The organism is Bacillus sp. RO2 (assembly GCF_012911845.1).
Taxonomy (GTDB): Bacteria; Bacillota; Bacilli; order Bacillales; family Bacillaceae_I; genus Sutcliffiella_A.
Genome location: NZ_JAAXCU010000028.1, coordinates 1 through 84,834 on the forward strand (window position 1 = coordinate 1; position 84,834 = coordinate 84,834).

Genomic DNA, 84,834 nt, shown 5'->3' on the forward strand with positions numbered 1-84,834 from the left:
TGCTTGTTTGACTCATGTTTCTGGCATTTAGTGTCCTTCTATTTGACCGTTCTTCTTGTTTGACCAGTGCTTCGGGCATATAAAGTCCTTCTATTTGACCGTTCTGCTTGTTTGACCCGTGCTTCGGGCATTTATAGTCCTTCTATTTGACCGTTCTGCTTGTTTGACCAGGGCTTCGGGCATTTAGAGTCCTTCTATTTGACCGTTCTGCTTGTTTGACCAGGGCTTCGGGCATTTAGAGTCCTTCTATTTGACTGTTCCGCTTGTTTGACCAGGGCTTCGGGCATTTAGAGTCCTTCTATTTGACTGTTCCGCTTTAAAAAAAACCCTCAATCCCCAAAAGGATCGAAGGTTTTACCATTTAATCTAATCTTAATGAAAGGAAAGCGCCTTTTGCTCCTTCCCGTCACTAAGAAAAAGGGTTTCCGCCGTTGATGCGAAAAGCTCATCAAATAACGCAGGATTATCTACTAAAGATACGCCGTAACTAGGGATCATCTCTTGCAACTTCTCTTTCCATTCAAACATTTGCTCAGGGAAGCATTTTTCAAATACTTCGAGCATAACGTGAACGGCGGTGGAAGCTCCTGGAGAAGCACCTAGCAACGCCGCTATAGAACCGTCGGATGCACTAACCACTTCCGTACCAAATTGAAGAGTACCTTTTCCGCCTGCTTCCGTGTCCTTGATGACTTGAACACGTTGACCTGCGACAACGATCTCCCAGTCTTCACTTTTGGCGTTCGGGATAAATTCGCGCAGCTCATCAATACGCTTTTCATTAGATAACAGCACCTGTTGAATCAAGTACTTGGTCAGCGCCATTTCTTTGAATCCAGCCGAAAGCATGGTCATGACATTGTATGGCTTTACGGAGCCGATCAAGTCCAGGTTGGAGCCGGTTTTCAGAAACTTCGGTGAGAAACCTGCAAATGGGCCGAACAGCAGGCTCTTTTTGTTGTTGATGTATCTAGTATCAAGGTGCGGCACAGACATTGGTGGCGCGCCGACCTTTGCCTTTCCGTATACTTTTGCGTGATGTTTTTCAACCACTTCAGGATTGTTACATACTAGGAACAGACCACTAACAGGGAATCCGCCGATATTTTTGGATTCCGGGATACCGGTTTTTTGCAACAGTGGCAGACTTCCCCCACCACCGCCGATAAATACGAATTTGGCATGGTGATATTCCACTTGACCAGTTTTCCCATTACGGATTTTTAGTTCCCAGGAACCGTCGCTTGCGCGCTTAAGGTCCTCTACGCTGTGCTCATAATGAACTTCTACGTTGTTCTTTTCCAAGTGTTCAAACAACATGCGAGTCAGCGCACCGAAGTTCACGTCTGTACCAGAGTCGATTTTTGTTGCCGCAATCGGCTCCGTTGAGGTGCGGCCTTCCATCATAAGCGGCATCCATTCCTTCAGCTTTTTCGGATCTTCAGAGTATTCCATTCCTTTGAAAAGCGGGTTAGCTGATAGCGCTTCCATACGTTTTTTCAAAAATGTGACATTTTCTTTCCCTTCCACAAAGCTGATATGTGGAATTGGCATAATAAAGTCCTGTGGGTTACTGATTAGGTTTCGTTTGACTAAATAGGACCAGTATTGACGTGAAAGCTGGAATTGCTCGTTAACCTTTACCGCCTTGCTGATATCCATGGTTCCGTCTGCTTTTAAAGACGTATAGTTCAGCTCGCATAATGCCGCATGTCCCGTTCCTGCATTATTCCACTCATTTGAGCTTTCTTCCCCTGCACTTGCTAGCTTTTCAAACACTTTAATATTCCAATTCGGTGCAACTTCCTTTAATAATGAACCTAAAGTCGCGCTCATGACACCGGCACCAATTAAGATAACGTCTGTTTTATTCTGCATGTTGCTCATCATTACACATCCCCTAAATTTATAAAAAAGAGCAGGCGCTATTGCTTCTAGCATCCTAAAGGCATAACGCTACCTAAAAACATACTTTGTCCATCTTAATCTCTATCATATCATATTTCGGGCTAATTTTTCACCAGATTACACCCTATTATCTGATTATTTTAAACTGTCTGGAGCAAAAAAGAAAACGGTACTGCAAGCCTCCACAAGTAGCTGTAGCTCACTATACCGCTTCCGCTATTAATCTCTTTCTCTTGCGTTTTGCGTGTCTCGAATATTTTTCTGGATGGTGATGGCTGCAAATAAGCTGAGCACGAAGGACATGCCGTAAAATCCTTTTTCACTTAGAATGATACTTCCGGCATTATAGAGGCCGATCGCCATTAAGGAGATGGAAACAATAAGGGCAAACCAACTGAGCCCGTAATAGATGCCAGAAACAGGAATATCTTCTTCCCGATCTCGTACTGCTTTTTGTAAGGAAACGGCTGCATACAGACCGAAAACCAATACAGCGAAATAGTAGCCCTTCTCATTCAGTTCCATCGTAGCATTGAACAGGCCGATTAAATAAGCGGAAACTCCAACCACAAGGGCTGCCCAGCTTGCGCCTTTAAAGGCAGCCGTTGGTTCCCCTTCTTTTCTTTCTACTTTAACCTTTGGTTTATTTTCGTCTCGTTTTAATAACGGGTTATCATTCATCTCTGCCATGCCATTCTCCCCTTTACTGAGTTCACATATGGTTAATTATAGCAATATTTTACAAATAAGAAATAGGGTAATGGTAAATTTTCTATGCTTCCTTCACAATCTTTTGTATATAGAAAACATAGCATTGTCGGTCTTCATCAATTTCCGTGGAATCGACATGGCATTCCCCAATTCCAGGGAGGTGTACAATATCCTTCAACAACAATTTGATGGCTTCCCAGTGGCTTTCCAATGGTTGTGTGTGAAGGAGCGGCATATCTTGAAGGTATTTAAATTCTCGAAACTCCATGTGAATACCGGCAGGGTACGATTTTTCCTTATAGAAATTCCTGGCTACCTCATCTTTTTCTACTGTAATTGTTTCGGTACTGTTATCTAGAGAGCCCTCATTGCATATTAATTTATATTGAATTCCTTCTTTTATGAAATAAGTGCACAGCTGTCTTGCAAATATTTCATCTTCGCTAATTTTTCCTTTTTTGTATTCATAAATGGGATCATAGCTGCCTCGATTTTGTAAGTAATATATCAGTTCCATTAGGGGTACACCTACCTGTCTCTATTGTCATATATGTTCATCATAGCAAAATTACGTAGATTCTTCTGCCAAATTATTAAAATTTCCTCCTATTCATTTCCTATTTTTGTTACTATTAGTTTAGTCCATTAAGTAAGAAAGGAGTAATCCTCATGACAAAGACAAAAAAAGTTTTAAGTAGTGTTTCTGCCACCATATTCGCTTTGGGTATGACAGGTTGCGGTTCCAATACGGAGGAAGTCAGTTCGCTGCCCCCAGAGCCATTAGATGACCGTTGTAATGAGTATGAGTGGGATAATGAAGAGGGCGTCTATCAATGCGACGATGAATCATCTAGCTATTATCGCAGCTATTATCACGGAGGGAGCTTTTTTGGAAGTAAGTCTTCCTTAAAAAAGGATTCGTCTTATAAGAATTATCGTAACAGCTCTTCTTACAAATCCAATACAACGCCAAGTAAGGGATTTGGCAGTGGTTCCTCTTATAGTGGAGGTTGAGTTAGATGAAAGAGCAAGCGTATCAAACTGCTCGAGAGAATTTTTATGCAAAGTTCCCTGCCTTCTGGAGCAATTTATATGGCCAGGAATACGCCCTCTATTCCCTTTATGAAATAGAGGAAGAAGAAGCTTCGCATATTCGTAAAGTGACCAAAAGAGTAGGGAGAATTTTTTCGAAAATGGCAAAGCTGCTGCGGGGACTTGAGGAAGAAACCCTTCTCGAACTTGGGTATCCTAAAGAGACCATTCCATTCCTGTCGATCAAGGAAATGGAGGCTGAGTCCGTGATCTCCCGGGTGGATCTGGTAAAAACGAAAGATACATATAAAGTTTTGGAGATTAATAGCGACACGCCAACGTTTATTAAAGAATTGTTTCAAATGAACGGGGAAGTTTGTAAAGAATTTAATCGGGCAGACCCTAATGCCCAAGAAGAGGAGCGCTTAGGAAGAGCGGTAAAGAATGCAATTTTTGAGAGCTATCAGGTTTTGGGTAAAAAAGAGTTTCCGAACATTGTGTTTACTTCTCATGATGAAAATTTTGAGGATAAACAAACGGTATTATATTTAAAAGATATTTGTAAGCTCCCTGCTCAATATGTTCCCCTGCACAAGCTTAAAATTATTGAAGGGGAAGCGTTGTTGGATGAGGAAGGAAGAAAGATTGATGTCCTGTATCGCCAGACCTTCCCAATAGAATCGCTCATATTGGATAAGGATCAGGAAACTGGTGCGAATGTTGGCCTACAGTTGTTAGAGTTGGTCCGCTTGAAGAAGCTTGCCATCGTTAATCCATTAAGTGCCTTTCTTTTACAATCCAAGGCGGTGCAAGCCATTATTTGGGGGCTGCATGAACAAAATAGTGATTATTTCACACAAGAGGAGCATGAGTGGATCAGTGCGTATTTTCTCGCTACTTACTTAGAGCCCACCCCTTTTCTGACTGCAGGGGAAAAATATGTGGAAAAACCTACCTTTGGGAGAGAAGGCGATTCTGTCAAAATTTACACGCATTCAGGGGAAAAGATTGATGAAGATCCAAACAATAGTTATGTAGATTATGTGCAGGTCTATCAAGAGTATATAGATTTGCCAAAAGTCTCATTTCAAACAGATAACGGGGAACAAGATGGTCATATGATGATTGGTGCTTTTCTTGTGAATGAACAAGCAAGTGCATTTGGATACCGTTTAGGAAAACAAATTATTGATAATTTATCTTATTTTATGCCTGTAGGGTTTAAACATACGAAGGAGTGATTGGAAATGGGCAGCTATTTAGCGTCTTTTGGTTTATATGCTGGAACAGCGTTTGTTTTACTGTTTATTGGGTTATTTTTGTTCGATTTAACATCTAGGAATGAGAAAATCAAACTTGTTTCACAAGGAAATACAACGGCAGCATTGGTGATGGGAGGAAAACTGCTTGGTTTGGCATTTGTCATAGGGTCCGCCATCGCACATTCCGTATCGTTCTTGGATATGGTTATCTGGGGAGTTATTGGGATCGTGGCGCAAATCGTCTTTTACGTGCTAGCTGAAGTAGTCACAATCAACTACAGCATTAAGGATGCAATCAATGAAGATCGTGTGTCTGTGGGGATTTTATTGATGATGTTCTCCTTGTCCATCGGCTGGATTATTGCCAGTTCATTAACCTATTAAATAATAAAAGCTCAAAGCATTCATTGCTTTGAGCTTTTATTTATCCTACTTTAAACTTCGCTTCATAGGTATTTTTATCACAGATGATATATAGTTTTGCGTCGCTTGGAATCTTCTCATCCAACCTTCTATTAATGTCCAGCTCTTTTCCGTTCGATAATAATGTCGCTCCCTTATCGAGGATTTCATGAAATGCTTGCCTATAGGTGCCCCAAGCAGGGTCAGCAGCAATTTCATAAATATTATCTCCATGCATTCTGCTGGTAAGCTGTCTAAATAAATGCGACGACCCGTTGTACATTGTAGCTTTTGCCAATAATCGAGAAGCGGTTTCCCCAGAAATGACAAATTCGTCTACATTAGCATGGGAGAAGTTTGGGATACTTTTTTCTTTTCTAATTTCCACAATCGTATAGATATTGCGGTTATGTAATTTCGAAAGCCGTTCAACAGACGATGCGACTAATAGTGTTTTTCCATCCGAAAGCGAGGCATCTTCTATCATGTCGTCTGAAAAGATCGTCACAGATTTAGCTTCAAGAACATTTGCTTTTAGCAATACAGCATCTTCACTTGCATCTCCTTGTACATAATCAACCTCTAACTCACAAGGATTTGATTTCTTAATATCTATTAGTACAATCTGTGCATTCTGATTATCTTCTAAAATTTCCCCCATCGCTCTTTCGGTTTTGTCTGTCCAGCCAACAAAGATAAAATGATTGGTCTTTTTACTATTCAACTTCCCCTCCCCCTTCCATTTACTATAAAGTGCAAATAGATTAACAACCTTTCCGATCAACACACCGATAAGTCCGATGCCAAAGATAAATAAAAACATGGCAAAACTCTTTCCTGCAACGGTTTGTGGAGAAACATCGCCATAGCCCACGGTAGTAACCGTCGTCATCGTCCACCATAGTCCTTCAAATACAGTTGGAAATGTTTCCGGCTCTAACAGATGCATAGTGAGTGAACTTCCTGCAATAACTAGAATGGAAACAAGTACTATAGCAAAATTATTTGTTTTGACTACATTTTTAAAAAATCTCTGTAAAATCCACACTTCCAATCCCCCCTTTTTTCACCCTACCTCCGCCAACACTATCCGGTTTCTTCCGCCATTTTTTGCTGCATAAAGAAGTTTATCTACTTTTTCTACTAGAAGATTCGGTTGTTCTCCGTTTTGTTTAGCCGAACCAAAGCTCATGGTGACGGTGAATGCTTCCCCTTTGTCGTAAAAAACATGACTAGCTACTGCTCGTTTCATTTCATCAAGCACTTTTTTTACATCAGATTCTTCTGTGTAATAGAGAATAAGGGCAAACTCTTCTCCACCATATCGGAAAGCCTTTCCCTCTTTGTTGGAAAGTACAGAAGTCAGGATTTCCCCAATTTTCCGCAGCACTTTGTCTCCCGTAACATGTCCATATTTATCATTAATAGATTTAAATTTATCAATATCTGTTAGCGCGAGGTAGAAGGATTTTTGGTCAAGGAGGTCATTTCGCAAGCATTCCTGAAAAGAACGGTGATTAGCTAGATTGGTAAGATAATCGCGATTTGCCGCTTCCACCAACAAGCTATTTTCCCACTTATGTTTACGCTCTCTAGAAACGATGATGCCTCCCAATCCACCAATAAGGAGTAGAAAAAGCACCGCACTAACATAGTGAATCATGATATGTGGGGAAGTGGCTTCTTGCGCTTGCACGAAAAAAATGACCGAGTACACTAGCGTAAAGAAACCAGCTGCAATCATACCGCCTAGAAAACGCCAATAAACAGCGACATGCAGAATAATTAAATAGGCTAAAGGAAATAGCGGACTATCCAAGCCACCGGTTAATGGGACTAAGGCTGAGAACGCAATAAAGTCAAAAAACGGTCCACCCTTTGTCATCATGACATACATCCTGGAGCCTTCAGGTGACTTATGCAAGTAGTAATCAGATATACCCATATATAGAAAGCCAAAAATAACTAATAATACAAATAAAGTAATCTTCCATTGAATAGGATTATCCATAGTTTGAATGGCAAAGACTACAATTGATAGAACAAGAAAAAACCAACGCAAAGAAGAAAAAATTATTTCCAGTGCATGATGCGACTGGTAAGCATTCTTTAAAAAAGCATTCATCTCATTCACATCCTGTATATACTTATTGACTTACGGGTTAAATGGACAGACACTGCGACCCATTAAGAAGCGAGATCTGACAAGACAGTCCTTATTTAAGCCGATCTAGTCTGCCCTTTGCCTCCAGAGGCACCCGATGCCCAAACCAACAATCCTATCCCAAACATCAAAAAGGCTAACCCTACCCAAGAAGTAACAGTCAAATTTTCCCCTAACAGAAACACTCCAAACAATGCTGCTGTCAAAGGCTCTGCCAAAGCAAGCGTAACCGCGGTTGATGAGGAAACATGCACCAAGCCTCTTGCAAAAAGAAAATAGGCCACACCTGTCGTCATGACACCTAGATATAAGACAATGCCCCATCCGCGCACCTCTGCGATCCAAGCCATATCATAGATAAATAAAAAAGGTGCTAATAATACGGAACTGAGCGTAAACACTACCGCGATAATGGAGAGAGACGGGAATTTCCCCACCAGGTCCCGACTAACCAATGCATATACAGCAAACGAAAACCCTGCACCTAAGGCCATCAACATCCCGTAAGGATCCATCACGACAGAATTCTTATTTAAAAAAATCATCATACAGCCCAAGATAGACAGACAAGTGGAACTCCACCAAATTCTACCGGGACGTCTTTTTAGAAAGAGCCATTCCAGAAACCCGGAGAACACCGGTGCACTCCCTATCGCAACTACCGTCCCAATTGCCACCCCCGTTACCGTCACGGCAGTGAAAAATAGTGGCTGAAACATAGCCATGCTCAACGCAGCGAGAACCGTTGCCCTCCATGGCCAGTTCTTTAAGCTCCACCCACCTGTCAGAAAAAGAAGGACCAATAAAAAAGAGCCTCCAACCGCTAAACGGGCAGCCCCGATGGCCACCGGATGTGCCGATTGAGGAGCGAAGGACTGGGCCGTGCCTGTGGTTCCCCAAAGGACGGCAGCAAATAATATTAGAAAAGAAGCTACTTTCCCCGTCAAAGTCCTCACCTCATAGTAAAAATATGATCGCACCTGCCCATCCTAACGGTTTTTATTGATAGTTTATATTCATTACTTCATATGTATTGTCACACACTTTATTTCTGCCTGTTCGTTTTGCCTTGTATAAACACTCATCCGCAATATAAACCATATCGTTTGTTTCACTTACGGTTTCCGGGTAAGTTGCTACACCTATGGAAACTGTTATGGTTATTGATTCTGTAGCAGAAACATAAAATTTGTATGCTTCTACTGCTTTTCTGATACGTTCCGCTATTTCCATTGCATGAGGATGCGGGCTGTCAGGTAAAATAACCGAAAATTCCTCTCCTCCGTTTCTAGAAACCACATCAAACGAGCGAGTAGTATTTTTAAGAATCTTACCCAATTCTGCTAGAATCGTGTCGCCTACTGGATGCCCATATGTATCATTGACATGTTTAAAATGGTCGATATCAATGAATAGTAACGATAATTTTTCACCTTTCGTTGTAGCATTATCGATTAGCGAATTCCAAATAGCATCGAACTGTCGGACATTATTTAATCCGGTAAGAAAATCCGTCGTGGATTCTTCTTCATATTTCATCAAGAGATACTGCGTTTTTCGTATATATTCTACAAAGAAGACAGAAGTAAAGCCGCCAACAATAGAAATTATCCAATAGGAAGGTATTAAACTTTTTAACACACCGTAATCCTTGACCAGAATGTAAATAAATACACTGAATACTATGTTTGAGAATAGGATCATAGCCAAGCTTTTTTTAAAAGAATGACGACCTATGTTATATTTCACACTTAGTTTGTTTATGAAAACAAAACCTATCATCAAAATTGCCATCATGATGAATGCTGCAACAGCAGAAGTAGTGAACCCAAATATAAATCTACCAATTATAATTAATATTGTACTAATAAAAGCTTGCGGGAAACCTAAAAACATAATAACCAGCATGACAGGTATGTAACGTAAGTCGACAATTGTTTCCTGCGTTACCTGTATGGAATAATACATCAATATAATACCTAAAAGTCCTCCAGCAACCCCATCTATCAATACGGAGAAAATATAATTTCTTTTTTCTAATTGAATTTTCCACCTTAATTGTAAATAAATAAATATTAATGAAAATAAAACACAAAGATTGAAAAATAAATCATTAAATAAATCTAACAAACACCATTTCCTCCTTTAATCTATGCTAAGAAATCCTCTTATTTATAAACTATTCAAACCCACCTCAATAGCCTTAACTATTTTCTATTTAATTCCAATATCTTTTAATAGTATAGCATCAAAATTCTTAGAAATGGATGTTTTGTGGTAAAATTTTTATGATATTAAATAAGTTAAATCTGATGTTATGGGATGTGAATTCGTGTTAGATAATTAATTCTTTCTTACATATTTCTGTAATTATCTACCACCATTTATTCCAATAAATGATAAAATGAAGTCAACCTATTAGACAAGAAAAAGGAGCAATCTTTTTAATGGAAACCATTTCAAGTTCATACCACTTACCACTAGTGCTACTTTCCATCATGATAGCTATCATGGCGTCCTACGCAGCACTAGATTTAGGGATTCAAGTCCGTAAAACGAAATCATTTGTACAATTGGCTTGGGGAAGCGCAGGTGCTTTAGCAATGGGGATGGGTATTTGGGCGATGCATTTTGTCGCTATGCTCGCCTTTCATCTAGACATACCTGTTCATTATGATTATCTTTTGGTTATTGTATCTATTTTGCCGGCTATTCTATCTTCCGGCATCGCATTATATATCATCAGCAGAAAAAAAATGAAAAAAGTAGACGTTTTTCTCGGAGCCTTCTTTATTGCAACAGGAATAGTGTCCATGCATTATACCGGAATGGAAGCCATGATGATGGATGCAGCTATTGTGTATAATCCTTACTTGTTGACACTCTCCGTACTTATCGCATTTGTTGCATCTGTTGTTGCTATTTATCTTATTTCTTTTGTGAGTAAAAACTATCAATCTAAAAAAATATGGTGGAGAAAGCTTTTAAGCTCCCTTATCATGGGTGCTGCAATTTCTGGTATGCATTACACGGGAATGGCTGCAGCAAGATACGAGGCACATTCTCACCAAACGCACGGATACGATGCCTTTAATAGTACCTATTTGGCCTATGGAATAGCACTTGTCATTCTTATCTTACTAGGATTTGTGTTTGTGAGTGTGATAATTGATCGCCGTTTTGAGAATCAATCGATTATTTCGGAGAGAAGATTCTTATCAGTTATTGAATCAGCTAATGATGCTATTATCATTTCTGATAGCACTGGGACCATTATCTCTTGGAACAATGGAGCAGAGAACATATTCGGTTTTGTGAAAAAGGAAGTAGTCGGCCAAAAGCTTCAAACCATCATTCCAAAGAGATACCAGCAGGCACATCGAAAAGGAATGGAGCGTTACATAGCTTCTGGGGAACCGAAAGTAATTGGAAAAAAAGTGGAATTAGAAGCCGTGAAGAAAGATGGAAATGAAATACCTATCGAGTTATCACTGGCCGCTTGGAAAGAAGAAGAAGCGATTTTTTTTAGCAGTATTATAAGAGATATTACGGATAGAAAAAGAAATGAGAAGAAAATAAATCAAATGGTGTATTTGGACCCGCTAACAGGCCTTCCGAACCGACTATTATTAAACGACCGCTTATCTTTAGCAATGGACCAAGCTGATCAGAATAAACACTCCCTGAGCATTATGTTCATTGACTTAGACCGTTTCAAATATATTAATGACACACTTGGCCATGCGGTTGGAGATCAGCTATTAATCGAGGTTGCTAATCGTATTCAGTCGTTCTTGGGTAAACACGAAACGTTATCCAGACAAGGTGGGGATGAGTTTATTGTATTACTTCCACAAACAACTGCTTCTGAGGTGACCAAGCGAGCGAAAGCTATTGTTGACGCCCTTAATAATTCTATGATTCTGGACGAGCAAGAGTTATTTATTACCCCATCTATTGGGATTGCCATGTATCCCACTGATGGAAAAGACATCGATACTTTAATAAAAAATGCCGATACCGCCATGTACCAAGTGAAGGAGCGCGGTAAAAATAATTTTCAATTTTATACACCAGAAATGAATGAAGCCGTTTCTAGAAGAATGCAGTTGGAAATTGGTTTACGAAAGGCACTGGAACGCCATGAATTTACGGTTGCTTATCAACCGCAAATAGACGTAAACTCCAATCAAATAATTGGTGCAGAAGCACTCCTTCGCTGGAACCATCCAGAGTGGGGCAGTATCTCACCTGCAGAATTTATTCCAATAGCAGAAGAAACGGGACTCATCCTGCAAATTGGAGAGTGGATTTTAAAAGAAGCGTGTCTGCAAAACAAGCGATGGCAAGACCAAGGCTTTAAACCGCTACGGATAGCAGTTAATATCTCCTCTCGCCAATTTCAACAAAGTGACTTACTTGATCGAGTGAAAAACATCCTGAAAGAAACAGGTTTAGAATCACATTATCTGGAGCTAGAACTCACAGAGAGTATTATCCAAGATTCCAAACATGCCGTAGCCAAAATGCAACAACTGAAAGAAATGGGGATACATTTATCTATCGATGACTTTGGAACAGGATATTCCTCCTTAAATTATCTAAAGACATTCCCAATTCACACTCTAAAAATTGACCAAAGCTTCACTAGAAATATTTATGCAGATCCAAAAGATGCTTCTTTAGTAGAAACCATCATTACAATGGCTCACAACTTAAATTTAAAAGTAATAGCAGAAGGAGTAGAGACAGAAGACCAACTCAGATTCTTACAGCAACATCGTTGCAATGAAGCACAAGGCTATTATTTTAGCAGACCAATATCCGCAGAAGATATGAGCGGGATGTTGGAAGGCAGTACTATTAAAATTTCATAGTATTAACCGTGTTACGTCATTAGGGTGGCGTAACACGTTTTTTTTAAGAGAAAGACTGTCCAATCCTCCTCCCAAAAACCACCTTTCATCGCCATTGGGATTCACTCGGACCTATTCCTTCCGTCCAAACTCCCCAAAATAATTTTAGTCCTTTAGGCAAGAATAAAATTGTATTTGATAAATGGTTAGAAACGAGTGATTGGTGAATGTTTTTAAAGTATAAAAACTTTTTTGCAACTCTTGCTCAATGGAGCTTCTTTGGAAGCATAATTGGTTTATTGGTGGGCTCGATCACTACTTCCCTTTTAAAAACGAATGATTATCTCGGAGATGTACGATTACAAAACGATTGGCTGATTCTCCTACTTCCCTTTGGAGGTATTATCATCGGTTACCTATATATGAATTATGGAAAAGTTTTTTTGAATCACACGTTAAATGACACTTCCGAATTAAATAACCTGGTAATTGACGCCGTTCATGGAGAAAAAAAAGTGCCTATGAGAATGGGACCAATCGTCTATATTGGGACTTTTATCACTGTCATCTTGGGGGGCTCAACAGGAAGAGAAGGGGCAGCTATTCAAATGGGGAGCAGTGTAGCCTCGGCAGTCAACAACTTTTTTAAAGTAAGTAAACAGATTAGACACCAAAATGATCATCATGAGCGGAATAAGTGCTGGCTTTGGTGCTGCCTTTGGGGCACCCATAACAGGTGTTGTTTTCGGAATGGAAATGGCCGCATTAGGAAAATTGAAATTTGAAGCAGTGGTTCCATGCCTTACGGCGAGCTTTGTTGCACACTATGTCACTACTGGTGCTTGGGGACATAAACACGAGGAATTTATCATCCAAAGCGTACCAGAAATATCGTTTATAACGTTCATGAAAGTGATACTTCTATCCGTGATATTCTGTCTGGTCAGCGTTTTATATTGTCAGTTGCGGCACGAAATACAACATTTCTCTGAGAAGCTGTTTAAGAAGAATCATATGAAGAGAGCCTTTTTTGGAGGAATCTTAGTAGTAGCCATCACGTTAATGATTGGTTCCCAAGACTACAACGGCCGGGGAATAGAAATGCTAGAACTATCCTTCAAAGAAGAAGTTCCTCCCTTTTCTTTCCTGGCGAAACTTGCTTTGACTGCGGTTACGCTTGGTAGCGGCTTTGTAGGAGGGGAAGCCATTCCATTATTCTTTATGGGCGCAACTTTAGGCAATGCCTTACATACTTTTGTTAACTTACCTCTGTCCTTTGTCGCTGCATTAGGATTAATTGCCACTTTTAGTGCAGGAACCAATACCCCGCTTGCAGCTTTCCTTCTGGCAATGGAGATGTTTAACGGAAAGGGATTAGAATACTTTTTTGTTGCCTGTCTCATCAGTTATCTCTTTTCAGGACATCACGGACTGTGGCCTTCCCAGAAAATTCATGAACCGAAAAGCAGGTTATTTCAACTCCCCCCAGGAGAAACCATTAAAAAGGCAGAAAAAAAATAAAGTGTTACGTCTTGGAGGCGTAACACTTATTATTTTAAGGTTTGGGGCAGTCGAATCGTCAAAAAACCGACGGATTACCTGTCCCATTGGACTTCTTACTTATATTTTTTTAACAACTCATCTGGAATATGACAATAATCATCCGGACATCTCGATAACCTGTCCTGATGCTCCTCTGCACTTCTCACATAGTTTGAAAGTGGCAATACTTCCACCACGATGCGGTCAACATCCCTTCTCTTTTGAATAAACGACCTCGCCTCTTCTAAATGTGTATCCTCTTCACTATACACGCCGGTTCTGTATTTCTCGCCCACATCCGCTCCTTGTTGATTCAAGCTATACGGATCAATGATCTCAAAGAAATATTCCATTAATCTCGTTACCGTCACAACCTCCGGATCAAAACCTGTTTTTACACATTCCGCATAGCCATCATATTCACCCTCAAGCGTATTACTGGTCCCATTCGCTCTTCCCGCTTCCGTAAACATCACACCAGGCAACGTCTTAATAAATGCCTGTACCCCCCAAAGACATCCACCCGCAAAATAAACTACCTCCATATTATCGCCCCCTCTTTGCTTGGGTTAAGGGGACAGGCACTTCGGACCCATGTCCACTTTAACGTACAAACGGGCTGAATAACCTGTCCCCTTGACCCACCCTTTACTTAAGATTAAGCCAAATGCCAATATAATTCCATGAAAACTCGTCCTTTTTTAAACCAAACAAAAGATATAGGAAAAAATAGATTTACTACATTATTTTCGTTTGGTAAAATGTTTTGCGTAAGGTAAACTTTTTTAGTGTAATACATATAATGCAAAAGTACGATAAGGCTTTCAACTGTCATAAAAAAATCAAGAAAGATGAGGAGGAGTAGTAAGATGGCAATTAAATTAATGGGGAATCAGAAAGGGTGGTTATTTCCAGCTTTAGTGGTGATCATGCGTGTGCTCTTTGGGCTTGGTTGGCTATTAGCTGGCGTAACGAAGATTACCGACAAATCGTGGTTTAAAGAACCTGGCGTATTTCTTACTGACTATTTAAATCATGCATTAGAGAAGCCTAATGTCCCATTTTTTTATAAAGAATTTATCGAACACGTAGCTTTAGAATTTGTGATGACGTTCAATTATGTCCTCCCTATTCTTCAGATTATTATTGGTGCATGCATTATACTCGGATTTATTACTATTCCATCTATTATTATTTGTCTTTTGATGCATGTTAACTTCATCCTTTCAGGAAATATGAATCTAATGAGCCTTGTTCTTTATACGAGTGCGTTTTTATTAATTATTTTTCGCAAGGAAGTTTATCACCTCAGCCTTGATAAACGTACTAACATAAATAGCCTAATTAAAACAAGTAATAACAATATAGAAATGCGCCAACCCATAGATCCTGGAAAAGAAAAATTGTTCAGTAATACCTAATCCTTTAATTAAAAATGTCTATTATCATGGAGATAACCCAATACAATAATCCAAGGATATTTGCTATTACCAAAAAGTATAAGATGAATGTAGTTATTTTCAAATTGAATACTTCCTTTACTAATTAGTTTAATAGTTGTACAAAGTACTTATTTTTAAGAAAGGCTCTGTAAAACACCGCTGTTAATTTACGCATTAGGCTTCGCTTTACTAGGGGCGTTTGGGGAGCCTCAAGAAAAAAATCTATCGTTTCTATTATAAAAGTAACATTATGCAATGGAAAATAGAGTTTCAAATGATCACTCCTGCATGAATGAGGGAAGTACAAGCCTAGGTAAACCATAGGAGACCGTTTAATTTAATAGACGGTCTCCTTTAAAATTTGTATTCCATTCCAAATTGTTCATGTATAATACTGGTGTGCCAATTGTAAAAAAAAGGGGATGTACTAGTGGAAAAATCAGTGAGGAAACACTATATAGATGGTATAAGAATAGTAGCCATACTATTACTCATTCCATTTCACACTGCAAGAATCTATGACTATTACCCGTTTTACATAAAAGATGACCAAAGCATGATCCTTCAATTGTTTGCTATATTTTTGTCACAATGGCGGATGCCTATTCTTTTCTTGGTTTCTGGTGTAGGAACCTATTTTATCCTTCGTTCTAGAAGCAACAGAGCCTTTATCCATGACCGTTTGAAACGGTTGCTCATTCCCTTTATTTTTGCTGTTATCGTAATTGTACCTCCTCAAGGATATTATGCCGCCTTAAGTAAGGGAATCATTCCTGCTACTACAAGTTATTGGGAGTATTATCCGACCTTCTTTACCTTTGATCTTTCTCAGATAGACGGATTTACAGGTACATTTACGCCGGCCCACATGTGGTTCATTTTATTTTTAGTCGTGTTTTCGCTATTAAGCATATCGGTCTTTGGTTTTATTCAAAAAAAGGAAAGTTTGATAACTTCATCTACCCCTTCATGGCTTTTATACGTATTAATTATCCCTATTTTCATTACGGATATTGCCTTATTAGGCATGGAGTTTAACCCTTTCTACTATTTTACTTTTTTTCTTTATGGTGCATGCATCGTAAAAGAAACAGAATTAGAGCGCATGATGGTGAAAGAACGAGGTCGCCTATTGATCCTTGCGATCGTAGGTATGAGTGCTGTGTTATTCCTCTATTGGCAAGACATCACAAACGGCTTTGCTACTCCACTCGTATTATTCACCTTGCTACAGTCCATCACCACCTTTGCATGGATGTTTGCCATGCTTGCTAATTTCAAAACATATATGAACAAAAAGAATAAATGGATTTCATCTGTGAATATGAAGGTATTTACCATTTATATACTTCATCAAACACTGATTGTGGCAATCGGGTTTTATATGCAAAAACTATCTATTTCTATATGGTCTCAATTTATTCTTATTAACCTGTTAACTTTCATCTCCATTGGTTTGATCTATTTTCTTTTCATCAAACGCTTTGCCGTTGTAAAAACGTTATTGGGAGCGAAGTAAAGACCGCTTATTCTCCCATTCTAGAGGAAAAAAAAATGACCCTTAGAGGGCCATTTCCAAATTCCATTATTACTTCAAAAGCGATTTCAATTTTCCTGTCGCTTCATCCGTATTCCTAATAAACGATACAAGGTGTTCGTTTTGGTTATTATGCGTTTCAATCGCAGCTGCAATCTCTTGAAGGGATGCAGTGGTTTCCTCCATAATGGAGGCAAAATCACTAACGGATGATTCAATGGTAGTTGATGATTGTCCAATGTTGGAGGTAATTTGTTCGAACTGCTGCACAGCCTCGTTTAATCCCTTAACAGTGTGATCAATCTTTTCAAATACGCTAATCGTTTGTTTTGTCATATCGACACTTTCCTTCATTTTCCCTGCGTTGTCACTCATCAGTTTTTGAGAAGTTATCGTGCTTTCATTTACATCCGTAAGGTTATTCAATATTTGGTTCGCTGTACTGGATGTGATTTCAGAAAGCTTCCTAACTTCCGCAGCCACAACGGCAAATCCACGTCCACTTTCCCCAGCTCTGGCCGCTTCAATGGATGCATTAAGCGCAAGCAGATTTGTCTGAGAAGCAATTTCCTGAATGGAATGAGCAAACCCATTTGTTTCTTGAATTTTTTGCCCAAGGCTGTCCATTGTATCCGATAATAATTCAAGGGACTGTTGAAAATCAATATTCTTCTTTAATAAAAGATCAGCGGAATGGCGACCATCTTGGGAAGCGGAATATGTTTGTTCCGTTTCCATGCTTACAAGTTTTGCTGAACGGACTAGTTGAACGACAATTTCATTCAGGCTTTCCACCGAAACAGTAATGGATGAAGCGGAATCATGTTGATTCGCCATACCGGATGATATTTCCGAAATAACGATGTTCATCTCGTTCATCGAATGAAGTTGCTCTTCGCTTTGTGTTCGAATGTTTTTAACATTCTCCGTGATAGTTACGGTATTCTCATCAATTAATTTGGTATGCTGCTTAAGGGCTTCTAACATTTCTTGCGTACGGAGGTGTTGTTCTTCAATATCTTTCTTCATAAAAGAAGCAATCCGATTTTGAAATAAGAGATTCAAGGATATTGCACCATACACAAAGTAATAGGTTACGATAAAATTAGTAGACTGGTAGTAACGATCTGGTGTTTCTATGAAATAGGCAATACTTAATCCAATTCCAAAGATAATTGCCATATATAAAATAGGCCTAATATTATAAATCGCTATGACCGTTAGTAAGAAAAAGGGTAAAAGCATCATAATTAAATAAGGTGAACTCATCATAATTAAATATAATACGATGGAAATACCTATGACTGTTATGTAAGGTGTCTTTAAAACGAACAAGTTCTTCTGATTTAAGAATAGTAACAGCAAGATAAATACTGCCCCACCAATTCCTACTGTTAAAATAATATTCATCGGTTGTTTAATAGCAATGGACACTATTATGGCCAAAATAACAGATATCATCGAAACGTTACTCACTAGTTTGTTTTTACGCTTTATATCTATAATATTTAAGTCTTCTTCTACTTCTACTACATTACGGTCTAACACTTAACTCCCCCTAGGACTTACTACTTATTTTTTCTCTTTTTTTCGACAGCGATTACCCATTTTCATAATATATAGAAATATTGTACAGTTTTTATCTATATATTGCCAAAGGTATTTTTTAGAGTAACAAAGTGAACCAATACCCCCTTTAATTATAACCGCAATAAGAATAATGCCCGTTTTTATATAAAAGTCAATGAATGCCCTATCAAACTCTCTCAACATGCATATTATATCTATGAATCTATGAAAATAATAAGGAGGTTTAAGAGATGGATGAAAATATTGTAACATCTATAAAGAATAGCTTACTGGGGAATATCTGCAATCTCCCTCATTTTGGCGGGCATTTAATGACTATTGTCGATGAAGAAGGCAGAAGTAGAACCTCGCTTGCAAGCCAAGAGGTTTTAAGACCCGGAGAGATTGGCGTTGTGTTTTGCTTGCCTATTTTTGGGGCTCCAACGAGAAGATTACCAGACGTAAACTTATGTGGAGAAGAGTATGTTAGAATCTTTTGCGGTTTAACCACACTGGATGTATATTGCGAAAAAAGAGTAAGTGGCCCGCCAACACAAACGGTATCAATGAGAACAGGGGAATTTGTCGTCATTACATGTGATCGATAATTCTATCTAACTTTAGACACAAAGGGATGGTTTTACTGCTAGGGTAGCAGAGAACCGTCCCTTTTGTGCATTTTCATTTTCCTTAAAGGTGGACAATGAAAAGGAAACCTCCGTGTAGACGACCTTATGTTACATGGTATAATAATTCTAACTATTCATAAATATCCAATTTTTTTAGTTTTTGGTAAGCGCTAACATTTTAAGGGGGTTATGGTTTGGAGGTTGTAACAAAGAAAAGGTTCCGGATATGGCCAAGAAAAAGAAGATGGCAAGTCACCATTTCGATCGCACTGGCAATTCTATTTCTTGCTAGTATCACAGTTGGTTACTTGTACTGGCTTCTAAATAAGAGCGTACCGCAAACAAAAGGCACCATGGAAGTAAGCGGACTAATAGAAGTAGTCAGCGTTTACCGGGATGAGGCAGGTACTCCTCATATCCATGCTAAAAATCAGCATGATCTTTTTTTCGCACAGGGCTATGTTACAGCACAAGATCGTATTTTTCAAATGGATTTAAGTAGAAGACAAGCATCCGGTATGCTAAGTGAGGTTGTAGGAAAACAAGCACTTGATCGGGACAAATTTTTTAGAACGCTAGGATTAAGAAGAGCTGCAGAAAAGTCGCTGGATCACTATTCTGAAGAAGCGAGGAACGCATTAGCTTCCTATGCTGAAGGCGTGAATCAATATATTAAACAGGCGAAAGCAGCCAATACCCTACCTATCGAATTTACACTCATGGGGTATGTACCCGAAGCGTGGTCTGAACTGGATTCTCTTACGATTGGAAAATATATGGCCTTTGACCTTGGGGGGCATTGGGAAGGGCAAGCGTTTCGTCATCATCTCATTCAAAACTTTCCGGAGGACAAAGCACTAGAACTTTTTCCAAGCTATCCGGAAGATGGTCTTACCATTATCCAAGCAGTAAAAGACTCCACCATTGATATCGGAAAAAGCTTTGCCGGAGCCGTTATCCCTCACGAATTTAACGGCAGTAATAATTGGGTTGTAAGTGGCGAAAGATCTGAATCTGGCTTCCCGATACTGGCAGATGACCCTCATCTTGGGTTGGCAACACCAGCAATATGGTATGAAACACACCTGCAATCCCCAGAAATCAACGTCAGTGGTGTCATTTTTGCAGGAATTCCTGGAATTATTCTTGGCCGAAATGAAACCATTTCTTGGGGTGTGACGAACGTTGGACCGGACGTACAGGACCTCTACATAGAAAAGCGCAATCCAGATAACATGCATGAATTCCTGTTTAACGATAAATGGGAGCCCGCTGAAATAATAGAGGAAAAAATCTTTATTAAAGACGAAAAACCACTAGATTACGAGGTAGTAGTGACAAGGCACGGACCCATCATGTCTGAGTTCGCACAATACAAAGAACAGGATACCGCACTTGCCATGAAATGGACGGCACTAGAACCTTCCACAGAGCTCGAAGCCGTACTGAAGTTTAGTAAAGCAACAAACTGGGAGGAGTTTGAAGAAGCCTTAACATACTTTCATACACCAGCGCAAAATTTCGTCTTTGCTTCTACAGATGGAACGATTGCGTACCGGGCGAATGGACTTATCCCTATTCGAAAGAAAGGAGACAGCTTACTTCCGGTACCAGGTTGGACAGATGAATATGAATGGGAAGGATATATACCGTGGGATGAGCTTCCAACCGTTGTAAACCCCCAAGAGGGCTACATCGCAACAGCAAACTACAAAGTGGCGGGAGAGGAGTATCTTTACCATATCTCGAATATTTGGGCTCAACCATACCGTCAACAAAGAATTCAAGACGTTCTAGAATCTAAAGAGAAGTTAAATGTAGAGGACATGATGCAACTTCAATTCGACCATTATAATCTCCAAGCAGAAGAGTTTGTCCCAATACTATTAAAAAATACAGATGTTTCTAAACTCAGAGAGATGGATAGAGAGGCTATTGAGACATTTAAAAATTGGGAGTTCACAGATAGCACTGATTTAGCTGCTCCCCTACTCTTCCACTTTTGGATGGAAGAGATCGCAAACATGTTGTTTAATGATGAGATTAGCGAAGACGTGCTAAAACTCTTTGCAGGAAAAGGAAACGTGGTAGACCAACTGATACGGGATGCACATCAAGGAGAGGAAGGAATCTGGATGACAGAAAAAGGCGGATTACAGAACGTTGTGCAGGAATCTCTCAAAAATGCCGTTAACCGCGCGAGCAATTTCCAAGGAGAAAAGCCAACTGATTGGAAATGGGGAGAAGTGCATGCAGCCGAGTTCTCTCATCCATTGTCAGCCGTTAACCCTTTACACCTCCTATTCAATAGAAAAGGGGCTATTCCAATGAGAGGAAGTAGGGTGACGGTGGGAGCTGCTGGCTGGAATAGTGAAACAGGAAAAGTAAACCACGGTGCCGCCTGGAGAACAATTGTAGACATGAAAAACCCATTAGAGAGCTATAATGTCGTCGGTCCAGGTCAGTCTGGGCATGTAATGAGCCCTTGGTACCAAGATCAGATGGATGACTGGACCCAAGGAAGATATCATCAGACATTAATGAGTGATGAGTATCGCGAGGAAGCTAAGGTGCTAGTGTTACAACCAAAATAAATAGTAAAAGCATATAGAAAGCGAGTAAACTTAATTATCTAGTTTACTCGCTTTTCTACTATTTATTTTAAAGGGTCTGTTAAACACCGCTGTTGATTTCCGCAAATGGCTTCGCTTTCCTAAGGGCTGACGTGAGCCTCCTCGGCTATGCCTGCGGGGTCTCCACCTAGCGCTATCTCCCTCAGGAGTCTTCGCCTTTTGCTCCAATCAACAGAAACCTATTCCCTACCCGGCTGCTGCTCTCCTTTACCCATATTTCTTCTGGTGATCTTTTTTTCTTTTAAGATAATCCTTATCCTCTCTCGCAAGCTTCCATTTTTCCTTGAAAATGGCTGCTGATTCAGCTTTAACGGGGTCAACCTGCCTTTCGTTTACCTTGCCATTCTCGTCATATTTCTTTCCACCTTTATAATTGGTGTAACGGCGGGCTCGTGTATAACCCATCTGCAGAAATTTTCTTGCCATGTCCATTCCAACAAAATCCTCTTTTTCCTTATAGTCAAGGAACATCTGATAGATTTTATCCGATGACTCCTCTGCAATTTGCGGGTTTTTAAAGCGCCAATGCTGTAGGATTTCACTCTTATAAGGCTCTACCAGCAACACACCCTGTTCTCCCCTGCCAACCCTATACAGTTCAGGATTCTTACGAAAGTCTATTTTCATAAAGTCCAATTCATAGTCGAACGCCATGGCTGTCACCCTTTTTATTTGAGGTTTACCCTTGGCAGCCTTTTAGTATGCACAGAAAGTTCCATTGCAACATCTTTCATTCTTAAAAAGGAGAAACAATCCACCCTCTATCGTCCTTGTATTTCCTTTATTCCTTTCCCACCTAGAAAGGCATGTCCTGTCTGTAAGGTTAAGGCTTTAGAAAAACCGTAACGACTATACACCTTTTCGACTCGTTTCGTAATTGGATAAATCCATAATTTTTCTAACTGAAGGGTTTGGGCTTCTTGTTGAATACGTTGTAGCAACAAACCAATTAGCCCTTTTCCTCTATAGGCTTCGATTGTCGCGACACTTTCTACACGACCTTGATTCCCATGAACAAATAAGCATGCTGTAGAACAAGGTACTCCGTCATACCTTAAGAGGAAATGCGTATAACGCTTATCGTTAAATTCCATTTCAAACGCCTTTTCGCGAACTGATCTCCCTCCAAATTCCTCTATCTGACATTCCACCTCCACCGCTTCAGGATAATTCGAAGCTGTTACCTTTTCGATCGTGATATTCTTATTCACTGTTAAAGGTGTTACCTCTCCATCCCATTGCTGAATGAGCTCCGGAAAATCTTCAAACTGAAAGCCCTTCTCTTTTAATAGATGGATAAAAGAGGTTAAAGATTCTATGTTATATAAATAAAATCTAGGGATAACTTGTATTTGTTCATAAAAAGAAATTACCTCATCGATTACCTTTTCTGGCTGCTCTGGTAATTCACTAACACGGGCATGATTAGCATCATAATAGTCTGGTTGGTCTTGATTCCAGAACATGACACCCCAAGGTAGGTCTTTTCTATTAGAAAAAGATTGTAAAAGGGCAAAATTTAGTTCCTCTAACTGCTTTAACACATCCATCTGTTTCCCACCTATTCCTGATTTTTTACTATTTTCTCATTTCCACATCCCAACGATAAATCCCTTTAATCTCTTTCGTTTATCTATAAACTGACCAACTGCGACGGTATCGGGACTAAGGTAGAAGAAAACCTTTCCTATTATATTAATCGGTTTGCTATTTTTTTGGAGCAAAAAAAGAAGGACAGGTAATTTCATGTACCTGTCCTTGCCTATTCAACCTTTAAATAAAAACTCATTTCCATCTTCGTCGCTAAACTGCACAAATGTACCCCACTGCATTTCTTTTGGTTCCCCTTTGAAACTTACACCATTTTCTTTCAAAGTATTATACGTCTTCTTTACATCATCACATTCAAATACAATCGATGCTTTCATCTTTTCTGACCCTCGCATCATTTGTTTCGGATAGATTACCAGACGCGTTTGAGCACCTTTTGGAGCAACTTCTAGCCAAAATGCTTCAGGTCCCATAGGATGCTCCGCAATAACCTCAAAGCCAACCTTTTTTGTCCAAAATTCCTTTGCTTTTTGCTGATCTTCCACATAAACAGCAACAGTACCTATATTCGTAATCATATTTCTCCTCCTAAATGCTTGGTATTACTAGTATACCTTTATTACACTTGGTTCTTGTAAAAGTACGTTATTTTTGGGGTTGTTTGTTCTTTATAGAAGTTATTTCCACCATCTAGAATTATAGGTTGTTGAATCTCCGGTTAATAGAATTGTCTCACCAATTTGAGGAGATAAGAGATTAAGATCAGCTTTTTTGGCCTCCGTGACAGCACGTTCTATAGGCTCTGTCCAACTATGATAAGCAAGAGTAAAAGCTCCCCAATGAATGAGCATCATATCTCCCCCATTTACGTCTAGATGGGCTTGTACCGCTTCTTCAGGTGTCATATGAACCCATGACCAGCGACGGTCATATTGACCACCTTCTATTAAAGAGATAGTAAATGGGCCGTATTTTTCTCCAATTTCCTTAAAATGAGCATCATAACCACCATCTCCACTTGTATAAAAACGGGTCTGTTTCCCAAGTATTACCCAACCACCCCATAAAGTCGTATCTCGATTAAACAACCCTCTCCCGGAGAAGTGCTTGGATGGGGTTAAGCTGATGGTCAGACCTTGAAACTCCATTTCATCCCACCAATTAAGTTCCGTAATGTTATCCTTTGGAACCCCCCAACGAACTAAATGCGCACTTACACCACAAGGAACGAAGAAATGGCCAACCTTATCCTTTAACTTTCGGATAGATGGGTAATCTAAGTGATCATAATGATCATGGCTAATAAAAACAGCATCAATCGGTGGCATTTCCTCTAAAATATGCAACATATCTTCACTGTACCGTTTACTACCTATAAAAGAGAACGGTGACGCAACGGAACCAAGCATCGGATCAACCAGCATTTTTTTATTGTCGAGACTGATTAAAAAAGCTGAATGCCCAAACCAAGTTACACTATCTGCTTCACTCTTTATTTTGGTCCAATCAATTGGAAAAATCGGCAATGGACCAGCAGGTTTACGATCTTTGGCACCAAAAAAAGAATCTTTCATCATAGAGAATATATCAGATACCTTCATGGTCATCTTAGTGGGTACTTGATTAACAAACTTTCCGTTAACATAATTATCAAACTTAGAATATTGTTTTTTCTGCTCGCTATTAGTATTTCCACCGAATACTGGATGGAAGATTATGAACGAGACTACCGCAATTAATACCATTAAAGATATGAACAAATAGATCATTATTTTTTATAGTCCTTCCTCTTATTACTAGATAAATTAGCTTGAATAGCACCATGAGGTTAATTATAATACTTTTTTCTTTGAAGCACCTAAAAGAATTCTTACCTTCAACTGTTTTGTAATCATTATGAAAATATAGTATTCACTTTTTTAATAAAATGACTAAATCTCACAAGGTTAGATGCTATCGTTATAAGCAAATAATCATTTCGATGGGAAATATTTTCAGAAAGCGCTTGCACAAAAAAGTATCAATATAGTAATATAGTAAAATGGTAATAAAGTAATATTTTATTATTTTTTCCCTTTTTTACTACAAATAACACTATATTACTATATTTCATAATGACAACATTGGAGGAACTACATAATGATTTACGCAAATCCTAACACAGCAGGTGCTGTCGTTAACTTTAAAGAACGCTATGAAAACTTCATTGGTGGAGAATGGATTGCACCAGTAAAAGGTCAATACCTAGACGTAATCTCACCTGTAACAGGTAAGGTATTTACAACAGTTCCTCGCTCCTCAGCAGAGGACATTGAACTTGCACTTGATGCAGCACATGCTGCAAAAGATGCATGGGGAAAAACTTCTGTTGCAGTACGCTCAAACATTTTAAATAAAATTGCCGATCGTATCGAAGAGAACTTAGAGATGATTGCAGTTGCTGAAACTTGGGACAACGGTAAAGCAGTACGTGAAACATTAAATGCCGATATTCCTCTAGTAGTGGATCACTTCCGTTATTTCGCAGGTGTTATCCGCGGACAAGAAGGCGGCATTAGTGAAATCAATCAAGATACAGTAGCTTATCACTACCATGAGCCACTGGGTGTCGTTGGTCAAATTATCCCTTGGAACTTTCCAATTTTAATGGCAGCATGGAAAATCGCTCCGGCTTTGGCTGCAGGTAACTGCATTGTTTTAAAACCAGCTGAGCAAACACCTGCTTCTATCTCTGTTTTAATAGAGCTTATTCAGGACCTTTTACCAAAGGGTGTATTAAACATCGTTCAAGGTACTGGTTTAGAAGTAGGAAAACCACTTGCTACAAACCCTCGTATTGCTAAAATTGCGTTTACTGGTTCTACAGGCGTGGGACGCTCTATTATGCAATATGCAACTGAAAATATTATTCCAGTAACGTTAGAGCTTGGTGGTAAATCTCCAAACATCTTCTTCCCTGACGTAATGGATGCAGATGATGAATACTTGGATAAAGCGGTTGAAGGCTTCGTGTTATTCGCCCTTAACTCTGGTGAAGTTTGCACATGCCCTTCACGTGCATTAATTCATGAATCCATCTACGAAAAGTTCATGGAAAAAGTAATGGAACGTGTGAAAGCAATTAAAATCGGTAACCCATTAGATACAGACACAATGATGGGTGCACAAGCATCTAGTCAACAATTAGACAAAATCCTTTCTTATATCGAGATCGGAAAAGAAGAAGGCGCTGAATTATTACTTGGAGGCCACCAAAATAAGCTGGAAGGTGACCTTGAGGAAGGTTACTATATAGCACCAACTGTGTTCAAAGGTAATAACAAAATGCGTATCTTCCAAGAAGAAATCTTTGGGCCAGTATTATCTGTCACTACGTTCAAAGACTTCGATGAAGCAATCGAAATCGCTAACGATACAGTTTACGGCTTAGGTGCTGGCGTTTGGTCGCGTAGTGGCGAAACTGCTTATCGTGCTGGACGTGCAATTGAAGCTGGTCGCGTATGGACAAACACATACCACCAATACCCTGCACACGCTGCATTTGGCGGTTACAAACAATCAGGAATCGGCCGTGAAAATCACTCCATGATGCTTAGTCACTATCAACAAACAAAATGTATTTTAGTTGGCTATAACAAAGGGTCCATGGGCTTTTTCTAAAATGAAAAAAGTCATTGCGACAGATTTGGCACAAGCATTAATAAATGAGCTGCAGGAACAGCACGGTGACCTTATTTTGATTCATTCAGAGGGTTGCTGTGATGGAACTTCACCAATCTGTATGACAGCAGGTGATTTTTATCTTGGAAGCCAATATAAACAAATTGGTGAAGTGTTAGATGTGCCCTATTATATGCATAACTCAAACTTTTCCTACTGGCAGCACATGCAAATAGTCATTGATGTAATAGACGGGATAAGTAATTCCTTTTCACTAGAAAGTGCAAAAGATAAATCCTTTGTCATCCGTTCTAACAAAATGATCGCTGAATAAAAAAGAAACACCTCTCGCTCATAATTTAAATGAGCGAGAGGTGTTTTTTCTGAATGTATTCAGCCTTAATTCAATAAGATTTTAAAAATATAATATCTATCAAAACTTGATATTTTATAAATACCTCGTTTTAATTACTCACATACATCATGTTTGCCCTAGAGATACGAACGTTCTCCTCACCTCTCCCCCTTTTAAACATCAAATTTTCCTGTTGAGATCAAATAATAGACTTTGAAAGCGCGCTTCCCTATAGTAAGGACACCTGGACATTCAAACCATGTCTTATGAATAACTACCTACTGCGTGTAGCTTACTAACATCCAACGAAAATGTATTATTGGAGAAATCTTACAAGATAAGAAATTCAAAAACGTTGCCTCTCACCACTCTAGAATTGCCTAATTATTTGACAGAAATCTTGGTGGTGACAGACACCTTAATACAAAATAAAATAAGAATATCGTAAATAAAGAGAAAGATGTTACTAAATGAGGTGAGTTATGTTGAATGAGGTGTTAATACCTATAGATAAGAAGTCGAGTATGCCACTCTATGAACAAGTTTATAATGGCATCAGGGAAGAAATCCTGAATGGATCCTTGAAGGCTAATCAGAAATTGCCCTCTGTTCGCTATATGTCTTCACTTTTATCAGTAAGCCGAAATACAATAGAGGCTGCGTATGAGAGGCTAGATTCAGAAGGCTATATTTCTAGTAAAAAAAGAAGTGGTTATTACATTCAACAACTCCATACGGATTTATTTGAAGGACAGCTGGTGAACTTTGAAGAAACAGAAGTCAGTAAAGAAGTTGAGCCTTTTTGCGAGATAGAATTTGATTTTTCAGGAAATCGCGTCGACACGAATCATTTTCCTCTATCAGTTTGGAAACGTATCACTAATCAATGTTTGAAGGAGCAGCATGAAGAAGTTTTTTTCTTTGGTCACCCTCAAGGAGAGGTTGGTCTGAGGAGAGAAATTGCTTCTTATATCAGACAGTCAAGAGGGGTTCAATGTACGGAGGAACAAATAGTTATTGGATCTCATACTCAATATTTACTAAACTTACTCTGTCAGATGATTGGCATTGATGGTCAAACCGTAGCTTTTGAAAACCCTGGGTATTATGCAGCTAGACAGGTATTTGAGTTACTCGGCTACAATGTGCAATTGATTCCAGTAGGAGTTAAAGGAATTGATCTAAAAGCGCTAGAAGATAGCGAGGCCAAGTTGGTTTATGTTACACCTAGTCATCAAATTCCGATGGGATATGTGATGCCTGTTAAGCAAAGATTAGAGCTAATTAATTGGGCAATGAATGGTAATCGGTACATTATAGAAGATGACCTGAATAGTGAGTTTCGTTATTATGGTCAGCCAATTCCAGCCCTACAACATCTTGATCAACATGGAAAAGTAATCTATATGGGGTCTTTCTTTAAATCGTTACTTCCAAGTATACGTCTTAACTATATGGTGCTGCCTCCAACTCTGGTTAAAATTTATCAAGAACAATTTATCATCTACCAACAAACTACATCACGTATCCTTCAAAAAACAGTTGAAATTTTTATGAAGGAAGGCTATTGGAGTCAGCATATTAAAAGAATGAGGAAACTTTATAAGAAAAGATGTGAATGGACAGTCTCTTGCCTTCACAAATATATGAGTAATAAGGTTGATATTTTAGGAGATCAGGCAGGACATCATGTTGTCATTCAGTTGAAAGAAAGAGAAGTTTCTCGGAATCTTCAAGATATTGCTTTACATAATGGTATAAGAATAGATAGTGTGAACATATTTTTGGCTGATAAGCAGATGAATTCGCTATATAATCAAATTTTTATGTTAAGCTTTAGTGCTTTATCGGAAGAAGAAATTCATGCAGGTATTAGGAAATTGAGTAAGGTATGGTTCTCAAACTAATCTGTCCCCTATAAAAAAGATAAATCTGCCCCTGTTAAATGGAGCAGATTTATTTTATTATTATTAAAAATTCAGAATATTCAAAAGGGGGATGGCATATGGCGCTACCAAATCAAGTTTCAACAAACAAGCTAAACATACCACCAAAGAAAACAATTGTTTCTCGCTTTTTAGATCTCGTTGAAAAAGGAGGAAATAAGTTTCCAGATGTGTTAACTTTATTTGCTATCATTACTGGGATCATTTTAGTATCCTCTTTTATTGCAGCGAAGCTTGGAGTGAGCGCGGTTAACCCGGCTACGAATGAAACAATGAATGCAGTGAATCTCCTTAACGGAGATGGAATTAGAAGGATTATGACCGAAATGGTTAGCAACTTTGTTTCCTTTCCACCTCTAGGTCTCGTTCTTGTTATCATGCTTGGAGTAGGTCTAGCCGAGTCAACTGGATTAGTATCTGCATTCATGAGAAGAGTAGTATTTGCTTCACCCAAAAAATTAATTCTACCAACAATCGTATTGATCGCGATCCTAGGAAATGCAGCAGCAGATGCAGCAGTAATTGTTTTGCCGCCAATTGCCGCCTTAATCTATCTGACTCTTGGCAAAAATCCGATAGTTGGGCTTGTGGCCGCATACGCTGCAGTAGCTGGTGGCTTTAGTGCTAACCTTATCATTACGTCATTAGATGTTTTGCTTGCAGGCTTTACAGAGTCCAGCGCTCAAATTATCGATCCATCCTATATAGCAAACCCCGCCATGAATTACTATTTTGTCTTTGCATCTACTTTCGTTTTATTACCAGTTACAATCTGGGTAACAAATAAAATAGTTGAACCGAGACTCGGAACACTTAACAACGTACACACATTGGAAAAACAAGAATTATCCCTTAGTGATTCAGAAAAGAAGGGATTAAAATGGGCATTTATTACAACAATACTGTTTTTACTCGTAATAGTAGCAACCATCATTCCGGAAAACGGGATTCTTCGTAACCAAGAGACTGGAGAAATTATGAATTCACCATTTATGAGCTCTCTTGTTGCCATTATGTTTCTCTTTTTCTTCCTCCCTGCGTTAGCATATGGGATTGGAGCAGGGTCTATTAAATCTGATAAAGATGTAGCAGGTCACCTTACAAAGTCTATGTCAGGAATGGGGTACTATATTGTTCTAACTTTCATTGCGGCTCAAATGATCACCTATTTTGCATGGAGTAACCTCGGCGCAATTATTGCCATTAACGGAGCAGAATGGCTACAAAGTATTGGACTAACCGGACTTCCACTTTTAATTGGATTCATTCTATTTTCTGCATTAATTAATTTAATAGTTGCGAGTTCTTCAGCTAAGTGGGCAATCTTAGGTCCGGTTTTTGTACCAATGCTACTTCTTATTGATTATAGTCCAGCATTTACTCAGCTTGCATATAGAATTGGAGATAGTATCACCAACATGATTACGCCTATGCTTGCCTATTTTGCTATCATTCTAACGTTTGCCAAGAAGTATGACTCCAGAATGGGAGTAGGAACGCTTATATCAGCACTTTTACCCTACTCAATTGCTTATATGATTTTTTGGATTTTATTGTTTGTAGTTTGGTACCTACTAGGACTTCCGATTGGTCCAGATACGTATATTAGGGTGAAATAAACATATATTTGCTCTTTTCTAATTCTACTAGGAAAAACTCTATTTCACATTGACTTGCAGGCGACTTCGCAGAGAACAGCGTTCAAATCAATGACATAAAATTATAAGGATGGTGCTATTTCAATGAAATCAATTAACACAATACTTGATAGCGTATATGAGGAAATGGTCGAAATAAGAAGACATCTACATATGTATCCTGAACTTTCATTTCAAGAGGTCGAGACGCCTCGATTTATTGCAGCATTTCATCGTAAGTTAGGTCATGATGTACGGGAAAGTGTTGGAGGAAGAGGTGTAGTTGCCACTTTAAAAGGCGGTAAGCCTGGTAAGACGGTAGCTCTTCGTGCTGATTTTGATGCCCTTCCAATACAAGAACAAAATGACGTTGCCTACAAATCAAAAGTAGCAGGGGTGATGCATGCCTGTGGTCATGACGGTCATACAGCCACTCTTCTAGGTGTAGCGAAAGCATTAAATGCCATCAAAGAAGAAGTAGAAGGTACGATTGTGTTTATTCACCAGCATGCAGAGGAAATGCAGCCTGGTGGTGCCATTAATATGATTGAGGATGGTTGTTTAGAAGGTGTTGATGTCATTTTTGGTACACACCTTTGGGCAACTGCACCACTTGGGGAAATTCTATATAAGGAAGGACCTCTAACTGCAGCAGCGGATCGCTTTGAAATGAAGATAATGGGAAGAGGCGGACACGGAGCACAGCCACATCTAACCAGGGATTCTATCGTCATTGCCTCACAGATTGTTGTCAACCTACAACATATCGTGTCTAGAAGAGTGGATCCTTTACATGAAGCGGTTGTATCCATCGGTTCTTTTGAAGCAGGAAACGCCTTTAATGTCATTGCGGATACTGTTCAATTGAAAGGAACGGTTCGCACTTTTAATAAAGAAATTCAAAAGCTAATTGAAGAAGAAATTGAGCAAATTGTAAAAGGTCTTTGCATCGCTCATAAGGCAGAATACTCACTAAATTACGTTCATGGTTATCCAGCAACGGTCAATCATAAAGCAGAAACTGAACAGCTTGCTAAATCAGCAGCCACCATTAAGGAAGTCTCAGTTGTTCGTGAAACTGTAGCTCAAATGGGAGGAGAAGACTTTTCGTACTACCTAGAGCAAATTCCAGGCACATTCTTTTTCACAGGTGCACAATGTTCAGATCGTACAGAGACCTACCCACACCACCATCCAAAATTCGATTTTGACGAAAAAGCAATGCTCATCGCTGCCAAAACATTAACACAGGTCACATTGGATTACCTAAAAGTTCAAAACCAAATGGTAGTGGTGCAAGAAACAAGGTAGAATAACACATAAAAAACAGTGCTGTGTACGGATATAAAAAGGTGTAACATCTAATACCACCAAAATTTGATCAGTCAGAGCCATTTTAATCCATCCAGTAACTGGTTCTCATTTAAGAAAAAGTGCCTGTCACTTCCCCAATTTGTTAAATCAAAACGACCAAGACCAGGGGGTGACAGGCACCTCTTTTTAACTTTACTAACGTGTATCAAGGAAAGACGATCAGAAGAAGCGATTTTTTAACAAGATGACTTCTTCTGATAATTTTAAAAGGCAAAACGAAACAAATATGAGAACTGTCACTATGTTTCTTAAATGGCATGATAATTACATATGCAGACAAAGTTTTATTAATCTTCTAACTTCATTGCACATTTGTTTGTTTATAGGGTGCACGGATTCTATATATTCTAAAATCACATTTGCTGATTCAGGAACACGGTTGTATCCCTGTAACATATGTTCTAATTTAACTGCAAAGCGAGGGAATCTATTCTCCAGTCTTCTTTCGTTTGCAAAAGCATCTGGAAAATAGTCAACTTCCTTTTCAAGTAGGTATAACACCTTAAGAATGCTATTGATTGCATGACCTTCAATAAACCTTAAAGCAGAAAGCTTCTCTCCCCTGGCATACCTGCATAACCCTACATACAAGTTAGTCAAAGCTTCATTAATGGAGAAATCGAGGGAAACCTCATTAACGTTCCTTTTCTGAACTTGGGAAGATGGAATCTTGGAATCGTCAAATGAAGATTTTTTCCACACAATACGACCTTCTGAATAGGATATATTCTCTAGTTCTTGTTCTTCAAAAACAGCGAATTCTCCATATATACCATCTGAAAATAATATTTTATAACCATCTCTCGAATTTTTAAAAGCATAATCGATCGGATGGGAAGCACTAATCCAATCAAGCAGTTCAATAAATCTTGTTTTATATCCGGGTTTTACAATAACGAAAAAGTCCAAATCTGAAAATTCGTCTAAACGATCCAATTCATTTCCTACTGAACCAAGTCCTAACAATAACAACGCTCCCTGTGTTCTCTCTAAGCTTAAACCAATTTCGTCTAATCTTCTTAACAAACGTTCTTTTCTCTTCATCTCTCTCCTCCTCTTGTTTAAAAACAAAAAAGGCTCAACCACATCAATTGACGAGGTTGAACCCAAAGGTTACATTGCCTTCATTATTCTTAAGACTACATTATCATTACCTTGTAAGATTATCTATATTTAAAATCTTCGAAGAAAAGTATTAAAGAAGACCTTACGACACTTCTTATATTTCATCTTATTTAATCATTTTGATCTTTATAACCGGTACTCATGTATTTTGACCATTGGTATCTCGAATATCCATTTCCATAATATTTGTTGCTACTATACCTTTAGTCTAATTACATAGACCATTTTTAAAGGTAAAATACCAAATAAATACTAGAAAATCATTTACTTATGGTACGGTTCTCCGTAATATATCAAAGTGAGGTTTTTAGTCTACCGCTAAAGTGCGAAGCTTTTTTTAAGGTTAGCCCACTCTTGCTCTGATGGTCATTACAATCTTCATTTTCAAAAAACAACACATAAGCTTTCTTATTATTGAGAGAACTCGGATAAACAATGCCGTCAATTCCAGTGTTTCTATATTTAAAAACATACCTAAAATATTCTGTGACAATTTGTGTAGGCACATAATCCACATGTTCTCTACCATCTTTTTCAATCGGTTTTGTAAAGTCATTTAAGAAACTGTAAAAGAACTTTACTACCCAACGTTTTTCACGTTCGTCATCATCAAAAATACTAGGTAACTTTGGTAAAGAAGTTAAATCTAATAGCAATAATTTTTCATTATTAATAAATTCACCAATACTTGCTATCACATTCTCACCCGGACTATATTTCACTTCCAATAAAGCCGTTTCTTTACTCTCTGCTCCATAAAACATTGGAATCCCAGCTGGACTCATTCTATTTGAACTCTCCGCATACTCTTTTGCTGGTGTCCCAATTTCTTTTGCTTTATAAAATAATTCACCTTTAGAAGAAACACGGGCTCTAAAAAACTTGCTTGATGATACTGCTTTAATCAAATTCAATTCCTCAACAAAACCAGCTATATTATCCAAAATCTCATGCGGTACCACTCGTTGCTTTTTGTTACCTGAGTCATAGGAACTGTTTAAAAACAGATAACGCATGCTATGTTTTACCTGTTCAGAAAAATCGTTCCATGTGTAAAAGAACTCTTCGTCTAGCGTTGAACCATACGGGTCAACCTTACACCAATTTGTATCCATTAATGCTTCTCTGATGTCTTCAAACAAACTGTCAGAATTTATACCCACTTCACTATACAAGACGCTTTCAGTAAAATCCCAGCCATCATATATTTCAACCCCTAGATATCCACCTTCCCTTGAATCATAGCCTACACCTTCATCGTCAGGGTTTCCCCATTCATATTTAATACCTGTCATAATAAATTCCATTATTAAATCAACGTCAGCAGCTAGGGTATCTTCGTCTTCAGCACCACAATAATCACATCTATCAGCAGTTGCATTTTCTTCTATATAATTCTGAATATGTTTGTCTGAAACACATTCAGTACACACATATTTATCTCCGAGAGTACTAAAACCTAATTCATTTTGTCTGATAAGCAAATTTTTATGATAACCCATCATTCAGCACCATCCTCTAAAACATATTATAATAATTCTAACTGAATTGTATTTTTGTGGCTTTATCTTTCTCTTCAGTTAAAAATGAACTGTATTATCATGTTTCAGAGCATAACACTTATTGCTTATAAATAATTACAGAAGCAATCTTACTTTCTATTGATATAAAAGAAAACATTGTTGCCCTTTTTCCAAATTGCCATCGCCTATTGCATCATGGTACCAATGAAGATAAAGAAAAAATTCTCATTAAGCTTTGGTTCGACAGGAAGGACCTTTTATACAAAAGAGGAATAAAATTTGATACACCAACTTTTCTTTTAGAAAACCTCATTTATTTTTGATAAAGCTCGAAGTATCTCTATTCATTTGTAAGACTAGAATTTAAAAAATTTGTAAGTGATGAAATTTTATCTTCTACACTTTTTTGATAGTCACTAATCCCACTTTGGCTTAATGGTTTTTTCTTTTTGATTAGGTCCTTTTCTATTTTCTTTCGGTCTTTGTCTTTATCCACCTTTTTAAGTAGTTCAAATTTTATTGTTATACTTGAGTCTCTAATCGTATGTTTATCAAACCCGAAATAATCTGGTTTCTTTTTTAACTGATACAAATGTGATGCACATCGTGCTAGAATAAAAACTGATTCACCTATATAAAGAACGTCAGATTTGCCATTTTTATGCACACTAATCTCATATATCCCTGCACCTATCGCTTGAATTAAATCCCCTTGAAAAAAATCAATTGTAATATTCATATTAGTTTCTTTCAATTGAATACCCCTTTTTAATAACTTCGATCTGTATCCCAAACATACTCTCTCTGAATTGCTGGTAATAGATATTTTTTCTATGTATATTTTCGATAACTTCCTTAATAGTAATCGGTGTTTCGAAAGCCATTAAAATCCTCCATTTAAATAACTTTTAATTCATTAAGGTCTATGTATGCAACTGGACTTCCAGTTCCAAATTTTTTTAATAATTGTTCCTCTGAATTTTGTAATCTTAGCAATAAATCGCTTGGTCCTTCCTCTCCCTCAAAAAATTTCCGTCCCTTATCTGTTCCAGCTTCAACAATACCCCATTTTTTTGGTTTAAACAGACATTCAACTTTTCCTCTATTGATACCAGCAACCAAGGTAATTGTGTCGAACCTCTTTTGACTAATTCTCCAATTTCCTCTAGTAGCTTCATAATGATTTTTTCCATCTTTTAAACCATTGTGTATTTTTAATAATAATAATTCTTCCATTTCTATTGCCCCCATTTTTTTTACTATTAGATTAATCATACTAAATAACTACCATATTTTTCATACTTTATTTTGAATAAATAAAGGACTGGAAATTTCAATTAACCAATCCTTTTTAACATTATTATTTAATTTATTTTATTATTAATTTTCGGTTAAAAAGTTTCTAGTCATAGTGTCGAATTCAGTATCTGATCTCGAGGGATGTTTTATGTAAGGTGGAAATCCTAATGCTTCTACCAACCCAATCTGAGCTTTTCGACCAATTGCTCCAAAATGTTTAATTGCTGGGAATAGCTCTAATAACTCATTAATAAGGCTACTATATTTTCTAATTTCTTCTCCATCTCTTGGTGTCCTAATTTTGTAGAAATTATCTTTTTTATGAGGATAAAAAGGAACAGCATTCCACATTAATGGTAGAACTCCTGTATTTCTAAAAACATTCCATACTCTTTCAGAGCTTTGTTCTGAAACAGCAAATTCATTAGCAAACGGCAAATTATAATTTTCTTGAAAAATTAGGAACTTACCTATCCTATGTGGGCTAGTAACTAAAGTAATTTCATCTGTAAAAGGAATACCTGTCCTACATGCACCGTTAGGTCCAGCTGCTTCCCCTAAAAAAAGATGGGTGGGTTTTATTTTTTGCATCTCTATTAAATAATGAACTAAATTATCTCGTAAAGGCTTTCCTTGTACACCATAATACATGTTATGCAAATCATTTTTTGATGTTATTTTTCCTAATTCTTCAACAAATTTAATTACCTTTGAACTCAATAAAAACACCTCAATTTTTTTAAATTTATCTTGTTTAAACATAAAAAGGCTTGGCAACTAAAATAACCAACCCTTCCTGTTAAAAGACAAAACTATATTACTTATCTTTATTAGTAATAAAAGCCAAAAATGAATATATATAATGCTGTTTATTGAGTTTCCTATTAATAATTACTAAGTATTTTTCAATGTAAATAATTGTTTTAACACTTGTCAAAATTTTATCATTTAACATCTTCTCGAAATTTTCAGGACTAATCCACTTTTGTTTAATTACATTTTCCATGTGTTCCTTAGTTAAGAAAATAGCTTTTAACTTATTCACCCTATTTTTTTCACTATATAAATTAAATAACTTCCAAAATGATATATGATAGATACCAAATGCAAACGGGAAGAGGTCTCTATTACGCCTCTCTGTGTTCTCTATATACATATTAAGTTCATTGATATCTTCTATGTTGTTTAGCCAATCAAATTGTAGAGAAGTTATATCATCCTTTTCATCTACTTGTTTAATTAATGAATTTCTTTTCAGTAGGATATGTTCAATATTTTTGTATCCGTCAAACAAAAGTGAGTTTAAGAGGATTCTGTTATCCTTATGAAATTTGATTTTATTTTCAACTTCTTCTACCTTAACTTTACTTTTAGCTTTTTTAAAAACACCATTCCTACTTATAAAAAATATAGAAACTATTATTATTACAACCACTATTAAGGATGGTAATAAGGTAATATTATTAAAGATAGTACTTAATTCTCCTAATTCTACATTCTGAAGATACTTAGAAATATCAAATTTAAAGTAATATTCAATTATCAAATAAATAATTATTATACTACTAATCTTAAAAGGTAATAACTTTTTCAGATAGAAAAAAAGTATTTTATAGTCTTTTCGAATCTCGTACATTAACTCTTCATCAGAATAATCCATTTTACTTTGAAAAGGAAAATAAGGAATTAATATATTTAACTTATCTTCCAAAAACATTTCACACTTGATAGACTTCACTAATTTCTTTCTATTACTATTCTTTATGTATTGTATTTGCTTCTCTCTTGATTTATCTAAAATATAACTCTTGATTTTCTCTAGAGCAATTTGAATAAGTTTAAGTAAACCTGTCCACAAATTGACTAAAACAAAATATAGTAAAACACCTTTTACCCAGAACAAAAATTCTCACCCCCATTGGTTACATAGATTATCACAATCTATTGATGACAAATACCTGAACATATTAATATTATACACTATCTTTTTTTGGAAGAACATTACAGACAAAAATGGCTTGATTATCAATTATCAAGCCATTTTTATACCTATTGAAATATTTTTTCTAGAATATCTTTATCAAAAATAATTTCAACTTGCTGCTTTACCATCACTTGTGATACGGTTCATTCCTAATTATCCTAAACCCCCGATAAACCTGCTCCAACAATATCAACTTCATCAACTGATGCGGAAACGTCATCCGTGAAAAAGACAGCGTATCGTTCGCTCTCTTCATAACATCCCCACTCAAACCCAATGATCCACCAATCACAAACGCCACTTTACTTTTCCCATAAGTCGCAAGCTTGTCCATTTCCTTAGCCAACTCTTCAGAAGAACGCTGTTTTCCTTCAATTGCTAACGCAATCACATGCGTGTCATCAGAAATCTTCCCAAGGATCCGTTCGCCTTCTTTGTTTTTCACTTGTTCCATTTCGGCGTCGCTTAATTGCTCGGGTGCTTTTTCATCCGGAAGCTCTACGATTTCAATTTTTGCATAGGCACTTAAACGCTTCAAATACTCATTTATTCCTTGTTTTAAATACTTCTCTTTTAGTTTTCCAATTGTGATTATTGAGATATTCACATGTCATACCACCTTGCAAACAGTTTATCCACAAAAGTTATCCACATATCAACAATTTCTATCCACATTTAGTGGGCGAATATCAGTTCCCCACCATATATATTGCAGCTTCTTTACAAAATTCACAGGTTGTTGATAACTTCTCTTCTTCCGGTAACATCTCCAGTATTGGTGCTTCTTCATGCTCATCTATGTACATTTCCATCGCTAATTCAATATGCTCTAAACAGCATTTCATTTTATCCACAATCCTTTCCATTCCTTCATTAACTTCACTAGAATACCATTTATCCACATGTGTGGAAACAGAAAGAGGAGAGATTTCTATAATCCCTCCCCCATTTCTGCTATTCTCCGGTAGTATCTTCTGTTAAATTTACAGTGGTTGTTTTCTGTTCCTTACCTCGATAAAATGTTACGTTCATCTCATCGCCTACTTGTTTTTCATTATAAAGATGTTTACGCAACTCAATAACATCCCGAACCTGCTCGCCATCGAGTTCCACGATTACATCATACTCTTGCAAACCAGCATTTGCTGCAGGAGAGCCAGGTGCCACTCCGGTAATATATACTCCTGCACTAACCTCTTTCGGAAGCTTCAGTGTCTGTTGCCAGTGGTAGCTTGATACATCCGATAATGATCCAATGCTGACACCAAAATAAGGGCGTTTTACTTGTCCGTACTGTTCGAGGTCGTTAATAATTGGTATCGCCGAGTTAACCGGAATGGCCAAGCCGATTCCTTCCACCGCGGACTGTGCAATTTTCATCGAGTTAATACCGATGACTTTTCCTTGGATATTAATCAAAGCTCCTCCGCTGTTCCCGGGATTGATGGCAGCATCCGTCTGCATAACGTCCGCATGCCAGTCAGGTGTGCCGTCTCTGTTCACATCTACAGGAATGCTTCTGTCTGTTCCAGAGATAATCCCTTGTGTAACAGAACCCGAAAATTGCAGTCCAAGCGGATTCCCAATAGCGATAACAGGTTCGCCTGTGCGGACGCTGTCGGAGTTGCCGAAGTCTGCCACTTTTGTGACCATTTCATCTGCCATGGACAACACGGCAAGGTCTGTGAGCGGGTCTTCTCCGAGTACCTCTGCTGGTACCCTTGTCCCGTCAATTAAGCTCAGCTCCACCTGGGTTGCCCCTTCAATAACGTGATAGTTCGTTACCACATAGGCTTTTCCGTTCTCTTTTTTATATATAACACCAGAGCCTGTTCCCGCTTCTCCTTCCTCGTCTGTTTCCACTTCTGTATCGTTCCAGAAGGAGGCGTTTTGCAAGTTGATAACACCGACGACCGCTTCTGCGACATTATCGACCGCTTCGGTGACACCTGAGGTTACATTAACAGAGACATTGCGGATTTCTGCTGCCGTCCCTCCAGATTTAGGCTGTTCAGGGAGCTGTTCTCGCTCCTCTACCGCTTGCCTTTCATTCCCCTCTGGCATCACACGTCCTGTTAGACCAGGGAACGCCACAACCAGTAATAAAACACCAAGTGACAATGCTACAATTCCAGGGAGTAAATACTTCCCCCTGTTTCCTTTTTGTTTAGAGTGATTTGATGGATCTTGTTTGTCGTAATATCCCATGTTGTCCTTCCTTTCTATCACGTCACAACCAACAACTGTCCGCTGCATCGTGTAAAAAAGGCAAAAAGAAAGGCGCTTAAGCCTAAGATTTTTACACGAAAGCAAGCGCGGTTGGTTTGTTCGGGTCTGTGTCATACAACTCCACTTGTTCTCCCACGATGACTCCTCGTGTGGCAAGTGTTTGCTGGACAGACATCCTCGCTAAATCTTTCATGTTATTATCTTTACTTAAATGCGCCAAATAAATACGCTTCGTTTTGTCTCCCATGACATCTGCCATGGCAAGGGCCGCATCTTCATTAGATACGTGGCCGACATCACTTAGGATGCGGCGTTTGATGCTCCACGGATAGTGTCCCATCTGCAGCATCTGTACGTCATGATTGCTTTCAAAAACATAGGCGTCGGCATCGGAAATAATGCCTTTCATCCTGTCGCTGACATACCCTGTATCAGTGATGACCACGACCTTCTTATCGCCATCATGGAAGGAATAGAACATCGGCTCTGCCGCATCATGGGAAACACCAAAAGACTGAACATCAAGTCCACCAAATGATTTCACCTGTTCTATTTCAAAGTTGAATTTTTGCTCTGTTGGAATGACGCCCACCAGGCCGTCCATGGCCTTCCATGTCTTTTCATTGGCATAGATCGGGAGCTTGTACTTTCTCGCAAGTACGCCAAGCCCCTTAATGTGATCGCTATGCTCATGTGTGACCAAAATTCCAGATAGGTCTTCTATTTTTTTGCCTATCCCGTTAAACAGTTCTTGCATTTTTTTGCCGCTCAAACCAGCATCGATTAATAAAGAATGCTCCTCTGTTGCGACATAAATTGCATTTCCTGTGCTGCCGCTAGCAAGCACGCTAAAATGCAGGCTCATGTCACTTCACTCCAATGTTCGATTTTCTTTTTTTATGACGGACCCTTCAAATGCGTTTACAAAGAAGTCCTCTTTCTCATTGACGACAATATGCCAAGTTGGAATTAAAACATGCGAGTTCGTAAAGTCCACAAGGGTGTAATACCCAAGCGTGACATTACCAACTTCGCTCCCTGGCTTCAAGTCTCCTGTATTATACAAGTTATAAAGTGCATCCAAGACCGGTATGACGTCCTGTTCTACGTCCATTTTTTCCAGGTCCACGATGTAGGTTTGTTCGTAGGAAATCAACTCGTTTAAGTCGTTTAAATACGCGATTACCATCGCACTCGAATTACTGTATATATTTTTCCCGTCATATTGTTGGTAAAAAATAAGACTCTTGTTTTGAGGATTAAATCCCCAGAACTCATATTTCTCCCCAAATAATAATTCTTCCTTAAAGATGGTCTCTAATCTCGTAATCATATTCACTTCTGGCAATGGAATGGGCTCTTCCCATGTGGCACTAAGTTTGATTTCGTCTGCAATCTCTGCCTTTTGCCCTTTTTCCATCAACTTTTTCGTATCTTCTTCTGTAAATACATAGCTGTTTCCACTAATATAACTTGCTTTGTCTGGCGCTTTTGGCAATTGGCCATATGATATTTCATCTACCTTGAACTGCTCTTCCATAGAAGCTTCCGCCAAGATTTCTAGCTGATTGCTCTCCCTTTTTTCAAGGATCTGAAAAACAAGGAATATATTAAGGATGAGGAAGGTGATGATGAAAATGGTTTTGGTTCTTCTCCAATCCATTTTATATTCCTCCTTCCAAATCATCGCTACCGGTAAAGTTTAATTTGTTCCAAGCATTATTTTCCTTGTACACCCAAATCGGCTCAATGATATACACATCGGATTCCCTTCTCAATTCATAACCGACTCGTATGTCCTCGATATTTCTGAGATCACTGAAGTTGTCGAGCTCCCGCTTAACATCCCTTCCAGACGGGATGGTTGTCGCTATTGATTTCCATGAGAGAAATTCATAAACAGGTCTCACGTATTCATAAATCTCATTATTTCTCCATGACTGTGAGATATCCGCAACACCTTTTTCTGCAAAATAGAAGATTGGATAATCTCCAATGAACATTCTGTAAACAACGTTATGCTCTATCGTGCTGCTCGTCCAATTATCAAGTTTGAAACGCTCAGGTTGTCCTGTCCAACCGCTATGCTCATTCACAAATTCAATTCCCCGTTCGATCACGTTAAAGTCCATAGAATTCCCAAGCCCTGTATTCCCGGGATTAACGTAGTGCAGGTTGTTATTAGGACGAGAAACACTCATCAAGCTGGAATCATCACGGTAAACTACCCCATCTGTTACTTGGTCTCGTGTCACGATGCTCGGATTGCTAAATAAGGCATTCTTGAAATCTTCTGGATTTAATTGTTTAGCGTAGTAGTAACCTGTTCGTACTTTTGGTGATTGTTCTGGGAAAAACACATACCGATTTTCATCGACTTCTTCGTAAATGAATGTAGGTAAGATTTTTGCCGTTTGATAAAATGTTCGAGACAACTCATTGGTAGACAGATTACGAACCCTTGCTTGATACACTTTCTGATCGTCATAATGGACCAAATAAATAATTGGTTCACTTCCAAACGTTTCTCCTGAAAAATCAATCAGGATCCGGTTGATAGAAATATTCGGGGGGATTTCATTATCACTAAAACCAGTAATATATCTAAAAGTTTGTAAAGGGATGGTTGTAGGAAAAACAACCTCCATTTTTTCACTGCCATGCATGAAAGAAAAGAAATCGTCTTCGGAATAACTCGTTGCTATCTGTATATCAAACAGACTCCATCTTCTCAATTCTTCCATAAATAAATTAAGATCTGCCAGTTCCTCTGTTCCATGATGGACACCATCAAAATGATATAACAGTTTGCTAGGTTGTATAAGCTGACCTATTTCCTGCTTTTCATTAATTGCCACTTCACTAATAGTACTATCGCTTTGGTCTATATAATCAAAATCAGGCTGATACGTCCATAAATTCCAAGTGAGAATCAAGCTTGTCAGGACAAGAATGGTTAATACAAGCGATTTAATATTTTCATATTTCATTCCCAGTCACCTTCTTGTTCTTCCTTGGAGATTGGAAGGGTAAAGTAAATAGTAGTGCCTTTTCCTTCCACACTAGAGGCCCAGATGTCTCCGTCATGCGCTTGAATCATTTCTTTTGCTATCGCTAAGCCCAGACCGGTTCCCCCAAGCATCCTTGTTCTTGCTTTATCGACGCGATAAAAGCGCTCAAAGATTTTATTAATATCGGATTTTGGTATTCCTACCCCTTGGTCGTTTATACTAACTAAAATTTGATTAGCAGCTTCTTCGATATCCACAGTGAACGTGATGGTTCCACCTTCTGGTGAATACTTCATGGCATTGGAAATGATATTATCTAGCACCTGTGTTATTTTATCTGTGTCAATGGAGACAAAGATTTCTTGGTTTGGCATACTTCTGACGAAATCTACTTTTTGAGACTTAGACATTTCGAAACGGTCAATAATTTTATTGAAAAACTCCACAAAATCCACGGCATTTTTATAAAAGTTATAGTCTCTTGAATCCATTTTGGATAGTTGCAACAGATCATTCACCAATCGGATCATCCGCTCCGTCTCTGTTTGGGTAACATCTAGAAACCTTGGAGCAATCTCATCATCCTGCCACGCGCCGTCTGCCAACGCTTCTAAATAGCTTCTCATCGTGGTCAATGGCGTTCTGAGCTCATGAGACACATTCGCAACAAACTCTCTCCGTTCAAGATCTATTTTCTCTTGCTCCGTAATATCGTGTAAAACCGTAATTAAACCATTAATGAAGCCAGTTTCCTTTTGAATAATGGAGTTACTAGCACGCAAAATGTAGCGCTCTTTTTCTGTACTAAAGTCCAAAATGAGGGATTCTTGTTCTGATACGAGATGGTCAAACGAATGCGTCTCTTCAATTCCTAGTACTTCTACAATCGGTTTGTTCAGTACTGTTTCACGTGAAACGTTTAACATCCCAAGGGCCGGCTCATTAATCAAAATAATTCTGCCTTTTCTGTCCGTCGCAAGCACCCCATCTGTCATATGGGACAAGACCGAGCTCAATTTCCTTCTTTCACCCTCTGTAGTCGCCTGTGCTTCTTGAAGCTTTTTCGTAAGGTTATTAAAGGATAAGGCCAACTGACCTATTTCATCATTACCGTAAATATTAACTTTTCTTGAGAAGTTACCTCTTGCCATTTCAAGTGCTTGTTTCCTCATATCAGACATCGGCCTTGTAATGGTTTGGGCAAGCAACACACCAAGCACTGCTGTGACCGCAAGCGCTATGGTTGTTCCAGTTGCAAAGATGCTGTTGATCTGACGCATTTGGGCATAGACCTTTTCCATGGACGCTTCTAGGTAAATGGCGCCAATAATATCTTGATTGTTCGATTTGACAGGCGCTGCAATTAGCCTCATGCGATTTTGAGTTTGCGGATCAATGACAGTCTTTCTTGAGAACTGTCCGACTACCAGCGCACGTTTAACCAGCAACTCAGTCGTTCTTTTCCCTACACTTGACTGATTATAGGGATTGGAAGTTCCAAGGACCTTGCTTTGGTTATTGGTTATGCGAATTTCTTCTATATCTTCCATCGTGACATCCTGCAACACCGTCCGGATATCCTCTTCAATGGTTGGTGTTGTATCATCACGCTGTTTTTTAATTTCTTGCTCAATACTATAAGCAAGTAAATGAATTCTTTCTTCTAATGATTCATTAAAGTTACTCGTCAGTTGGCTCTCCAGCTTGCTGACAAAATAAACCCCAATGATCTGCATCGCAATAAGGATGAGCAAGACATATATCAACACAAATTTAAGATGAATGGAACGAAAAAAACCTACCTTTTTCATGTAAATTATTCCTGCTCAGTTTGTCGCAGGTAATAGCCAACTCCTCTTCTTGTTACAATCCATGTCGGGTGACTTGGGTTGTCTTCAATTTTCTCACGCAGGCGACGAACCGTTACGTCCACTGTTCGTACATCTCCATAATAATCATAGCCCCAAACGGTCTGTAAAAGGTGTTCACGCGTCATTACCTGACCGATATGCTTCGCTAGATAATGCAGCAGTTCAAATTCACGATGAGTCAGCTCAATCATATCTCCTCTTTTGGTTACCATGTAAGCATCAGGGTGGATCACAAGGGAACCAATCGCAATCTCAGATGGTTCTTCTGTATCCGCAGCTTTCTGTTGATGACGTCGCAAATTGGCCTTTACTCTCGCAATTAATTCACGTGTGCTGAAGGGCTTTGTAACATAGTCATCCGCTCCTAATTCTAATCCAAGTACTTTATCTATCTCCGAATCCTTTGCAGTCAGCATGATTATCGGCATTTCATATTTCTTACGTACTTCCCTGCAAACTTCCATCCCGTCTCGCTGAGGCAACATAATATCTAAAAGAATTAAGTCAGGGCGCACTTCTTCCACCTTATTGACCGCCTCTTCACCATCATAGGCACAATACACCTCGTATCCTTCTTTTTGAAGATTGAACTTCAATATATCTGCAATCGGTTTTTCGTCGTCAACTACAAGTATTTTCTTTTCCATATGGTTTCGCTCCTTCTCAGCATCTATCTATTCTTATCAGTTAGTATGGCTCTTTTCCAAAGATTGTTGCCATTTTAGAGTAAAAAGTCGGCAACTAACCGTAATGATGATTAAAAAAACATTCTACTACTTACTTTACCATGTACAGCGAGGTAGCGCATCTATTAAGAGAAAGCTCCAAAAAGTACATACGAAACACAAAAACCTCTAGCTCACTTATCAAGTTGCTAGAGGTTCCATGTATGTGTTTAGTTGTTTAAATACTGCATTGGATCTTTTAACTTGCCATCTTGGTAAACTTCAAAGTGTAAATGAACGCCTGTAGATTGTCCTGTCGTACCCATGATACCAATCTTTGCACCGCGAGAAACAGTTTGTCCAACTGAAACGCTAATCGAATCAAGGTGAGCATAAGTTGTCTTCATCCCATTTTGGTGGTTGATGACCACTTTGTTTCCATAACCGCCGTCCCAGCCAGCCGATTCGATTACTCCATTGTCCGCTGCCTTAATGGTACGGTCGCTTGGGCGAGCGATGTCGATACCTTTATGCATCTTACCCCAACGGTGACCCATTTTACTGGAAATATAACCGCCAACCGCTGGCCATGCAAGGGATCCGCTGCCACGAGAAGGAATCACTTTCGTTCCTTTTACAACGATATGCTTCACAGGTTCCTTCAACGTTTCTTCATGAGTTACTTCCGTCTTAACGGTCATGCCGTTTTCTTTCGTTGTGATGGTGCGGACGTTTTTCTCTCCGTTTTCACCTTGTTGCTTCACTTTCGTTTCTCCCTTAGGAAGCTCTTTATCTTCCACAACTTCCTGTTCGTAAGGGATCTCTTCATTTTTAGAAGCTTCTTCTTTTACTTGTACATTCAAATAAGGTTTTTTCGCTGAAACATTTAGCACCTTACCGACTTTTAGTAAAGTATCCATCGCAATATCAGGATTCATCTCCAGAAGCTCTTCTGAAGAAAGCTCATGTTTCTCCGCGATATCTCCTAAAGAATCTCCTGCTTGAACTTCATACTTCTCCGCTTGCTTTTTGCCTTTTTTAATCAATTCCACTGCTTCTTTTACAGAAACAACCTGTTTAGGATCTACATTTTTGTCACTAAATGAAACTTTTTCAGAAATAGTTACGTCTAATACACGAGACTCATTTTCTTTCAGCTCAGGAAGCTTGGACCCTTGGTTCTCTTGTCGTTCTTCTAAAGCCTTCAAGTCTTCTTCAGAAACAAACTCTAACTTTAACAACTCAACAACCTTTTCCGCTTCTTCCTTGTCTTTTACGAGTACTACTTCTTCTCCGTTAATCGTCAGTGCAGAAGCGCTAGCTTTAACTTCTACTTGCTCAACTACTGTATCGATTGTCTCTTTGTTCTGAGCAGAAGGTCTAAAAACTTTCTCAGGAATAACTGATACTTGTTCCCCTACTGAAAGCTCTAGGTCCTTATGATCTTTCTGAACAGACTCAACTTTAGCTTCTAACGCCTTGTCTAACTGCGCCTTATCATCGACTGCACCAACACGCTCACCATTCAAATAAACGTGATATACCGTTCCAAGCAGTGAATTCTCACTAGCATGAACAGCCACTGCGCCAAGTGTAATAGTAGAAGCAGCAATAGTGGTAACCATCACTCTCTTTGTAAAAGTAGAAAGGCGATTTTTTTGAGATCTATGTTTACTATTTTGTTTTTCGGTGTATGTACTATATATACGCTTTAATCGGTTCATCATGGTCTTTCTTTCCCCCTGATTTCTTCCCCGTTCTTTAAACAGTTTTATTTAGGTAACCCAGATTCCTGGTTTTAGGACTATTGATACCCATTTAAAATTTCCGACTACTTTACCATACCATAGGTTCATAAACAAATAGAATACTAGAACAAAAGATGTAATATAACTGTATTATTGTTGTCATATTTAGGCGATTTATAGGGGTTTTTCCTTATTAAGGGATAAATCATGGGTAATTTTACATAGTTTTGACGTTTGCTCTGGAAGTGGAGGAGAATTTACCCTGTTTTGTTACAGAGGGATAACAGGATGAGTTGGGGGTTGTGGTGGTGGAGGGTTTTTGTTGGGCGTTTGATGGGCTTTTTGAGTGCTTCTATTAGACACTTGATAGGGCTTTGCTAGTGATTCGGACTTATTGGGGGCTTCTATTATACAGATGATGGGGGTTTGTTAGTGATTTGGGCTTATAGAACGCTTCTATTAGACACTTGATGGAGGTTTGCTACCGATTCGGGCTTATAGAACGCTTCTATTAGACACTTGATGGAGGTTTGATGCCGATTCGGGCTTATAGAACCCTTCTATTGGACACATGATGGAGGTTTGCTACCGATTCGGGCTTATAGAACCCTTCTATTAGACATTTGATGGAGGTTTGATGCCGATTCGGGCTTATAGAACGCTTCTAAAATAATTACACCCTCAATAAGCATTTTCTTTACTACAAAAAAGCAGCACGTTCATTAACAAATGAACGTGCTGCTTTGAGATGGCTCGGGACGGAATCGAACCGCCGACACATGGATTTTCAGTCCATTGCTCTACCAACTGAGCTACCGAGCCGTATATTTGGTTGTCGTAACAATATGATATGCACTCGCACCATCACCCAAATTTTAAAGTTCAAAAATTTGTGCGCTGTAGCAAAGCTTCGAAGCTTACTCGATCGTGCTCTACCAACTGAGCTACCGAGCCTAACACTTTAAAAGAGCTATGAATATGTAAATGGCGGTCCCGACCGGGATCGAACCGGCGATCTCCTGCGTGACAGGCAGGCATGTTAACCGCTACACCACGGGACCTAAAACTAAAAATGGTGACCCATACGGGATTCGAACCCGTGTTACCGCCGTGAAAGGGCGGTGTCTTAACCGCTTGACCAATGGGCCTAACTTTTTGAAAGAAAATGGTGTGCCATGAAGGACTCGAACCTTCGACCCTCTGATTAAAAGTCAGATGCTCTACCGACTGAGCTAATGGCACCTATTAATAACTTCGCCTTATGTAACTTTAAATCTCTTTTGACGACGTTTTTAATAATAGCATACTATTAACATATCTTGCAATAACTTTTTTAAAAAAATATTAACTTCTATAGAACTTACTAATTGTCGTCTATAAAAAAAAGCTCACTAAATGTAATGAAGACACTTTAGTGGAGATATTTTTGTCTTAAGTGTCTTCATCTACTCAATGAAAACACTTTGACATGAATTTTCCTTATGAAAATGTCATCAAAACCTTATCATGCCTAGAAATCAACAGCTCAACAAGCATCAAGCCATATAAAAAGCCCCCACTAAGGAGGGCTCCAAACAAAAATCAATTACTTCGCATACACACTGCGTACCACGTTCGTCTGAGAGCGATCTGGCCCTACAGAGAAGATGGACAATGGAATGCCTGTAAGCTGAGATACACGCTCAATGTAATGACGAGCGTTCTCCGGAAGCTCACTTAAGCTTCTAACGCCTGTGATGTCTTCTGTCCATCCTGGCATTTCTTCATACACCGGCTCACATTCAGCAAGTACTTTCAAGCTTGCAGGGAATGCTTCCATCACTTCGCCTTTGTATGTATAAGCTACGCAAATTTTCAGCGTTTCAATACCTGTTAATACGTCGATGGAGTTCAAGGAAAGGTCTGTCATTCCACTTACACGGCGTGCATGGCGTACAACGACACTGTCAAACCAACCTACACGACGAGGACGTCCTGTTGTTGTACCATACTCTCTTCCCACTTCACGGATTTGGTGACCGATTTCGTTGTCTAGTTCTGTTGGGAAAGGACCATCTCCAACACGTGTCGTATATGCTTTTGCAACACCTACAACGTGGTCTATTTTAGAAGGACCTACTCCAGAACCGATAGTAACTCCACCAGCTACAGGATTGGAAGAAGTTACGAATGGGTATGTTCCTTGGTCAATATCAAGCATAACCCCTTGAGCGCCTTCAAAAAGGACGCGGCGGCCATCATCAAGCGCATCGTTTAACACAACAGAAGTATCTGTTACGTATTTTGCGAATTGCTGTCCGTACTCGTAGTACTCATCAAGAATATCTTCTAATTTGAAGCCTTCTGTTTCGTACATTCTTTCAAGCAAACGATTTTTCTCAGCTAAGTTGTGAGCAAGTTTCGCTTCAAAAAGTTCACGGTCAAGCAAGTCCGCAATACGGATACCAACACGAGCTGCTTTGTCCATATAAGCTGGTCCGATACCTTTTTTCGTTGTACCGATTTTGTTAGCCCCTTTACGCTCCTCTTCCACTTCGTCCAATTTTAAGTGATATGGAAGAATAACATGTGCACGGTCTGAAATGCGCAGGTTATCTGTGCTCACACCGCGGTCATGCAAATATTTTAACTCTTTGATTAATGCTTTTGGATCTACAACCATTCCGTTTCCAATGACGCAGATCTTGTCGTTATAAAAAATTCCAGAAGGTATTAAGTGTAATTTATAAGTTTCACCGTTAAATTTAATTGTGTGTCCTGCGTTATTACCACCTTGGTAACGTGCAATCAGCTCGGCATTCTCAGAAAGAAAATCGGTAATTTTTCCTTTTCCTTCGTCTCCCCATTGTGTTCCTACTACAACTACTGATGCCATAGTCCGTACACCTCCACTAAATATGTAACTTTTTATTCTTTTTGAACCAAAGTAAGTTTATCAGCTGATCACTAGAAAGTCAATCAAAACACGAACGTTACATAAATTTAATATTGTGTTTGTTCGTAAATAAGACGGATATCTTACAATTATAGTCCTTTAAGTATAAAAAGGCACCTACATGACGTAGATGCCTTTTATTATGCCCCTGGAGGGACGGATTCATCATCAAATCGCCGCTCCAAATTAACAAATTTATTATATTCTTTTACGAAAGCCAAGGAGACCGTCCCCACAGGACCGTTACGCTGTTTTGCAAGAATGATCTCGATGATGTTCTTGTTTTCACTTTCTTTGTCGTAATAGTCATCACGATATAGGAAACCAACGATATCGGCATCCTGCTCGATACTTCCGGATTCACGAATATCGGACATCATTGGACGCTTGTCTTGACGTTGCTCCACGCCACGTGAGAGCTGAGACAAGGCGATAACAGGGACCTCTAGTTCCCTCGCTAATGCTTTTAGGGAACGGGAAATCTCGGAAACTTCCTGCTGACGGTTCTCTCCGCCACCGCGTCCGCTACCTTGGATTAATTGCAGGTAGTCAATCAGAATCATTCCAAGGCCGCTCTCTTGTCTTAGACGACGGCATTTGGAACGTATTTCACTGACACGGATACCTGGCGTATCATCAATGTAGATACCGGCATTGGACAAGCTTCCCATTGCCATTGTAAGCTTGCTCCAGTCCTCAGCGGTCAATTGGCCTGTCCTTAGGTTCTGCGCATTGATGTTTCCTTCTGCACAAAGCATCCTCATGACCAGCTGCTCAGCACCCATCTCCAGACTGAAAATCGCGACATTTTCTCGAGCTTTTGTAGCTACGTTTTGCGCAATATTCAAGGCGAATGCCGTTTTACCAACGGAAGGACGGGCTGCAATGATAATTAAGTCGTTTCGCTGGAATCCAGCCGTCATTCTGTCCAATTCCGTAAAGCCTGTCTCAATCCCTGTGACTTCCCCTTTACGGTTGTGGAGAGTTTCGATATTATCATAGGTTTTAACGAGTACATCCTTGATGTTTTGGAACACACCGGAGTTTTTTCGTTGAGAAACTTCTAGGATCTGTTTTTCCGCTTCGTTCAATAAGCCCGCCACTTCATCTTCCCTGCTGTAGCCTTCTTGGGCGATGTTGGTTGCGGTACGGATAAGTCGGCGAAGAATGGACTTTTCTTCTACAATCTTTGCGTAATACTCTATATTGGCTGCAGTTGGCACCGAACCTGCTATATCACTAAGGTAAGATACCCCTCCAACTTCTTCTAAAAGCTTCAAGTTTGCAAGCTCGGATGTGACTGTGACGAGATCGACCGGTTCGCCCCGGTCGGAAAGATTCAGCATGCAGTCATATATCTTTTGATGGGCTGCGCGGTAAAAGTCATCTGGCATGACAAGCTCGGACGCCAATGTCAGGGCGGACGGTTCTAAGAAAATGGCTCCGATGACCGCCTGTTCCGCTTCTATATTTTGCGGTGGTATTCTATCTTCAAAAATATCACTCATCCTTGTTCCTCCTCCCAGAAAACGAAACCTACATAGCCTCTCATAAAGAAAACTCGGCGAGATAGCCGAGCACTTTTCTTAATTCTGTTCTGTTACATGCACCTTCAAGGTCGCTGTAACGTCTGTATGCAGCTTTACAGGTACGTTTGTATAGCCTAAAGCGCGAATAGCATCATTTAGCTCCATTTTGCGCTTGTCGATCTTTATTTTATGCTTCTTTTGAAGCTCTTCTGCAATTTGTTTCGTAGTGATGCTACCGAATAAACGGCCACCTTCACCTGCTTTTGTTTGGAACTCAAGCGTAAGCTTTTCCAACGTCTCTTTAAGTTTCTTCGCGTTTTCTAGCTCTTGTTCTGCTTCTTTGGCTTCTTTGTTCTTTTGAGCTTCCAATGATTTAAGGTTACCATTTGAAGCCTCCATCGCCAACCCTTGTTTTAGTAGAAAATTATGGGCATAACCATCTGCCACGTTTTTCACTTCGCCTTTTTTGCCTTTACCTTTTACATCTTTTAAAAATATTACCCTCATTCCTTGGAACCTCCTTCTAAGTACTCTATTAATGCTTGTTTCAGTTTTTCTTCTGCTTCATCAATGGTCGTATTCATTTGTGTGGCTGCATTTGTCAAATGCCCGCCGCCGCCAAGGTTCTCCATGACAACCTGTACGTTGACATCCCCGAGTGATCTTGCACTGATGCTTACTTGGTCCCCGTTCCGATGGGCGATGACGAAAGAAGTATTGATGTCACTCATCGCAAGCAGTGTGTCTGCAGCCTGGGCAATCATCACCTGGTCGAAAGATTCTTCAGGTACACCTTTGGCAATAACAATGCCTTCTTGGTACAAATACGCACTTTCTATCAATTTGGCACGTTTTACGAAACGGTCTAGATTTTCTTTTAACAGTTTTTGCACAAGGATTGTATCTGCTCCTTGTGAACGCAAGTAAGATGCTGCATCAAATGTACGGGAACCTGTACGGACCGTGAAGCTTTTCGTATCTACTATTATACCAGCTAACAGGGCGGTCGCTTCAAGCATTGTGATTTTAATGCGTTTTGGCTGGTATTGCAGGAGCTCTGTCACAAGCTCTGCAGTGGAGGAAGCATAGGGTTCCATATAAACAAGCAACGGATCCTCAATAAAGTCCTCTCCACGTCTGTGGTGATCAATCACAACCACATTATCGATTTTATTTAACAATTTTTCCTCGATCACAAGAGAAGGCTTATGTGTATCTACAACGACCAATAATGTGTCGTTCGTCGCTATTTCGAGAGCATCTTCCGGAGAGATGAACTTTTCCCATAGCTCACTATGGACTTTCAATTCCTCCAACAAACGGTGAATTCCAGCATCAATTTCCTGCTGATTTAAAACAATATACGCATCCTTATGATTGAGTTCTGCCACTTTGGCAATTCCAATGGCCGCTCCAAGTGCATCCATGTCCGGATAGCGATGACCCATGATAACTACTTTATCACTTTCATGAATCAGTTCCTTCAACGCATGGGAAATGACGCGTGCTCGTACTCGTGTCCGCTTTTCCATCGGATTTGTTTTCCCACCATAGAAGCGGACCTTTCCATTGGTCTGCTTGATGGCTACTTGGTCGCCACCACGTCCTAAAGCAAGGTCTAGACTTGATTGGGCAAGGTGACCAAGCTCTGGAAGTGAAGGGACTCCAGTTCCAATACCAACACTTAAAGTAAGTGGCATGCTTTGCTTGGATGTCTGTTCACGCACTTCATCCAAAATGGAAAACTTGTTCTTTTCCAATTGCACAAGGATATGTTCATTTAATACCACAATAAAACGCTCCATCGACGTTCTTTTTAAGAATACGCCGTTTTCTGTGGACCATTTATTGATAATGGAGGTCACCTGGCTGTTGATCGCACTTTTCGTCTGATCATCCATTCCCTGTGTCACTTCATCATAATTGTCTAAGAAAATAATACCAAGCACCGTTCGCTCGTCTTCGTATAATTTTTCAATATGAGTCTGTTCCGTAATATCAAAAAAGTAAATGAGTCGTTCCGCTTTCTTTATGACCACTTTATATTTCCGATCATGTAAAGCAATGGTTTCCGTTTCAATATCCTGCTTTAAAAGAGGAATCAAGTTTTCCCCGACATCATATAACGACCTGCCTACGAGGGTTTCCTCATGAAAACAGGAAGCGAGAAATGGATTTGTCCATTCGATTTGATAATCGTCATTATACAGCATGATACCAATCGGCATCTCCATTAACGCTTCTTCTCCGACCTTTTTTAACCGGTAGGAAAGGGTGGAGATGTACGTTTCCATTTCTTTTTTAGCCTTTTGTTCCACTTTGATGTAAAGATATACAACCAAGCCCAGGAGCAGAAAGCTGACAATCCCTATTTGCCATTGGAAAAACACAATTATCCCCAGCTGTATCAGAGCGATCACAAACAATAAATAGACGGGATAACGCAAATTCAGTTTTTCGAAATAATTAGGCATGTATGTTCAGCTCCTAATTAATAGTTTAGCTCTTTATTTTCCTTGATTATTTCTCTGTATTCTTTCTCTTAATTGAAAACCGATATCTATTATTCCTACCATTCTTATTATATAGACCAAAGGAGTGATTAGGAAGGATAAAATGACCAACGTAATCGGTATTGCTTTAGAGATTTTCTTTATATGACAAAAGAAGAAAATGAATGAGAACCCTTGAACCGTCATTAATAGCATTAAAATGAAGGAAAGATTAAGGACGGCCATAAATAAAGTTGTCCCTTCTTTTGGTGCCATAAGCGATAAAATGAGGACAATCAAGTAGTACCACAACAGGCTCTTAGGAAGCACCAATTCCCGAAATGGCGGGAAGGGACTAACCTTCATCTTCAGTCTTTTTAAAATAAATACTGTTATTAGCTGCGAGAAAAATGCATGAACAAAGGAGGTCAATACCAACAATGTCGGCAATAGGTAGCTCATATAGCCTAGAGCATCCTCAAACACTTCCAAGGATTTTTTTGCATTCTCTTGACCAAGGGAGGTGGCAATTGCTTCTGATGCCCGCATGGACTCCCTGATCATTTCTTGCAGAACTTCAATAAAATCAATATTAAAAAGCACGATGGCCACCACATATGCCAAAATATAATTCAGCAAAAACACCCCTGTAGCAGCACCTAAAATAGCATAACGACTGGCATTCTTTTGGATAAGATGGCCCATCGCCAACCCGACGGTACTAGCTGGTATGCTGAATGTTAAAGCAACAGGTGATCCAATCAGAATACTAAGCACTCCGGCAACCACAACGAGCCAAATTCCTGCCTTCCACCCGTTTCTTGCTGTATAGATGACAAATGGGACAACGAGCGCGAGAAAGGCGACCAGGCCTATAAAAGGGATGAAGAGTGTCATGAGAAGGAGCAGGACGTATATTCCGAGCAATGCTGCACCTTCTGTTATATGTTTTGTTTCCTTCATAAGTATAAACCTCCAAGAACGCTTAGTTACAATATGTATAGTTTATCCTTAAGATTCTATTACAATCAAATGTTATGTTGAGTGGTGGCGTAAACTCCCTGTTGTCCTTCGTTCCAGGTGTTCGCTTTCAGCGGGACGGTGCTTGAGCCTCCTCGGCTTCGCCTGTGGGGTCTCAAGCTACCGTTATCCCCCGCAGGAGTCTCACACCTTGCACTCCGGACAACAGGGTAGAATTTTAATTACAATTAATGTTTTACTAGCAAAAAGGAAGGCAGCAAGATATTCTCTCACTGCCTTCCTTTTATTAATTCGGCTGTATTACTCACCAGATACGTATGGTAGTAATGCCATTTGACGAGCGCGTTTGATTGCGATCGTTAATTTACGTTGGTATTTAGCGCTAGTTCCTGTTACACGACGAGGTAAAATTTTACCACGCTCAGAAACGAACTTTTTCAATACATCGATGTCTTTGTAGTCGATGTGAGTGATACCGTTAGCTGTGAAATAACAAACCTTACGACGTTTGTTACGTCCACCTCTGCGTCCTCCTGCCATTTTATTCACCTCTTCTTTTTTGGATTTTTCGGCTTATAGAGCCATTTTTATAAAACGATTCCTTCTAAAATTAGAACGGCAAATCGTCATCTGATATATCAATCGGTTGGCCATCATTCTTAAATGGGTCGTCATCAACACGAGTATAACCTTGGTTGTTGTTATTGCTGCGCTGTTGGTTCTGATCATACCCAAAGTTAGGTGATGAACCATAGCCTTGATTTTGATTTGGATTAGGTCGAGAAGCATTACCAGTACCACCGGATCCTTTAGGCTCCAGGAACTGAACACTTTCTGCCACTATTTCCGTTACGTATACACGTTTTCCATCTTGGCCTTCATAATTGCGTGTCTGCACACGGCCATCCACACCAGCGAGGCTTCCTTTTTTCAGGAAGTTTGCTGCGTTTTCAGCTTGCTTTCTCCAGACAACACAGTTAATAAAATCAGCTTCGCGTTCGCCCTGCTGATTCTGGAACGTACGATTGACTGCCAATGTAAAAGTAGCAACCGCCACTCCACTTGGGGTATAGCGCAATTCAGGATCTTTGGTCAAACGACCGACCAATACTACGCGATTTAACATCAGAACCACTCCTCCTTGAGACGACGTCCATAAAGAGGACAACTATTATTTTTCTTCTTTTTTCACAACGATATGACGGATGATGTCTTCGCTGATTTTAGCAAGACGATCAAACTCTTGAACTGCAGCTGGCTCAGCAGCTACGTTTACTAGCATATAGTAGCCGTCACGGAAATCATTGATTTCGTAAGCTAAGCGGCGTTTGCCCCACTCTTTTGCTTCAGAAAGATCTGCACCGTTGTCAGTTAGGATCGTATTGAAACGTTCTGTAAGAGCTTTTTTAGCGTCTTCCTCAATGTTTGGACGGATGATATACATGATTTCGTACTTGTTCATCACAGTCACCTCCTTTTGGTCTAAGCGGCCCTTGGTGGGCAAGGAGCAATCAATTATAAATAATCATTACTCACAAATTAAGATTATACCAGAGGGGTCGGATTTTTGCAACATGTCCTATTGGAGTTGGTTTTTTGTGGTAGAGCGTGTTTGCGAAAATGACAAACATATGAGCTACTTGGTACTAAGGAAACAACTATAATGGATAAATTCTTTTTAGAGTGGATATACCGTGCGTTACGATGGATAAATCTTTTTTACAATGGATATCTGTAGCTTTAGAATGGATAAAACCGAATTGTAATGGATAAACGGCTCTATGATGAAAAATTAAAACTCAGTAAACAACTCTAATACCCAGAATCCACTGTTATAAGGTCAATTGAACAAAATAAGAGAGGAATCCCCCTCTCTCAGTCTGTACAAACCCTTAAATAAAGTTGCATATACCGGTTGATCTTCGTTACAGGCGCTTCGCTTTCCGCGGGCGGTCCGGAAGCCTCCTCGGGCTAATGCCCTGTGGGGTCTTCCCTGTCCCTTCCTCCCGCAGGAGTCTGCGCGCCTTCCACTACGATCAACTTGGTTACTGCATTACTCACAAAAAAAGAGAGGGAAAGCAACCCTCTCATCTAACAAATATTATACATTAAAGCGGAAGTGGATAACGTCTCCATCTTTTACGATGTATTCTTTTCCTTCTAGGCGGACTTTCCCTGCTTCTTTTGCAGCTGTGTGAGAACCTGCTGCTAGTAAATCTTCATAGGATACCGTTTCTGCACGGATGAATCCACGTTCAAAGTCGGTATGGATGACTCCCGCGCATTGCGGTGCTTTCATGCCTGTACGGAATGTCCATGCGCGAACTTCTTGTACTCCTGCAGTGAAGTAAGTAGCAAGTCCAAGCAAGTTGTATGCTGCACGAATCAATTGATCTAGGCCCGATTCTTTAATGCCAAGCTCCTCAAGGAACATCGCTTTTTCGTCTGCATCTAGTTCCACAATTTCAGACTCGATTTTCGCGCAAACCGTAATTACTTCTGCATTGTCTTTAGCAGCAAATTCACGAACCTGTTGTACGTATTCGTTGTCGGAAGTGTCGGCTACATCTTCTTCGCCAACGTTTGCTACATATAGGACAGGCTTGCTTGTTAATAGGTGCATACCTTTTAGGTATTTTACCTGCTCGTCTGTCACTTCAACCGTACGTGCCGGAAGCTCGTTTTCAAGCGCTTCTTTTACTAGTACAAGTACTTCATGCTCATATACCGCTTCTTTATCTTTTTGCTTCGCTAATTTTGCGACACGCTCAAGACGCTTATCAACAGATTCTAAATCAGCCAAAATTAGCTCCAAGTTGATCGTTTCGATGTCATTGATTGGGTTCACTCCACCTGAAACGTGAGTGATGTTGTCATCTGCAAAGCAACGTACTACATGGCAAATTGCATCTACTTGACGAATGTGAGATAAGAATTTGTTTCCAAGTCCTTCTCCTTTGCTTGCCCCTTTTACGATACCGGCGATATCAGTAAACTCGAAGTGTGTTGGTACTGTTTTCTTCGGATTTACAAGTTCTGTTAATTTTTGCAGACGCTCATCTGGAACATCTACGATACCTACGTTCGGATCTATGGTACAGAACGGGTAGTTGGCAGATTCCGCCCCCGCTTGTGTGATTGCATTAAAAAGCGTTGATTTCCCTACGTTTGGAAGACCAACGATACCTGCTGTTAAAGCCATTTTATCCACTCCTAACTTCCGTTAACACATATTTAAACCTCCCACAATTATAGATAGAATGGGAGGAAAAGACAAGTTTATTTGAATTCCAATTGCTCTATGTCATCACACGACAGAAGTTAGTGGTTTATTCATCTAGAAGGGGGATTTGTACGTTGCTGATTGCAAATGTCCGAAGTTTTCAGGTTTTTGTCCAAAGTTTCGGCGAAGTTGGCCGAAGATTTCACATTGTTGTCCAAAGTTTTGAATAAGTTGACCGAACAAAATTTTCAAATGACCGAAACTCGTTAATTCTTGGCTAAACGAAGCATTAAATTGTCCGAACATACACCTTTTTCTGGGACTAAATGTCCAAACCATCTTTAGAATTGTCCGAATGGTTTTTTAGAAGTAATAATATTATAAAAAAACCTATTTTCGAGGTCAATTCTTGCAAGTTATCTGTATGTGTCAAATAAACTGTTTTCTAGTTTTCCGCTAATCACAATTCCAATCCTAAGGTAAAGGCTATTCTTCACTTCTAACCAATATCTTCTTAATCTTCCTTGTAAATTCTTTTCGTGGCATGAGAACGGTGTGGTCGCATCCTTCGCATTTGATGCGGATGTCCATTCCCATTCGCACTACTTTCCATCTGTTTGTCCCGCATGGGTGTGCTTTTTTCATTTCTACTACATCATTCAAGCCGAATTCTTTATCTGTCATGTTTCTACACTCCCTACTTTTCTACCTTAATTGGAAGCATGCCCATTTTGCTTTGGTTCCCGGTTATAGAGGACCAATCGCGGAAACGGAATTTCTATTCCTGCTTCGTCTAAACGGTTTTTGACTTCCTTTCTGATTGAACGCCCGATAAACCAATGCTTCATCGGCACTGTTTCACATGTGATCCTGAGTACAACCTCGGAACTGCCCAACGTTTGGATGCCAAGCAGCTCTGGCGGTTCTGTCATTTCCACATATCTTGTTGGCATTTCTGTAAGTAATTCTTTTATCACTCGCTCCGCTTCTTCTATTTTCCCTTCATATGCAATGCTTACATCCACCACGGCTACACTGTTATGAATGGAGAAATTCGTTAATTCTACAATACTGCCATTGGGCAATATATGCAATTCCCCTGTCCAACTTTTTATTTTCGTAGTCCGAAGGCCAATCTCTTCCACATACCCTTCAAATGTGCCGGTTCGAATATAATCACCCACTGAAAATTGGTCTTCAAATATAATAAAAAAACCTGTAATAATATCTTTCACCAAGTTTTGCGCTCCAAAGCCGACAGCAAGTCCAACGATTCCCGCTCCGGCTAAAAGTGCTCTAACATCAATATGAACAATTTCGAGAATCATAATGAAGGCAATAAAATAGACCACGTAGGTTAGCACATTTTGTAAAAGCTTCAGAAGGGTGTTCTCTCTTCGTTCTGATATGCGTATTGGCCCTTTTTCTCTTAGTTTCACAAAGTTTTGAATGATTTTTTTTCCTATCTTGATTATCATGGCTGCAACAAGGATGATCAGAATGATTTTGAGAAATCCTTCTCCAATAGAAACCCAGAGATCCTCATTTAGTAAGGAATTTTTCATTTGTATTAGCACTCGGTTTGTCCATTCCATAATCGCTCTACCTCGATATCTTCATTTGTTTATATCTAGATTCCCCACAAATTGCTATTTTACTAAAACATACACAACGTTTACTTATGAGCTTTCACGGTTTTTGATCGGATAAAGCAGAATACAAACAAGTAGATAGAGATTGATTAAGCCGAATAGTGGGTAAAGTATTGCTACGAGGACGGAAAAGCCCACTGCAGTGAAGGGAACCATTAATAATATGAATACTAAACACATGAGCCAAAGTGGAATTGGCACGACATTTCGAAATCTCGTAACTAAACCGAGCAACCCGGAGGCCGCCGTAGTATAGATGGCTACCCAGAGTAAGATGGTCATAAAGAACAACATATAAAAAGGATAACTCTGGATGATGGCAAAGAGCGGGATTTCGAATAGCCCCAGCTTACTTTGTACGAGAATAAGAGTTTGATTATAAAAAAGCGAGATGACTCCTAAAATGACCCCGCTTCCTACACTTGCGATGATAATTTCCCCTTTACCTTTCACTTCTTTTCCAATCGCAGATAAAACAGCAACAAGTGGAAGAATATTCAATGCTGTAAAGGTAAATCCAGCGGGCCAATTGCTTTGTTTAAGTACGGAAGTAGGAATAACATCCGGGCTATTAAGTACCGCATCTATCAGCACATAGGCTAAGGTCAAAACAATTATTGGGATAATCACGACGTTTACCGTCACCATTCCTTTAACGTCGTAAACAAACAACGCAATTAATAAGAAGCATATGATCGCAATCCCTCCCCAATAAGGGATGGAAAAGACCTGTAAAGCAGCCCCACCACCTGCAAGCATCACAACGGTAGTGGTAAATAAGTAAACGACCATTACGATATTGTATAAATACGATGCCCTCGGCCCGACAAGTTTTCTTAATACGGGGGAGAAATGCTCCGTCTGCTCCTTGCTGCTGATTTGCAGGATGACATAGCACGAAATGATGAAGAACAAGGTAAATAAAAGAATGGCTAGTCCGCTTTCCGAACCGAAAAATTGCCAAAGTTCTCTGCCGGATGCATACCCTGCACCAATCACTGTACCCAATATTAAAAACATCCAGCGAAACCCGCTTTTCCACATACATGTAACCCCCTAAAATATCCGAAAATAAAAAAGTGGACGTATAGTTTCCCATCAATAGTCGTATACTGTTACTACTATTAAGAAGGAGTGGAACCTATGAATCTTAAATCTAATTTTTTTGAGAAGAAGGGAGGCAATATTCGTATTGCTCATGATGAAGTAAATGCTTATAAGGAACTTGCACTTACTTTACAATCCAACCTTCCAACAAGCCTGGTGTACCGCCCCATCGTCATTGTATGCATTGGCACAGACCGGTCAACCGGAGATTCCTTGGGACCACTAGTCGGTACAAAACTTCATGATATAAAGCTTGACCATGTTCATGTATATGGCACATTAGATGATCCTATTCATGCAGTTAACCTAGAAGAGAAGCTTGCACATATTCAAGCAAAGCATCTTACACCTTTTATCATTGCAATCGATGCCTGTCTTGGCAGGTTGAAGAGTGTCGGACAAATTACCATAGGGGAAGGTCCTGTGATGCCTGGAGCTGGAGTGAAGAAAGACTTGCCGCCAGTAGGAGAAATGCATATCACGGGGATTGTCAATGTTAGCGGATTTATGGAATTTTTTGTTTTACAGAATACGAGATTGAGTTTGGTTATGAAAATGGCGACCGTTATAGCGCAATCCATTAAAGAATTAGATCGGTCTATCGAGCGTAAGAATTTCCTTGCATCTGCTGCGAGGGACTCTGAACCACCATTCATGCAAAGCCAAGAATAGAAAAAAGGCCGACCCATTAAAAGTCGACCTTGTAAGAAAGAAATAGGTTACATGATAAAAAAGTATTGTATAAGCACAAGTGCAGCTGCTACTAAAATTCCTGGAAGCAGATTGGCCACTCGAATAGCGGTCACACCTATGATATTCATTCCAATTGCCATAATCATGACCCCGCCAGTAGCGGTGATCTCAAATATGAGCAACTCCAATAAATCTGGTGGGACAAACAGGTCAATTTGAGTAGCAAACAAAGCAATACTACCTTGATAAATCATGACAGGGATGGCAGAAAACAGTACCCCGATCCCTAAAGTTGTAGTCAGAACAATACTAGTGAAACCATCAATGATAGATTTTGTGTACAGCACTTGATGATCGCCTCTAAGTCCACTATCTAAAGAACCGACAACTGACATTGCTCCGATAACAAAGATGAGCGTTGCCGTTACAAACCCCTTTGATACGGAGCCCTGCTGTTTTGACCCCATCTTACGTTCCAGCCAATTGCCGACATTGTTCAGCTTTCGGTCCAGGTTAATCCATTCACCAATTACAGCACCTACTACTAGACTAATAATGACAATGAGAAATTCATTACTCTTAAAACCCATCTGTGTTCCAAGTAAAAATACGGCAAGACCAATGATTTTCATCACCGTTTCTTTCGTATTTTCCGGTATGCGGGTGAAAATTTTTCCTATGAATGTACCGAGCACAATACATATACCATTAACAATGGTTCCTAATAAAACCACTCTAAAGCCCCATTTCTATTAAAAGTAACGCCTATCCAAAAAAGCAAACCACCTTGAAGTGATCTGCTTTTTATTCTTCTGTCTGAGCTAACAACTCTAACAATCTGTTCAGGTCATCATCAGAGAAGAATTCAATTTCAATTTTCCCCTTGTTTTTAGAACGCTTTATAAAGACAGATGTACCAAAACGTTCACGTAACACTGATTCATGATCCTTAAGGAAAATATCCTTTTCCTCTGTGTCCTTTTTCGTTTCACGTGGAACACTTTCATTCAACTGCTGAATCAGCTGTTCCAACTGACGTACATTTAAGTGCTCTTGCAACACTTTGTCAATGACCGCTTTTAATTTTTCTTTCCTTTTGAGACCCAAAAGTGCCCGGCCGTGTCCCATGGAAAGTTTTCCATCATTCATCAGCTCTTGGACAGATTTTGGAAGAGATAATAGACGAATATGATTTGCGATATGTGGTCTGCTTTTCCCAAGTCTGCTTGCTAACTGTTCTTGTGTCAATTCCAGCTTTACCATCAAAGATTGATAGGCTGCAGCCTCTTCAATAGGTGTAAGATCCTCACGTTGCAAATTCTCCAGAAGCGCAAGTTCCATCATTTGTTGTTCTGATAATGAGCGGACTACTACAGGAACTTTGGACAACTTCGCCTCTTTTGCGGCACGAAAACGGCGTTCCCCTACGACAATTTCATACCCCTTAATGCTTTTACGAACAATAATCGGTTGAAGGATTCCGTGTTGCAGGATGGATTCTTTCAATTCTTCAATTGCTTCAGGCTCAAAGTATTTACGCGGCTGGTAGGGGTTTGGTCGCACTTCTTTGATACTGATTTCTTGAACGGCTTCTTCTTTAGAAGCTTCCATAGAAGGAAACAGCGCATTTATGCCTTTACCTAATCCTTTACCCATGTGTCACCACTTCCTTTGCTAGATCTAAGTAAACTTCCGCTCCACGTGACTTTGGATCATAAATAATGATGGGTTCTCCATGGCTTGGCGCTTCACTCAAACGAACATTACGAGGAATGATGGTTCTGTACACTTTATCTTGGAAATACTTTTTCACTTCTTCAATCACTTGAATACCCAAATTTGTTCTGGCATCGAGCATCGTCAGCAAGACACCATCAATCATAAGTTCTTTATTTAAATGTTTCTGTACTAACCTTACCGTATTTAATAACTGACTTAATCCTTCAAGTGCATAATATTCGCATTGTACCGGAATCACAACTGCATCAGAAGCTGTTAAAGCATTGATGGTTAATAAGCCCAAAGATGGGGGACAATCGATGATTATGTAGTCAAAAAGATGCTTCACATCATCTAATGCTCTCTTTAAACGTACTTCTCTTGAAATAGTAGGAACTAATTCAATTTCAGCACCTGCGAGTTGTATTGTTGCGGGGATGATGGAAAGGTTCTCTACCTTTGTTGATAGAATTGCCTTTTTGGCTTCCACATCTTCTACTAAAATATCATAAATACATTGATGGACTTCTGCTTTTTCTATTCCCACTCCACTAGTGGCGTTTCCTTGTGGGTCCACATCTACTAAAAGCACTCTTTTACCAATGTAGGCTAAACAAGCACCTAAATTAACAGATGTAGTCGTTTTTCCAACTCCACCTTTTTGGTTAGCAATAGCAATAATTCTGCCCATGCTGTCACCTGCCTTCAGAAAAGAACATACTTTTTATTCGTTGGTCTTTAAAAAACCGCTGGTAATTTCCGCAAATGGCTTCGCTTTCCGCGGGGCGACCTTGAGCCTCCTCACTTCGTTGCGGGGTCTCAACATTGCCGCTACTCTCCCGCTGGAGTCTTCGCCATTTGCTCCAATCACCAGCTAGAAACTACTCTATCGTTGATGATTCTAATTAACAGGACTTTTGTTTCTCATATATTTTATCATGAATTGACAGAAATTTAACTTGTTTTTGAGAATAATTATTAGGGGAGCGGGGAGTGGAATATTGTCGAAGAATGTTTCTCGGGAAATAATTGAATGTAAAGACAAGAAAAAGATGGCTTCGCTTATTACTTATCGTGTCGTAGCGCCTAGTGATATTACTAGATTGCTAGGTTTATGATAATTAACGGCGAGGGCCATCTTGATAGAGGTATTATTTTTTCGGTATACGGATCGTGAATTGGTAATATTCTTCGGTTTCTTCTTCTTGCGAATCCAGTTTAATGCCGCTATCGTTTACCATCGTAAGGGACTGGCGGATTGTGTTCATCGCAATACGCATATCTTTACTAAAGGCTTTTCGCTTAGCCTTTGGTTTTGGATTAGCAGCTTCCAGCAGCTTTACAACGCGTTCTTCTGTTTGCTTTACATTTAGTTGCTTTTCAAGGATTTCAGCAAGAACGGCCACTTGTTTTTCCGGTAGCTTTAACGGAATAAGGGCACGAGCATGACGCTCGGTAATTTTTTTCTGTAGCAGGGCATCTTGAATCTCAGAAGGCAGCTTTAATAGGCGCAGCTTATTTGCCACAGTGGATTGCCCTTTGCCTAAACGCTGGGCTAAAGCTTCTTGTGTCAAACTGTGCAATTCCAACAGCTTGGAATAAGCGATTGCTTCTTCAATGGCAGATAACTCTTCACGTTGAAGGTTTTCAATAAGAGCTACAGAGGCTGTTTCTGCGTCGTTAAATTCTTTCACAATCGCAGGTATGGTCTCCCAACCTAGCTTCTGAACCGCTCTCCAACGGCGTTCTCCAGCAATGATTTCATATTTACCCTCATCAAATTGTCGGACGACAATAGGTTGAATGATTCCATGCGTCCGAATAGTCAAAGATAACTCTTCTATTCTTTCATCTACAAAAACAGTACGTGGTTGGTATCTATTCGGAACAATGTCCTTTACAGCTACCTGCATAATTTTTTCATGATCAGTCTTTTCTACTATTTCCTGTTCTTCTTTTTCGCCAATTCCAAAAAAACGAGAGAACGGAGACTTCATAGTTCCACCACCTTATGGATAGAATCCCTATTAACGTAATTCGCTTTTCACGCTAATAAGTCCTGTTTTTCCGATCAAAATGTTTCACATGAAACGAGGTTTAATATGCACAATAACATTTATTCTAACGGTTGTTTGTTAGGTGTACCTGGTTTGCGTGGGTACTTCTTAGGTGTAGATTTAATCTTATTGATGATCAGGATATTTCTTTCACTTTCTTCTAATGGCAAGGAGAAAGAATGCACTTTTTCTAGCTTCCCACCTAATATTTGCAGGGCTTTTTTCCCTTTTTCAAGCTCCTCGCTTGCAGCCGCAGCTTTCATCGGCACAAACATACCGCCTTCTTTAACTAATGGTAGACAAAGTTCACTTAACACAGATAAACGTGCTACAGCTCTTGCTGTAACTAAGTCAAATTTCTCGCGATAGTCGGCATTTTTCCCGAATGTTTCAGCCCTGTCATGAACAAAATGAACATTCTTCAAACCTAGCTCACTTGCAAGGTTCTGTAAAAAAGTTATTCGCTTATTAAGCGAGTCCACGATGGTAACCTTTAGATTTGGAAAACATATTTTCAGAGGAATGCTTGGGAAACCGGCACCTGCTCCCACATCACATAGAGATAATTCTTGGTTTAGATCGACATAGAACGATGCGGTAATGGAATCATAGAAATGTTTAAGATAAACCTCTTCTTCATCTGTGATGGCAGTAAGATTCATCTTTTCATTCCATTCCACCAGCAGCTTGTAATATGTATCAAATTGAGAAAGCTGTTGAGGAGAAAGGGAGATCCCCTTCTCCTCCAACAGGGAAATGAATTGTTCTTTATTCATATGTTCGTATCCTTTCTATCGTTGGATTTACTCGTTGGATACTTTGGCGATACGACCTTGTTCCAAATAAACAAGCAAGATGGAAACGTCCGCTGGATTTACCCCTGAAATTCTGGAAGCCTGGGCAACGGATAAAGGACGCACTTCTTTTAGCTTCTGCCTTGCTTCGTTCGCAAGTCCGTGAATGTCATCATAATCGATGTTTTCTGGTATTTTCTTATTTTCCATTTTCTTCAGGCGGTCCACTTGTTGAAGGGATTTTTGAATATATCCTTCGTATTTCACCTGGATTTCCACCTGTTCTGCTACATCAGGAGTAATTTCCTTGTCTGCAGGCACCATTTGATGAATATGTTCATAGTTCATTTCAGGACGCTTCAAGAGATCCGCTGCCCTGATGCCATCCTTCAGCTCACTTCCGCCAGCTTCTCTGATGATGGTCTGAACCTGTTCATTCGGTTTAATAATAATGGATTGCAGGCGTTCTTTTTCTGCTTCAATTTCTTGTTTTTTCGCTTCAAACTTTGCATATCGTTCCGGGGAAATAAGTCCAATTTTATGGCCGATTTCCGTTAAACGCAGGTCTGCATTGTCATGGCGCAAGAGCAGGCGATATTCCGCACGGGAAGTAAGCAACCTGTATGGTTCATTTGTTCCTTTCGTCACTAGGTCATCAATTAGTACCCCGATATAAGCATCAGAACGGCTTAAGATAAGATCTTCCTCACCAAGGGCACGTCTTCCGGCATTGATACCTGCCATAATTCCTTGCCCGGCCGCTTCCTCGTACCCCGAGGTCCCGTTGATTTGGCCTGCTGTATAAAGGTTCTGTACTCTTTTTGTTTCAAGTGTCGGCCATAATTGCGTTGGGACGATGGCATCATATTCAATGGCGTACCCAGCTCGCATCATGCGGACATTTTCTAGACCTGGAATAGTGGAAAGAATCTTACGCTGCACATCTTCCGGAAGACTTGTGGAAAGTCCTTGCACATAAACTTCTTGCGTATTTCTTCCTTCTGGTTCTAAGAAAATTTGGTGTCTAGGCTTGTCATTGAAACGCACCACTTTATCCTCAATAGACGGGCAATACCTAGGCCCGGTACCTTTAATCATCCCAGAGTACATCGGAGAACGGTGAAGGTTGTCATCGATTAGTTGGTGTGTTTCGGCACTAGTATACGTCAACCAGCAAGGAAGCTGATCAGTAATGTATTCCGTTGTTTCATAGGAAAACGCGCGCGGCACATCATCGCCTGGCTGGATTTCCGTCTTGCTGTAGTCAATGGATGCACTATTTACACGAGGAGGGGTACCTGTTTTAAAACGCACCAAATCAAACCCCAGTTCCTCTAAATGCTCAGAAAGCGTGATAGAAGGCTGTTGGTTATTTGGACCGCTTAAATACTGAAGTTCACCCAGAATAATTTTTCCGCGCAGGAATGTCCCTGTGGTGATAACGACTGTCTTGGACTCATAAATGGCACCTGTTTGAGTGATTACACCCTTACAAACTCCGTCCTCAACAATTAACTTTTCCACCATCCCTTGAAGCAAGGTGATATTTTCTTCGTTTTCGATGGTTTTTTTCATTTCATGCTGGTAAAGGAACTTATCAGCCTGTGCACGCAATGCGCGTACCGCAGGACCTTTACCCGTATTTAACATACGCATTTGAATATGCGTCTTATCAATATTTCTTCCCATTTCTCCACCAAGCGCATCAATTTCACGCACGACGATTCCTTTTGCAGGACCGCCGACTGATGGATTACATGGCATAAAAGCAACCATATCCAGGTTGATGGTCACCATTAACGTTTTCGCTCCCTGACGAGCTGCTGCCAATCCTGCTTCAACACCAGCATGACCGGCTCCAATTACAATTACATCATAGGAACCTGCATGATATTCCATGTGTGTTCCCTCCTATTCTAGGCTCTTTTCACAATTACTTACGATAGTAGCCACTATTTCCCTAAACAAAATTGTGAGAACAATTGATCAATCAGACTTTCATGTACCGCATCGCCGATAATTTCACCAAGTATTTCCCACGTTCTAGTTAAATCTATTTGAACAATGTCTATTGGCACACCACTTTCCATCCCAACTATCGCATCTTCCAAAGCTTGTTGAGCTTGGGTGATCAGACCGATATGACGAGAGTTTGAGACATATGTCATATCACCGGCTTCTAAGTCGCCTTGGAAGAACATTGAAGAAATGGCCTCTTCTAGTTCGTCAATTCCTTGTTCCTCTTTTAAAGAGGTGGAAATGACGGTGTGCTTTTCAGCAAGTTCTCTCACTTGCTCTATATCAATTTTCGTCGGCAGGTCTGTTTTATTTACAATAACAATGACATCCATGCCTTTTACCGCTTCAAACAATTGCTTGTCCTCATCTGTCAGGTCATCGTTATTATTTAAAACAAGCAAGATCAGGTCAGCCTTTTTCAAAACTTCTCTTGATCTCTCCACACCAATTCGTTCAACTATATCTTCTGTTTCCCGAATCCCGGCAGTATCCACCAGGCGTAATGGTACACCACGGACACTTACATATTCTTCAATGACATCGCGTGTGGTCCCAGGAATATCTGTTACAATCGCCTTATTTTCATGAACAAGACTGTTAAGCAAAGATGACTTCCCTACATTTGGTCTTCCGATAATAACAGTAGAAAGACCTTCTCTTAATATCTTACCCTGTTGGGAAGTTTGTAACAGCTTTTCCAATTCTTCTTTTACATATGTCGACTTTTCGAGCAATAACTGATGGGTCATTTCTTCGACATCATCATATTCTGGATAGTCGATATTTACTTCGACATGCGCCAGCGTTTCTAAAATTTCTTGACGAAGTTTCTGGATCAGTTTGGATAATCGACCTTCCATCTGACCTAAAGCCACATTCATTGCACGATCTGTTTTGGCACGGATCAAGTCCATTACTGCTTCTGCCTGCGAAAGATCAATACGCCCGTTTAAAAAGGCACGTTTGGTAAATTCTCCAGGTTCTGCAAGCCTCGCTCCTCTGCTTAATACAAGTTGAAGTAGTTTATTAACGGAAACAAGCCCGCCATGGCAGTTAATTTCCACAACATCTTCCCTTGTAAATGTTTTAGGTCCACGCATAACTGACACCATTACTTCTTCTATTGTCTTTTCCGTTTTTGGATCTACGATGTGTCCGTAGTGAATGGTATGAGAGGCAACGTCTTTCATTTTCTTGGAAGAAGGGGTGACAAAAATTTCATCAATGATTCGGAACGCTTCATCACCGCTCAGGCGGACAATGGCAATCGCTCCTTCCCCCATTGGCGTCGAAATAGCTGCTATTGTGTCAAACTCATACATATCATTCACCTCATTTCTTTTTCTTTTTGTATCTTCTATATCAATGTAAAATAGTTCGTCCTTTAACTTACTAAGGTTAGCATAATTTTTGTGTCTTTTAAAGTATTCCTGTTCGACAGTTATCCACAAAAATTTCCCGAAAGGTTCATTTGTCATCAATTATTTTAACTTATCCACATGTGAATAACAATAAACAAATCTCGCACAATTATTTCATCAGTTTTGCCGAAGTTTGTATTAGCTAAAACCTCTTCAAAAATTTTAGGGTTCGCTTTTCTTTTTAGCCGTTCCTTTCCGCTGCAGACACTCGCTTTCCGCGGGCGGTCCGGGAGCGTGCTCGGCTAAGGCAAAGCCACTGAAAAAATCTTTGATTTTATTAATTGGTTAAACTCCGCTGTTGATTTCCGCAAATGGCTTCGCTTTCCTAGGGGCGCTGCTGGAGCCTCGCTTCACCTGTGGGGTCTTCCATGTCCCTTCCTCCCGTAGGAGTCGAGTGTATTCCACTCCAATCCACTTGTCTCAATATATTTATAAATAAAAAACGGCTAGCCCTTGATATCGGGCCAGCCGTTTTTTATTGGGATTATCTTCTTGCGACTTTGTTCTTTTTCGCTGTGATGACAAGGGAGCGGTTCGGTTCTTTTCCTACGGAGTAGGTTTCTACATCCGGATAGGCAGAGATGATCGAGTGCATCACTTTGCGTTCAAAAGAAGGCATCGGTTCAAGATGTACATCCTGTTTTGTTTTCATTGCTTTTTGTGCAAGCCGTTCTGCAAGCTGCTCCAGGGTTTCCCGGCGTTTCTCGCGGTATCCTTCTGCATCGATGACGACATTTAGATACTGACTAGAAAAGCGGTTTGCGACAATTTGCGTTAAATATTGAAGAGAATTAAGGGTTTGTCCCCTTTTTCCGATAATTAGTGCGGTTTTTTCGCCACTGATGCTGATGAAGATATTTCTACCTTCTACTTTTACATCTAGTTCTGCGACAATGTTCATTTCAGTAAGAACTTTTTTCAAGAAATTCGTTGATTCTTCGATTGGGTCCTGCTTCAATTTGACGGTTACAACACTAGGTTTAGAGCCAAACAATCCGAAGAGACCTTTCTTGCCTTCGTCAACGATTGTAATTTCTGCACGGTCTTTTGATGTGTTTAGTTGAGCTAAAGCAGATTGGACAGCTTCCTCGACTGTTGGACCAGTTGCAGTTATTTCTTTCACTTTTTCGTTCCTCCTGCAGTTCCAGCAGCTGTTTCTTTTGCTTTTCTCAGCTCCGGTCCTTTAATAAAGTAAGTTTGAACAATCATAAAGATGTTACCCACTACCCAGTATAGGGATAGTGCCGCAGGGAAATTGATCGCAAAAACAACGATCATAATTGGCATGATCCAAAGCATCATCACCATCTGCGGGTTGTTGTCCATTCCAGCCATCATGATTTTTTGCTGGATGAATGTTGTGATACCAGCAACAACAGGTAGGATGAAGAATGGGTCCGGATCTCCTAAGTCAAACCATAAGAAATTATGGTTTGCAATTTCCGTTGTACGAGTAATCGCATGGAAAAATCCAATAAGGATCGGCATTTGAACCAATAACGGAAAACATCCAGCAAGCGGGTTTACACCATGCTTTTGGAAAAGACCCATTGTCTCTTGCTGTAATTTCTGTTGTGTTTTTTGATCTTTGGAACTATATTTTTCACGAAGTGCATTCATTTCCGGTTGTAAAGCTTGCATCGCTTTTGCATTCTTTGTTTGTTTAATCATCAACGGTAAGATAGCAAATCGGATTAATAACGTTACAATAATAATAGATAGACCGTAGTCATTGTTCATTAGTTCAGCAAAATACGTAATCAACCAAGATAATGGATAAACCACAAACTCATTCCAGAAGCCTTCGCTTTCATTGGTGATTGGCTGGTTGATTTCTGTACAGCCTGATAGTAAGACTACAAGTCCGATAAGGGCCGTTAGTAGCCATATTCGATTTTTCAACCTCTTTTTCCTCCTTTTTACACAAAAAAAATGATTCCTTTTACATCCTATCATTTTTATCTGACAAATTGAATATATGTCACACTTCCAACACATTTTTTCAAGTCCCATTAACACCGCTTTTGATTTCCTCAAACGGCTTCGCTTTCCTAGGGGCGCTGCTGGAGCCTCCTCGGCTATGCCTGCGGGGTCTCCACCTAGCGCTATCTCCCTCAGGAGTCTTCGCCTTTTGCTCCAATCAAAAGCTATAAACTAAATAGAATTTTTATAGTTCACTTATAGTTTATTTCTTAACAGATAGTGTTGGGAGTTTTCTTATTACGTGTTGTAGGCTTTTCTTTACTTCTTCAAATGACATGTCCGCCGCTGGTTTTCGGGCGATCACGACAATGTCGACGCCACCAGGTAGCTGTTCGTTCATTTCGTGAATGGCTTGTCTGACTAGCCGCTTTATTCGATTCCTTGTTACAGCGTTTCCAATTTTCTTGCTGACAGATAAACCAATCCGGAATAGGGGCTGGTCCTCTTTTTGCACAGCATATATGACAAATTGCCGATTAGCCATCGACTTTCCTTTTTGGAACACATGTTGGAACTCTTTATTTTTTTTGATTCTTTGTTCTTTCCTCAATGTGTCTCCTCCTGCCTTACACAAATCCTCTAATTCGGTCCTATTTCAACATTCTTTCTCAAATCTTGTGAAAAAATAACCGGAATATGCCCGAAATAGTAAAAAAGACCACTGACAGTCAGTGGCCTTATGCTGATAATACTTTTCTTCCTTTGCGACGACGACGTGCAAGAACTTTACGTCCATTTGCAGAACTCATACGCTCACGGAAACCGTGTACTTTACTACGTTTACGATTATTTGGTTGAAACGTTCTTTTCATTACTATGACACCTCCCTGAGGATACTTCAAAATCTAAGTGGAAAAACACCTCTATATGATCGATAGACATTTATAAGCCGTTTTTCAACACTACTGGAAAGTCTTGCTTTCCTATAATATAAAATTTCTTTACAGACAGTCTTAATAATTATAGAGAATATACCATCGGAATGTCAACTTCCCAAATGTAAGTATAAATTCCCCAGCCCCACAAAGCAACCCTTTCTTTTTATATAGTAAAAACTAACAACCGATCTTTCACTCATCTCTTCAATAAAAGTTGCGTTGATCGGTTAATCTCCGTTCCAGGCGCTTCGCTTTCCGCGGGCGGTCCGGGAGCCTCCTCACTTCGTTGCGGGGTCTCCCCTGTCCCTTCCTCCCGCAGGAGTCTGCGCGCCTTCCTCTACGATTAGCTAAGTTTTAATTTTTCACTTTATGCATCTAACTTTTTTCAACCTGTGAATAACTTTTTTCGCTATTTTTCGTCATCCACAACACTTATCGACAAGGTTTACACAGTATCTTGTGTTGTGGAAAACTTTTCTCCACAACTTGTGGTACTTGTGGATAATATTAAAAAGCAATTGCAACATAAGGTTTTTTTTGATATTATTATTGTGTTTTCACTCTTAATAAATGATTAACAGAAAATAGTTTTCCACAGATTGTGGATAAGGTGTGGATAGTTATCCAAGGTTGTGTGTAAGTATTTGTCCACAGGTGCGGTTTTTTGTCGAAAACTACTTTTCTACTATATAATATCTTTTTCACAGTATACGAATGAATAAACATACAACGGGTGTTTTTCTAGCAGAGTGTTTGTTGAACAAAACTTGTACAGATAAGCACCTTTTTCTATTGTCAAAAGGGTGTCAGACACAAACGAAAGGGGGATTCATGATGAAAAATATTTCTGATCTATGGGTCAAAGCACTAAATCAGATAGAGGAAAAAATAAGTAAGCCCAGCTTTGAAACATGGTTGAAGAGTACAAAAGCTCATTCTTTGCAGGGAGATAATCTCGTGATCACTGCACCAAATGAATTTGCACGTGACTGGCTCGAGTCGAGGTATTCCGGTCTTATCGGAGAAACCATCTCTGATATCACAGGTGAAGATTTATCCATCAAATTTATTATTCCTCAAAACCAAGCAGATGAAGAGATCGAGATAAAAACTCCTCCTGCAAAAGTAAAAAAAGACGATGATATGATCGAAATTCCTCAAAATATGCTGAATCCGAAGTACACATTCGACACATTCGTCATCGGTTCTGGAAACAGATTTGCTCACGCTGCCTCTTTGGCAGTAGCTGAAGCTCCAGCTAAAGCCTATAATCCTCTTTTTATTTACGGGGGAGTAGGACTAGGAAAAACCCACTTAATGCATGCCATCGGCCATTATGTTATTGAGCATAATCCTGCAGCAAAGGTGGTCTATTTATCATCTGAAAAATTCACCAATGAATTCATTAATTCCATTCGTGACAACAAGGCTGTCGATTTTCGCAATAAATATCGAAATGTCGATGTGTTGCTTATTGATGATATTCAATTCCTTGCCGGAAAAGAACAAACACAAGAGGAATTTTTCCATACATTTAATACATTGCATGAAGAAAGCAAACAGATTGTCATCTCTAGTGACCGTCCTCCAAAAGAGATTCCGACATTGGAAGACCGCCTGAGATCTCGCTTTGAATGGGGCTTGATAACAGACATCACTCCACCAGATTTAGAAACCCGTATAGCTATCTTACGTAAAAAAGCAAAAGCAGAAGGGTTAGATATCCCAAACGAAGTGATGCTCTATATCGCTAATCAAATTGATTCCAATATCCGTGAATTGGAGGGGGCACTTATCCGAGTGGTTGCCTATTCTTCCCTGATTAATAAGGATATTAATGCTGACTTGGCAGCAGAAGCACTGAAAGATATCATTCCAAGCTCTAAGCCTAGAGTGGTGACCATTCATGACATTCAACGGACCGTTGGAGAAGAATACAATGTTAAATTAGAGGATTTTAAGGCAAAGAAACGAACGAAATCGGTTGCTTTCCCTCGACAAATTGCCATGTATCTTTCAAGGGAACTCACAGATTATTCCTTGCCGAAAATTGGAGAAGAATTCGGAGGTCGAGATCATACGACCGTTATTCATGCCCATGAAAAGATCTCCAATCTCGTAAAAACAGATACAACATTACAAAAACAAATACAATCAATTGCCGATTCCCTTAAAAGTTAAATAGAACAATAGTGGAAACTGTGTATAAGTGGAACTTGGTTAAACACAGGTTATTCACATGTGGATATTTACTCTGCGTAACAAAAATACGAGTTATCCACATAATCACAGCCCCTACTATTACTTCTACTAGTTTTTTATTAATAAAATATATAAATAGACCTGCCCATTAAGGAGGATTACGATGAAATTTATTATCCAACGCGACAAGTTAGTTCAAAGCGTTCAAGATGTACTAAAAGCAGTTTCTTCCCGGACAACCATTCCAATTTTGACTGGAATAAAGATTGTTGCTACAGAAGAAGGAGTTACACTTACTGGAAGTGATTCTGATATCTCCATTGAATCCTTCATTCCTTCTGAAGAAGATGGATCGGAAAATGTCGAAGTAAAAACAGCTGGAAGTGTTGTGCTGCAAGCCCGATTCTTTAGTGAAATTATTAAAAAACTTCCAATGGATACAGTCGAAATCGAGGTACAAAACCAGTATGTAACGACCATTCGTTCTGGAAAATCGGAATTTAACCTAAATGGACAAGATGCTGCTGAATATCCGCATTTGCCACAAGTAGAGGAACAAAATGTATTCCGTGTTCCAACCGATCTACTAAAAAACATTATTCGACAAACTGTCTTTGCAGTGTCCACCTCAGAAACACGCCCTATCTTGACAGGTGTAAACTGGAAGCTTGAAAACCATGAACTTACCTGTATTGCAACAGATAGTCATCGCCTGGCTTTACGTAAAGCAAAGGTGGAAGCGGAAAATGACATTACATGCAATGTAGTCATTCCTGGTAAAAGTTTGAATGAATTAAATAAAATTTTAGATGATACGAACGAATTGCTTGATATCGTCATGACGGAGAACCAAGTACTTTTCAAAGCAAAAAATATTCTTTTCTTCTCCCGTCTGCTTGATGGAAATTATCCGGATACTTCCCGATTAATTCCTGCTGAAAGTAAAACGGATATCACGGTAACAACGAAAGAGTTCCTTCAGGCGATTGATCGCGCGAGCTTACTTGCAAGAGAGGGACGAAATAATGTAGTAAAGCTTGCTACTTTAGAGTCTGATACACTTGAAGTTTCCTCTAATTCTCCAGAAGTCGGAAAAGTAGTGGAACAAGTCCAAAGTAATTCCATTGATGGTGAAGAACTGAAAATTTCTTTTAGCGCAAAATATATGATGGATGCTTTAAAGGCTCTTGAAGGAAACGAGATTTTAATTAATTTCACTGGTGCGATGAGGCCGTTTGTCATCAAAACATTACATGATGATTCCATGCTTCAACTTATCCTGCCAGTCAGAACGTACTAATAAACATAGAATCAGAAAGCTGCTAGTGACCATTCCTAGTGGCTTTCTTTTCTATATGGAAAAGTTCTAGTACAATAGGAAGTAGACAATAAGGGAATAGTAAAAGTAATACTTATCCCTAAAAAGAAAGTGAGCGCGAAATAATGACAGAAATTCAAATTTCTACAGAAATGATCACACTTGGACAATTCTTAAAGTTGGCCGATGTCATTCAATCAGGCGGGATGGCAAAATGGTTTCTTTCAGAATACGAAGTGAAAGTGAACGGAGAGCTTGAAGACAGAAGAGGAAGAAAACTGAAAGTACAAGATGTAATTGAAATAGATGGTCATGGAAAATATGTCGTTGTTTCCGGATGAGTTGGTGATACGGATTGTATATTGAAGAATTGACGTTAAGACACTATCGAAATTATGAAAGCTTGCATGCCGTATTTGAAAATGGTGTGAATGTCATATTAGGAGAAAACGCACAAGGAAAGACAAATGTGATGGAATCTATCTATGTATTGGCAATGGCAAAATCACACAGGACGTCCAATGATAAAGATCTTATCAGATGGGACGAAGAGTATGGTAAAATAGAAGGCAGGATACATAAACGGAATGGAGAGTTGCCGCTGCAACTAGTCATAAGTAAAAAAGGGAAGAAAGCAAAGATCAATCATATTGAACAAACCAAATTAAGTCAGTATATCGGAAATATGAATATCGTCATGTTTGCACCTGAGGATCTAACCCTTGTAAAAGGTAGTCCTCAGGTAAGACGACGTTTTATAGATATGGAACTAGGACAAGTATCACCGCGGTATATGCATGACTTGTCGAGGTATCAAAAAGTACTTCAGCAGCGCAATCATTACTTGAAGCAGTTACAGACAAGAAAGCAAAAAGACGAAACCATGCTGTTTGTATTAACAGAGCAGCTTATCGAATTGGCTGCGAGCGTGACGGAAAAGAGGCAGGAATTCGTTCAATTGCTGCAAAGCTGGGCTCAGCCAATTCATAAAAGCATCAGCCGTGATTTGGAAGAATTGACTATTATCTACAAACCATCCATTGATTATGTATCAGAAACAACAAACTTGTCGAAAATGATAGAAGCATATAACGAAAAGTTTGATAAAATAAAAGATAGAGAAATTGAAAGAGGCGTGACACTATTTGGTCCCCATCGTGATGACCTGCTCTTTCAAGTGAACGGAAAAGATGTCCAGACATTCGGATCACAAGGACAACAGCGCACGACAGCTCTGTCGCTGAAGCTTGCAGAAATAGACCTCATTCACTCGGTAGTTGGGGAATATCCGATACTGCTCCTTGATGACGTATTGTCTGAGTTAGATGATTATAGACAGTCCCATCTCTTAAACACCATTCAGGGGAAAGTTCAAACCTTCGTGACAACAACGAGTGTGGATGGAATCGACCATCAAACCCTGAAACAAGCGGCTACATATGAGGTGGTCTCCGGTACGATCAAGAAACGAAATTGAGGTGAAGGCTCATGTATTTGCATATTGGAGAAGAAGTAATGGTGCGCGCTTCTAAAATTATTGCTATTTTAGACCGCAGGCTCCTGCAATCTGACTGGAAGAGTACTCTCCCGGAAGTAGCAGACAAATCCATTAAAAATATCAGTAAACATGACATCAAATCAATCGTGATTACCGAGGAAAACATATACCTTTCTCCGTTAGCCTCAACAACCTTGAAAAAAAGAATGGATACCTCGATGGAGGAGTTCCTTTATTAGAGAAACTGCCTGTTATAGGTGTGTTTGTTGCCCAAAAGGACAACCAGTCTATTGTGTAGAAATAAAAAGTGAAGGTGATAGATATGACGATGGACCAAAAAGAATTGCAAGAAAACAGCTATGATGAAAGTAATATACAGGTACTTGAAGGCCTTGAAGCCGTTAGAAAGCGACCAGGTATGTACATCGGTTCCACCAGTGCCAAAGGACTGCATCACTTAGTGTGGGAGATTGTCGATAACAGTATCGATGAAGCATTGGCGGGGTATTGCTCTGAAATCAATGTTATTGTCGAAAAAGACAACAGCATCACCGTAAAAGATAATGGCCGTGGTATTCCAGTCGGAATTCATGAAAAAATGGGTCGTCCCGCAGTAGAAGTAATTATGACCGTACTTCACGCAGGTGGAAAATTTGGCGGTGGCGGTTATAAAGTATCCGGAGGTTTGCACGGGGTTGGTGCATCCGTTGTTAATGCCCTTTCCTCTGAGCTTAAGATATATGTCCATCGTGATGGCAACATCCATTACCAGCAATACAATAAAGGTGTACCGAATGAGGACCTTAAGATAATTGGTGAAACGGACATCACAGGGACAATCATTCACTTTGTTCCTGACGAAGAAATTTTTACAGAAACAAAAGAATATGACTACGATACGCTGGCACACCGTCTTCGTGAGCTTGCGTTCTTAAATAAAGGAATACGAATAACGATTGAAGATAAGCGTGAAGAAACGCCGAAAAAGAATGAATACCATTATGAGGGCGGTATCGCTTCTTATGTAGAGCATTTAAACCGTACAAAGGAAGTCATTCATGAGGAAGTTGTGTTTGTGGAGGGAGAAAAGGACGGAATCTCCATCGAAGTGGCACTGCAGTATAATGACAGTTACACAAGCAATTTGTACTCTTTTGCCAACAACATCAATACCTATGAAGGTGGAACCCATGAATCTGGCTTTAAGACGGCATTGACGAGAGTAATCAATGACTATGCCCGCAAGAACAATATTTTCAAAGATGCAGACAGCAACCTAACTGGGGAAGATGTTCGAGAAGGCTTGACGGCGATCGTTTCGATCAAACACCCAGATCCTCAGTTTGAAGGCCAGACGAAAACGAAATTAGGAAACAGTGAAGCAAGAACAGTTACAGATTCTGTTTTTACGGAAAAATTTGAAGGCTTCCTGCTTGAAAACCCTTCTGCAGCCAGAAAAATTGTAGAAAAAGGTTTAATGGCTTCCCGAGCAAGAATGGCAGCCAAGAAAGCAAGAGAACTCACTAGAAGAAAGAGTGCTTTGGAAATCTCCAGCCTTCCTGGAAAATTGGCAGACTGCTCCTCTAAAGATCCGTCGATCAGCGAATTATATGTGGTAGAGGGAGATTCTGCGGGAGGATCAGCGAAACAAGGGCGTGATCGCCACTTTCAAGCGATTTTGCCTTTACGTGGAAAGATTATCAATGTGGAAAAAGCACGGTTAGATAAAATCTTATCCAACAACGAGGTACGTGCCATTATTACAGCGCTAGGTACTGGAATCGGCGAAGACTTCGACATTTCCCGTGCCCGATACCATAAAATCGTGATCATGACGGATGCAGATGTCGACGGTGCCCATATCCGTACTCTTTTACTGACATTCTTCTACCGTTACATGCGCCAGATCATTGAACATGGATACATCTACATTGCCCAACCGCCTCTTTACAAGATTCAACAGGGTAAAAAGATTGAGTATGCGTACAATGAACGTCAGCTTGAGGAAGTTCTTGCGACCATGTCTGATCAACCAAAAGCCGGCATCCAGCGCTATAAAGGATTAGGAGAGATGAACCCAGAGCAGCTTTGGGAAACAACCATGGATCCTATGACTAGAACGTTGCTACAGGTAAGCCTGCAAGACGCAATCGAAGCGGATGAAACATTTGAAATTCTAATGGGCGATAAAGTAGAACCGAGAAGAAACTTTATCCAAGACAATGCCCGTTATGTAAAAAATCTGGATATTTAACTTAAGTATCCATAAAAAAGCGTGGTAGTACTATGCCGAGCCACTGAAAAATGAAAACTAAAGTTCTAATGGTTTCTAGCTGGTGATAGGAGCAAATGGCGAAGACTCCAGCGGGAGGGTAGCGACAATGTTGAGACCCCGCAGGCTTGCAGAGGAGGCTCAAGGTCGCCCCGCGAAAAGCGAAGCCATTTGCGGAAATCAACAGCGGTTGTTAACAAACACCAAGAATTTAGTGATAATTCAGTGGCGACGTGTCATGCTATCCTGTCTTTTACATAGAGAAGAGCGAAAGCGAATGTGGTCTTGAACTCACATTTCGCAAGGAGGTTCGTTATTATGTCTGAGAGGTCCTCAGTTAAAGAAATAAATATCAGTCAGGAAATGAGAACATCATTCCTGGACTATGCCATGAGTGTTATCGTATCCCGTGCCCTGCCAGATGTAAGGGACGGATTGAAACCTGTACACAGACGTATCTTGTACGCCATGAATGATTTAGGTATGACAGCTGATAAAGCTTATAAAAAGTCCGCCCGTATCGTAGGGGAAGTAATCGGGAAGTACCATCCACATGGTGACTCCGCGGTTTATGACACGATGGTACGTATGGCACAGGACTTTAACTTCCGTTATATGCTGATTGATGGCCACGGAAACTTCGGATCTGTCGATGGTGACGCAGCAGCTGCCATGCGTTATACCGAAGCAAGAATGTCGAAGATCTCCATGGAGATACTTCGCGATATCAATAAAGACACCATTGATTACCAAGATAACTATGATGGTTCCGAGAGAGAGCCGATTGTATTGCCAGCACGTTTTCCAAACCTGCTTGTAAACGGTGCTTCCGGTATCGCGGTTGGGATGGCAACCAATATCCCGCCTCACCAACTGGGAGAGATCATTGACGGAGTACTTGCTGTAAGTAAGGACCCTGACATTACCATTCCCGAGTTAATGGAAATCATTCCTGGTCCAGACTTCCCGACAGCAGGTCAGATTCTGGGCAGAAGCGGAATCAGAAGAGCGTATGAAACGGGCCGCGGATCTATCACGGTTCGTGCTAAAGTGGAGATTGAAACAAAACCGAATGGCAGAGAAGTCATCCTTGTACATGAACTTCCTTACCAGGTGAATAAAGCAAAACTTATCGAAAAAATCGCGGACCTTGTTCGGGATAAGAAAATAGAAGGCATCTCTGACTTGCGCGATGAATCAGACCGTAATGGTATGCGTATCGTCATGGAAGTCAAAAAAGATGCAAACGCTAATGTCCTTTTAAATAACTTATACAAACAGACGTCCCTTCAAACAAGCTTTGGTATCAACTTGCTTGCACTAGTTAACGGGGAACCGAAAGTATTGAACCTGAAACAATGTCTGTATTACTATCTAGAACATCAAAAAGTCGTAATTAAGCGCCGTACGGCATTCGAACTGCGTAAAGCGGAAGCAAGAGCACACATCTTAGAAGGTCTGCGCATTGCCTTAGATCACTTAGATGCTGTAATCACCTTGATCCGTAGTTCACAAACGGCTGATATTGCCCGTGAAGGGTTAATGACCGAATTCTCTCTATCTGAGAAACAAGCACAAGCTATTCTAGACATGCGTCTACAACGTCTAACCGGCTTAGAGCGCGAAAAGATAGAAGAAGAATACCAAGGGCTTATGCAGCTTATTGCTGAACTGAAAGCGATTCTTGCAGATGAAGAAAAAGTACTTGAAATTATCCGCGAAGAACTAACAGAAGTTAAAGACCGTTTCAACGACACACGTCGTACAGAGATAATGGTTGGCGGCTTTGAAAATATTGAAGATGAGGATTTAATTCCACGTCAAAATGTCGTGATCACTCTTACGCATAATGGCTATATTAAGCGTCTGCCTCTTTCGACTTACCGCAGCCAACGAAGAGGAGGTCGTGGGATTCAAGGGATGGGAACCAATGAAAATGACTTTGTTGAACATCTATTGACCACATCCACACACGATACGCTATTATTCTTTACAAACAAAGGGAAAGTGTACCGAGCAAAAGGTTACGAAATCCCAGAATTTAGCCGTACAGCAAAAGGAATTCCAATCATCAACTTGCTTGAGGTGGAAAAAGGAGAATGGGTCAACGCCATTATTCCGGTGGAAGACTTTGTAGATGACTGGTATTTATTCTTTACAACCAAGCATGGAATTTCCAAGCGATCTCCTCTATCTCAATTCGCCAACATCCGTAAGGGCGGTTTAATTGCTCTAGGATTACGCGAAAGCGATGAGTTAATCTCAGTAAAATTAACTGATGGAACGAAAGAGATGATCATTGGAACGAAAAACGGAATGCTCATTCGCTTCCATGAAACGGACGTACGTTCCATGGGTAGAACGGCAACGGGAGTAAAAGGAATCTCCATTTCCGAAAATGATGAAGTGGTAGGAATGGAACTTCTTGATGAAGGCCTCGATGTACTAGTCGTGACCAAAAATGGTTACGGTAAACGTACTCCGGCCGAAGAGTACCGTGTCCAAAGCCGAGGAGGAAAAGGGATTAAAACATGTAACATCACTGAGCGTAATGGTGAGCTAGTTTCTGTTAAAACCGTAACCACTGAAGAAGATCTAATGCTGATTACAGCAAGTGGCGTCTTGATTCGTATGTCTGTCGATGGAATCTCACAAATGGGTCGAAACACCCAAGGAGTGAAGCTGATTCGTCTTGCAGAGAACGAATTTGTGACGACAGTCGCAAGAGTGGATAAAGAAGACGAGCCAGAAGATGGTACGGAAGATACAGAAATGGAAGAAGGAAATTCCACAGAAGAGGTCGAAGAATAAGAAGAGTAAATGATCAACTCTAAGAGAGGAGCACTTTTATGTGTTCCTCTTTGTTTATAAGGAGAGAGCGTTCATGTTAGTGAAAACCGAACAGCTAGTGGAAGGATGTATTCTGGCACAAGAAATAAAGGCACTCACATCAAAACCAATTATGCCAAAGAGAACCGTTCTGACAAATCAACACATTGAAATTTTAGAGTCTTTCTTGGTAGAAAAAGTCGAGATAGAAGCATTCCTCTCAAACGGACAACCCTTCAACCCTCAATTGTTAACCATGATTGAAGATAAACCAAAAGAGGATTCCTTTTTACAGATGTACTTAAAAGCAACGCAATCTTACAAAAAAATGTACGAGGCATGGGGATCAGGTGCCCCAATTGATTATAGTGCCGTCCGCAAGACAATTATCCCTTTAATTGAAAAATCCCTTCAATATCAAGAAGAAGTTTTTGCCCTCTACCATTACACAAACGAAGAAGACTATATCTATCATCATTCTGTAGCAGTGGCCATCATTGCTTCTGCAATAGCGAAATCACTTGGCTATAAAAAGAAAGATATCATTCAAGTCGGCATAGCTGGCTTCTTAATGGATTGCGGCATGTCCCGCATCGATCAGAAAATCTTGAAAAATGTTGCGGCCCTAAGAAAAGAGGAATTTGCCCAAATAAAAGAACACCCTATCTTCAGCTATCAAATGGTAAGCAAACAACCAGTAATTCAGGATGAAATAAAGCTTGCTGTATTGCAGCATCATGAACGCTACGATAAAACCGGCTATCCTTTTGGACTCTCAGAAGACAAAATACACACCTATACAAAAATACTTGCAGTCGCAGACGTTTTTCATGCGATGACATCACCAAGGAAGTACCGAAGCAAACAATCTCCATTTAAAGTGATTGAACAGCTGAAACATGAAACCTTTGGAAAATATGATCTTTCTATCGTTCAAGCTCTCACGTCAAATGTTTGCAGTTTCAGCATAGGTGACAAGATAAAGCTTTCTAATAATAAAATTGCAGAGGTTGCCTTTATCGATCCCCGATATCCGTCTAGGCCAATGGTGAGAGAAATTGACTCCAATCAATTCCTCACCTTAAATCAAGAATTAGACATTCATATAGAAGAAGTTTTAAAATAACTCCACTGCTATATGCCTCAACAAAAAACGAAGGAAATCTATAAGGTTTCCTTCGTTTTCTATGTTATAAACAAGAAAATAAAAATATATTAAAAAAGTAATTGCATCCCTAATCGACCCGTGCTATAATCAATCAAGTCAGCAACGACAACGAGTTGCATCTTACATAACTATCGAAAAAAGATAATAAAAAGATGTTGACTTAAAATGAAATAAATGATATATTAATGAAGTCGCTTTTGAAAGGCGGCAACATAAAAGAGTTCTTTGAAAACTAAACAAAACAACAGCGTCATAACGTCGGTTCTACGGAACACGACAAAATGATTTTAAGTAACACAAGCTAGCAAATTTTGAGCAAAAGCTCAGACTCTTTATTGGAGAGTTTGATCCTGGCTCAGGACGAACGCTGGCGGCGTGCCTAATACATGCAAGTCGAGC

General features: G+C 39.7%; 76 protein-coding genes, 4 tRNA genes and 1 rRNA gene. 25 read left to right on the forward strand and 56 right to left on the reverse strand.

The window, feature by feature from the left end; translation table 11 throughout:
* Nucleotides 1-372: 372 nt before the first annotated feature.
* From HF078_RS05400 to HF078_RS05410, 3 genes are all read right to left on the reverse strand, one after another.
* On the reverse strand, nt 373-1,887 hold the full coding sequence (locus HF078_RS05400; protein ID WP_169290274.1) for a malate:quinone oxidoreductase: 1,515 nt from the start codon (nt 1,885-1,887) through the stop codon (nt 373-375).
* A 240-nt stretch (nt 1,888-2,127) separates the two neighbouring features.
* A complete protein-coding gene (yiaA, locus tag HF078_RS05405; protein ID WP_148987055.1) occupies nt 2,128-2,598 on the reverse strand; it encodes an inner membrane protein YiaA in 471 nt (156 codons plus the stop codon).
* Nucleotides 2,599-2,680: 82 nt separating this feature from the next.
* On the reverse strand, nt 2,681-3,136 hold the full coding sequence (locus HF078_RS05410) for an RNA helicase (RefSeq protein WP_169290222.1): 456 nt from the start codon (nt 3,134-3,136) through the stop codon (nt 2,681-2,683).
* 152 nt (nt 3,137-3,288) lie between these two features.
* Between HF078_RS05410 and HF078_RS05415 the strand changes: the two genes are divergently transcribed.
* Genes HF078_RS05415 through HF078_RS05425 form a run of 3 tightly spaced genes read left to right on the forward strand, consistent with a single transcriptional unit; the run spans nt 3,289 to nt 5,297 of the window.
* Nucleotides 3,289-3,633: an aminotransferase yhxA gene (locus HF078_RS05415; protein ID WP_168862529.1), complete on the forward strand. Its 345-nt coding sequence runs from the start codon at nt 3,289-3,291 to the stop codon at nt 3,631-3,633.
* A 5-nt stretch (nt 3,634-3,638) separates the two neighbouring features.
* The gene (locus HF078_RS05420; RefSeq protein WP_169290223.1) at nt 3,639-4,892 is read left to right on the forward strand and encodes a glutathionylspermidine synthase family protein; all 1,254 of its coding nucleotides are present in this window, start codon (nt 3,639-3,641) and stop codon (nt 4,890-4,892) included.
* 6 nt (nt 4,893-4,898) lie between these two features.
* Nucleotides 4,899-5,297, forward strand: coding sequence for a DUF350 domain-containing protein (locus HF078_RS05425; RefSeq protein WP_148987051.1), 399 nt, complete (start codon nt 4,899-4,901; stop codon nt 5,295-5,297).
* A gap of 40 nt (nt 5,298-5,337) precedes the next feature.
* On the opposite strand, the gene HF078_RS05430 is transcribed toward HF078_RS05425, so the two are convergent.
* The 4 genes from HF078_RS05430 to HF078_RS05445 form a co-directional block, all read right to left on the reverse strand.
* Entirely contained in the window at nt 5,338-6,363 is a 1,026-nt protein-coding gene (locus HF078_RS05430; RefSeq protein WP_169290224.1) for an ion channel, read from the reverse strand.
* An 18-nt stretch (nt 6,364-6,381) separates the two neighbouring features.
* Nucleotides 6,382-7,440: a GGDEF domain-containing protein gene (locus tag HF078_RS05435; RefSeq protein WP_169290225.1), complete on the reverse strand. Its 1,059-nt coding sequence runs from the start codon at nt 7,438-7,440 to the stop codon at nt 6,382-6,384.
* 95 nt (nt 7,441-7,535) lie between these two features.
* Nucleotides 7,536-8,426, reverse strand: coding sequence for an EamA family transporter (locus tag HF078_RS05440; protein WP_169290226.1), 891 nt, complete (start codon nt 8,424-8,426; stop codon nt 7,536-7,538).
* Nucleotides 8,427-8,478: 52 nt separating this feature from the next.
* The gene (locus HF078_RS05445; protein ID WP_481747997.1) at nt 8,479-9,447 is read right to left on the reverse strand and encodes a GGDEF domain-containing protein; all 969 of its coding nucleotides are present in this window, start codon (nt 9,445-9,447) and stop codon (nt 8,479-8,481) included.
* Nucleotides 9,448-9,926: 479 nt separating this feature from the next.
* Between HF078_RS05445 and HF078_RS05450 the strand changes: the two genes are divergently transcribed.
* From HF078_RS05450 to HF078_RS05455, 3 genes are all read left to right on the forward strand, one after another.
* Complete coding sequence (locus HF078_RS05450) at nt 9,927-12,356, forward strand: bifunctional diguanylate cyclase/phosphodiesterase (RefSeq protein WP_240951679.1); 2,430 nt, start codon at nt 9,927-9,929, stop codon at nt 12,354-12,356.
* 206 nt (nt 12,357-12,562) lie between these two features.
* Complete coding sequence (locus HF078_RS21165) at nt 12,563-13,120, forward strand: chloride channel protein (protein ID WP_346775315.1); 558 nt, start codon at nt 12,563-12,565, stop codon at nt 13,118-13,120.
* Nucleotides 13,020-13,856 carry a chloride channel protein gene (locus HF078_RS05455; protein WP_346775316.1) on the forward strand — a complete coding sequence of 279 codons (837 nt, stop codon included), beginning with the start codon at nt 13,020-13,022 and terminating at the stop codon, nt 13,854-13,856. The genes HF078_RS21165 and HF078_RS05455 overlap by 101 nt, the downstream gene beginning before the upstream one ends.
* 95 nt (nt 13,857-13,951) lie before the next feature.
* Here the strand turns inward: HF078_RS05455 and HF078_RS05460 are convergent, their stop codons facing one another.
* A complete protein-coding gene (locus tag HF078_RS05460; protein WP_169290228.1) occupies nt 13,952-14,422 on the reverse strand; it encodes a peptide-methionine (S)-S-oxide reductase in 471 nt (156 codons plus the stop codon).
* A gap of 324 nt (nt 14,423-14,746) precedes the next feature.
* Here HF078_RS05460 and HF078_RS05465 point away from each other — a divergent pair, with 324 nt between their 5' ends.
* Nucleotides 14,747-15,298 carry a hypothetical protein gene (locus tag HF078_RS05465; RefSeq protein ID WP_169290229.1) on the forward strand — a complete coding sequence of 184 codons (552 nt, stop codon included), beginning with the start codon at nt 14,747-14,749 and terminating at the stop codon, nt 15,296-15,298.
* A 451-nt stretch (nt 15,299-15,749) separates the two neighbouring features.
* Nucleotides 15,750-16,838 (forward strand): acyltransferase family protein, encoded by a 1,089-nt coding sequence (locus HF078_RS05470; protein WP_169290230.1) that lies wholly within the window; start codon nt 15,750-15,752, stop codon nt 16,836-16,838.
* A 69-nt stretch (nt 16,839-16,907) separates the two neighbouring features.
* Here HF078_RS05470 and HF078_RS21170 read toward each other — a convergent pair whose 3' ends face one another.
* Nucleotides 16,908-18,317, reverse strand: coding sequence for a methyl-accepting chemotaxis protein (locus tag HF078_RS21170; RefSeq protein ID WP_481747998.1), 1,410 nt, complete (start codon nt 18,315-18,317; stop codon nt 16,908-16,910).
* A gap of 359 nt (nt 18,318-18,676) precedes the next feature.
* On the opposite strand from HF078_RS21170, the gene HF078_RS05480 reads away from it, so the two are divergent.
* Entirely contained in the window at nt 18,677-19,033 is a 357-nt protein-coding gene (locus HF078_RS05480; protein WP_169290232.1) for a hypothetical protein, read from the forward strand.
* A 215-nt stretch (nt 19,034-19,248) separates the two neighbouring features.
* The gene (locus HF078_RS05485; protein ID WP_169290233.1) at nt 19,249-21,648 is read left to right on the forward strand and encodes a penicillin acylase family protein; all 2,400 of its coding nucleotides are present in this window, start codon (nt 19,249-19,251) and stop codon (nt 21,646-21,648) included.
* Nucleotides 21,649-21,894: 246 nt separating this feature from the next.
* On the opposite strand, the gene HF078_RS05490 is transcribed toward HF078_RS05485, so the two are convergent.
* The 4 genes from HF078_RS05490 to HF078_RS05505 form a co-directional block, all read right to left on the reverse strand.
* Nucleotides 21,895-22,341 (reverse strand): DUF4385 domain-containing protein, encoded by a 447-nt coding sequence (locus HF078_RS05490; protein ID WP_169290234.1) that lies wholly within the window; start codon nt 22,339-22,341, stop codon nt 21,895-21,897.
* Nucleotides 22,342-22,448: 107 nt separating this feature from the next.
* A complete protein-coding gene (locus HF078_RS05495; RefSeq protein WP_169290235.1) occupies nt 22,449-23,237 on the reverse strand; it encodes a GNAT family N-acetyltransferase in 789 nt (262 codons plus the stop codon).
* Nucleotides 23,238-23,453: 216 nt separating this feature from the next.
* The gene (locus HF078_RS05500) at nt 23,454-23,816 is read right to left on the reverse strand and encodes a VOC family protein (protein WP_169290236.1); all 363 of its coding nucleotides are present in this window, start codon (nt 23,814-23,816) and stop codon (nt 23,454-23,456) included.
* A gap of 99 nt (nt 23,817-23,915) precedes the next feature.
* On the reverse strand, nt 23,916-25,007 hold the full coding sequence (locus tag HF078_RS05505; protein WP_169290237.1) for an MBL fold metallo-hydrolase: 1,092 nt from the start codon (nt 25,005-25,007) through the stop codon (nt 23,916-23,918).
* 370 nt (nt 25,008-25,377) lie between these two features.
* On the opposite strand from HF078_RS05505, the gene exaC reads away from it, so the two are divergent.
* From exaC to HF078_RS05530, 5 genes are all read left to right on the forward strand, one after another.
* A complete protein-coding gene (gene exaC, locus HF078_RS05510) occupies nt 25,378-26,898 on the forward strand; it encodes an acetaldehyde dehydrogenase ExaC (protein WP_169290238.1) in 1,521 nt (506 codons plus the stop codon).
* Nucleotide 26,899: 1 nt separating this feature from the next.
* Nucleotides 26,900-27,232 (forward strand): DUF779 domain-containing protein, encoded by a 333-nt coding sequence (locus tag HF078_RS05515; RefSeq protein ID WP_169290239.1) that lies wholly within the window; start codon nt 26,900-26,902, stop codon nt 27,230-27,232.
* A 503-nt stretch (nt 27,233-27,735) separates the two neighbouring features.
* Nucleotides 27,736-29,160: a MocR-like pyridoxine biosynthesis transcription factor PdxR gene (pdxR, locus tag HF078_RS05520; protein ID WP_169290240.1), complete on the forward strand. Its 1,425-nt coding sequence runs from the start codon at nt 27,736-27,738 to the stop codon at nt 29,158-29,160.
* A 98-nt stretch (nt 29,161-29,258) separates the two neighbouring features.
* Nucleotides 29,259-30,818 carry an AbgT family transporter gene (locus tag HF078_RS05525; protein WP_169290241.1) on the forward strand — a complete coding sequence of 520 codons (1,560 nt, stop codon included), beginning with the start codon at nt 29,259-29,261 and terminating at the stop codon, nt 30,816-30,818.
* 123 nt (nt 30,819-30,941) lie between these two features.
* The gene (locus HF078_RS05530) at nt 30,942-32,147 is read left to right on the forward strand and encodes a M20 family metallopeptidase (RefSeq protein ID WP_169290242.1); all 1,206 of its coding nucleotides are present in this window, start codon (nt 30,942-30,944) and stop codon (nt 32,145-32,147) included.
* 327 nt (nt 32,148-32,474) lie between these two features.
* Here HF078_RS05530 and HF078_RS05535 read toward each other — a convergent pair whose 3' ends face one another.
* The 32 genes from HF078_RS05535 to HF078_RS05690 form a co-directional block, all read right to left on the reverse strand.
* Nucleotides 32,475-33,254: a hypothetical protein gene (locus HF078_RS05535; RefSeq protein WP_169290243.1), complete on the reverse strand. Its 780-nt coding sequence runs from the start codon at nt 33,252-33,254 to the stop codon at nt 32,475-32,477.
* A gap of 374 nt (nt 33,255-33,628) precedes the next feature.
* Complete coding sequence (locus tag HF078_RS05540; protein ID WP_169290244.1) at nt 33,629-34,840, reverse strand: HEPN-associated N-terminal domain-containing protein; 1,212 nt, start codon at nt 34,838-34,840, stop codon at nt 33,629-33,631.
* A gap of 358 nt (nt 34,841-35,198) precedes the next feature.
* Nucleotides 35,199-35,612 (reverse strand): hypothetical protein, encoded by a 414-nt coding sequence (locus tag HF078_RS05545; RefSeq protein WP_205831533.1) that lies wholly within the window; start codon nt 35,610-35,612, stop codon nt 35,199-35,201.
* Nucleotides 35,599-35,742 carry a hypothetical protein gene (locus HF078_RS05550; RefSeq protein ID WP_169290221.1) on the reverse strand — a complete coding sequence of 48 codons (144 nt, stop codon included), beginning with the start codon at nt 35,740-35,742 and terminating at the stop codon, nt 35,599-35,601. The genes HF078_RS05545 and HF078_RS05550 overlap by 14 nt, the downstream gene beginning before the upstream one ends.
* A 13-nt stretch (nt 35,743-35,755) precedes the next feature.
* On the reverse strand, nt 35,756-36,094 hold the full coding sequence (locus HF078_RS05555; RefSeq protein WP_169290245.1) for a hypothetical protein: 339 nt from the start codon (nt 36,092-36,094) through the stop codon (nt 35,756-35,758).
* Between the two features lie 144 nt (nt 36,095-36,238).
* Nucleotides 36,239-36,919 carry a uracil-DNA glycosylase gene (locus HF078_RS05560; RefSeq protein ID WP_169290246.1) on the reverse strand — a complete coding sequence of 227 codons (681 nt, stop codon included), beginning with the start codon at nt 36,917-36,919 and terminating at the stop codon, nt 36,239-36,241.
* Between the two features lie 55 nt (nt 36,920-36,974).
* Complete coding sequence (locus HF078_RS05565; protein ID WP_169290247.1) at nt 36,975-38,060, reverse strand: hypothetical protein; 1,086 nt, start codon at nt 38,058-38,060, stop codon at nt 36,975-36,977.
* Between the two features lie 208 nt (nt 38,061-38,268).
* Nucleotides 38,269-38,748 (reverse strand): 23S rRNA (pseudouridine(1915)-N(3))-methyltransferase RlmH, encoded by a 480-nt coding sequence (gene rlmH / locus HF078_RS05570; protein WP_169290248.1) that lies wholly within the window; start codon nt 38,746-38,748, stop codon nt 38,269-38,271.
* An 82-nt stretch (nt 38,749-38,830) separates the two neighbouring features.
* Entirely contained in the window at nt 38,831-39,007 is a 177-nt protein-coding gene (locus tag HF078_RS05575; RefSeq protein ID WP_082380876.1) for a CxxH/CxxC protein, read from the reverse strand.
* An 88-nt stretch (nt 39,008-39,095) separates the two neighbouring features.
* Nucleotides 39,096-40,349 (reverse strand): S1C family serine protease, encoded by a 1,254-nt coding sequence (locus HF078_RS05580; RefSeq protein ID WP_169290249.1) that lies wholly within the window; start codon nt 40,347-40,349, stop codon nt 39,096-39,098.
* 91 nt (nt 40,350-40,440) lie between these two features.
* Nucleotides 40,441-41,235 (reverse strand): MBL fold metallo-hydrolase, encoded by a 795-nt coding sequence (locus HF078_RS05585; protein ID WP_169290250.1) that lies wholly within the window; start codon nt 41,233-41,235, stop codon nt 40,441-40,443.
* 6 nt (nt 41,236-41,241) lie between these two features.
* On the reverse strand, nt 41,242-42,033 hold the full coding sequence (locus tag HF078_RS05590; protein ID WP_169290251.1) for a two-component system regulatory protein YycI: 792 nt from the start codon (nt 42,031-42,033) through the stop codon (nt 41,242-41,244).
* A gap of 1 nt (nt 42,034) precedes the next feature.
* On the reverse strand, nt 42,035-43,360 hold the full coding sequence (locus HF078_RS05595; RefSeq protein WP_169290252.1) for a YycH family regulatory protein: 1,326 nt from the start codon (nt 43,358-43,360) through the stop codon (nt 42,035-42,037).
* A complete protein-coding gene (gene walK, locus HF078_RS05600; protein ID WP_169290253.1) occupies nt 43,357-45,192 on the reverse strand; it encodes a cell wall metabolism sensor histidine kinase WalK in 1,836 nt (611 codons plus the stop codon). The genes HF078_RS05595 and walK overlap by 4 nt, the downstream gene beginning before the upstream one ends.
* 5 nt (nt 45,193-45,197) lie before the next feature.
* Nucleotides 45,198-45,899 carry a response regulator YycF gene (gene yycF, locus HF078_RS05605; RefSeq protein ID WP_010197838.1) on the reverse strand — a complete coding sequence of 234 codons (702 nt, stop codon included), beginning with the start codon at nt 45,897-45,899 and terminating at the stop codon, nt 45,198-45,200.
* A gap of 248 nt (nt 45,900-46,147) precedes the next feature.
* Nucleotides 46,148-47,644: a M23 family metallopeptidase gene (locus HF078_RS05610; protein ID WP_169290254.1), complete on the reverse strand. Its 1,497-nt coding sequence runs from the start codon at nt 47,642-47,644 to the stop codon at nt 46,148-46,150.
* Between the two features lie 770 nt (nt 47,645-48,414).
* Nucleotides 48,415-48,487, reverse strand: a tRNA-Phe gene (locus HF078_RS05615).
* Between the two features lie 163 nt (nt 48,488-48,650).
* Nucleotides 48,651-48,726, reverse strand: a tRNA-Asp gene (locus tag HF078_RS05620).
* Between the two features lie 12 nt (nt 48,727-48,738).
* Nucleotides 48,739-48,813, reverse strand: a tRNA-Glu gene (locus HF078_RS05625).
* Between the two features lie 18 nt (nt 48,814-48,831).
* Nucleotides 48,832-48,907, reverse strand: a tRNA-Lys gene (locus HF078_RS05630).
* A 343-nt stretch (nt 48,908-49,250) separates the two neighbouring features.
* Nucleotides 49,251-50,540, reverse strand: a complete 1,290-nt coding sequence (locus HF078_RS05635; RefSeq protein ID WP_169290255.1) for an adenylosuccinate synthase — start codon at nt 50,538-50,540, stop codon at nt 49,251-49,253.
* Nucleotides 50,541-50,740: 200 nt separating this feature from the next.
* Nucleotides 50,741-52,108 (reverse strand): replicative DNA helicase, encoded by a 1,368-nt coding sequence (gene dnaB, locus HF078_RS05640; RefSeq protein WP_060665649.1) that lies wholly within the window; start codon nt 52,106-52,108, stop codon nt 50,741-50,743.
* Between the two features lie 78 nt (nt 52,109-52,186).
* Entirely contained in the window at nt 52,187-52,636 is a 450-nt protein-coding gene (rplI, locus tag HF078_RS05645) for a 50S ribosomal protein L9 (protein WP_169290256.1), read from the reverse strand.
* The gene (locus HF078_RS05650; protein WP_169290257.1) at nt 52,633-54,603 is read right to left on the reverse strand and encodes a DHH family phosphoesterase; all 1,971 of its coding nucleotides are present in this window, start codon (nt 54,601-54,603) and stop codon (nt 52,633-52,635) included. Before HF078_RS05650 ends, rplI begins: the two co-directional genes overlap by 4 nt.
* Nucleotides 54,604-54,636: 33 nt before the next feature.
* Nucleotides 54,637-55,584 (reverse strand): YybS family protein, encoded by a 948-nt coding sequence (locus tag HF078_RS05655; RefSeq protein WP_169290258.1) that lies wholly within the window; start codon nt 55,582-55,584, stop codon nt 54,637-54,639.
* Nucleotides 55,585-55,902: 318 nt separating this feature from the next.
* Nucleotides 55,903-56,142, reverse strand: coding sequence for a 30S ribosomal protein S18 (rpsR, locus tag HF078_RS05660; protein WP_060665645.1), 240 nt, complete (start codon nt 56,140-56,142; stop codon nt 55,903-55,905).
* 70 nt (nt 56,143-56,212) lie between these two features.
* The gene (gene ssb / locus HF078_RS05665) at nt 56,213-56,728 is read right to left on the reverse strand and encodes a single-stranded DNA-binding protein (protein ID WP_148987018.1); all 516 of its coding nucleotides are present in this window, start codon (nt 56,726-56,728) and stop codon (nt 56,213-56,215) included.
* Between the two features lie 45 nt (nt 56,729-56,773).
* Entirely contained in the window at nt 56,774-57,064 is a 291-nt protein-coding gene (gene rpsF, locus HF078_RS05670; protein WP_060665643.1) for a 30S ribosomal protein S6, read from the reverse strand.
* A gap of 639 nt (nt 57,065-57,703) precedes the next feature.
* The gene (gene ychF / locus HF078_RS05675; protein ID WP_169290259.1) at nt 57,704-58,804 is read right to left on the reverse strand and encodes a redox-regulated ATPase YchF; all 1,101 of its coding nucleotides are present in this window, start codon (nt 58,802-58,804) and stop codon (nt 57,704-57,706) included.
* A 507-nt stretch (nt 58,805-59,311) separates the two neighbouring features.
* Nucleotides 59,312-59,509 (reverse strand): DUF951 domain-containing protein, encoded by a 198-nt coding sequence (locus tag HF078_RS05680; protein WP_060665641.1) that lies wholly within the window; start codon nt 59,507-59,509, stop codon nt 59,312-59,314.
* Between the two features lie 26 nt (nt 59,510-59,535).
* Complete coding sequence (locus tag HF078_RS05685) at nt 59,536-60,420, reverse strand: mechanosensitive ion channel family protein (RefSeq protein WP_169290260.1); 885 nt, start codon at nt 60,418-60,420, stop codon at nt 59,536-59,538.
* Nucleotides 60,421-60,504: 84 nt separating this feature from the next.
* A complete protein-coding gene (locus tag HF078_RS05690; RefSeq protein ID WP_169290261.1) occupies nt 60,505-61,521 on the reverse strand; it encodes a YkvI family membrane protein in 1,017 nt (338 codons plus the stop codon).
* Nucleotides 61,522-61,620: 99 nt separating this feature from the next.
* Between HF078_RS05690 and yyaC the strand changes: the two genes are divergently transcribed.
* Nucleotides 61,621-62,256, forward strand: coding sequence for a spore protease YyaC (gene yyaC, locus HF078_RS05695; protein ID WP_169290262.1), 636 nt, complete (start codon nt 61,621-61,623; stop codon nt 62,254-62,256).
* 47 nt (nt 62,257-62,303) lie between these two features.
* Here the strand turns inward: yyaC and HF078_RS05700 are convergent, their stop codons facing one another.
* The 11 genes from HF078_RS05700 to rpmH form a co-directional block, all read right to left on the reverse strand.
* Nucleotides 62,304-63,011 (reverse strand): DUF554 family protein, encoded by a 708-nt coding sequence (locus HF078_RS05700; protein ID WP_169290263.1) that lies wholly within the window; start codon nt 63,009-63,011, stop codon nt 62,304-62,306.
* A 70-nt stretch (nt 63,012-63,081) separates the two neighbouring features.
* Entirely contained in the window at nt 63,082-63,933 is an 852-nt protein-coding gene (locus HF078_RS05705) for a ParB/RepB/Spo0J family partition protein (protein ID WP_169290264.1), read from the reverse strand.
* Nucleotides 63,926-64,687: a ParA family protein gene (locus tag HF078_RS05710; RefSeq protein ID WP_060665635.1), complete on the reverse strand. Its 762-nt coding sequence runs from the start codon at nt 64,685-64,687 to the stop codon at nt 63,926-63,928. The genes HF078_RS05705 and HF078_RS05710 overlap by 8 nt, the downstream gene beginning before the upstream one ends.
* A 460-nt stretch (nt 64,688-65,147) precedes the next feature.
* On the reverse strand, nt 65,148-65,993 hold the full coding sequence (gene noc / locus HF078_RS05715; RefSeq protein ID WP_060665634.1) for a nucleoid occlusion protein: 846 nt from the start codon (nt 65,991-65,993) through the stop codon (nt 65,148-65,150).
* A 119-nt stretch (nt 65,994-66,112) separates the two neighbouring features.
* Entirely contained in the window at nt 66,113-66,829 is a 717-nt protein-coding gene (gene rsmG / locus HF078_RS05720) for a 16S rRNA (guanine(527)-N(7))-methyltransferase RsmG (RefSeq protein WP_169290265.1), read from the reverse strand.
* Between the two features lie 27 nt (nt 66,830-66,856).
* Nucleotides 66,857-68,746: a tRNA uridine-5-carboxymethylaminomethyl(34) synthesis enzyme MnmG gene (mnmG, locus tag HF078_RS05725; RefSeq protein WP_169290266.1), complete on the reverse strand. Its 1,890-nt coding sequence runs from the start codon at nt 68,744-68,746 to the stop codon at nt 66,857-66,859.
* A 53-nt stretch (nt 68,747-68,799) separates the two neighbouring features.
* Complete coding sequence (gene mnmE, locus HF078_RS05730; protein WP_169290267.1) at nt 68,800-70,188, reverse strand: tRNA uridine-5-carboxymethylaminomethyl(34) synthesis GTPase MnmE; 1,389 nt, start codon at nt 70,186-70,188, stop codon at nt 68,800-68,802.
* A gap of 583 nt (nt 70,189-70,771) precedes the next feature.
* Nucleotides 70,772-71,410 carry an RNA-binding cell elongation regulator Jag/EloR gene (gene jag / locus HF078_RS05735; RefSeq protein WP_169290268.1) on the reverse strand — a complete coding sequence of 213 codons (639 nt, stop codon included), beginning with the start codon at nt 71,408-71,410 and terminating at the stop codon, nt 70,772-70,774.
* Complete coding sequence (gene spoIIIJ / locus HF078_RS05740; RefSeq protein WP_169290269.1) at nt 71,407-72,189, reverse strand: YidC family membrane integrase SpoIIIJ; 783 nt, start codon at nt 72,187-72,189, stop codon at nt 71,407-71,409. Before spoIIIJ ends, jag begins: the two co-directional genes overlap by 4 nt.
* 283 nt (nt 72,190-72,472) lie before the next feature.
* A complete protein-coding gene (gene rnpA / locus HF078_RS05745; protein ID WP_169290270.1) occupies nt 72,473-72,820 on the reverse strand; it encodes a ribonuclease P protein component in 348 nt (115 codons plus the stop codon).
* Nucleotides 72,821-72,947: 127 nt separating this feature from the next.
* Nucleotides 72,948-73,082, reverse strand: coding sequence for a 50S ribosomal protein L34 (gene rpmH, locus HF078_RS05750; RefSeq protein WP_010197888.1), 135 nt, complete (start codon nt 73,080-73,082; stop codon nt 72,948-72,950).
* A 900-nt stretch (nt 73,083-73,982) separates the two neighbouring features.
* Here rpmH and dnaA point away from each other — a divergent pair.
* From dnaA to HF078_RS05795, 9 genes are all read left to right on the forward strand, one after another.
* Nucleotides 73,983-75,329: a chromosomal replication initiator protein DnaA gene (dnaA, locus tag HF078_RS05755; protein WP_169290277.1), complete on the forward strand. Its 1,347-nt coding sequence runs from the start codon at nt 73,983-73,985 to the stop codon at nt 75,327-75,329.
* Between the two features lie 184 nt (nt 75,330-75,513).
* Nucleotides 75,514-76,650: a DNA polymerase III subunit beta gene (dnaN, locus tag HF078_RS05760; RefSeq protein WP_169290271.1), complete on the forward strand. Its 1,137-nt coding sequence runs from the start codon at nt 75,514-75,516 to the stop codon at nt 76,648-76,650.
* A 140-nt stretch (nt 76,651-76,790) separates the two neighbouring features.
* On the forward strand, nt 76,791-77,009 hold the full coding sequence (gene yaaA, locus HF078_RS05765) for a S4 domain-containing protein YaaA (RefSeq protein ID WP_481747999.1): 219 nt from the start codon (nt 76,791-76,793) through the stop codon (nt 77,007-77,009).
* Nucleotides 77,010-77,023: 14 nt separating this feature from the next.
* Nucleotides 77,024-78,145, forward strand: coding sequence for a DNA replication/repair protein RecF (gene recF, locus HF078_RS05770; RefSeq protein WP_148987003.1), 1,122 nt, complete (start codon nt 77,024-77,026; stop codon nt 78,143-78,145).
* A gap of 11 nt (nt 78,146-78,156) precedes the next feature.
* Nucleotides 78,157-78,405: an extracellular matrix regulator RemB gene (gene remB, locus HF078_RS05775; RefSeq protein ID WP_168863616.1), complete on the forward strand. Its 249-nt coding sequence runs from the start codon at nt 78,157-78,159 to the stop codon at nt 78,403-78,405.
* 89 nt (nt 78,406-78,494) lie between these two features.
* Nucleotides 78,495-80,420 carry a DNA topoisomerase (ATP-hydrolyzing) subunit B gene (gene gyrB, locus HF078_RS05780; protein WP_169290278.1) on the forward strand — a complete coding sequence of 642 codons (1,926 nt, stop codon included), beginning with the start codon at nt 78,495-78,497 and terminating at the stop codon, nt 80,418-80,420.
* A 336-nt stretch (nt 80,421-80,756) separates the two neighbouring features.
* Entirely contained in the window at nt 80,757-83,249 is a 2,493-nt protein-coding gene (gene gyrA / locus HF078_RS05785) for a DNA gyrase subunit A (RefSeq protein ID WP_169290272.1), read from the forward strand.
* A gap of 73 nt (nt 83,250-83,322) precedes the next feature.
* Complete coding sequence (locus HF078_RS05790; RefSeq protein WP_169290273.1) at nt 83,323-84,393, forward strand: HD-GYP domain-containing protein; 1,071 nt, start codon at nt 83,323-83,325, stop codon at nt 84,391-84,393.
* A 374-nt stretch (nt 84,394-84,767) separates the two neighbouring features.
* Nucleotides 84,768-84,834, forward strand: a 16S ribosomal RNA gene (locus HF078_RS05795); the annotation flags it as partial.

What these genes read in the sequence shown, in the direction of transcription:
- HF078_RS05400 (WP_169290274.1), bottom strand. Translation starts at nt 1,887, where the DNA reads ATGAGCAACATGCAGAATAAAACAGACGTTATCTTAATTGGTGCCGGT.
- yiaA (WP_148987055.1), bottom strand. Translation starts at nt 2,598, where the DNA reads ATGGCAGAGATGAATGATAACCCGTTATTAAAACGAGACGAAAATAAA.
- HF078_RS05410 (WP_169290222.1), bottom strand. Translation starts at nt 3,136, where the DNA reads ATGGAACTGATATATTACTTACAAAATCGAGGCAGCTATGATCCCATT.
- HF078_RS05415 (WP_168862529.1), top strand. Translation starts at nt 3,289, where the DNA reads ATGACAAAGACAAAAAAAGTTTTAAGTAGTGTTTCTGCCACCATATTC.
- HF078_RS05420 (WP_169290223.1), top strand. Translation starts at nt 3,639, where the DNA reads ATGAAAGAGCAAGCGTATCAAACTGCTCGAGAGAATTTTTATGCAAAG.
- HF078_RS05425 (WP_148987051.1), top strand. Translation starts at nt 4,899, where the DNA reads ATGGGCAGCTATTTAGCGTCTTTTGGTTTATATGCTGGAACAGCGTTT.
- HF078_RS05435 (WP_169290225.1), bottom strand. Translation starts at nt 7,440, where the DNA reads ATGAATGCTTTTTTAAAGAATGCTTACCAGTCGCATCATGCACTGGAA.
- HF078_RS05445 (WP_481747997.1), bottom strand. Translation starts at nt 9,447, where the DNA reads ATGTATTATTCCATACAGGTAACGCAGGAAACAATTGTCGACTTACGT.
- HF078_RS05450 (WP_240951679.1), top strand. Translation starts at nt 9,927, where the DNA reads ATGGAAACCATTTCAAGTTCATACCACTTACCACTAGTGCTACTTTCC.
- HF078_RS21165 (WP_346775315.1), top strand. Translation starts at nt 12,563, where the DNA reads ATGTTTTTAAAGTATAAAAACTTTTTTGCAACTCTTGCTCAATGGAGC.
- HF078_RS05455 (WP_346775316.1), top strand. Translation starts at nt 13,020, where the DNA reads ATGAGCGGAATAAGTGCTGGCTTTGGTGCTGCCTTTGGGGCACCCATA.
- HF078_RS05460 (WP_169290228.1), bottom strand. Translation starts at nt 14,422, where the DNA reads ATGGAGGTAGTTTATTTTGCGGGTGGATGTCTTTGGGGGGTACAGGCA.
- HF078_RS05465 (WP_169290229.1), top strand. Translation starts at nt 14,747, where the DNA reads ATGGCAATTAAATTAATGGGGAATCAGAAAGGGTGGTTATTTCCAGCT.
- HF078_RS21170 (WP_481747998.1), bottom strand. Translation starts at nt 18,317, where the DNA reads ATGATATCTGTTATTTTGGCCATAATAGTGTCCATTGCTATTAAACAA.
- HF078_RS05480 (WP_169290232.1), top strand. Translation starts at nt 18,677, where the DNA reads ATGGATGAAAATATTGTAACATCTATAAAGAATAGCTTACTGGGGAAT.
- HF078_RS05490 (WP_169290234.1), bottom strand. Translation starts at nt 22,341, where the DNA reads ATGGCGTTCGACTATGAATTGGACTTTATGAAAATAGACTTTCGTAAG.
- HF078_RS05495 (WP_169290235.1), bottom strand. Translation starts at nt 23,237, where the DNA reads ATGGATGTGTTAAAGCAGTTAGAGGAACTAAATTTTGCCCTTTTACAA.
- HF078_RS05500 (WP_169290236.1), bottom strand. Translation starts at nt 23,816, where the DNA reads ATGATTACGAATATAGGTACTGTTGCTGTTTATGTGGAAGATCAGCAA.
- HF078_RS05505 (WP_169290237.1), bottom strand. Translation starts at nt 25,007, where the DNA reads ATGATCTATTTGTTCATATCTTTAATGGTATTAATTGCGGTAGTCTCG.
- exaC (WP_169290238.1), top strand. Translation starts at nt 25,378, where the DNA reads ATGATTTACGCAAATCCTAACACAGCAGGTGCTGTCGTTAACTTTAAA.
- HF078_RS05515 (WP_169290239.1), top strand. Translation starts at nt 26,900, where the DNA reads ATGAAAAAAGTCATTGCGACAGATTTGGCACAAGCATTAATAAATGAG.
- pdxR (WP_169290240.1), top strand. Translation starts at nt 27,736, where the DNA reads ATGTTGAATGAGGTGTTAATACCTATAGATAAGAAGTCGAGTATGCCA.
- HF078_RS05525 (WP_169290241.1), top strand. Translation starts at nt 29,259, where the DNA reads ATGGCGCTACCAAATCAAGTTTCAACAAACAAGCTAAACATACCACCA.
- HF078_RS05530 (WP_169290242.1), top strand. Translation starts at nt 30,942, where the DNA reads ATGAAATCAATTAACACAATACTTGATAGCGTATATGAGGAAATGGTC.
- HF078_RS05535 (WP_169290243.1), bottom strand. Translation starts at nt 33,254, where the DNA reads ATGAAGAGAAAAGAACGTTTGTTAAGAAGATTAGACGAAATTGGTTTA.
- HF078_RS05540 (WP_169290244.1), bottom strand. Translation starts at nt 34,840, where the DNA reads ATGATGGGTTATCATAAAAATTTGCTTATCAGACAAAATGAATTAGGT.
- HF078_RS05550 (WP_169290221.1), bottom strand. Translation starts at nt 35,742, where the DNA reads ATGGCTTTCGAAACACCGATTACTATTAAGGAAGTTATCGAAAATATA.
- HF078_RS05555 (WP_169290245.1), bottom strand. Translation starts at nt 36,094, where the DNA reads ATGGAAGAATTATTATTATTAAAAATACACAATGGTTTAAAAGATGGA.
- HF078_RS05560 (WP_169290246.1), bottom strand. Translation starts at nt 36,919, where the DNA reads ATGTTTAAACAAGATAAATTTAAAAAAATTGAGGTGTTTTTATTGAGT.
- HF078_RS05575 (WP_082380876.1), bottom strand. Translation starts at nt 39,007, where the DNA reads ATGGAAAGGATTGTGGATAAAATGAAATGCTGTTTAGAGCATATTGAA.
- HF078_RS05580 (WP_169290249.1), bottom strand. Translation starts at nt 40,349, where the DNA reads ATGGGATATTACGACAAACAAGATCCATCAAATCACTCTAAACAAAAA.
- HF078_RS05585 (WP_169290250.1), bottom strand. Translation starts at nt 41,235, where the DNA reads ATGAGCCTGCATTTTAGCGTGCTTGCTAGCGGCAGCACAGGAAATGCA.
- HF078_RS05590 (WP_169290251.1), bottom strand. Translation starts at nt 42,033, where the DNA reads ATGGATTGGAGAAGAACCAAAACCATTTTCATCATCACCTTCCTCATC.
- HF078_RS05595 (WP_169290252.1), bottom strand. Translation starts at nt 43,360, where the DNA reads ATGAAATATGAAAATATTAAATCGCTTGTATTAACCATTCTTGTCCTG.
- walK (WP_169290253.1), bottom strand. Translation starts at nt 45,192, where the DNA reads ATGAAAAAGGTAGGTTTTTTTCGTTCCATTCATCTTAAATTTGTGTTG.
- yycF (WP_010197838.1), bottom strand. Translation starts at nt 45,899, where the DNA reads ATGGAAAAGAAAATACTTGTAGTTGACGACGAAAAACCGATTGCAGAT.
- HF078_RS05610 (WP_169290254.1), bottom strand. Translation starts at nt 47,644, where the DNA reads ATGATGAACCGATTAAAGCGTATATATAGTACATACACCGAAAAACAA.
- HF078_RS05635 (WP_169290255.1), bottom strand. Translation starts at nt 50,540, where the DNA reads ATGGCATCAGTAGTTGTAGTAGGAACACAATGGGGAGACGAAGGAAAA.
- dnaB (WP_060665649.1), bottom strand. Translation starts at nt 52,108, where the DNA reads ATGAGTGATATTTTTGAAGATAGAATACCACCGCAAAATATAGAAGCG.
- rplI (WP_169290256.1), bottom strand. Translation starts at nt 52,636, where the DNA reads ATGAGGGTAATATTTTTAAAAGATGTAAAAGGTAAAGGCAAAAAAGGC.
- HF078_RS05650 (WP_169290257.1), bottom strand. Translation starts at nt 54,603, where the DNA reads ATGCCTAATTATTTCGAAAAACTGAATTTGCGTTATCCCGTCTATTTA.
- HF078_RS05655 (WP_169290258.1), bottom strand. Translation starts at nt 55,584, where the DNA reads ATGAAGGAAACAAAACATATAACAGAAGGTGCAGCATTGCTCGGAATA.
- rpsR (WP_060665645.1), bottom strand. Translation starts at nt 56,142, where the DNA reads ATGGCAGGAGGACGCAGAGGTGGACGTAACAAACGTCGTAAGGTTTGT.
- ssb (WP_148987018.1), bottom strand. Translation starts at nt 56,728, where the DNA reads ATGTTAAATCGCGTAGTATTGGTCGGTCGTTTGACCAAAGATCCTGAA.
- rpsF (WP_060665643.1), bottom strand. Translation starts at nt 57,064, where the DNA reads ATGAACAAGTACGAAATCATGTATATCATCCGTCCAAACATTGAGGAA.
- ychF (WP_169290259.1), bottom strand. Translation starts at nt 58,804, where the DNA reads ATGGCTTTAACAGCAGGTATCGTTGGTCTTCCAAACGTAGGGAAATCA.
- HF078_RS05680 (WP_060665641.1), bottom strand. Translation starts at nt 59,509, where the DNA reads ATGACAGATAAAGAATTCGGCTTGAATGATGTAGTAGAAATGAAAAAA.
- HF078_RS05685 (WP_169290260.1), bottom strand. Translation starts at nt 60,420, where the DNA reads ATGGAATGGACAAACCGAGTGCTAATACAAATGAAAAATTCCTTACTA.
- HF078_RS05690 (WP_169290261.1), bottom strand. Translation starts at nt 61,521, where the DNA reads ATGTGGAAAAGCGGGTTTCGCTGGATGTTTTTAATATTGGGTACAGTG.
- yyaC (WP_169290262.1), top strand. Translation starts at nt 61,621, where the DNA reads ATGAATCTTAAATCTAATTTTTTTGAGAAGAAGGGAGGCAATATTCGT.
- HF078_RS05705 (WP_169290264.1), bottom strand. Translation starts at nt 63,933, where the DNA reads ATGGGTAAAGGATTAGGTAAAGGCATAAATGCGCTGTTTCCTTCTATG.
- HF078_RS05710 (WP_060665635.1), bottom strand. Translation starts at nt 64,687, where the DNA reads ATGGGCAGAATTATTGCTATTGCTAACCAAAAAGGTGGAGTTGGAAAA.
- noc (WP_060665634.1), bottom strand. Translation starts at nt 65,993, where the DNA reads ATGAAGTCTCCGTTCTCTCGTTTTTTTGGAATTGGCGAAAAAGAAGAA.
- rsmG (WP_169290265.1), bottom strand. Translation starts at nt 66,829, where the DNA reads ATGAATAAAGAACAATTCATTTCCCTGTTGGAGGAGAAGGGGATCTCC.
- mnmG (WP_169290266.1), bottom strand. Translation starts at nt 68,746, where the DNA reads ATGGAATATCATGCAGGTTCCTATGATGTAATTGTAATTGGAGCCGGT.
- mnmE (WP_169290267.1), bottom strand. Translation starts at nt 70,188, where the DNA reads ATGTATGAGTTTGACACAATAGCAGCTATTTCGACGCCAATGGGGGAA.
- rpmH (WP_010197888.1), bottom strand. Translation starts at nt 73,082, where the DNA reads ATGAAAAGAACGTTTCAACCAAATAATCGTAAACGTAGTAAAGTACAC.
- dnaA (WP_169290277.1), top strand. Translation starts at nt 73,983, where the DNA reads ATGAAAAATATTTCTGATCTATGGGTCAAAGCACTAAATCAGATAGAG.
- dnaN (WP_169290271.1), top strand. Translation starts at nt 75,514, where the DNA reads ATGAAATTTATTATCCAACGCGACAAGTTAGTTCAAAGCGTTCAAGAT.
- remB (WP_168863616.1), top strand. Translation starts at nt 78,157, where the DNA reads ATGTATTTGCATATTGGAGAAGAAGTAATGGTGCGCGCTTCTAAAATT.
- gyrB (WP_169290278.1), top strand. Translation starts at nt 78,495, where the DNA reads ATGGACCAAAAAGAATTGCAAGAAAACAGCTATGATGAAAGTAATATA.
- gyrA (WP_169290272.1), top strand. Translation starts at nt 80,757, where the DNA reads ATGTCTGAGAGGTCCTCAGTTAAAGAAATAAATATCAGTCAGGAAATG.
- HF078_RS05790 (WP_169290273.1), top strand. Translation starts at nt 83,323, where the DNA reads ATGTTAGTGAAAACCGAACAGCTAGTGGAAGGATGTATTCTGGCACAA.